103 protein-coding genes (1 of these 103 running past the window's edge) are annotated in these 115,343 nt (G+C 58.6%); 70 read left to right on the forward strand and 33 right to left on the reverse strand.

Annotation, left to right across the window (positions count from 1 at the left end; genetic code table 11):
* Nucleotides 1-275: 275 nt before the first annotated feature.
* Nucleotides 276-1,544: an MFS transporter gene (locus tag AB2L51_RS00005; RefSeq protein ID WP_395580599.1), complete on the reverse strand. Its 1,269-nt coding sequence runs from the start codon at nt 1,542-1,544 to the stop codon at nt 276-278.
* A 193-nt stretch (nt 1,545-1,737) separates the two neighbouring features.
* Here AB2L51_RS00005 and AB2L51_RS00010 point away from each other — a divergent pair, with 193 nt between their 5' ends.
* The 47 genes from AB2L51_RS00010 (at nt 1,738) to AB2L51_RS00240 (ending at nt 42,504) form a co-directional block, all read left to right on the forward strand.
* Nucleotides 1,738-3,009 carry a DNA recombination protein RmuC gene (locus AB2L51_RS00010; RefSeq protein WP_395580600.1) on the forward strand — a complete coding sequence of 424 codons (1,272 nt, stop codon included), beginning with the start codon at nt 1,738-1,740 and terminating at the stop codon, nt 3,007-3,009.
* 21 nt (nt 3,010-3,030) lie between these two features.
* The gene (locus AB2L51_RS00015; protein ID WP_166110523.1) at nt 3,031-3,744 is read left to right on the forward strand and encodes a response regulator transcription factor; all 714 of its coding nucleotides are present in this window, start codon (nt 3,031-3,033) and stop codon (nt 3,742-3,744) included.
* Nucleotides 3,731-5,119, forward strand: coding sequence for a sensor histidine kinase (locus tag AB2L51_RS00020; RefSeq protein WP_395580601.1), 1,389 nt, complete (start codon nt 3,731-3,733; stop codon nt 5,117-5,119). Before AB2L51_RS00015 ends, AB2L51_RS00020 begins: the two co-directional genes overlap by 14 nt.
* A gap of 104 nt (nt 5,120-5,223) precedes the next feature.
* Nucleotides 5,224-8,397, forward strand: a complete 3,174-nt coding sequence (locus AB2L51_RS00025) for an efflux RND transporter permease subunit (RefSeq protein WP_395580602.1) — start codon at nt 5,224-5,226, stop codon at nt 8,395-8,397.
* Between the two features lie 71 nt (nt 8,398-8,468).
* The gene (locus tag AB2L51_RS00030) at nt 8,469-9,707 is read left to right on the forward strand and encodes an efflux RND transporter periplasmic adaptor subunit (RefSeq protein ID WP_395580963.1); all 1,239 of its coding nucleotides are present in this window, start codon (nt 8,469-8,471) and stop codon (nt 9,705-9,707) included.
* A 41-nt stretch (nt 9,708-9,748) separates the two neighbouring features.
* A complete protein-coding gene (locus AB2L51_RS00035) occupies nt 9,749-11,317 on the forward strand; it encodes an efflux transporter outer membrane subunit (protein ID WP_395580964.1) in 1,569 nt (522 codons plus the stop codon).
* A 106-nt stretch (nt 11,318-11,423) separates the two neighbouring features.
* Nucleotides 11,424-11,858 carry a 50S ribosomal protein L11 gene (rplK, locus tag AB2L51_RS00040; RefSeq protein WP_166110511.1) on the forward strand — a complete coding sequence of 145 codons (435 nt, stop codon included), beginning with the start codon at nt 11,424-11,426 and terminating at the stop codon, nt 11,856-11,858.
* Nucleotides 11,859-11,862: 4 nt separating this feature from the next.
* A complete protein-coding gene (rplA, locus tag AB2L51_RS00045; RefSeq protein WP_395580603.1) occupies nt 11,863-12,555 on the forward strand; it encodes a 50S ribosomal protein L1 in 693 nt (230 codons plus the stop codon).
* Between the two features lie 282 nt (nt 12,556-12,837).
* Nucleotides 12,838-13,356, forward strand: a complete 519-nt coding sequence (gene rplJ / locus AB2L51_RS00050) for a 50S ribosomal protein L10 (protein ID WP_395580604.1) — start codon at nt 12,838-12,840, stop codon at nt 13,354-13,356.
* A gap of 98 nt (nt 13,357-13,454) precedes the next feature.
* Nucleotides 13,455-13,829 (forward strand): 50S ribosomal protein L7/L12, encoded by a 375-nt coding sequence (gene rplL, locus AB2L51_RS00055; RefSeq protein WP_275176348.1) that lies wholly within the window; start codon nt 13,455-13,457, stop codon nt 13,827-13,829.
* 214 nt (nt 13,830-14,043) lie between these two features.
* Nucleotides 14,044-18,216, forward strand: a complete 4,173-nt coding sequence (gene rpoB / locus AB2L51_RS00060) for a DNA-directed RNA polymerase subunit beta (RefSeq protein WP_395580605.1) — start codon at nt 14,044-14,046, stop codon at nt 18,214-18,216.
* A gap of 93 nt (nt 18,217-18,309) precedes the next feature.
* Nucleotides 18,310-22,485, forward strand: coding sequence for a DNA-directed RNA polymerase subunit beta' (rpoC, locus tag AB2L51_RS00065; RefSeq protein WP_395580965.1), 4,176 nt, complete (start codon nt 18,310-18,312; stop codon nt 22,483-22,485).
* A 340-nt stretch (nt 22,486-22,825) separates the two neighbouring features.
* On the forward strand, nt 22,826-23,197 hold the full coding sequence (gene rpsL / locus AB2L51_RS00070; RefSeq protein WP_003622698.1) for a 30S ribosomal protein S12: 372 nt from the start codon (nt 22,826-22,828) through the stop codon (nt 23,195-23,197).
* 14 nt (nt 23,198-23,211) lie between these two features.
* Nucleotides 23,212-23,688 carry a 30S ribosomal protein S7 gene (gene rpsG / locus AB2L51_RS00075; RefSeq protein ID WP_059023537.1) on the forward strand — a complete coding sequence of 159 codons (477 nt, stop codon included), beginning with the start codon at nt 23,212-23,214 and terminating at the stop codon, nt 23,686-23,688.
* A 90-nt stretch (nt 23,689-23,778) separates the two neighbouring features.
* Nucleotides 23,779-24,969, forward strand: coding sequence for an elongation factor Tu (tuf, locus tag AB2L51_RS00080; protein ID WP_166110496.1), 1,191 nt, complete (start codon nt 23,779-23,781; stop codon nt 24,967-24,969).
* Between the two features lie 104 nt (nt 24,970-25,073).
* Complete coding sequence (rpsJ, locus tag AB2L51_RS00085; RefSeq protein ID WP_007282720.1) at nt 25,074-25,382, forward strand: 30S ribosomal protein S10; 309 nt, start codon at nt 25,074-25,076, stop codon at nt 25,380-25,382.
* 10 nt (nt 25,383-25,392) lie between these two features.
* Nucleotides 25,393-26,073: a 50S ribosomal protein L3 gene (gene rplC, locus AB2L51_RS00090; RefSeq protein ID WP_395580606.1), complete on the forward strand. Its 681-nt coding sequence runs from the start codon at nt 25,393-25,395 to the stop codon at nt 26,071-26,073.
* A gap of 4 nt (nt 26,074-26,077) precedes the next feature.
* Nucleotides 26,078-26,692: a 50S ribosomal protein L4 gene (gene rplD / locus AB2L51_RS00095; RefSeq protein ID WP_395580607.1), complete on the forward strand. Its 615-nt coding sequence runs from the start codon at nt 26,078-26,080 to the stop codon at nt 26,690-26,692.
* Nucleotides 26,689-27,024, forward strand: a complete 336-nt coding sequence (locus AB2L51_RS00100) for a 50S ribosomal protein L23 (RefSeq protein ID WP_048852979.1) — start codon at nt 26,689-26,691, stop codon at nt 27,022-27,024. The genes rplD and AB2L51_RS00100 overlap by 4 nt, the downstream gene beginning before the upstream one ends.
* A gap of 16 nt (nt 27,025-27,040) precedes the next feature.
* Nucleotides 27,041-27,871: a 50S ribosomal protein L2 gene (gene rplB, locus AB2L51_RS00105; RefSeq protein WP_086647126.1), complete on the forward strand. Its 831-nt coding sequence runs from the start codon at nt 27,041-27,043 to the stop codon at nt 27,869-27,871.
* Between the two features lie 13 nt (nt 27,872-27,884).
* Nucleotides 27,885-28,163: a 30S ribosomal protein S19 gene (gene rpsS / locus AB2L51_RS00110; protein ID WP_012812769.1), complete on the forward strand. Its 279-nt coding sequence runs from the start codon at nt 27,885-27,887 to the stop codon at nt 28,161-28,163.
* Nucleotides 28,164-28,171: 8 nt separating this feature from the next.
* Entirely contained in the window at nt 28,172-28,582 is a 411-nt protein-coding gene (gene rplV / locus AB2L51_RS00115) for a 50S ribosomal protein L22 (protein WP_086647127.1), read from the forward strand.
* A gap of 3 nt (nt 28,583-28,585) precedes the next feature.
* Nucleotides 28,586-29,263: a 30S ribosomal protein S3 gene (gene rpsC, locus AB2L51_RS00120; RefSeq protein ID WP_086647128.1), complete on the forward strand. Its 678-nt coding sequence runs from the start codon at nt 28,586-28,588 to the stop codon at nt 29,261-29,263.
* Nucleotides 29,264-29,280: 17 nt separating this feature from the next.
* Nucleotides 29,281-29,697, forward strand: a complete 417-nt coding sequence (gene rplP, locus AB2L51_RS00125; RefSeq protein ID WP_025826957.1) for a 50S ribosomal protein L16 — start codon at nt 29,281-29,283, stop codon at nt 29,695-29,697.
* A 1-nt stretch (nt 29,698) separates the two neighbouring features.
* Nucleotides 29,699-29,935, forward strand: coding sequence for a 50S ribosomal protein L29 (rpmC, locus tag AB2L51_RS00130; RefSeq protein WP_166110487.1), 237 nt, complete (start codon nt 29,699-29,701; stop codon nt 29,933-29,935).
* A 13-nt stretch (nt 29,936-29,948) separates the two neighbouring features.
* Nucleotides 29,949-30,218 carry a 30S ribosomal protein S17 gene (gene rpsQ, locus AB2L51_RS00135; protein ID WP_166110484.1) on the forward strand — a complete coding sequence of 90 codons (270 nt, stop codon included), beginning with the start codon at nt 29,949-29,951 and terminating at the stop codon, nt 30,216-30,218.
* Nucleotides 30,219-30,236: 18 nt separating this feature from the next.
* Nucleotides 30,237-30,605 (forward strand): 50S ribosomal protein L14, encoded by a 369-nt coding sequence (gene rplN / locus AB2L51_RS00140; protein WP_395580608.1) that lies wholly within the window; start codon nt 30,237-30,239, stop codon nt 30,603-30,605.
* Nucleotides 30,605-30,925 (forward strand): 50S ribosomal protein L24, encoded by a 321-nt coding sequence (rplX, locus tag AB2L51_RS00145; RefSeq protein WP_166110481.1) that lies wholly within the window; start codon nt 30,605-30,607, stop codon nt 30,923-30,925. Before rplN ends, rplX begins: the two co-directional genes overlap by 1 nt.
* 10 nt (nt 30,926-30,935) lie before the next feature.
* Entirely contained in the window at nt 30,936-31,505 is a 570-nt protein-coding gene (rplE, locus tag AB2L51_RS00150) for a 50S ribosomal protein L5 (protein ID WP_086638474.1), read from the forward strand.
* Between the two features lie 71 nt (nt 31,506-31,576).
* Nucleotides 31,577-31,882, forward strand: a complete 306-nt coding sequence (gene rpsN, locus AB2L51_RS00155) for a 30S ribosomal protein S14 (protein ID WP_025826945.1) — start codon at nt 31,577-31,579, stop codon at nt 31,880-31,882.
* A gap of 9 nt (nt 31,883-31,891) precedes the next feature.
* Nucleotides 31,892-32,290, forward strand: a complete 399-nt coding sequence (gene rpsH, locus AB2L51_RS00160) for a 30S ribosomal protein S8 (RefSeq protein ID WP_025826943.1) — start codon at nt 31,892-31,894, stop codon at nt 32,288-32,290.
* A gap of 10 nt (nt 32,291-32,300) precedes the next feature.
* Nucleotides 32,301-32,834 carry a 50S ribosomal protein L6 gene (gene rplF / locus AB2L51_RS00165; RefSeq protein WP_086647133.1) on the forward strand — a complete coding sequence of 178 codons (534 nt, stop codon included), beginning with the start codon at nt 32,301-32,303 and terminating at the stop codon, nt 32,832-32,834.
* Nucleotides 32,834-33,196 (forward strand): 50S ribosomal protein L18, encoded by a 363-nt coding sequence (gene rplR / locus AB2L51_RS00170; RefSeq protein WP_166110476.1) that lies wholly within the window; start codon nt 32,834-32,836, stop codon nt 33,194-33,196. Before rplF ends, rplR begins: the two co-directional genes overlap by 1 nt.
* A gap of 15 nt (nt 33,197-33,211) precedes the next feature.
* Nucleotides 33,212-33,787, forward strand: a complete 576-nt coding sequence (rpsE, locus tag AB2L51_RS00175; protein WP_048852990.1) for a 30S ribosomal protein S5 — start codon at nt 33,212-33,214, stop codon at nt 33,785-33,787.
* The gene (gene rpmD / locus AB2L51_RS00180) at nt 33,780-33,965 is read left to right on the forward strand and encodes a 50S ribosomal protein L30 (RefSeq protein ID WP_086647135.1); all 186 of its coding nucleotides are present in this window, start codon (nt 33,780-33,782) and stop codon (nt 33,963-33,965) included. The genes rpsE and rpmD overlap by 8 nt, the downstream gene beginning before the upstream one ends.
* Nucleotide 33,966: 1 nt before the next feature.
* Nucleotides 33,967-34,455: a 50S ribosomal protein L15 gene (gene rplO / locus AB2L51_RS00185; RefSeq protein ID WP_086647136.1), complete on the forward strand. Its 489-nt coding sequence runs from the start codon at nt 33,967-33,969 to the stop codon at nt 34,453-34,455.
* 140 nt (nt 34,456-34,595) lie between these two features.
* The gene (gene secY / locus AB2L51_RS00190) at nt 34,596-35,948 is read left to right on the forward strand and encodes a preprotein translocase subunit SecY (RefSeq protein WP_166110472.1); all 1,353 of its coding nucleotides are present in this window, start codon (nt 34,596-34,598) and stop codon (nt 35,946-35,948) included.
* Entirely contained in the window at nt 35,945-36,613 is a 669-nt protein-coding gene (locus AB2L51_RS00195; protein WP_395580609.1) for an adenylate kinase, read from the forward strand. The genes secY and AB2L51_RS00195 overlap by 4 nt, the downstream gene beginning before the upstream one ends.
* Nucleotides 36,614-36,734: 121 nt before the next feature.
* Complete coding sequence (gene rpsM / locus AB2L51_RS00200; protein WP_166110466.1) at nt 36,735-37,112, forward strand: 30S ribosomal protein S13; 378 nt, start codon at nt 36,735-36,737, stop codon at nt 37,110-37,112.
* 63 nt (nt 37,113-37,175) lie between these two features.
* Nucleotides 37,176-37,568: a 30S ribosomal protein S11 gene (rpsK, locus tag AB2L51_RS00205; protein ID WP_025826926.1), complete on the forward strand. Its 393-nt coding sequence runs from the start codon at nt 37,176-37,178 to the stop codon at nt 37,566-37,568.
* Nucleotides 37,569-37,678: 110 nt separating this feature from the next.
* Nucleotides 37,679-38,698 carry a DNA-directed RNA polymerase subunit alpha gene (locus AB2L51_RS00210; RefSeq protein ID WP_025826924.1) on the forward strand — a complete coding sequence of 340 codons (1,020 nt, stop codon included), beginning with the start codon at nt 37,679-37,681 and terminating at the stop codon, nt 38,696-38,698.
* A 31-nt stretch (nt 38,699-38,729) separates the two neighbouring features.
* Nucleotides 38,730-39,155, forward strand: coding sequence for a 50S ribosomal protein L17 (gene rplQ, locus AB2L51_RS00215; RefSeq protein ID WP_166110463.1), 426 nt, complete (start codon nt 38,730-38,732; stop codon nt 39,153-39,155).
* Between the two features lie 195 nt (nt 39,156-39,350).
* Nucleotides 39,351-40,391 (forward strand): ABC transporter substrate-binding protein, encoded by a 1,041-nt coding sequence (locus tag AB2L51_RS00220; protein WP_395580610.1) that lies wholly within the window; start codon nt 39,351-39,353, stop codon nt 40,389-40,391.
* Nucleotides 40,392-40,498: 107 nt separating this feature from the next.
* Nucleotides 40,499-41,152 (forward strand): ABC transporter permease, encoded by a 654-nt coding sequence (locus AB2L51_RS00225; RefSeq protein ID WP_395580966.1) that lies wholly within the window; start codon nt 40,499-40,501, stop codon nt 41,150-41,152.
* Nucleotides 41,140-41,955 carry an ABC transporter ATP-binding protein gene (locus AB2L51_RS00230; protein ID WP_395580967.1) on the forward strand — a complete coding sequence of 272 codons (816 nt, stop codon included), beginning with the start codon at nt 41,140-41,142 and terminating at the stop codon, nt 41,953-41,955. The genes AB2L51_RS00225 and AB2L51_RS00230 overlap by 13 nt, the downstream gene beginning before the upstream one ends.
* Nucleotides 41,956-42,040: 85 nt before the next feature.
* Nucleotides 42,041-42,274: a hypothetical protein gene (locus tag AB2L51_RS00235; RefSeq protein WP_395580611.1), complete on the forward strand. Its 234-nt coding sequence runs from the start codon at nt 42,041-42,043 to the stop codon at nt 42,272-42,274.
* A gap of 53 nt (nt 42,275-42,327) precedes the next feature.
* Nucleotides 42,328-42,504 carry a DUF1328 domain-containing protein gene (locus AB2L51_RS00240; RefSeq protein WP_086647142.1) on the forward strand — a complete coding sequence of 59 codons (177 nt, stop codon included), beginning with the start codon at nt 42,328-42,330 and terminating at the stop codon, nt 42,502-42,504.
* A gap of 81 nt (nt 42,505-42,585) precedes the next feature.
* On the opposite strand, the gene AB2L51_RS00245 is transcribed toward AB2L51_RS00240, so the two are convergent.
* The 5 genes from AB2L51_RS00245 to AB2L51_RS00265 all read right to left on the reverse strand — a co-directional run bounded on the left by AB2L51_RS00245 (nt 42,586) and on the right by AB2L51_RS00265 (nt 53,396).
* Entirely contained in the window at nt 42,586-44,139 is a 1,554-nt protein-coding gene (locus tag AB2L51_RS00245) for an efflux transporter outer membrane subunit (RefSeq protein WP_395580612.1), read from the reverse strand.
* Entirely contained in the window at nt 44,140-47,442 is a 3,303-nt protein-coding gene (locus AB2L51_RS00250) for an efflux RND transporter permease subunit (RefSeq protein WP_395580613.1), read from the reverse strand. It lies immediately after the preceding gene.
* Nucleotides 47,439-50,618, reverse strand: a complete 3,180-nt coding sequence (locus AB2L51_RS00255) for an efflux RND transporter permease subunit (protein WP_395580614.1) — start codon at nt 50,616-50,618, stop codon at nt 47,439-47,441. The genes AB2L51_RS00250 and AB2L51_RS00255 overlap by 4 nt, the downstream gene beginning before the upstream one ends.
* On the reverse strand, nt 50,615-51,823 hold the full coding sequence (locus tag AB2L51_RS00260; RefSeq protein ID WP_395580615.1) for an efflux RND transporter periplasmic adaptor subunit: 1,209 nt from the start codon (nt 51,821-51,823) through the stop codon (nt 50,615-50,617). The genes AB2L51_RS00255 and AB2L51_RS00260 overlap by 4 nt, the downstream gene beginning before the upstream one ends.
* 178 nt (nt 51,824-52,001) lie before the next feature.
* Nucleotides 52,002-53,396: an MFS transporter gene (locus AB2L51_RS00265; RefSeq protein ID WP_395580616.1), complete on the reverse strand. Its 1,395-nt coding sequence runs from the start codon at nt 53,394-53,396 to the stop codon at nt 52,002-52,004.
* Between the two features lie 112 nt (nt 53,397-53,508).
* Here AB2L51_RS00265 and AB2L51_RS00270 point away from each other — a divergent pair, with 112 nt between their 5' ends.
* From AB2L51_RS00270 to AB2L51_RS00280, 3 genes are all read left to right on the forward strand, one after another.
* A complete protein-coding gene (locus AB2L51_RS00270; RefSeq protein ID WP_395580617.1) occupies nt 53,509-53,814 on the forward strand; it encodes an ElaB/YgaM/YqjD family protein in 306 nt (101 codons plus the stop codon).
* A gap of 124 nt (nt 53,815-53,938) precedes the next feature.
* Complete coding sequence (locus AB2L51_RS00275; RefSeq protein ID WP_395580618.1) at nt 53,939-54,568, forward strand: ribonuclease HII; 630 nt, start codon at nt 53,939-53,941, stop codon at nt 54,566-54,568.
* Nucleotides 54,565-55,668, forward strand: a complete 1,104-nt coding sequence (locus AB2L51_RS00280) for a site-specific DNA-methyltransferase (RefSeq protein ID WP_395580619.1) — start codon at nt 54,565-54,567, stop codon at nt 55,666-55,668. Before AB2L51_RS00275 ends, AB2L51_RS00280 begins: the two co-directional genes overlap by 4 nt.
* 89 nt (nt 55,669-55,757) lie before the next feature.
* Here AB2L51_RS00280 and AB2L51_RS00285 read toward each other — a convergent pair whose 3' ends face one another.
* The 5 genes from AB2L51_RS00285 to AB2L51_RS00305 all read right to left on the reverse strand — a co-directional run bounded on the left by AB2L51_RS00285 (nt 55,758) and on the right by AB2L51_RS00305 (nt 63,338).
* A complete protein-coding gene (locus AB2L51_RS00285; protein WP_395580620.1) occupies nt 55,758-56,351 on the reverse strand; it encodes an ankyrin repeat domain-containing protein in 594 nt (197 codons plus the stop codon).
* Nucleotides 56,352-56,421: 70 nt separating this feature from the next.
* Nucleotides 56,422-58,572 carry a VWA domain-containing protein gene (locus AB2L51_RS00290; RefSeq protein ID WP_395580621.1) on the reverse strand — a complete coding sequence of 717 codons (2,151 nt, stop codon included), beginning with the start codon at nt 58,570-58,572 and terminating at the stop codon, nt 56,422-56,424.
* Entirely contained in the window at nt 58,569-61,319 is a 2,751-nt protein-coding gene (locus AB2L51_RS00295; protein WP_395580622.1) for a DUF4159 domain-containing protein, read from the reverse strand. The genes AB2L51_RS00290 and AB2L51_RS00295 overlap by 4 nt, the downstream gene beginning before the upstream one ends.
* Nucleotides 61,316-62,314, reverse strand: coding sequence for a DUF58 domain-containing protein (locus AB2L51_RS00300; RefSeq protein WP_395580623.1), 999 nt, complete (start codon nt 62,312-62,314; stop codon nt 61,316-61,318). The genes AB2L51_RS00295 and AB2L51_RS00300 overlap by 4 nt, the downstream gene beginning before the upstream one ends.
* Before the next feature lie 4 nt (nt 62,315-62,318).
* Complete coding sequence (locus tag AB2L51_RS00305; protein ID WP_395580624.1) at nt 62,319-63,338, reverse strand: AAA family ATPase; 1,020 nt, start codon at nt 63,336-63,338, stop codon at nt 62,319-62,321.
* 191 nt (nt 63,339-63,529) lie between these two features.
* Here AB2L51_RS00305 and AB2L51_RS00310 point away from each other — a divergent pair, with 191 nt between their 5' ends.
* From AB2L51_RS00310 to AB2L51_RS00330, 5 genes are all read left to right on the forward strand, one after another.
* Nucleotides 63,530-64,039 (forward strand): DUF1285 domain-containing protein, encoded by a 510-nt coding sequence (locus tag AB2L51_RS00310; protein WP_395580968.1) that lies wholly within the window; start codon nt 63,530-63,532, stop codon nt 64,037-64,039.
* Nucleotides 64,026-65,252: a CCA tRNA nucleotidyltransferase gene (locus AB2L51_RS00315; RefSeq protein WP_395580625.1), complete on the forward strand. Its 1,227-nt coding sequence runs from the start codon at nt 64,026-64,028 to the stop codon at nt 65,250-65,252. The genes AB2L51_RS00310 and AB2L51_RS00315 overlap by 14 nt, the downstream gene beginning before the upstream one ends.
* Before the next feature lie 46 nt (nt 65,253-65,298).
* Nucleotides 65,299-67,083, forward strand: coding sequence for an ABC transporter ATP-binding protein (locus AB2L51_RS00320; protein WP_395580626.1), 1,785 nt, complete (start codon nt 65,299-65,301; stop codon nt 67,081-67,083).
* Between the two features lie 167 nt (nt 67,084-67,250).
* The gene (locus tag AB2L51_RS00325; RefSeq protein WP_395580627.1) at nt 67,251-68,459 is read left to right on the forward strand and encodes an HlyD family secretion protein; all 1,209 of its coding nucleotides are present in this window, start codon (nt 67,251-67,253) and stop codon (nt 68,457-68,459) included.
* Nucleotides 68,456-70,033 carry a DHA2 family efflux MFS transporter permease subunit gene (locus AB2L51_RS00330; protein WP_395580628.1) on the forward strand — a complete coding sequence of 526 codons (1,578 nt, stop codon included), beginning with the start codon at nt 68,456-68,458 and terminating at the stop codon, nt 70,031-70,033. Before AB2L51_RS00325 ends, AB2L51_RS00330 begins: the two co-directional genes overlap by 4 nt.
* Nucleotides 70,034-70,166: 133 nt before the next feature.
* On the opposite strand, the gene AB2L51_RS00335 is transcribed toward AB2L51_RS00330, so the two are convergent.
* From AB2L51_RS00335 to carA, 9 genes are all read right to left on the reverse strand, one after another.
* The gene (locus tag AB2L51_RS00335; protein WP_395580629.1) at nt 70,167-70,673 is read right to left on the reverse strand and encodes an RNA pyrophosphohydrolase; all 507 of its coding nucleotides are present in this window, start codon (nt 70,671-70,673) and stop codon (nt 70,167-70,169) included.
* Nucleotides 70,673-71,788, reverse strand: coding sequence for a divergent polysaccharide deacetylase family protein (locus AB2L51_RS00340; RefSeq protein ID WP_395580630.1), 1,116 nt, complete (start codon nt 71,786-71,788; stop codon nt 70,673-70,675). Before AB2L51_RS00340 ends, AB2L51_RS00335 begins: the two co-directional genes overlap by 1 nt.
* A gap of 26 nt (nt 71,789-71,814) precedes the next feature.
* Entirely contained in the window at nt 71,815-73,263 is a 1,449-nt protein-coding gene (locus tag AB2L51_RS00345; protein ID WP_395580631.1) for a S41 family peptidase, read from the reverse strand.
* Nucleotides 73,264-73,445: 182 nt separating this feature from the next.
* Complete coding sequence (locus AB2L51_RS00350) at nt 73,446-74,891, reverse strand: murein hydrolase activator EnvC family protein (RefSeq protein ID WP_395580632.1); 1,446 nt, start codon at nt 74,889-74,891, stop codon at nt 73,446-73,448.
* Nucleotides 74,892-76,430, reverse strand: a complete 1,539-nt coding sequence (gene gpmI / locus AB2L51_RS00355; RefSeq protein ID WP_395580633.1) for a 2,3-bisphosphoglycerate-independent phosphoglycerate mutase — start codon at nt 76,428-76,430, stop codon at nt 74,892-74,894. It lies immediately after the preceding gene.
* Nucleotides 76,431-76,600: 170 nt separating this feature from the next.
* On the reverse strand, nt 76,601-77,797 hold the full coding sequence (locus AB2L51_RS00360) for a threonine ammonia-lyase (RefSeq protein ID WP_395580634.1): 1,197 nt from the start codon (nt 77,795-77,797) through the stop codon (nt 76,601-76,603).
* Nucleotide 77,798: 1 nt separating this feature from the next.
* Entirely contained in the window at nt 77,799-78,272 is a 474-nt protein-coding gene (gene greA, locus AB2L51_RS00365) for a transcription elongation factor GreA (protein WP_166110389.1), read from the reverse strand.
* A 143-nt stretch (nt 78,273-78,415) separates the two neighbouring features.
* Entirely contained in the window at nt 78,416-81,670 is a 3,255-nt protein-coding gene (gene carB / locus AB2L51_RS00370) for a carbamoyl-phosphate synthase large subunit (RefSeq protein ID WP_395580635.1), read from the reverse strand.
* 16 nt (nt 81,671-81,686) lie between these two features.
* Nucleotides 81,687-83,093: a glutamine-hydrolyzing carbamoyl-phosphate synthase small subunit gene (carA, locus tag AB2L51_RS00375; RefSeq protein WP_395580636.1), complete on the reverse strand. Its 1,407-nt coding sequence runs from the start codon at nt 83,091-83,093 to the stop codon at nt 81,687-81,689.
* A gap of 181 nt (nt 83,094-83,274) precedes the next feature.
* Between carA and AB2L51_RS00380 the strand changes: the two genes are divergently transcribed.
* The 8 genes from AB2L51_RS00380 to AB2L51_RS00415 all read left to right on the forward strand — a co-directional run bounded on the left by AB2L51_RS00380 (nt 83,275) and on the right by AB2L51_RS00415 (nt 91,141).
* Nucleotides 83,275-83,730, forward strand: a complete 456-nt coding sequence (locus AB2L51_RS00380; RefSeq protein ID WP_395580637.1) for a GatB/YqeY domain-containing protein — start codon at nt 83,275-83,277, stop codon at nt 83,728-83,730.
* 25 nt (nt 83,731-83,755) lie between these two features.
* Nucleotides 83,756-85,591, forward strand: a complete 1,836-nt coding sequence (gene dnaG / locus AB2L51_RS00385; protein ID WP_395580638.1) for a DNA primase — start codon at nt 83,756-83,758, stop codon at nt 85,589-85,591.
* 156 nt (nt 85,592-85,747) lie between these two features.
* A complete protein-coding gene (rpoD, locus tag AB2L51_RS00390; protein WP_395580639.1) occupies nt 85,748-87,727 on the forward strand; it encodes an RNA polymerase sigma factor RpoD in 1,980 nt (659 codons plus the stop codon).
* Entirely contained in the window at nt 87,717-88,295 is a 579-nt protein-coding gene (locus tag AB2L51_RS00395) for a GNAT family N-acetyltransferase (protein ID WP_395580640.1), read from the forward strand. Before rpoD ends, AB2L51_RS00395 begins: the two co-directional genes overlap by 11 nt.
* A gap of 157 nt (nt 88,296-88,452) precedes the next feature.
* Complete coding sequence (rpsF, locus tag AB2L51_RS00400) at nt 88,453-88,908, forward strand: 30S ribosomal protein S6 (protein WP_166110366.1); 456 nt, start codon at nt 88,453-88,455, stop codon at nt 88,906-88,908.
* Nucleotides 88,909-88,913: 5 nt separating this feature from the next.
* The gene (rpsR, locus tag AB2L51_RS00405; protein ID WP_025827191.1) at nt 88,914-89,189 is read left to right on the forward strand and encodes a 30S ribosomal protein S18; all 276 of its coding nucleotides are present in this window, start codon (nt 88,914-88,916) and stop codon (nt 89,187-89,189) included.
* 11 nt (nt 89,190-89,200) lie between these two features.
* Nucleotides 89,201-89,791: a 50S ribosomal protein L9 gene (gene rplI, locus AB2L51_RS00410; RefSeq protein WP_395580641.1), complete on the forward strand. Its 591-nt coding sequence runs from the start codon at nt 89,201-89,203 to the stop codon at nt 89,789-89,791.
* A gap of 123 nt (nt 89,792-89,914) precedes the next feature.
* The gene (locus AB2L51_RS00415; RefSeq protein ID WP_395580642.1) at nt 89,915-91,141 is read left to right on the forward strand and encodes a class I SAM-dependent methyltransferase; all 1,227 of its coding nucleotides are present in this window, start codon (nt 89,915-89,917) and stop codon (nt 91,139-91,141) included.
* Here AB2L51_RS00415 and rsmA read toward each other — a convergent pair.
* The 6 genes from rsmA to AB2L51_RS00445 all read right to left on the reverse strand — a co-directional run bounded on the left by rsmA (nt 91,138) and on the right by AB2L51_RS00445 (nt 99,829).
* Nucleotides 91,138-91,962, reverse strand: a complete 825-nt coding sequence (gene rsmA / locus AB2L51_RS00420; RefSeq protein ID WP_395580969.1) for a 16S rRNA (adenine(1518)-N(6)/adenine(1519)-N(6))-dimethyltransferase RsmA — start codon at nt 91,960-91,962, stop codon at nt 91,138-91,140. The two genes, AB2L51_RS00415 and rsmA, sit on opposite strands and share 4 nt — an antisense overlap.
* Before the next feature lie 2 nt (nt 91,963-91,964).
* Nucleotides 91,965-93,335, reverse strand: coding sequence for a peptidylprolyl isomerase (locus AB2L51_RS00425; RefSeq protein ID WP_395580643.1), 1,371 nt, complete (start codon nt 93,333-93,335; stop codon nt 91,965-91,967).
* Nucleotides 93,336-93,416: 81 nt separating this feature from the next.
* Entirely contained in the window at nt 93,417-95,744 is a 2,328-nt protein-coding gene (locus AB2L51_RS00430; protein ID WP_395580970.1) for an LPS-assembly protein LptD, read from the reverse strand.
* Between the two features lie 6 nt (nt 95,745-95,750).
* Nucleotides 95,751-96,863 carry an LPS export ABC transporter permease LptG gene (gene lptG, locus AB2L51_RS00435; RefSeq protein WP_395580644.1) on the reverse strand — a complete coding sequence of 371 codons (1,113 nt, stop codon included), beginning with the start codon at nt 96,861-96,863 and terminating at the stop codon, nt 95,751-95,753.
* Nucleotides 96,864-96,879: 16 nt separating this feature from the next.
* Nucleotides 96,880-98,028, reverse strand: coding sequence for an LPS export ABC transporter permease LptF (gene lptF / locus AB2L51_RS00440; RefSeq protein WP_395580645.1), 1,149 nt, complete (start codon nt 98,026-98,028; stop codon nt 96,880-96,882).
* Between the two features lie 91 nt (nt 98,029-98,119).
* The gene (locus AB2L51_RS00445; protein ID WP_395580646.1) at nt 98,120-99,829 is read right to left on the reverse strand and encodes a porin; all 1,710 of its coding nucleotides are present in this window, start codon (nt 99,827-99,829) and stop codon (nt 98,120-98,122) included.
* Between the two features lie 586 nt (nt 99,830-100,415).
* On the opposite strand from AB2L51_RS00445, the gene AB2L51_RS00450 reads away from it, so the two are divergent.
* Both AB2L51_RS00450 and AB2L51_RS00455 read left to right on the forward strand, forming a co-directional pair.
* Nucleotides 100,416-102,242, forward strand: a complete 1,827-nt coding sequence (locus AB2L51_RS00450) for an ABC transporter ATP-binding protein (RefSeq protein WP_395580971.1) — start codon at nt 100,416-100,418, stop codon at nt 102,240-102,242.
* Nucleotides 102,239-102,931 carry a GntR family transcriptional regulator gene (locus AB2L51_RS00455; RefSeq protein WP_395580647.1) on the forward strand — a complete coding sequence of 231 codons (693 nt, stop codon included), beginning with the start codon at nt 102,239-102,241 and terminating at the stop codon, nt 102,929-102,931. Before AB2L51_RS00450 ends, AB2L51_RS00455 begins: the two co-directional genes overlap by 4 nt.
* A gap of 133 nt (nt 102,932-103,064) precedes the next feature.
* Here AB2L51_RS00455 and minE read toward each other — a convergent pair whose 3' ends face one another.
* From minE to minC, 3 genes are all read right to left on the reverse strand, one after another.
* On the reverse strand, nt 103,065-103,349 hold the full coding sequence (gene minE, locus AB2L51_RS00460) for a cell division topological specificity factor MinE (RefSeq protein WP_395580648.1): 285 nt from the start codon (nt 103,347-103,349) through the stop codon (nt 103,065-103,067).
* Nucleotides 103,346-104,161: a septum site-determining protein MinD gene (gene minD / locus AB2L51_RS00465; protein WP_395580649.1), complete on the reverse strand. Its 816-nt coding sequence runs from the start codon at nt 104,159-104,161 to the stop codon at nt 103,346-103,348. The genes minE and minD overlap by 4 nt, the downstream gene beginning before the upstream one ends.
* Before the next feature lie 149 nt (nt 104,162-104,310).
* Nucleotides 104,311-105,006 carry a septum site-determining protein MinC gene (minC, locus tag AB2L51_RS00470; RefSeq protein WP_395580650.1) on the reverse strand — a complete coding sequence of 232 codons (696 nt, stop codon included), beginning with the start codon at nt 105,004-105,006 and terminating at the stop codon, nt 104,311-104,313.
* Between the two features lie 185 nt (nt 105,007-105,191).
* On the opposite strand from minC, the gene AB2L51_RS00475 reads away from it, so the two are divergent.
* Both AB2L51_RS00475 and AB2L51_RS00480 read left to right on the forward strand, forming a co-directional pair.
* Nucleotides 105,192-105,860, forward strand: a complete 669-nt coding sequence (locus AB2L51_RS00475; protein ID WP_395580651.1) for a glutathione S-transferase family protein — start codon at nt 105,192-105,194, stop codon at nt 105,858-105,860.
* 28 nt (nt 105,861-105,888) lie between these two features.
* The gene (locus AB2L51_RS00480) at nt 105,889-107,067 is read left to right on the forward strand and encodes a BaiN/RdsA family NAD(P)/FAD-dependent oxidoreductase (protein WP_395580973.1); all 1,179 of its coding nucleotides are present in this window, start codon (nt 105,889-105,891) and stop codon (nt 107,065-107,067) included.
* 42 nt (nt 107,068-107,109) lie between these two features.
* On the opposite strand, the gene rsmI is transcribed toward AB2L51_RS00480, so the two are convergent.
* Nucleotides 107,110-108,075, reverse strand: a complete 966-nt coding sequence (gene rsmI / locus AB2L51_RS00485; RefSeq protein WP_395580652.1) for a 16S rRNA (cytidine(1402)-2'-O)-methyltransferase — start codon at nt 108,073-108,075, stop codon at nt 107,110-107,112.
* On the opposite strand from rsmI, the gene AB2L51_RS00490 reads away from it, so the two are divergent.
* A complete protein-coding gene (locus tag AB2L51_RS00490) occupies nt 108,063-109,532 on the forward strand; it encodes a penicillin-binding protein activator (protein ID WP_395580974.1) in 1,470 nt (489 codons plus the stop codon). The genes rsmI and AB2L51_RS00490 overlap by 13 nt on opposite strands.
* A gap of 70 nt (nt 109,533-109,602) precedes the next feature.
* On the opposite strand, the gene AB2L51_RS00495 is transcribed toward AB2L51_RS00490, so the two are convergent.
* The 3 genes from AB2L51_RS00495 to AB2L51_RS00505 all read right to left on the reverse strand — a co-directional run bounded on the left by AB2L51_RS00495 (nt 109,603) and on the right by AB2L51_RS00505 (nt 112,871).
* Complete coding sequence (locus AB2L51_RS00495) at nt 109,603-111,201, reverse strand: tetratricopeptide repeat protein (RefSeq protein ID WP_395580653.1); 1,599 nt, start codon at nt 111,199-111,201, stop codon at nt 109,603-109,605.
* A gap of 137 nt (nt 111,202-111,338) precedes the next feature.
* Complete coding sequence (locus AB2L51_RS00500) at nt 111,339-111,929, reverse strand: CarD family transcriptional regulator (protein WP_086647188.1); 591 nt, start codon at nt 111,927-111,929, stop codon at nt 111,339-111,341.
* 66 nt (nt 111,930-111,995) lie between these two features.
* Nucleotides 111,996-112,871: a bestrophin family protein gene (locus AB2L51_RS00505; protein WP_395580654.1), complete on the reverse strand. Its 876-nt coding sequence runs from the start codon at nt 112,869-112,871 to the stop codon at nt 111,996-111,998.
* A 126-nt stretch (nt 112,872-112,997) separates the two neighbouring features.
* Between AB2L51_RS00505 and fghA the strand changes: the two genes are divergently transcribed.
* Nucleotides 112,998-113,888, forward strand: coding sequence for an S-formylglutathione hydrolase (gene fghA / locus AB2L51_RS00510; protein WP_400920311.1), 891 nt, complete (start codon nt 112,998-113,000; stop codon nt 113,886-113,888).
* A 1,059-nt stretch (nt 113,889-114,947) separates the two neighbouring features.
* On the forward strand, nt 114,948-115,343 hold the 5' portion of the coding sequence (locus tag AB2L51_RS00515) for a hypothetical protein (protein ID WP_395580656.1). The gene runs 135 nt beyond the window's last position; only the first 396 of its 531 coding nucleotides appear in the window; it begins with the start codon at nt 114,948-114,950; its stop codon lies beyond the right edge, outside the window.

A 115,343-nucleotide genomic window follows, 5' to 3' on the forward strand; every position in this document is an offset into this window, starting at 1 on the left:
CCCCAGCCTGGGCCGCCCCAGCCCCTGCCACCCCAGCCGGGGCCACCGCCACCCCAGCGTCCGGGTTGGGCCTGTGCACCGGGCAGGGTTGCCAGACCAAGGCCCGCAATAACGGGCAGGGCCATCAGAAATTGTGTCATGCGGCGCATCAAACGTGCCTCCCTGGAGCAGGGTGTCAGGCTGCTCCGTATTTTTGTTCTCCTTTAAATATCGATCCGCTTGTGGCAAATTGAAGGCTGATCCCTGTCCTTTTGTTGAATAATGCCGGAATGGGGTCAGGGCGTGTTTTCCGGCATCGTGCCGGTTTTTTGCAGGGTTAACGCGGTTACAAGAGTAACCAGCGCACAGGCGGAAACATACCAGGCAAACCAGCCTTCATGGCCTATATGCTTGCACCACAGGGCGATATACTCGGTTGTGCCGCCAAAAATGGACACGGTCAGCGCATAGGGTAGCGCTACCCCCAATGCGCGCACACGGGTGGGGAAAAGCTCGGCCTTAACAATGGCGTTGATGGAGGTGTAGCCCGAGGCCATGAACAGGGCGGCAACAATCAGCCCGAATGCAACCCAGCCCGACGTGGCGCGGGAGAGGGCATTCAGCAGTGGTACAGTGCCAAGGCTTGCCCCGATGCCAAAAAACAGGAGCAGGGGTTTGCGCCCGATCCGGTCGGATACCGCGCCAAACGCAGGCTGCATGGCGGCAAACACAAACAGGCTGGCAGCAGAGATAAGGGTGGCCGTTTCCTTGGAAAAACCAAGGGAGTTGGCAAGGTATTTCTGCATGTAAATGGTGTAGGTGTAAAAAGCGACTGTTCCACCAAGGGTTAGCCCGCAGACCCGCAACACCGATGGCCAGTGGGCCAGCATAACGCGCACGCCTCCCTTGGCCTGCTTGTTGCTTGTGTTCTCAAAGCTTTCGCTTTCCACCATCTGGCGGCGGAGCCAGAACACCAGAACGGCTCCGCATGCCCCGATCAGGAAAGGAATGCGCCAGCCCCAGCTTGCAATCTGCTGCGGTGTCAAAAACACGTATTGCATGACAAGCAGCACGCACAGGGCCAGTAATTGCCCCATAACCAGCGTGACATACAAAAATCCTGACCAGAACCCCCGGTGTTGCGGGGTGGAAACTTCGGCCAGATAGGTGGCGGAAGCACCATATTCACCACCAAGGCTCAACCCCTGCACCAGCCGGGCCAGCACCAGAACAAGCGGGGCCACAACGCCGATCTGCTCGTATGTGGGGCACAGGGCTATGGCCAGAGACCCAAAACACATGGCCAGAACAGAAAAGGTGAGCGCTTTGCGCCGTCCGTACCGGTCTGCCGCCATGCCCAGCAGCCACCCGCCAATGGGGCGCATAAAAAAACCAACGGCAAATACAGCCGCCGCATTAAGAAGTTCGGCAGTAGGATTACCATGTGGAAAAAACGCATGGGCGAAGTAGATGGTGAAGGAAGAATAAACATACCAGTCAAAATATTCGAGCAGGTTCCCGGCTGATCCTGCCAGAATACCCCGAATGCGTTGTGCCGTGTTCAAGCTGGGTTCTCCATTCCTGGATTTTTTGTTGTGTTGGTGAACAAGGCACCGTGAGCTGGGATGGTATCATTACCACACCATCCCTGTCATTACGTCTGCGGCATGAGAGGTGTTGCCTGACAGGTGCATTTTTTGTTCAGAAACAGTGAGCAAAGGAGCTTGCTCTTGGGGCGGACATCAGACAAAACAGGGTATGGGTTCTGTAATTGTTCTTGTCTGTGTGGCGGTCACGGCTCTTTTGCTGGGAGTGGTGCTGGCCTTTGTGCTGCGCAAACCGCCAGCCAAAAGTGCGGATAGTGATCTGCTGGCGCGGCTTTACGTCATGATGGAGCGCGAGGCCGCCGCCACCCGTGCGGATTCATCCGCGCAAAGAACCGCCATGACCGAAATGGAACGGGCTTTTGGCGAACGGCTGGAGCGCATGCGTACCGAACTGGCCGAGCAGCTTGGCAACCTTTCTGGCGGTCTGGGGCGTGAACAGGCGGAGGCACGGGCCGCACAGGCCGAGGCCCTGCGTACCATGGCGGAAGCTTCCGCCCAGCAACTTTCTGCAATCCGCCACGCAGTGACCGAGCAGTTGCACGAGGCGGTGGAGCGGCAGATGCACACATCGTTCCAGCGGGTGCTGGAACAGTTTGCCGCCATGCAGAAAGCCATGGGCGAGGTCCGCGCCATGACCGCGCAGATCAGTGACCTCAAGCGGCTGTTCAGTAATGTCAAAACCCGTGGGGGCTGGGGAGAGGCCCAGTTGCGCGCCATTCTGGATGATGTGCTGCCACCGGGCACGTATGAGAGCAATGTACGGCTGGGGGCGGGAAGTGATGTGGTGGAGTTCGCCATTCGCATGCCGGTTAAAACCCAGACCCCACCCCTTATGCCGGTGGATAGCAAGTTCCCGACCGAAGCATACGAAAAACTGCTCAACGCGGCGGAAGAAGGCGATGTGGTAGGGGAAAAGGCGGCCCGCAAGTCTCTGGAGAACACCGTGCGGATGGAAGCCCGCAAAATTGCCACGAAATACATTCAGCCCCCCGCAACTGTTGAGTTCGCCGTGCTTTATCTGCCAACTGACGGGCTTTACACGGAAGTGGCCCGCATTCCGGGGTTGATAGATGATGTCGGGCGGCAGTACCGGGTTATGGTTATGGGGCCAGCCCTTATGCCCGCCATGCTGCGCACCATTCATCTGGGTTACGTGACTCTGGCGCTGGAGGAACGGACGGAAAGCATTGCCCGCCTGCTGGGTGCAACCCGGCAGGAAATGCTGAAAATGGATGGAGTGCTGGACAAGCTGGCACGGAATGCGCAGGCTATGTCCTTCTCAATTGAGGAGGCCAGACGGCGCACCAGAGTGGTTACCCGCAAGCTGAAGGAACTTGATAACCCGGTTGCGAGTGAGGACGAAGGTGAAGAGTCTGAAATTGAATTTAGTGGCCATATGAAGGGCGGCACTGCAACAGGATAGAACACGAGCAAGAGGGCAGGTATGTCTGAAGATGATACGCTACCGCCTTTTCTGGAAGGGCGGACGGTTCTCCTTATCGAGGATGACGGCAGGATTGCCGAGGAAATCGTGGGGGAACTCACAGGACGCGGCTTTAACGTCCACCATGAGGAAACAGGCAATGCCGGGCTGGATGCAGCCGTAAAGGGCGAGGCTGATGTGATGGTGGTGGACCGGCTTTTGCCCGGGTGCGATGGGCTTTCTGTTATAGAAGCCATGCGCCAGCAGGGGATTCGCGCGCCTGTACTGGTCCTGTCCGCCCTGTCTGCCGTGGACGACCGGGTAACAGGGCTTAAGGCTGGGGGGGATGATTACCTGACCAAGCCTTTTGCCATGGAGGAGCTTGTCGCACGGATTGAAGCGCTGCTGCGGCGGCCTGATGATACGCGCAACACCAAGCTGCGTACCGGCCCGCTGGAAATGGACCTGATTGAACGCCGCGTCTGGCGGGATGGCCGCGAGATTGACCTGCTCCCGCGTGAGTTCCGGCTGCTCGAATACCTTATGCGTCGCCCCGGACAGGTGCTGACGCGCTCCATGCTGCTGGAGGATGTCTGGCAGTACCGTTTTATCCCGCGCACCAATCTAGTTGATGTGCATATAGGCAAGCTGCGCCGGAAGGTTGATGCTCCGGGCGAGGAACCGCTTATCCAGAGCATTCGTGGTACGGGGTTCCAGTTGCGTGTTTCTGACTGAGGTTTTCCGGACAGCCACATTCCGGATCACTCTCATGGCGCTGGCGGCTATGGCTGGTGTCATGCTCATGCAGTTCGGGCTGGTTTACGCCCAGATGGAGGCGGTGGAATCCCGCCGCTCCACGGAACTGCTCCAGGGGGAGGCAGAGTTGCTGGCCCAGATGTCGCCCGAACATCTGGAGTATGTCATCCGCCGTCGCGCAACGGATGACCTGCGCCTGATCATCAACAGTGCCGGTCTGTTCGATGCAGGGCACGCGCTGATTGCGGGCGATCTGCACACCTGGCCGCGTGGGCTCAAGGCGGACGGCAAGCCCCATAATATCGAGATTTATCCCGAAGAGGGCGCTCCCTACCCCCTGCGTCTGCTGGCGGTTACCTTGCCAGACCATACCATTCTGGTGCTGGGGCGCAGCTTTCATCTTCTGGCGGAGCAGAAGTTCATGCTCCGTCACGCCATGCTGGCGGCGGCGGTGCCCACGTTTTTGTTCGCACTGTTCCTTGGGGTGGCGCTCAGCCATCGCGCCCTCTCCCGCGTGAAGGAAATGCACGAAGCCATAGACCGGATTATGGCGGGCGATATTCATGAACGCCTGCCCGCCAACCGCGAGCGGGATGATCTGGAACGGCTGGCGGGGAGCGTGAACCGCATGCTCGACCGGCTGGAACATCTGATGGACGGCATGCGTGCTGTGGGCAATGATATTGCCCATGATCTGCGTACCCCGCTCTCGCGCATGCGGGCCAAGCTCGAGCGCGCCCAGTCGGGCGAGCGCAATCCCGAGCAGCTGGAGGCTGCCATAGACCGGGCGGTGGATGATCTTGACCAGTGCCTTGGCATCATTACCGCCCTGCTCAGGATTGCCGAGATAGAAAACAGCCGCCGCATGGCCGGTTTTGCGCAGGTGAAGCTGCGTGAGCTGATGGATGATGTGTTCGACCTTTACGAACCCATTGCCGAAATGGAAGATAAAAAACTACAGGCTCTGCCCTCTGCGGATGAGGGGCCAGTATGGGGGGATCGGCATCTTCTGATCGAACTGCTCGCTAATCTGGTTGATAATGCCATCAAATTTACTCCTGAAGGCGGCAGTATCGTGCTGGATGTGCAACAAAAGGATGATGCGGTCCTGCTGGTTGTGACCGATACAGGCACGGGTATTGCCCCGGAGGAAAGGCAGAATGTGTTGTCCCGTTTCTATCGTTCGGACAAGAGTCGGCATGTGCCTGGCAGTGGTCTGGGGTTGAGCCTTGTTTGCGCCATTGCGCAGTTGCATGACGCAAACGTGAAAATAGAGAGCGGCCCCAATGGCAGGGGTACATGCTTCAGCATTGCTTTTCCGGTCCCGGCACAGGGCTGGAGCAATGGTTTGTAAAGATAATGTCACAAGCGGGAGAGGGATGTGCGGCTATCTACTGGCAAAATGACGACTATTTCCAGAATGATGACCGGACCCGTTTTTAGTCAGGGGTCAGGTGAATGAACCAGATTGTTCTTGTAGCACTTAAAAAACCGTACACTTTTATTGTGCTGTCCATCCTGATTCTGGTTTTTGGAATTAAGGGTATTTTCTCCACGCCAACGGACGTTTTTCCCAGTATCCGCATCCCTGTTGTGGCTGTCATCTGGCAATATACAGGACTTATGCCCGAGGATATGTCGGGTCGTGTGGTCTATTATTACGAGCGTGCACTTACCGCGACCGTGAATAATATCGAACACATTGAAAGCCAGTCCTATTACGGGCGCGGGATTGTCAAGATCTTTTTCCAGCCCGGTACAAACACGGCCGTTGCGCAAACCCAGATCACCTCCGTCTCCCAGACCGTGATCAAGCAGATGCCAACCGGCTCCACACCGCCACTCATTCTGGCGTATGACGCGTCCTCCGTGCCGGTGATTACGTTGCAGGTCGCGTCCACGTCCATGACGGCGTCCCAGATTTATGACATGTCCTCCAACCTCATCCGGCCCGCGCTGGTATCTGTTGCAGGGGCGGCCATTCCCAACCCGTATGGGGGCAAGCCGGGTAATGTCATGGTCGATCTGGACCCGGTCAAGCTGCTGGCGCACAGCCTTTCCCCGGTGGATGTCTCCCGCGCATTGAACAGCCAGAACATTGTGCTACCCGCCGGGGACCAGCGTATTGGCCCGTTTGACTGGATGGTGCAGACCAACGCCGCCCCGCGGGAGCTGGACGAGCTGAACGATATTCCCATCAAGCAGGTCGGGCATGCTGTGGTCCGCCTGCGTGACGTGGCCTGGGTGCATCAGGGTGGCCCACCGCAGACCAACCTTGTGCTGGTCAAGGGCCAGCAGGGCGTGTTGATCGTGGTCATGAAGAGTGGGGATGCCTCAACACTGGATGTCGTGGCAGGCATTAAAAAACTACTGCCCGGTATTGTGCAGACCCTCCCAGCCGGTGTGAGCATCCGCGTGCTCAATGACGCCTCGACCTTTGTCAAGGAGTCCGTGCAGGACGTTGTGCGCGAAATGATAACCGCCGCCTTCCTGACCGGGCTTGTGGTGCTGCTGTTCCTTGGGTCGTGGCGTTCTACCGTTATTATTGCCACCTCCATTCCGCTGGCCATGCTGTGCTCGATCATCGGGCTGGGCTGGGCCGGGCAGACCATCAATGTCATGACCCTTGGCGGGCTGGCGCTGGCCGTTGGTATTCTGGTTGATGACGCCACGGTCATGATCGAAAACATTGATGCGCATCTGGAAATGGAAAAGGATCTGGAAACCGCCATTGTGGACGCGGCCAATCAGATTGTTATTCCAACCTTTGTTTCCACACTGTGTATCTGCATTGTGTGGATGCCGCTGTTCCAGCTTACCGGTGTTGCCGGCTGGCTGTTCATGCCCATGGCTGAAGCCATTATTTTTGCCATGCTGGCATCGTTCATTCTCTCGCGCACACTGGTGCCGACCATGGCCAAGTACATGCTGGCCGCACAGGTGGCAGCCCATGCGCATGGCCCGCAGGAACCCAAAACGGTTTTTGGCCGGTTCCAGCGGGCCTTTGAGCGTGGGTTCGAGGCCTTCCGCCATCGCTACCATAGCCTGCTCATGTATCTGATCGAGGTGAGGGGTAAGTTTATTCCTGTATTCGTACTGTGTTCGTTCGGGTCTCTGGGACTGCTGTTTTTTGTCGGGCAGAACTTTTTTCCCGAGGTCAATTCGGATGTCATTGCCCTGCATATGCGTGCACCCATTGGCACGCGGCTGGAGGAATCCGGAAAGATTTCCCAACTGGTGGATCAGGAGGTCGAACATACGCTGCCCGGGCAGGTGGAAGGGATCGTCAATAACTGCGGTCTGGCGTTCAGCGCGCTCAACATGGCCTATATTCCAACGCCAACCGTGGGTACGCAGGATTGTGACATTACCATTTCACTGAAGGACGAAGCCGCTCCAGTGGCGGAATATCGCCGCCTGCTGCGACGTAGCCTGAACGAAAAATTCCCCGGCACCCAGTTCTCCTTCCTGCCGGGGGACCTGACAGCCAAGATCCTGAACTTTGGCCTGCCATCCCCGATTGATGTGCAGGTGATCGGGCGTGACCTGCGGGCTAATTTCCGTGTTGCCAACCGCATTGCAGAGCGGCTGCGGCATGTGACCGGCCTGACCGATATTTCGGTGCAGGAACCCATGACCACGCCAACCCTGCGTGTGAATGCACGCCGCATGTATGCGCTGGGTACGGGTATCCGTGAGGCGGATGTGGCCGACAACGTGCTGGTCTCGCTTTCAGGCAGTTCGCAGGTCGGGCAGGTTTACTGGCTGGATACCAAGACCGGCGTTTCGCACCTGATTGATATCCAGACCCCTGCTTCCTTCCTCCAGACCCTGAATGATCTGGAGATCACCCCGATTGATAAGGGGGACGGTAATCCCAGCGGGCAGAGCCCGCAGATTCTGGGCGGGCTAAGTCAGATCGAACAGGTCGGGACCCCGGCCGAGGTTGCACATTACAACATCATGCCCGTGTTCGATGTCTATGCCTCGAACGAAGGGATCGATCTGGGTACCGTCTCGCGCGAGGTGGTGCGGATCGTGGATGAACTCAGGCCCGACCTGCCGCGTGGCACATCGCTGGCCGTGCGCGGGCAGGCCGTGACCATGAACGGTGCCTATGCGCAGTTGCTGGCTGGGCTGGCTATGTCTGTCCTGCTTGTTTACCTGTTGATTGTGGTCAACTTTCAGTCCTGGCTGGACCCGTTCATTATCATCACGGCGTTGCCCGGCGCGCTGGCTGGTATTTCGTGGAGCCTGTTCCTCACACATACAACCCTGTCTGTTCCAGCGCTTACGGGTGCGATCATGTGCATGGGCACGGCCACGGCCAATGCCATTCTGGTTGTGGCGTTTGCGCGTGAGCGGCTTGATGAGCATGGAGATGCCATTCTGGCAGCGCTTGAGGCAGGGTTCGAGCGTATTCGCCCGGTTATGATGACGGCATCCGCCATGATTATTGGCATGCTGCCCATGTCTTTGAGCAACTCGCAAAACGCGCCTTTGGGCAAGGCGGTCATGGGGGGGCTGCTGGTGGCGACGGTAGCGACGCTGCTGTTTGTTCCCTGCGTGTTTGCAATGTTGCACAACAAAAAAGAAGTACCGACGACAAAAGAAGAGGAAGCTGGCGTATGACCCCGGAACACGACAAGACGGGTGGCGTGGACGCCAAGGTTAAAGCTGCGGCAGCTGCCCGTAAAAGAAAAATGGGGTTTGCTGTTGTCGCTGGTGTGGCAGGCTTCCTCATTATTGTGGGGCTGGTGCAAAGACATTCGGCCTATGTGCAGCTGGCGCAGGAAACGGCGCATGATGCGGTGTCCGTTGTGCAGGTCATTTACCCGCAGCAGGCACCTGATGAGCGTGAACTCTCGCTGCCTGCCAATATTGCGGCGTGGTACCAGGCCCCGATTTATGCACAGGTCTCGGGCTACGTAAAAATGTGGTACAAGGACTTTGGCGCGCATGTAAAAGCGGGAGATGTGCTGGCCGAAATTGACACACCCGGCCTAGACGCCCAGTACGCCGCCGCTCAGGCTAATTACAACGTGGCGCTGGCCCGCTACAAGCTGGCCCAGATTACCGCACGGCGCTGGAAGGCACTGCAGGGCACGCAGGCAGTCTCCCAGCAGGAGGTGGATGTTCAGGCCGCCAATGCCGAGGCCCAGCAGGCGCAGGTCGAAGCCGCCCGGCATGATGTTGAGCGTTATGCCGCCCTTGAAGGGTTTAAAAAAATCGTGGCACCGTTTGACGGTATCGTCACATCGCGTATGGCCGATGTGGGGGATTACGTTAACGCCGGACGTGGAGACGTGGATTCCCGCGGGAATGCCACGGAACTGTTCAGCGTAGCGGATGTGCATGCCATGCGCGTGTTTGTGGCCGTGCCACAGGATTACGCGGATATTATCTCTCCCCGTCTGCAGGCGGATCTGATTGTGCCGCAATACCCCGAGCGTACGTTCAAGGCACGCTATCTGGCGACAGCGAGCGCCTTTAACCCCAATACCCGTACGGTTACGACCGAACTGGTGCTGGATAACAAGAGCGGTGAACTGTGGCCGAACTCCTATGCCACAGCCACCTTCCACGCACCTGCTGATCCCAACCAGCTTATTCTGCCCGAGGGGGCCATTGTGTTCCGGCAGGAAGGAACGCAGGTCGCTCTGGTGGATGACAGCAACCATGTGCATCTGGTCAATGTGGCGCTTGGGCGTGATCTGGGGACAACGGTGGAGGTGCTGCGCGGGGTTAAAAAAACCGACAGGGTGATCAACAACCCGTCCGCGGGGCTGCTGGATGGGCAGCTGGTGCGGATTGTTAAAGGCACTCCCGGTTACAATATGCCTCCCGTTCCCCCGGCAAAGGCCGCGAATACAAGCCGGGACGATACCCGTGCCATGCCCGAAGATAACCGACCCATGCCAGAAGCCGGGGGGCGTCCATGAAGGGCAGGGCGCAGGGTAGCCGGTTTTTTGCCGCACGCTTCATGCTTGGGAGCTGCCTCCTGTCCGTTCTGGCTGGGTGCGACATGGCACCACGTTACAAGCCTGCCAAGTTTATCTACCCCGATAACTGGCAGGGCGGTGGTGTCATGCAGCCCGCCGGTGGGGTGGATACAGCGCTCAACCCGAACTGGTGGACCGTGCTGGGAGACCCCCTCCTGAATGATCTGGAGGAACAGGCCATGCGCCTTAACCCCGATCTTCAGGCGCAGGCGGAAGCTTTTCTTCAGGCGCGGGATCTGGCGATGGAGGCAAAATCCAGACTGTACCCGCAAATCGGCGGTATGGCCGGTGGGGCAAAGTACAAGGGGTCGGACCACCGCCTGTGGCGTGGATCAGGTGCTACCGGGCCTATGTATATGTCTTCCGAGCAGTATTCAGGTTCGGCGACGTGGGAGCCGGATTTCTGGTCCGCCATCCGGAACAAGACGCGCATGGCCAAGCAGAATGTGCAGGAACGTGCGGCGGATTATGCAGCAGCAAGGCTGAGCTTGCAGGCCGAGCTTGCCAGCGATTACGTTGTGCTGCGCGGGCTGGATGTGCAGGACGCGGTTTACCAGGATTCCGTCCGCTATTACAAAACAGCGGTGCAGATTACCAACATGCGTCTGGCCGGGGCCATTGCGCCAGGTATGGACGTCTCCCGCGCGGAGGCGCAGCTTTATGCCACACAGGCGCAGGAGACCGACATCCGCACCCAGCGTGACGTGATGGAGCATGCCATTGCCGTACTGGTCAATCAGACACCCGCTACTTTTCATATTGCACCGGTGAGTACCCTGACCTTCACCCAGGGGCCATTGCCTGTTGCCCTGCCGTCTACCCTGCTGGAAAGGCGGCCCGATATTGCCGCGGCAGAGCGGCGTATGGCGCAGGCCAACAGGGCCATAGGCGTGTCCCGCGCGGCGTTCTACCCGCATGTGACCTTTAACGCCACGACCGGGTTTATGGATAACGGGTTCGACCTCGCATCGCTTTCCAACTCCATGTACCAGTTTGGAGCGCAGGCACTTCTTCCGCTCTTTCAGGGTGGTTTGCGCCGCGCGGACCTGCAACGCAGCTGGTCGCAGTACCGCGAGAAGGAGGACCTTTACCGCAGCACGGTGCTGGACGCCTTCAAGGAGGTCGAGGACGGGCTGACCCGTGTCAACAGGCTCAAAGTACAGGTAGGCCAGCAGTCCAGTGCTGTCGATGCCGCAGTGCGCACACAGGGCATGACCATGGCGCTTTATACAGGTGGGCTTACCAATTATCTGGACGTTGTGGTGGCACAGGTGGCAGCTCTGAATGCCCGCATCGCTCTGGTGCAGACCTCCACGCGCGCCATTGATGCCCGCGTGGAGCTGATTCGTGCTCTGGGTGGCGGATGGTCCCGTGACCAGTTGCCGACGGGTGAGAGTGTGCTTATGCCCTTCAAGCCGTTGCAGTACAGCAATCTGCGTCAGGCTCCGGCTGCGGGCGGGATTACAACCGTGCGCGACCCTGCCAGCATGGACCTGAGTGGTAGCACAAAAGCACGTGCCCCTCTTGACAGTCATGCCGCGCACAGGTAAGCGCGCTTTTCCTGATCGGAACGCGGGAGGTTTCTGCCAGTACCTTGTGTGCAGGCCGGAATCGTTAAGAACCGCGGTCCGGGTACATTTTTGAGGAGTCCCGGATATGGCCAAAAAAGTTGTTGGCTACATCAAGCTTCAGATTCCCGCTGGTAAAGCAAACCCTTCACCGCCGGTTGGTCCGGCACTGGGTCAGCGCGGTCTGAATATCATGGAATTCTGCAAGGCATTTAATGCCAAGACCCAGGGCCTTGAACCTGGCATGCCGATTCCTGTGGTGATTACTGCCTATGCTGACCGTACGTTCAGCTTCATCACCAAAACCCCGCCGAACACCTACTTCCTGCTCAAGGCCGCCAAGATTTCCAAAGGCAGCCCGACGGTTGGCAAGGGCGGTGCTGTGGGTAAGGTGACCATGGCGCAGCTGCGTGAAATTGCTGAACAGAAGCAGCAGGACATGAACGCAAACGACATTGACGGCGCTGTACGCATGCTGGTGGGTTCTGCCCGCTCCATGGGTCTTGATGTGGTGGAGGGCTAAGATTATGGCTCAGAACAAGCGTCTTGCGGCTGCTCGCGCCAAGGTTGTTGCCGGTAAGGCATACGGTCTGGACGAAGCTGTTTCCCTCGTCAAAGACAATGCAACTGCAAAGTTTGACGAAACGGTTGAAATCGCCCTGAATCTGGGTATCGACCCGCGTCATGCCGACCAGATGGTCCGTGGTTTTGTGTCCCTGCCCAACGGCACGGGCAAGACCCTGCGTGTTGGCGTGTTCGCACGTGGCCCCAAGGCTGAAGAAGCCAAGGCTGCCGGTGCGGATGTTGTTGGTGCGGAAGATCTGATGGAGCAGGTGCAGGCTGGCGAAATTGCTTTCGACCGCTGCATTGCAACACCGGACATGATGGCTCTGGTGGGTCGTCTGGGTAAGATCCTCGGTCCGCGTGGCCTGATGCCCAACCCCAAGCTGGGTACCGTGACCATGGACGTTAAGGGTGCCGTTCTGGCAGCCAAGTCCGGTCAGGTTGAATACCGCGCTGAAAAGACCGGTATCATCCATGCTGGCGTTGGCAAGGCTTCCTTTAGTGCGGACAAGCTGGCTGAAAACGTGCGCGCATTTGTTGATGCCGTGCAGAAGGCCCGCCCGACCGGCGCCAAAGGTACCTACCTGAAGAAAGCTGCCCTGACCTCCACAATGGGGCCGGGTGTGCAGCTGGACGTCTCTGCCTTCGCAGGCTGAGCAAGAATGTTGCCAGACTGGCCCTTGTGGCTGGTCTGGTGCATAAAGGAGTGGTTTACCACTTCTTATACCTGTCCGAGACCACACGTGAGTTTACTCTTAATCGGCTCTTCGGGGCTGGCGCGTGGTAAGACGGGGATGCTGGTTGCAGGCTGAGAATTTTCGGCAGTGCCAGATATTCCGTTTATCAAGGACAGGCGAGCGGGTTCTGTTTGTTGCAGAACCTAAAGGGCAACCCGTTCTGTCAGGTTTAGACCTGATGGAACAAGACGGAGACGGGATTTGGACCGTACGGAAAAGAAGGCCCTTGTTGCCTCTCTGGCCGCCGTGTTCGCCGAAACGTCCATGGTTGTGGTTACCCGTAATAAAGGGTTGACCGTAGCTGATGTGACGGATCTGCGACGCAAGGTGCGGGCAGCGGGTGCAAACTACAAGGTTGCCAAAAACCGGCTGGCAACTCTCGCCCTGGATGGGACCCAGTTCAGCGGCATCGCGCCGTTGCTGACGGGACCGACCGCGCTTGCGTGGGCGGACGAACCTGTAGCAGTGGCGAAGGTGATCGTTGAGTTCGCCAAAACCAATGACAAGCTTGAGCTGCTTGGTGGTTCTCTTGGTTCTCAGCTGCTTGATGTGGCTGGGATCAAGGCTCTCGCCGAGCTGCCGTCGCTCGACACGCTGCGCGCGCAGCTCGTGGGTCTTATCTCCACGCCCGCTACGCGCATCGCCAGTGTTGTTCAGGCGCCGGCTGGCCAGCTTGCTCGTGTTTTTGGGGCCTATGCCAAAACGGGTGAAGCTGCCTGACCACATGCTCCCGTATAGGGGTATGTACAAGAAATACGCGTAGCCTCTGTGTGGAGGTTGCGTTTTGCTAACCAGTGTTTATATTAGGAAGTCTGACTATGGCTGATCTTGCTAAGCTTGTTGACGAACTGTCCGTTCTGACCGTTCTTGAAGCTGCTGAACTTTCCAAGCTGCTCGAAGAAAAGTGGGGCGTTTCCGCTGCTGCTCCTGTTGCAGTTGCTGCTGCTGCTCCGGGCGCTGCCGCTGCTCCTGTTGAAGAGCAGACCGAATTCACGGTTATTCTGGCCGCCGCTGGCGAAAAGAAGATCAACGTGATTAAAGAAATCCGTGGCATCACGGGTCTGGGTCTGAAGGAAGCCAAGGACCTGGTCGAAGGCGCTCCCAAGACCGTCAAGGAAGGCGTCAACAAGGACGAAGCCGCCAAAATCAAGAAGCTTCTTGAAGATAACGGCGCGACCGTCGAAGTTAAGTAAGATTGCCTTGGTCCCGCCCATATGTGGTGGGGTGAAGGAAATTGAGGTTCTCGGGTGGGGGTGTATGCCTCCGCCCGTTTGCCTGTTTCAGGTTGATCTGGAGCAGGTAGCCGGGTAAATCCGGTTTAGTTTTGGCCGAAAGTAGGTCGGACCATCAGGCTCGCGGCAGACCACGAGCCTGATGGTCCGAGATAAGGGCGGGGCAGGAGCGACGATGAACGCAATCACCAAATCGTTCACAGGACGGAAGCGGATTCGCAAGAGTTTCGGGCGGATTCCCGAAATCGCCCCGATGCCGAACCTGATAGATGTGCAGCGCGCGTCTTACGAGACGTTTCTTCAGGCCAATGTATCGCCTGATGCGCGCACGGCTACGGGTTTGCAGGAGGTATTCCGTTCCGTATTTCCGATCAATGACTTTGCCGGTCGTGGTCGTCTGGAATTCGTAAGCTACGAATTTGAAGAACCGAAATACGATGTTGAGGAATGCATTCAGCGTGGACTCACGTTCTCCGCGCCGCTGAAGGTTATCCTGCGCCTGATCGTGTGGGATGTGGATGAAGACACGGGTTCGCGCTCCATTCGCGACATCAAGGAGCAGCCGGTTTATATGGGCGACATGCCGCTCATGACCGATAACGGTACCTTTATCGTTAACGGTACCGAGCGCGTTATTGTCAGCCAGATGCACCGTTCTCCCGGCGTGTTCTTTGATCACGACAAGGGTAAAACGCACTCGTCGGGCAAATATCTGTTTGCTGCGCGCGTTATTCCGTACCGTGGCTCCTGGCTGGATTTTGAATTCGACGCCAAGGACCTGTTGTACGTCCGTATTGACCGCAAGCGTAAACTGCCCGTTACCACGCTGCTTTATGCGCTCGAAGGGGCTGCCTCCGCCGCCGCGCGCAAGGCAAAGCTGGCTGAAGGTGGGGATGTGGATGCGCTGGATATTCATGGCATGGATGCCAATGAAATCCTCGGCTATTTCTACGACACAGTTACCTTCACCAAGTCCGCCAAGGGCTGGGCGCGTCCGTTTGATGCGGATTCTTTCCGTGGTCTCAAGCTGCTGGCGCCGCTGGTGGATGCCGAAACCGGTGAAGTTGTGGCCGATGCCGAAACAAAGCTGACGGCACGTCTGGTTCGCAAGATTGCTGAAAAAACCCGTGAAGTGCTGGTGGGGGAAGTTGATCTGATCGGGCGCTTTATCGCTCATGACATGGTCAACATGAACACCGGCGAAATTTACGGTGAAGCCGGTGAGGAAATCACCGAAGCCCGTCTGGTAGCCCTTGAAGAAGCCGGAATTACCGAACTGCCGGTTCTGGCTATTGATTCCGCCAAGGGGCCGTGGATACGCAACACGCTGACTGTTGATAAAAACAGCGGCCGTGATGAAGCGCTGATCGACATTTACCGCGTCATGCGCCCCGGTGAACCGCCAACGGCGGAAACGGCTGAAGCCATGCTGCAGGGTCTGTTCTTTGATGCAGACCGCTACGACCTGTCGGCTGTTGGTCGTGTGAAAATGAACATGCGTCTGGACATCGATGTGCCAGACACCGTGCGCGTTCTGCGTAAGGAAGACATCCTGCGCACCATCAAGGTCCTGTGTGACCTGAAGGATGGACGCGGTCAGATCGACGATATTGATAATCTGGGTAACCGTCGTGTCCGCTCCGTGGGCGAACTGATGGAAAACCAGTACCGTATCGGCCTGCTGCGCATGGAGCGCGCCATTCGTGAGCGCATGGGTTCGGTGGATATTGATACGGTCATGCCGCATGATCTGATCAACGCCAAGCCTGCCGCTGCTGCTGTGCGTGAGTTCTTTGGCTCTTCCCAGCTCAGCCAGTTCATGGACCAGACCAACCCGCTGTCCGAAGTCACGCATAAGCGTCGTCTTTCCGCACTGGGTCCGGGTGGGTTGACGCGTGAACGCGCAGGCTTTGAAGTCCGTGACGTTCATCCGACCCATTATGGCCGTATCTGCCCGATTGAAACGCCTGAAGGCCCGAACATCGGTCTGATCAACTCGCTGGCCACATACGCCAAGGTGAACAAATACGGGTTTATCGAAACACCGTATCGTCTGGTCAAGGACGGCGTGTTGCAGGACGGCTGGAAATACCTCTCCGCCATGGAAGAGGAAAAGCTGGTTGTTGCTCAGGCAGACGCCAAGGTGAACGATCAGGGTGCGCTGACCAGCGACCTTGTTTCCGTTCGCCGTAACGGTGACTTCCGTCTGGTTCCCCCGACCGAAGTGACTGCCTGCGACGTATCGCCCAAACAGCTTGTTTCAGTGGCGGCCGCACTCATTCCGTTCCTTGAGAACGATGACGCGAACCGCGCCCTCATGGGCTCCAACATGCAGCGTCAGGCTGTGCCTCTGGTGCGCTCGGATGCGCCGCTGGTTGGTACGGGTATGGAAGCGGCTGTTGCACGCGATTCCGGTGCAACCATTGTTGCCAGGCGCAACGGGATTGTGGACCAGATTGATGGTGCGCGTATTGTCGTGCGCTCGACGGATGCCAGCGGTGCCACGCAGGGGGTCGATATCTATCGCCTGCGTAAATACTCGCGCTCCAACCAATCCACCTGCATCAACCAGCGTCCGCTGGTTCATGTGGGCGATCAGGTCAGCGCGGGTGATATTATTGCCGATGGTCCTTCCACGGAGCTGGGTGAACTGGCTCTGGGCCGTAACGTGCTGGTCGCGTTCATGCCCTGGAATGGTTACAACTTCGAAGACTCCATCCTGATTTCCGAACGGATTGCCAAGGATGACGTGTTTACCTCGATTCATATCGAGGAATTCGAAGTCATGGCCCGTGATACCAAGCTGGGTCAGGAAGAAATCACCCGTGACATCCCCAATGTTGGCGAGGAAGCCCTGCGCAATCTCGACGAAGCCGGGATTGTCTATGTTGGTGCCGAGGTTAATCCCGGCGATATCCTGATTGGTAAGGTTACACCAAAGGGCGAAAGCCCGATGACACCGGAAGAAAAACTCCTCCGTGCCATTTTTGGTGAAAAAGCATCCGATGTGCGTGACACATCCCTGCGTCTGCCGCCCGGTACAACGGGCACCATTGTTGACGTGCGTGTGTTCTCCCGCCGTGGCGTGGATAAAGACGAACGCGCAATGGCTATTGAGCGCGCAGAAATTGAACGTCTGGCCAAGGACCGTGATGACGAGCGGGCCATTCAGGAGCGTTCCTTCTATAGCCGTCTGCGTGAAAAGCTGCTCGATCAGACCGCTGGCGCTGGCTACAAGGGTATTCGCTCCGGCACGGTGATCACGCAGGATGTTCTGGACGAACAGCCCCGCGCCACGTGGCGGCACATCGTTGTGACGTCTGACAGCGTTATGGCTGAGCTTGAAACCCTGCGGCGTGAGTTTGATGCGGCTATTGCCCGTATTCAGGCCCGTTTTGAAAGCAAGGTTGAAAAACTCCAGCGTGGTGATGAACTGCCACCTGGCGTGATGAAGATGGTCAAGGTGTTTGTCGCGGTTAAGCGTAAGCTTCAGCCGGGTGACAAAATGGCCGGTCGTCACGGGAACAAGGGGGTTGTCTCCCGCGTGGTTCCGGTTGAAGACATGCCGTTCCTGGAAGATGGAACGCCGGTTGATCTGGTTCTGAACCCGCTTGGTGTGCCGTCGCGCATGAACGTCGGTCAGATTCTGGAAACGCATCTGGGTTGGGCATGCGCCAATATCGGCCGTGGCATTGGTGACCTGGTGGATGACTACCAGCGCACGGGCGAGAAGCGTCAGGCTCTGCTGGACCGTCTGAAAGACGTGTATGGCGAGAAGGTCTATGACGACGCCATTGCGAACATGAACAACGACGAACTGGTGGAACTGGCCAATAACCTGCGCAAGGGTGTGCCTATTGCGACCCCGGTGTTTGACGGTGCTTCCATTCCCGATATTGAAGCCATGCTGGAAAAGGCTGGTGTTAATAAATCGGGCCAGTCGCAGTTGATTGACGGGCGGACAGGCGAACAGTTTGAACGCAAGACGACTGTCGGTTACATTTACATGCTCAAGCTGCATCACCTTGTTGATGACAAGATCCATGCCCGTTCCATTGGTCCATACTCACTTGTTACGCAGCAGCCGCTGGGTGGTAAGGCGCAGTTTGGTGGCCAGCGGTTTGGGGAAATGGAAGTGTGGGCGCTCGAAGCCTACGGTGCTGCTTACACGCTGCAGGAAATGCTGACCGTGAAGTCGGATGACGTGTCTGGCCGAACAAAGGTTTATGAAGCGATTGTACGCGAACAGGATGACTTTGAAGCCGGTATTCCGGAAAGCTTCAACGTGTTGATCAAGGAACTCAAGTCCCTTGGCCTCAATGTGGAGTTGGAGCAGGGGGCAGACTAACGGTGATTTTCCCCGCCACAATCCGTACTTATTTCAAGAAGGAGGCTGGAGCTATTGCTCCAGCGCTCCATTTCCCTTTGGGGGCTTCTGCACATGAATGAACTCATGAAAATTCTTGGCCAGACCGGCCAGGCAATGACCTTTGACCAGATCAAGATCCAGCTTGCATCGCCTGAGCAGATCCGGTCATGGTCTTTTGGTGAAATCAAGAAGCCCGAGACCATTAACTACCGTACGTTCAAGCCTGAACGTGATGGCCTGTTCTGCGCTCGGATTTTTGGCCCGATCAAAGACTACGAATGCCTTTGCGGCAAATACAAGCGGATGAAGTTCCGCGGTATTATCTGCGAAAAATGCGGCGTTGAAGTCACACTGGCCAAAGTCCGCCGTGAGCGTATGGGTCATATCCAGCTCGCCAGCCCTGTTGCGCATATCTGGTTCCTGAAGTCCCTGCCAAGCCGCATCGGCCTTATGGTCGATCTGACGCTCAAGGATCTGGAAAAAGTTCTGTATTTCGAGAACTATCTGGTTCTTGAACCGGGTACGTCTCCTCTCAAGCAGTATTCTCTCCTGAGCGAAGAGCAGTATCTCGACGCAATGGATGATTACGGCGAGGAAGGGATTGAAGTCGGGATCGGCGCTGAAGCGATCAAGAAGGTTCTTGAACGCATTGAGTGTGATGCCGAAAAGGTAGAACTGCGTCAGGCGCTCAAGGAAACCACGTCCGAAGCCAAGCGCAAGAAGCTCGTCAAGCGTCTCAAGCTGGTCGAAGCTTTCTCGGAAAGCGGTGCACGCCCCGAGTGGATGATTCTGGACCTGGTTCCGGTTATCCCGCCTGAACTGCGCCCGCTTGTGCCGCTCGATGGCGGGCGTTTTGCAACGTCCGACCTGAACGATCTGTATCGTCGCGTTATCAACCGTAACAACCGTCTCAAGCGGCTGATGGAACTGCGCGCGCCCGATATTATCGTGCGTAACGAAAAGCGCATGCTGCAGGAAGCTGTGGACGCCCTGTTTGATAACGGTCGCCGTGGCCGTGCGATTACAGGTGCCAACAAACGCCCGCTCAAGTCCCTGTCTGATATGCTCAAGGGCAAGCAGGGTCGCTTCCGTCAGAACCTTCTGGGTAAGCGCGTTGACTACTCTGGCCGTTCGGTCATCGTGGTCGGGCCGGAACTGAAGCTGCATCAGTGCGGTCTGCCCAAAAAGATGGCGCTGGAGCTGTTCAAGCCCTTCATTTACGCCAAGCTGGAAAAGTATGGTCATGCCACGACCATCAAGGCCGCAAAGCGGATGGTGGAAAAAGAACGTCCCGAAGTCTGGGATATTCTTGAAGAAGTTATCCGTGAGCATCCCGTCCTTCTGAACCGCGCACCGACCCTGCACCGTCTTGGTATTCAGGCGTTCGAACCTGTGCTGGTTGAAGGTAAGGCCATTCAGCTGCACCCTCTGGTCTGCACCGCCTTTAACGCGGACTTTGACGGTGACCAGATGGCCGTGCACGTGCCGCTCAGTCTGGAAGCCCAGCTTGAAGCGCGCGTGCTGATGATGTCGACCAACAACATCCTCAGCCCCGCCAACGGCAAGCCGATTATCGTTCCGTCTCAGGATATTGTTCTTGGGCTGTATTACCTCAGTCTGGAAACGCCTGAGTTCAAGGTTACGCCTGACCGGAACGAATACGACGAAACAACGGGTGAACTGGTCAAAGCCGGCGCTGCGTCCTTCTCTTCCATTGGGGAAGTGGAATACGCGCTCAATGCCGGTGCGCTCAAACTGCACGACAAGATCCGTGCCCGGTTTGAGCAGATTGATGTAGATGGCAAGCGTGTCTATGAAACAGCCGTGACCACACCCGGTCGTGTGCTGATCGCGCAGATCCTGCCCAAGCATGAAACCATTCCGTTCTCTTTGATCAACCGCCAGTTGACCAAGAAAGCCGTGTCGGACGTGATCGATACGGTTTACCGTCACTGTGGCCAGAAAGAGGCTGTCATTTTCTGTGACCGTCTGATGGCGCTTGGTTTCCGCCACGCTGCCAAGGCGGGTATTTCCTTCGGTAAGGATGACATGATCATCCCCGCTGAAAAGAAAGAACTGGTCGATCGCACCGCAGCCGAAGTTAAAGAGTTTGAGCAGCAGTATCAGGATGGTCTGATTACGGCTGGCGAACGCTATAACAAGGTGGTCGATGCCTGGTCACGTTGCACGGACGAAGTGCAGGCGGCCATGACCAAGGAAATTTCCCGTCAGGAAGTTGGGAAGCCCATCAACTCCGTGTGGATGATGAGCCACTCCGGGGCCCGTGGGTCGCCGGCACAGATGAAGCAGCTTGCTGGTATGCGTGGTCTGATGGCCAAGCCGTCCGGTGAAATTATTGAGCAGCCGATTATTGCCAACTTCAAGGAAGGCCTGTCGGTTCTCGATTACTTTACGTCCACCCATGGTGCACGTAAGGGGCTGGCCGATACCGCGCTTAAGACTGCAAACTCCGGGTACCTGACCCGTCGTCTGGTTGACGTGGCGCAGGACAGCATCATTATCGAAGAAGATTGCGGTAGTGAGCGCGGTCTGACCGTGCGTGCGGTTATGGATGGTGGGGAAGTCGTTGCCTCCCTGTCCGAACGTATCCTGGGGCGTACATTGGCGTCCGATGTTGTGGAACCCACGACTGGCAAGGTCATTGCAGCCCGTAACCAGCTTGTTGATGAAGCGGATGCGGAACGCATTGAAGCCTCGGGTGTGGAAGTTATCCATATCCGTTCCGTGCTGACCTGCGACAGCCGCGTTGGTGTTTGCGGCCGTTGCTATGGGCGTGATCTGGCGCGTGGTACGCCGGTTAACATCGGCGAAGCTGTTGGTGTTATCGCCGCGCAGTCCATTGGTGAGCCTGGCACCCAGTTGACCATGCGTACCTTCCACATTGGGGGTGCGGCACAGCGTGGCGCCGAGCAGTCCATGATCGAAGCGTCCCGCGATGGTAAAATTGTCATCCGCAACCGTAACGTGGTGCAGAACAGCCAGAACGTGCCAATCGTCATGGCCCGTAACTGTGAAATCCTGCTGACAGACGAAAAAGGTGTGGAGAAGTTCCGCTACCGTGTGCCTTACGGTGCGCGTCTGCTCACAACGGAAGGTGCTACTGTGGCACGTGGCCAGAAACTGGCTGAGTGGGACCCCTACACCCTTCCGATCATTACGGAAAAAGCCGGTAAGATCGAATATCTGGACCTCATCGATTCCATCACTCTTGTCGAGCGTATGGACGAAGTAACCGGCCTGACCTCCAAGGTGGTGGTTGACTACAAGCAGGCAGGCAAGGGCGTTGACCTGCGTCCTCGCGTGCAGCTTAAGGACGCCAACGGCGAAGTGGTGAAGCTGGATAACGGTGGTGAAGCCCGCTACTTCCTGTCGCCTGAAACACTGCTGTCTATTGAAAATGGTGCTCAGGTGAATGCGGGTGACGTGCTGGCACGTCTGCCGCGTGAAGGTTCCAAAACGCGTGATATTACCGGTGGTCTGCCGCGTGTGGCTGAACTGTTCGAAGCGCGTCGCCCCAAAGATCACGCTATTATTGCGGAAATGGAAGGGCGCGTTGAATTCGGCAAGGATTACAAGTCCAAGCGCCGTATCGTCGTGAAAAATGACGAAACAGGGCATGAGCAGGAATACCTGATTCCCAAAGGCAAGCATATTTCCGTACAGGAAGGTGACTTTGTGGAAAAAGGCGATCCGCTGGTTGATGGTCCCCGTGTTCCGCATGATATTCTCAAGGTCATGGGGGTTGAAGCGCTGTCTGATTACCTGATCAATGAAATTCAGGATGTTTACCGTCTGCAGGGCGTGAAGATTAACGATAAGCATATTGAAGTTATCGTTCGTCAGATGCTCCAGAAAGTGGAAATTCTGGAACCGGGTGATACGACCTACCTGATTGGTGAGACGGTGGATCGGCTTGAGTTCGATGCCGAAAATACCAAATGTCTCAATGCGGGTGAGCGTCCTGCGCTGGCCATGCCGGTGCTGCAGGGAATTACCAAGGCATCGTTGCAGACCCAGTCCTTTATCTCGGCCGCGTCCTTCCAGGAAACCACGCGTGTGCTGACCGAGGCGGCAACAGCCGGTAAGGTTGATAAGCTTATGGGCCTGAAGGAAAACGTGATTGTTGGTCGCCTGATTCCGGCAGGGACGGGGAGTGTCATGAAGCGCCTGCGCGCCATTGCCGCGGAACAGGACAAACAGCGCGTGAACCGCACGGCTGCTGAGTAAGTCTTTATTATAAAGACAGGTTGAAAAAGGCCGGGGCAATGCTCCGGCCTTTTTTATGAGTCTTGAGTCTGGTGCTTAAAGAATCGCCGGGTAAAGCTTGACTTCTGGTAGGGGGGGCTGTAGGTAGCAGCCCTCAGCTTTGTTTGTCTTTATTGATGAACAGGGCACTCAGGTTCTCTGTATGAGTTTTAGCATGCGGCTGACTTCCGGGGGGAAGTGGAGCCGGATGCCAATATAGCCCCATTCGGGTTGTTGCCTGATGGGATCTTTTTAATGAAAGTCGGCTGGCCGCAGAGGATGTGGCTGGTCGACCGAACTGTGTAAGGATCGGGAAAGGCGCATGCCGACCATCAACCAGCTCATTGCCAAAGGGCGTAAGCCTGCAGTCAAGCGGAACAAAGTGCCCGCTCTGCAGGGCTGCCCCCAGAAGCGCGGTGTTTGCACCCGCGTTTATACGACGACACCGAAAAAGCCTAACTCCGCACTGCGTAAAGTTGCCAAGGTGCGTCTGACGAATGGCTATGAGGTGGTTAGCTATATTCCTGGTGAAGGTCACAACCTTCAGGAACATAGTGTTGTGCTTATCCGCGGCGGTCGTGTGAAAGATTTGCCGGGTGTTCGTTACCACATCCTTCGCGGTGTTCTCGATACGCAGGGTATCGCCAAGCGGCGTCAGCGTCGTTCGCTGTATGGCGCCAAGCGTCCGAAATAAGAGGAAGTTAAGGTATGAGTCGCCGTCATCGTGCTGTTAAGCGCGAGATCCTTCCCGATCCGAAGTTCGGAGATGTCGTCATTACGCGTTTTATGAACGCGCTGATGTTCGACGGTAAGAAGTCCACAGCTGAAAAGATTGTCTATGGTGCGATTGACGCCATGGCCCGTCGCAATGGTGCAGCATCCGATCCGATCGCGCTGTTCCATAATGCTCTGGATAACGTAAAGCCGGCCGTTGAGGTCCGTTCCCGCCGTGTCGGTGGTGCGACCTATCAGGTCCCGGTCGAAGTGCGCACTGACCGTCGTCAGGCTCTGGCTATCCGCTGGGTCATCGATGCAGCGCGCAAGCGTGGTGAAAACACCATGCAGGACCGTCTGTCCAACGAACTTCTGGATGCCGTGAACAATCGTGGTGCGGCTGTGAAGAAGCGTGAAGACACGCACCGTATGGCTGAAGCCAACAAGGCATTCAGTCATTATCGCTGGTAATCCGTGAAAGTTCCGCTTTCCCTCTTGTCGAGGGATTGGGGCGCTTATAACAACTGCATCCCGGACATTTTTTGGGGCATGGAGTAAACAATGGCTAAGGCTAAATTTGAGCGGAATAAACCGCACTGCAACATCGGCACCATTGGTCACGTTGACCATGGTAAGACGTCTCTGACGGCTGCTATTACGAAGACCCTGGCAAAGACCGGCGGCGCTGAGTACAAAGCATACGACATGATCGACGCCGCTCCCGAAGAACGCGCTCGCGGCATCACCATTTCCACCGCTCACGTGGAATACGAAACCGCAAACCGTCACTATGCGCACGTCGACTGCCCCGGACACGCTGACTATGTGAAGAACATGATCACCGGTGCGGCTCAGATGGATGGTGCCATCCTCGTTGTGTCCGCTGCTGATGGTCCGATGCCGCAGACCCGTGAACACATCCTGCTTGCCCGTCAGGTTGGTGTGCCGGCTCTGGTTGTCTTCCTCAATAAGGTTGACCAGGTTGATGACCCTGAACTGCTTGAGCTGGTTGAAATGGAAGTTCGTGAACTTCTGTCTTCCTACCAGTTCCCTGGCGACGATATTCCGGTGATCAAGGGCTCTGCTCTGGTTACTCTGGAAGATGGCGACCCGGAAGTTGGTGAAAACCGCGTTCGTGACCTGATGGACGCAGTTGATGCGTACATCCCGCAGCCTGAACGTCCGGTTGATCGTCCGTTCCTGATGCCGATCGAAGACGTGTTCTCGATCTCCGGCCGTGGTACGGTTGTGACCGGTCGTGTGGAACGTGGTGTTGTCAACGTGGGTGACGAAGTTGAAATCGTCGGCCTGAAAGACACCATCAAGACCACCGTTACGGGTGTTGAAATGTTCCGCAAGCTGCTTGATCGCGGTGAAGCTGGCGACAACATCGGTGCTCTGGTACGTGGCACGAAGCGTGAAGACGTTGAGCGTGGTCAGGTTCTGGCCAAGCCCGGCTCCATCACGCCGCACAAGAAGTTCAAGGCTGAAGCCTACATCCTGACGAAGGAAGAAGGTGGTCGTCATACGCCGTTCTTCACCAACTATCGTCCGCAGTTCTACTTCCGTACGACTGACGTGACGGGTGTTGTGCACCTGCCCGAAGGCACGGAAATGGTTATGCCCGGTGACAACTGCGCCATGGAAGTGGAGCTGATCGCTCCTATCGCCATGGACGAAGGTCTCCGCTTCGCTATCCGCGAAGGTGGCCGTACCGTTGGTGCAGGCGTTGTTGCCTCCATTATCGAGTAATCGATAAGGGATCAGAGACTGAGTGGCCCCGACCGATCTTCGGTTGGGGTCTTACTTGGCGGCCGGGTAAACCCGGATAAGTAAAGTGTTGGACTAAGAAACAGATGGACAACCAGAACATCCGCATTCGCCTGAAAGCGTACGATCATCGGGTGCTTGATAACAGCACGAAAGAGATCGTGAATACGGCGAAGCGTACGGGTGCGCGGGTTCGGGGTCCTATCCCGCTGCCGACGCATATCGAACGGTTTACGGTTAACCGTTCTCCTCACGTTGACAAGAAGAGCCGCGAGCAGTTCGAAATTCGGACTCATCGTCGTTTGCTCGATATTGTTGAGCCCACTCCGCAGACCGTGGACGCTCTCATGAAGCTCGACCTCGCCGCTGGCGTGGATGTCGAGATCAAACTTTAAGGTCCAGACGATGCGCACCGGATTGATCGCAAAGAAGTTGGGCATGTCCCGACTGTTCAAGGAAGACGGCACACATGTGCCTGTCACCGTTCTGTACGTTGATGACGTGCAGGTGGTAGACGTTCGTACTCAGGAGCGCGATGGTTACGTAGCCGTCCAGCTGGGTATGGGCAACGCCAAGGTGAAAAACGTAACAAAACCCAACCGTGGCCATTTTGCCCGCGTGAAGGTTGAACCCAAGAAAACGGTTCGTGAGTTCCGGGTGGCGGATGACGCTACGCTGGAAGTCGGTGCTGTTCTTTCTGCTTCCCACTTCGTTGTCGGCCAGAAGGTTGACGTGACGGGGACAAGCAAGGGTAAGGGGTTTGCTGGCGCCATGAAGCGCTGGAATTTTGCTGGTCTTGAGGCCTCGCATGGTGTGTCCATTTCGCACCGTTCGCATGGTTCGACCGGTAACCGCCAGGACCCTGGCAAAACCTTCAAGAACAAGAAAATGGCTGGTCATCTGGGTGATGAACGCGTGACCACCTTGAATCTGGAAATCGCAGCGGTCGATCCGGAAAAGAATCTGATCATGATTCGTGGCTCCGTTCCGGGAGCAAAGAATGGTGTCGTTCTCATTCGTGATGCGATCAAGAAAGCCCGCCATAGCGACGCGCCGTATCCGGCAGCTGTGAAGGCGGAGGCCTGAGATCATGGAAATCGAAATCAAGACACTTGATAACGGCACGGCTGGTTCAGCTACGCTTCCGGAAGAAATTTTCGGCGCAGCACCCCGGGCAGATGTAATGGCGCGCGTTGTGCATTGGCAGCTGGCAAAACGCCGCGCTGGTACGCACAAGGTCAAGGGCATGGGCGAAGTGTCCGGCACGACCAAAAAGCCGTATCGCCAGAAGGGCACGGGCAGTGCACGTCAGGGCTCCCTGCGCGCTCCCCAGTATCGTACTGGTGGTGTGGTACATGGTCCGGTTGTGCGTGATCATGGTTATGACCTGCCTAAAAAGGTGCGTCGTCTGGGCCTGATCTCTGCTCTGTCGCAGAAGGCTGCTGAAGGTAAGCTTGTTGTTCTGGACACCGCTTCGGGCGTGACCAAGACCAGCGAGCTGGCCAAGAAGCTGCAGGGGCTCGGCTGGGGCTCGGCTCTGATTGTGGACGCATCGGTGGACGAAGATTTCGTGCGCGCTGCTCGCAACCTGCCGAAGATCGACATTCTGCCGACCATTGGCGCGAATGTTTATGACATTCTGAACCACGAGGTGCTTGCCATCACGCAGGCAGGCCTTGAAGGACTGAAGGAACGCCTGGCATGACGAATATTCTTGCTATTCGCAAGAAAGCCGAGCGTCTCTCTCGGGAGGCTCTGTACGACATCGTACGGACGCCTGTCATCACCGAGAAGGCGACTGCGCTTTCTGAAAAAAATCAGGTTGTTTTCAAGGTCGCAATGACGGCTAGCAAGCCTGAAATCAAGGTTGCGGTGGAAACGCTGTTCGGGGTCAAGGTTGTTGGCGTCAACACCCTTGTCCAGAAAGGTAAAACCAAACGCTTTAAAGGGCGTATTGGTCAGCGTTCTGACGTTAAGAAGGCGTTCGTTCAGCTTGCAGAAGGTCAGTCCATTGACCTGACCGCGAAGCTGGCGTGACCAAGGGTAGAAACTAATGGCACTGAAGCACTTTAATCCTGTCACGCCGAGCCTGCGTGGTACGGTTCTGATTGATCGTGCTGACCTGTGGAAAGGCAAGCCGGTCAAGCAGCTTACGGAAGGCAAGAACAAGTCGGGCGGCCGTAATAATAACGGTCGTATCACGTCTCGTTTCCGTGGCGGCGGTCATAAGCAGTCCTATCGTTATGTGGACTTCAAGCGGCGCAAATTTGATGTGCTGGGCACTGTGGAACGTCTTGAATACGATCCCAACCGCACAGCCTTCATCGCGCTGGTGAAGTACGAAGACGGTGAACTGGCTTACATTCTGGCACCCCAGCGTCTGAAGGTTGGTGACAATGTCATCGCTGGTGCGCGTGTCGACATTAAGCCAGGCAATGCCATGCCGCTTGCTGCTATTCCGGTGGGTACGATTATCCATAACATCGAACTGAAGCAGGGTGCCGGTGGCAAGCTGGCCCGTTCCGCAGGGACGTATGCGCAGTTGGTTGGTAAGGATTCCGGCTACGCCCAGATCAAGCTCCAGTCTGGTGAATTGCGTGTTGTTCGCGGTGAATGCATGGCGACCGTTGGTGCTGTGTCCAATCCGGACAACATGAACCAGCACATGGGTAAGGCTGGTCGTTCCCGTTGGCTGGGTCGCCGTCCGCATAACCGCGGTGTGGTGATGAACCCGGTTGACCATCCGCATGGTGGTGGTGAAGGCCGTACATCTGGTGGTCGTCATCCGGTTACGCCGTGGGGCAAGCCCACCAAAGGTTACAAAACTCGGGTCAACAAGCGGACGGACGGTCTGATTATCCGTCGCCGGAAGACCGGCAAGTAAGGGGCAATAGAAGATGGCACGTTCCGTCTGGAAAGGTCCGTTCGTCGACGGGTATCTGCTGAATAAAGCTGAAGTATCCCGCGCATCGGGTCGGAATGAAGTGATCAAGATCTGGTCGCGTCGTTCAACGATTCTTCCGCAGTTCGTTGGTCTGACGTTCGGTGTTTATAACGGTCAGAAGTTCCTGCCCGTGCAGGTGACAGAGAATATGGTTGGCCACAAGTTTGGCGAATTCTCTCCCACCCGTACGTTCCACGGGCATGGTGCTGACAAGAAGTCTAAGCGGGGCTAAGAGCACAGATGAGCAAGCCGAAGCATCCGCGCACGCTCGCGGAAACAGAAGCGCAAGCTATCACGCGTAACATCCGGGTTAGCCCCCGCAAGCTGAACCTTGTGGCAGGCCTGATCCGTAATAAACCTGCATCTCAGGCAATTGCGACGCTGACATTCTCCAAGCGCCGTATCGCTCAGCAGGTTAAGAAAACGCTGGAAAGCGCGATCGCTAACGCTGAAAACAACCACCAGCTTGATGTTGATCAGCTGGTGGTGAAAACGGCCGAAGTGGGTAAGTCCATTGTCATGCGGCGTTTTCACGCACGTGGCCGCGGTCGTTCCGCACGCGTCGAAAAGTTTTTCAGTCACCTGAAGATTGTTGTAGCCGAGCGGGCCGTTGTGTCTGACACGGCTTCTTCCGAGCAGAAGGCGGCCTGAGCTATGGGGCATAAAGTCAATCCGGTCGGGCTGCGGCTCGGCATCAACCGCACCTGGGACAGCCGCTGGTATGCAGATGCAGACTATTCCCGTCTGCTGCACGAAGACCTTAAGCTTCGTGCATTCCTGCGTCGCAAGCTGGCTGGTGCAGGCGTATCCCGCGTAGTGATCGAACGCCCGGCCAAAAAGCCGCGCGTTACGATTTACGCAGCACGCCCCGGTGTTGTCATCGGCAAGAAGGGTCAGGACATCGACGCTCTGCGCAAGGAACTGACCCGCATGGCGGGCACAGAAGTTGCGCTGAATATCGTTGAAATCCGTAAGCCGGAAATCGATGCGACTCTGGTTGCTGAAAACATTGCCCAGCAGCTTGAACGCCGCGTAGCTTTCCGTCGCGCCATGAAGCGTGCCGTGCAGTCTGCCATGCGTCTGGGTGCCCAAGGCATCCGGATCAACTGCTCTGGTCGTCTGGGCGGTGCCGAAATCGCACGTATTGAATGGTATCGTGAAGGTCGTGTGCCCTTGCACACCCTGCGCGCCGACATTGATTACGGCACGGCAACGGCGAAGACCACCTACGGCACCTGCGGTGTGAAGGTATGGATCTTCAAGGGTGAAATTCTTGCTCATGATCCGTTGGCACAGGATCGCCGGGCGGCCGAACAGGCTCCTCAGCGCTGAGGAGAGGATAAAAAACAATGCTTTCCCCTAAGCGGACAAAATTCCGCAAAGCTCATAAAGGTCGTATTCACGGCCTTGCTAAAAGCGGTACCACACTGAACTTTGGTACGTTTGGCCTCAAGGCTCTGCAGCCGGAACGTATTACGGCGCGTCAGATCGAGGCCTCCCGCCGTGCCATTACCCGCGCCATGAAACGTGCGGGTCGTGTCTGGATTCGGATCTTTCCGGATATTCCGGTCTCGACAAAGCCTGCAGAAGTGCGTATGGGCTCTGGCAAGGGATCGCCTGAATTCTGGGTGGCCCGTGTGAAGCCTGGTCGTATTTTGTTTGAGATCGAAGGCGTCCCGCCCGAACTGGCGCGGGAAGCGCTGGCTCTTGGCGCTGCCAAGCTGCCGATCAAGACCAAATTTGTGACCCGAATTGGAGATGCGTGAGATGGTAAAGGCAGTAAAGCCAGCTGATTTGCGCGCTAAAACACCAGATGAGCTTGAAGCTCGTCTGGTTGAACTTAAGCGTGAACAGCTCAACTTGCGTTTCCAGCGGGCTACCGGTCAGACAGAAGCGCAGAGCCGCGTCCGTGTGGTCCGCCGTGAAATTGCGCGCATCAAGACAATTGCTGCGCAGAATGCAAAGAATGCAGCAGGTGCAAAAACATCTGCTGCCAATGCCTGAGGAGAGGTAGCCGATGCCGAGGCGCGTCCTGACCGGACGTGTGACGAGCGACAAGATGGACAAGACCGTTACGGTTCTTGTCGATCGTCGCGTCATGCATCCTATGTATAAGAAGTTCATTCGTCGCTCCAAGAAATACGCGGCGCATGATGAAGAAAACATCTGCAAGATCGGTGACTCCGTGCGGATTGTTGAATGTGCGCCTATTTCTCGGCGTAAGACGTGGACCGTGATTTCCCGCAACGGTGAAGCCGTGGGCGTGGAACAAACCGCGTCGGCCTAACGTAAGGATTTCTAGGTTATGATCCATCCCGAGACCAACCTCGATGTGGCCGACAATTCCGGTGCACGTCAGGTGCAGTGCATTAAGGTGCTGGGCGGCTCCAAGCGGAAGTCTGCCTCGGTCGGCGACGTGATCGTCGTTTCCGTCAAGGAAGCCATCCCCCGTGGGAAGGTGAAGAAGGGCGATGTTCACCAGGCCGTTATCGTGCGTACATCTTATCCGGTTCGTCGTGCCGATGGCAGCGCCATCCGGTTCGACCGTAACGCTGCCGTGCTGATCAACAAGCAGCAGGAACCGATCGGTACCCGTATTTTTGGCCCGGTCGTGCGTGAACTGCGTGCTAAGAAGTTCATGAAGATCATCTCTTTGGCGCCGGAGGTGCTGTAATGGCTGCCCGTATTAAAAAAGGCGATACGGTTGTCGTCATTACCGGCTCTTCCAAGGGTGTGCAGGGTGAAGTTCTGGAGGTTCGTCCTTCCGAAGATCGCGCTGTTGTCCGTGGTGTTGCAATTGCCAAACGTCACCAGCGTGCTAGCCGCATGGGCGAAGAAGGTGGAATTATTGCCCGTGAGGCAGCTGTTCACCTCTCCAACCTGAAACTGGTTGACCCGGCCTCCAAGAAGCCAACCCGTGTTGGCTTCCGTGTGCTGGAAAACGGTAAAAAAGTTCGCGTTGCCAAGGCGACTGGCGAAGTGATTGAAGGTTGAGAGGCCAGGTATGAGTGCGAATCAGGAAGGGCGTTCCCTCCCGCGCCTTCACCAGCGCTATGAGAGTGAACTTCGTGCCAAGCTGCGTGAGCAGTTTGGGTATACCAACGAAATGCAGGTGCCGCGGCTTGAAAAAATCGTCCTGAATATGGGCGTTGGTGAAGCTGCTGGTGACCAGAAGAAGTTGGATGCAGCTGTTGCGGAAATGACCCTTATCGCAGGTCAGAAGCCGGTGAAAACGGTTGCCAAAAAGGCAATCGCGGGCTTCAAGATCCGTGAAGGGCTGCCGATTGGTTGCAAGGTTACGCTGCGTCGGGCTCGGATGTACGAATTTCTCGATCGTCTTGTGACGATCGCGATGCCGCGCATCCGTGACTTCCGTGGTCTCCCTGCGACAAAAGGCTTTGATGGTCGTGGCAATTTTGCCCTTGGCCTGAAAGAGCAGATCGTTTTCCCTGAAATCGAATACGACAAAGTGGACGAAGTCCGCGGTATGGATGTTGTGTTCGTGACCAGCGCGAAAACAGACGCAGAAGCTAAGGCTTTGCTGAAGGCATTTGATCTTCCCTTCTTGGGATGATACAGGCTGCTTTATTGTGTGATCTTGGAAAACCGTCGAAGGTTTTCGAAGGGTTCCGGAGGTAATGTTGTATGGCTAAAACATCTGCCATCCTGCGTAATGCTAAACGCAAGCGCATGGCGGCACGGGATAATGAGAAGCGTACCGCTCTCAAAAACATCGTAATGGACCGGTCTTTGCCCGTGGAAGACCGGTTCGATGCGTCTCTCAAGCTGGCAGAACTGCCGCGTAACGGTTCTCGTGTACGTGTGCGTCTGCGTTGCAAGCTGACAGGTCGTTCTCGCGGTAACTACCGCAAGTTTGAGCTGTGTCGTATCGCTTTCCGTGATCTGGCTTCTGATGGCCAGATTCCGGGAGTGGTGAAAGCTAGCTGGTAAGGGCTCGAGATGTCGCTTTCAGATCCTTTGGGTGATATGCTCACCCGTATTCGCAACGCCCAGCGTGCGCGCCACAACTCTTGTGTTGCTCCGGCATCCAATCTGCGTGTGAACGTGCTTGAAGCTCTGCAGCGCGAAGGTTACATCCGCGGTTACAAGCGCGAAGAAGTGCGGAAGGGTATTGCCCAGCTGCATATCGAGCTGAAATACGCGGAAGGTGAACCGGTTATTCGTGAAATCCAGCGCGTTTCCCGCCCTGGCCGCCGCGTCTATTCCAAAATTAAAGAACTGCCGCGTGTCTGCGCTGGTCTGGGTGTTTCCATCCTGTCCACGCCACGTGGTGTTCTGTCCGATGTAGAGGCCCGCGCCGCCAATGTTGGTGGTGAAGTCCTTTGCCGCGTATTCTGAGGAGGGATAAATGTCACGAGTAGGCAAGTATCCCGTCGAAGTTCCGGCAGGGGTTACAGTTTCCATCGCGGACGGTGTTTTTAAGGCCAAGGGTAAGCTGGGTGAGCTTTCTCTGCCCATCTCCAGTCATGTTACGGCTGAAGTGAAGGACAATCTGGTTGTTGTGCAACCAAATGGTACCGAATCTCAGGCGCGCATGATGTGGGGTACAACACGCGCACTTATCGCTTGTGCGGTCAAAGGTGTTTCTGACGGGTTCTCCAAGACCCTGGAAATTACCGGGACAGGTTATCGTGCGGCAGTGCAGGGTTCTAACCTCGTTATGAACCTCGGCTTTTCTCACGACGTGATCTATCCGATTCCTGCTGGCATCAAGATTTCTACCCCGCGCCCTACCGCGATTGTGGTGGAAGGGATTGATAAGCAGCGTGTTGGCCAGGTGGCTCTGGATATTCGTAGCTATCGTAAGCCTGAGCCTTACAAAGGCAAGGGTGTTCGTTATGATACGGAAACCATCCGCCGTAAGGAAGGCAAGAAGAAATAATGAGCACTCAGCAGGAATTGCGGAATCGGCGGCGTGCGCGTCTCCGTTTTCAGCTTCGCCGCAAGGCTGGTGGCCGTCCTCGTCTGTCGGTTTTCCGGTCTGGTAAGAACATCTACGCTCAGGTGATTGATGACGCGCAGGGGGTTACCCTTGCTTCTGCATCGACGCTGGATAAAGAACTGCGTGAAGCCCTGAAAAATGGTGCAACGCGGGAAAGCGCTGGTGCGGTAGGTAAGCTGGTTGCCCAGCGTGCTGTTGCGGCTGGTGTGTCTCAGGTCGTGTTTGACCGGGGATCTTATCTTTATCACGGGCGCGTCAAGGCCCTGGCGGAGGCGGCCCGTGAGGGCGGTCTCTCCTTCTGAGGAAAGGATCACGCAATGGCTCGTGAACCAAGAGAAGGCGGTCGAGGCGGCCGTGAGCGTGAACGCGAAGGCGATGAACTGGTCGATAAGCTGGTAACCATCAATCGCGTTGCAAAGGTTGTTAAGGGTGGTCGGCGCTTTGCGTTTGCTGCTCTGGTTGTGGTTGGTGACCAGAAGGGTCGCGTGGGCTACGGTGCCGGTAAGGCCCGTGAAGTTCCTGAAGCGATCCGCAAGGCTACCGAACGCGCCAAGCGTGGGATGATTCGCGTTCCCATGAAAGAAGGGCGCACGCTGCACCATGACGTTGCCGGCCACTTCGGTGCTGGTAAGGTTGTGCTGCGTTCGGCTGAAGCTGGTACGGGGATCATCGCTGGTGGTCCGATGCGTGCCGTGTTTGAAAGCCTTGGCATTAACGACGTTGTTGCCAAGTCCTTGGGGACCCGGAACCCGCATAACATGGTCAAGGCGACTTTTGACGCCCTGACACGTTGTGCCAGTCCCCGTGCTGTGGCAAACCGCCGTGGCAAGAAAGTGGCGGAAATCTTTGGCAAGCGCGACCAGGCTGCTGGTGCGGAGGCTGCAGATGTCTGATAAAAAAACTTTCAAGGTGACACAGATTGCGTCTGGTAACGGACGTAAGCCGGGTCAGCAGGAAACTCTGATCGGGCTTGGTCTGAACAAGATCGGGCGCGAGAAGGTTCTGGAAGATACTCCGTCTACCCGGGGTATGGTCCGCAAAGTGGCCCACCTGGTGAAGGTGGAGGACTAATATGAGACTCAACGAACTTCGTGATAACGAAGGTGCTCGTTACCGCAAAAAGCGGCTCGGGCGCGGTATTGGTTCCGGTAAGGGCAAAACGTCCGGTAAGGGTGTGAAAGGCCAGAAGGCACGTGAGGGTGTTTCCCTCAACGGGTTTGAAGGTGGTCAGCTCCCGATTTATCGTCGTCTGCCGAAGCGGGGCTTTAAAAACATCTTCCGCAAGGTCTATGCACCGGTTAACCTTGGTGCGGTAGAACAGGCACTGGCCGATGGTAAGCTGGAAAACGGCGTGACCATTACCGAAGAAGCGCTGAAGAAAGCCGGTCTGGTTGGGACTGGTAAGTACGCAGGGGTTCGCATTCTGGGTGAAGGCGAACTGACAAAAGGCGTTTCTTTTGAAGTGTCTGGCGTTTCTGCTTCTGCTAAGGCTGCCATTGAAAAAGTTGGCGGCAGCATCAAGCTGCTGGTGACGGCACCTGTGGAAGCTAGCGCCTCCTGATTGGCATGGGAGAGAGAGCAGTGGCAGACCCTGTTCTCTCTTCTCTGTTTAAGTCAGAACAGCTGTCTGATATTTCTCAGGCAATCATGCCAGCGTCTCCACTTCGTGTGGCGGCGCTGTTTGTGTGAAAGGACGGATGCATGGCTTCCGCGGCCGAACAACTGGCTGCCAATTTTAACGTAGGCTCCTTTGCCAAGGCGACGGAACTCAAGAAGCGGATCTGGTTTACGCTAGGCGCGCTGATTGTTTACCGTTTGGGAACGTATATTCCTGTGCCCGGCGTAGATGCTACGGTTATGGGGCAGCTTCTGGCGCAGCATCAGGGCGGCATTCTTGGCATGTTCAACATGTTTTCGGGGGGCGCTCTTGGGCGTATGACCGTTTTCGCGTTGAACATCATGCCCTATATCTCTGCGTCCATTATCGTGCAGTTGATGTCTACGGCGGTGCCCTCTCTTGAGGCTCTCAAGAAAGAGGGTGAGCAGGGGCGCAAAAAGCTTAACCAGTACACGCGTTATCTGACCGTGCTGATTGCGGTTTTCCAAGCCTACGGGATTGCGATCGGGCTTGAGAATGTTCAGAGCGGCGCTGCCGTTGTGAATCCGGGCCCGCTTTTTCTGGTCACCTGTGTAACAGCACTGGTGGGCGGAACAATGTTCCTGATGTGGCTTGGTGAGCAGATTACGTCACGCGGTGTTGGTAATGGGATATCGCTCATTATTTTTGCCGGTATCGTGGCCAACCTGCCGCATGCCTTGGTCAGCCTCTTCCAGTTGGGGTATACGGGCGCATTGTCGTCCTTCTTTGTGCTTCTGTTCCTCGTGCTGGCTGCTCTGACCATCATGTTCATCGTGTTCATGGAGCAGGCGCAGCGGCGGGTTGTTATCCAGTATCCCAAACGGCAGATGGGGCAGCGGATGTTTGGTGGAGACACCACGCATATGCCGCTCAAGGTAAACACGGCCGGGGTTATTCCACCGATCTTTGCCTCTTCGGTTCTGCTGATTCCTGTTACTCTGGCAGGGTTCATGAACGGTAAGTCATTGCCGGGCTGGCTATCATTTCTGGGTGAAGAACTGGGGCAGGGGCAGCCTCTGTATCTGCTCTTTTACGCATTGATGATTATCTTTTTCTCGTACTTCTATGCTGCGGTGACCTTTAACCCGGCAGAGACTGCGGATAACCTGCGTAAGCAGGGTGGGTTCATCCCTGGCGTGCGACCCGGTGCGTCCACGGCGTCATACTTTGACAAGATCCTGACGCGTCTGACGACCATTGGCGCGGCTTATATGGTGGCGGTCTGTCTGTTGCCGCAGATCCTGATCAGCCGTTATAATGTGCCGTTCTACTTTGGCGGGACCAGCCTGATTATTATTGTGTCAGTTACGATCGATACGGTTACTCAGGTGCAGTCACACTTGGTGGCGCATCAGTATCAGGGGCTTATGCGCAAGTCTCGTGGTGGCAGGAAGCAGAGGATCATCAGACGATGAATATTATCTTTCTGGGCCCTCCTGGGGCCGGAAAAGGAACGCAGTCCAAGCTTCTGGAAGAACGCCACGGACTGATCCAGATTTCCACCGGAGATATGCTGCGTGCCGAAGTGGCGCGAGGCTCCGAGGTTGGTAATCAGGCAAAAGCGTTGATGGTCGCGGGCAAGCTTGTGCCCGATGCCCTGATTATTGCCATGCTCAAAGACCGGATTGCCCAGCCGGATTGCCAGAATGGTTTTATTCTGGATGGCTTCCCCCGCACTCTGGGGCAGGCTGAAGAGCTGGATGCCATGCTCGCCGCAGACGGGAAGAGCATTGATGTCGTGCTGTTTCTGGATGTGAATGAAGAGATTCTCGCCGATCGTATTTCTGGGCGTTTCACCTGCGCACAATGTGGGCAGACATATAACGAAGCGTCCAACCCACCTGCAAAGGAAGGGGAATGCGATGTCTGCGGGAGTCATGAGTTCAAACGTCGGGCAGACGATAAGCGTGAAACGGTTGTTGAACGCCTGAAGGAATACCGCAATCTGACCGCGCCGATTCTGCCGTTTTATGAAAAAACGGGGCGTTTGCGTAAGGTAAACGGCATGCTTTCGACTGCTGAAGTGACAGCAGAAATTGAAGCAGCGCTTAAGGATAGCGGCGTGATCACGCAGAAGTGATCAGTTTTCGTTGACTTGTAACGGTGGTCGGTATATTTCGCGGCCACCAAGTGAAATCCGCCCAGTCAAAACAGGGCTATGAGCCGTTCGCTGTAAAAGCGGGCGAACAGGAGTATAAGGCGTGGCACGTATTGCCGGCGTGAATGTCCCGACAAACAAGCGGGTTGTGATCGGGCTTCAGTATATTTACGGAATTGGCGCATCTAAGGCGGCAGAAATCTGCAAGTCCTTGGAGATTCCGGAAGCAAAGCGGGTTAACGAACTCAGCGATGATGAAATCATGAAGCTCCGTGAGCTGATTGATGGCAGCTATCGTGTTGAGGGCGACCTGCGTCGTGAAATTGCGATGAACATTAAGCGCCTGATGGATCTTGGTTGCTACCGCGGCCTGCGTCATCGTCGTGGCCTGCCGGTGCGCGGCCAGCGGACGCACACCAATGCCCGTACCCGTAAGGGAAAGGCAGTGGCCATTGCCGGTAAGAAGAAAGCAACGCGTTAATCCAATCCGCTAAGGCGGCCAGCCTGCACACGCAGGCTGGACAGGGACTGAGGTAGAAAAGACATGGCGAAAGCCGCAACACCGCGTGTTCGTAAAAAAGAGCGTAAGAACATTATTTCGGGCGTGGCGCATGTGCTCTCCACGTTCAACAACACCATGATCACCATCTCTGATGCTCAGGGGAATGCTATCTCCTGGTCTTCTGCTGGTGCGCAGGGCTTTAAGGGCTCGCGGAAGTCTACGCCTTATGCGGCGCAGGTTGCGGCTGAAGATGCAGGCCGCAAGGCCCGTGAACACGGCATGGAAACGCTGGAAATCGAAGTTTCCGGTCCTGGGTCGGGGCGTGAGAGCGCACTGCGCGCCCTGCAGGCTGTTGGTTTCACGATCACGTCCATTCGTGATATGACACCGGTCCCGCACAATGGCTGCCGCCCGCGCAAGCGTCGCCGCGTCTGAGCTTACGAGCGGAAAGGCTGCCTGATAACAAGCCGCCTTTCCATTTGTTGTGTCCACTTCAGAGAAATCGCTGCGTAAGCAGTGGTTTTTCGTATTGAAAGGCCGGTCCATTGGTCCTTCAGAAAAACTGGCAATCTCTGATCAAGCCCGAAAAGCTTGAAGTTGAATCCGGAGTGGAGCCCGCTCGTATCGCAACCGTAGTGGCTGAGCCGCTGGAACGCGGTTTTGGTATGACGCTCGGTAACGCCCTGCGTCGGGTTCTGCTGTCTTCTCTTCAAGGTGCTGCGGTCACGGCGGTTCAGATTGACGGCGTTCTGCACGAGTTTTCGTCTGTTGCCGGTGTGCGGGAAGATGTGACTGACATCGTCCTGAACATCAAGCAGCTGGCGTTGCGCATGCACGGTGAAGGGCCGAAGCGTATGGTGCTGACGGCCACTGGCCCCGGTGAAGTGCGCGCAAGCCAGATCCAGACAGGTCATGACATTGAAATCATGAACCCTGATCTGGTCATCTGCACGCTTGATGACGGCGTCAAGCTGGGCATGGAATTTATTGTTAATACCGGAAAAGGCTATGTTCCTGCGGCGGCTAACCGTCCGGAAGATGCGCCGATCGGCCTGATCCCGGTTGATGCAATCTATTCGCCCGTCAAGCGCGTGTCCTACAAGGTGGAGCCGACCCGCGTTGGTCAGGTCACCGACTATGACAAGCTGCTGCTTACGGTCGAAACAAATGGTGCGGTAACGCCCGAAGATGCAGTGGCTCTGGCCGCGCGTATTCTGCAGGATCAGTTGCAGCTGTTCATCAACTTTGATGAGCCGCGTCCTGTACAGGCAGAAGAGCCTGAGGATGATCTGCCGTTCAACCGTAATCTGCTGCGCAAGGTGGATGAGCTTGAATTGTCTGTTCGTAGCGCAAACTGCCTGAAGAACGACAACATCATCTACATTGGGGATCTGGTTCAGAAGAGTGAGCAGGAAATGCTGCGCACACCGAACTTTGGCCGTAAATCCCTGAACGAAATTAAGGAAGTCCTGACCTCCATGGGGCTGTCCTTGGGTATGAATGTCCCGGCCTGGCCGCCGGAAAATATTGAAGAGTTGGCAAAGCGGCTTGATGAGCCGTTCTGATCTGACTTTTCCCGATACTAGGAACTGAACCATGCGTCACCGGATTGCCGGCCGAAAGCTCGGCGTTACCTCTTCTCACCGTGCAGCCATGTTCCGTAACATGGCTGTGGCTTTGATCAAGCACGAGCAGATCACCACTACGCTTCCCAAAGCGAAGGAACTGCGCCCGTTTGTTGAAAAGCTGATCACCCTTGGCAAACGTGGCGATCTGCACGCACGTCGGCAGGCATTTGCTGTGCTGCGTGATGAAGTGATTGTTAAAAAGCTGTTTGCAGCTGTGGCTGAACGCTACAAGGCCCGCAACGGTGGCTACACACGCGTCCTGCGTGCTGGCGTGCGTTATGGCGATGCCGCCCAGATGGCTGTGATCGAACTGATTGATCGCGATGTGAGCGCCAAAGGGCAGGACAGCGGTCCGCGCCCGGAAGTGGAAGATAAGCAGGATCTTGCTGCTTAATCTCCTGCTTGCAAGTGCAATGAAGAAAGCTGGCTCTCAGGAGCCAGCTTTTTTTATGTTTTTTTGTACGGGCTGGAATGTGAAAAAATATGCGTGGAATAAAAATACCCCATAAACATTCGTGAGTGATTGACAAAGCCCAGAATATATCCACTCTTATTTTTGATAAAATAGTTCAACGAAAGAGATACCGTCATGAAACGTGTGTTGCTAAAAATGCTAACGCTTGCCACCGTGGCATTGGGTTGGGCTGTCAGTCCGGCACAGGCGGCGGACAGCATTCGTATTGGCTATATTCCTGTTCTGGGCTCTTCCGCGCTGTTTGTGATCGACGGGGAAGGCTGGGCCAGGCAGGCTGGATTGGATGTGCAGCTTGTGCGCTTTACATCCGGCCCGCAGGCTATTCAGGCGCTCGTATCCGGGCGGATTGACGGTTACGTGGCGGGGGTACTGCCTTTGTTGCAGGCACGTGCGCATGGCGTGGATGTTAAGGTTGTCGCGACTGCCTCAATCGAGGAACTGTCGGTTATTGCACGCGGAGCACTGGCAGAAGGCCTGAAGCCGGATAGTGAGGCCGGACTGACGCCAGATGCGGTGAAGGATATTTTGGGGCGGTTCAAGCAGGACCAGAAGCGCCTGCCGCGTCTGGCAGCCCAGCCTGCCGGTTCTGTGCCTGACACACTGTTGCGCTACTGGCTGCAAAAACAGCTTGGTTTTGCGCAGGTCAATACCGTGGCCACCATTGTTGGGGTGGATATTGATGCGGCGCAACAGGCATTTCTGGCAGGTGCGGTCGATGGTGCGGTTTTAAGGGAGCCGGCCCTGACAGTTGTTAAAACCCGCCTGCCCGATGCCCGTATTCTGGCTTCGGGCCATAGCATGATGCCGGACCAGCCGGGCTCTGTTCTGGCGATTGTCAAGCCCGATGCGCCTGAGCACAAGGCATGGGCGGGAACACTGACCCGCCTGTTCGTGCGCGCCACAACTTTGCTGGCCCAGCATCCGGATGATGCCGTGCCATTTGTACAAAAAGCACTTGGCGGTGGTATGCTGAGTGATAGCGTGATGAAAACCGCGCTGGAGCATTCTGCTTCCCGCTTTGTCAGCGATCCGGCGCGTATTGTGGGCAGTGTCAAACAGTTGCAGGAATTTGAAGTGGCCGAAGGTCTTCTGCGTAAGGCGGAGCCTGTTGAAGATCTGTTTGATACGGGTCTGTGGCAGCAGGCCAAGCCGTGAGCGTAAAACTGTCTGGCTCCGTTCGTCTGGGGTTTGGGCTGGCGGGGCTTGTTCTGTTCTTTGGCGTGTGGGAGGCAGCCGTCCGGTCTGGGCTGCTGCCATCTGGCATGGTGCCAGCCCCTTCCTCTCTTGGTCCGGCATGGCTGGATGAGGTTCGGGGAGGGTTCTGGCAGCAGGCCATTCTGGATAGTCTGAACCACTACCTGCTGGGCCTGCTTATTGGCTCCATTCTGGGGGCTGGGCTTGGTATCCTGTGCGGTATGCTGGGGCTGTTGGATAGTCTGCTGGAAGGGGTTGTACGCCTGTTGCGGCCTGTACCGGGGCTGGCCTGGGTGCCTTTTGCCATTCTCTGGTTTGGGCTAAGCACGGCTGGGGCCACGTTTGTTATTGCCATATCGGTTTTCTGGATCAATTTTTACGCAGCCCATAGTGCTGTCCGTGGGGTGGACCCCGAACTGTATGAACTGGCTTCCGCCTTCGGCCATGGCAGCTTTGCAGGGCGGCTGGTCAAGATTGTACTCCCGGCTTCCGCACCGGGTATTATGGCCGGGCTGCGTACGGGGTTGGGGCAGGGGTGGATGTCCGTTGTGGCGGCAGAACTGTTTGGCGTGCCGGGTATTGGCGCACGCATGATGCAGGCTTCCAGCCTTCTGGCGACCGATGTTGTGGTGGTTTACATGCTGACCATGGCCATGCTGTATGCCATTACCGATTTTCTTTTTGGGTTTGTGCGTAAATGGGTTCTCAGGTGGCAACCATGAGCAAGGCGGATGTGGTTGCCTCCTTGCATGATGTTGGCCTCTCTCACGATGGTGGCGCTCATTTTGTGCTGCGGCATGTCAGCCTGATATTGGAGCGTGGGGAGTTTGTTGCCCTTCTGGGTCCGTCTGGTGTGGGTAAATCCACGCTGCTCAGGGTTCTGATGGGGCTTATGCACCCAACGGAAGGGCAGACAGGCGGTTCCGCCTGTGCAGCAGATGCGGGGGCACATGCCACGCGGCGGAGCCGGGCCATGGTGTTCCAGGATGCGCGGCTTCTACCCTGGCGCTCGGTGCTGCGGAATGTCATGTTCGGGCTGGAAGGCCTGCACCTGAGCAAGAGCGAAAAAATAGCCCGTGCGCAGGAGGCCCTGCGTCTGGTCGGGCTGAAGGATGCGCAGGACCGGCTCCCACGCCGTCTGTCTGGTGGGCAGCGACAGCGTGTGGGGGTTGCCCGCGCCCTGACCGTGGACCCCGACCTGCTGCTTATGGATGAGCCGTTTGGCGCGCTGGACCCCATTACCCGCACCAGCCTGCAGGAAGAGTTGCAGCGGATATGGCAGCAGACACACAAAACAGTGCTGTTTGTGACGCATGATATTGAAGAGGCTCTTCGCCTTGCCACACGTGTTGTGGTGCTGGCCGGTGGCTCCCCTGCGGGGATTACCGGTGAAATTGTGCTGGATATGCCGCACCGCAACCCCGATACCCCTGCTTTCAGGACTTATGCCGCGCGGCTGCGCGCCATGATTGCAGGCGAGCCTGATCCGGGTGGAGAAGCCTACTGGCGCTCGGCTGAAATCTAGTCTTGAGCAAAAAAATCGTTCACATAGGTATCTTTAGGGGTGCAAGGCGCGTTACCCCTTAATCCAGTATGGAGGACATCCTCTTATGAGTGATGAGAGCAAGGCAGATTTTGGTCTTGAGGATGGTATTGGCAATCTTCAGGACGGTGCCGATGGTTTTTTTGGCAAGGTTTCCAGTTACGACGCCCTTAATCCGGGCAAGCGCAGCACCGCAGTAGAAGCACTGCGGGATGTTGTTATTGACCAGCCATTGCTGAGCGTTGCTACGGTGGGTGTTGTCGGTCTGATGATTGGGATTTTTCTGCGGCGCAGAAAATAAGTTGGCAAGGGCGTTCCAGCTCAGGTCAGGATTGAAATGCAAGGGAGTGCGTTATGCTGAAACTGGCACTGTTTTTTCTGGTTGTGTCACTTGTTGCAGGGCTGTTTGGTTTTGGCGGAATTGCGTCTGCCTCGGCTGGTATGGCTAAAATCCTGTTCTTTATCGCCATCATGCTGTTTGTTGTTTTTCTGGTTGTGGCCCTGCTGGCTGGTCGTGCGGTTATGAAATAACGGAGCCTGACCACTGCGCAAACGGCATAAAAAAACCTCCGGGGCAGCGCTCCGGAGGTTTTTTGTTGGCCGGTGGTCCGCCTAGTTTTTGTCTTTCTGAATAAAGGAGGGCAGGAGCGGGTTATCTGTCTGCATGGAGCTTTTGCTGGGAAGCTCGGAGGCATTCCACCCCCCGCCAAGGGCCTCCACCAGACTGACAGAATCCAGAATGCGGCTTTGCTGGATCTGTAGCGCGGTCTGCGCGTTGGACAGGGCCGTAACCTCGGCGGTAATCACGGTCGTATAAATCTGGGTGCCAGCCATATACTGGTTGAATGCGATCGTAACCGCCCTGTTGGCGGCATCCAGCGCAACATGCTGCTGCTCCGCCTGATCTGCCAGAATACGCAGGTTGGAAAGCTGGTCCTCCACCCCCTGCAGGGCTGTCAGCACGGTTTGCCGGTAGGTGGCCACGTAGGCATTGTAATTGCTGTCGGCCTCATGGACGGCAGCGGTTCTTGCGCCCCCGGCAAACAGTGTTTCCGTAGCCGAGGCACCAAGGGTCCAGATACGGTTTGCAACCTGTACAAGAGAACCCACAGGGTCCCCGCTGTAGGAGTATGTCGCCGTGAGTTTGACATCGGGGTAGAACGCCGCCATGGCTGCGCCAATCTGGGCGTTGTATTCCTCCATCCGGCGTTCGGCTGCGGCAATGTCGGGGCGGCGCTGGAGCAGACTGGCCGGAACCATGACCGGAATGGCCGGGATGGCGCGTGGCAATGCCCCATGGGGGATGGAAAGGTCCGCAGGTGCCTTGCCCATAAGGACGGCAATGGCGTGCTCGTACTGCGCGCGGGCTATGCCGGTTGCCGTAGCCTGTGCACGGGTCTGTTCCAGCTGTGTTTTAGCCTGAAGCAGGGTGGTCGGGTCTGCCGTACCCGCGTCATATTGGTTTTTGGTGATCTGGTAGGACCGCTCATAAAACGCCACGTTTTTTGTCAGCAGGTCATACAGGCTGTCCTGATATCGCAGGTTGAAATAAGCCGTGGCCAACTGCGCCTGATAAGACAGGCGCGCATTGGCGAGGTCAGCGGCTGTGGCCTGTGCCTCTGTAACCTGAGCCTGAATCTGCCGCCGGATCTTGCCCCATAAATCCAGATCCCACGAAACGCTTGGCCCCGTGGCATAGGTGTTTTCGGTCGAGTTGGAAGGGGCGGAAGCCGTATTACGTGTACCATCGGAACCATAATTGATAATGGTGCCGCTCGAGCGTGACCCACGGCCCGAACTCTGCCGGTTGAAGGAGATCGCCCCATTGAGCGTGGGGTAAAGCTGGGCCCGGATGGAGTTAATGGTGGCGCGTGCGTTACGGTAGCGGGCTTCGTACTGAATGATATTCTGGTTGTTGATGTCCACCTGCGCTTCCAGGGCATTCAACTGCGGGTCGTTATAGATTGTCCACCATGAGCCTTTGGGCAGGCTGGCCAGTTGCGGGGTGGCGTACTGCCAGCCCGGTGCCGGACGCAGTTCCTTGAAGGTGGGCGAGATAATGGGCGTGGGCCGTTTGTAATCCGGCCCGACCATGCACCCGGCCAGAAGGGCAGGTGCCAGCAGCAGGGACAGGCGAAAGGAAAGGATGGGACGATAAAAAGGCATTCAGTGGTCCTGCCTGAAACTGCGGGAAAACGAGAGCGCGTGGATAAAGGACCCGGCACGGGCCTGCCAGGCATCGAACATCAGATAGACAACCGGCGTTGTATAAAGAGTAAGTGCTTGGCTTACGATCAGCCCGCCAACAATGGCTATGCCCAGCGGATGCCGCAGTTCGGCTCCGTATCCGTTGGCGACCATAAGTGGGGCAGCCCCAAGGGCGGCTGCGACCGATGTCATCATGATCGGGCGGAAGCGGAGCAGGCAGGCGGTGCGTATGGCATCATGGGCGGACATACCCTGTTCGCGTTCGGCCATAATGGCAAAATCCACCAGCATGATGGCATTTTTTTTCACAATGCCAATCAGCAGGATCACCCCGATCATGGCAATGAGCGAGAACTCCTCCCCAGCCAGTTGCAGGGCCAGCAGAGCCCCCACACCAGCAGAGGGCAGGGTGGAGAGAATGGTCAGCGGGTGTACGTAGCTTTCGTACAGAATGCCCAGTGTAATATAGACGGCCACAAGGGCTGCCAGAATAAGCAGGGGTTCGTCACTGACCGCTTTCTGGAACTGCGCGGCATTACCGGCAAAACTGCCGTGGATGGTGTTGGGCATATGCAGCGCGACCTGCGCGGTGTTGATGATCTGCGTGGCTGTACCCAGAGAAACCCCTTTGGCCAGATTGAACGAGAGCGTAGCCGCAACCGCCAGGCCCTGATGATTGACCGAAAGCGGGGTACGGCTGGGCACCAGACGGGTAACCAGCGTGAGCGGCACCATGGCCTCGGAGGCGGTGCTGACTGCTGAACCATTGGACGCGCCAGCGCCCCCCGCCAGCGCATTGGCGATCTGGTTTTTAAACGACAGTGAACTCTGGCTGGTCCGTGTGCTGGTCGTGCCAGTGCTGGCGGCATTGCGCACCCGAACGGTGTTCGAGCGCGTTCCCCCCCCGGCCGAACCCCCGGCAACACTTACCCAGACCTGCATCAGGCTTTGCGGATTGGACCAGCTTTTGGGGTCGGCCTCCATGATCACACGGTACTGGTTGAGCCTGTTATAGATGACCGAGGCCGCGCGCTGGCCAAATGCATCGTACAGTGTGTTGGACAGGAGCTGGGGCGTAATGTTGACACGGGCAGACGTATCCCGGTCGATCTGGGTGCTAATGGCCGAGCCCCCCAGTTGCACGTCGGAGGAAAGGGTTGTCAGTTCCGGGTGGCGACGCAGTTCCGCCAGCAGGCGGGCGGTCCATGTGTAGAGCTCGGATGAGTTTTCACCCTCCAGCGTATATTGGTAAGCCGCATTGCTCTGCCGCGCGCCAGAACGGATGGCGCCGGGCTGCATCAGATAAAAACTGGCCCCGACCAGATTGCGCAATTTGCGGTTAACACGGGCGATCAGGTCGGTCGGGGTGTCGTTCCGTGCGGCCTTGTCCTTGAGCTGCAAAAACACTCCTGCCTCGTTCGATGAACCACGACCACCGATAAAGGAGGACACGCTTTCCACATCCCGGTCCTGCATGAGCACTTTCTGCACTTCGGTCAGCTTTTTGGCCAACGCCCCGAAGGAAATCGACTGGTCCCCCTGCAGGCGCCCCATGAGCATGCCCGTATCTTCCACCGGGAAAAACCCTTTGGGCATCAGCATGAACAGGGCTGCCGTAAGGGCCAGTGTAAAGGGCAGGCTGAGCAGGACGGTCTTGTGGTAGCGCAGGGCAAAGTCGAGCGAGCGGGTATAGCCCGCCTGCATTCGGTCCAGAAACGCGCTCATGGCGGCAATGGCGTGGCGCATCAGGCTGCCAGAACCCGCGGGGGTCGCGCCTGCCGTATGGGGCACGAGCAGGTAAGCCGCCATCATGGGGGTCAGGGTCAGGGACAGCACCATCGAGATCAGGATGGTGATGGAAACGGTCATGGCGAACTCATGGAACAGGCGGCCCGCCAGCCCCCCCATGAGCAGAATGGGCAAAAAGACGGCAATCAGGGAAATGGAGATGGAAATAACCGTAAAGGCCACTTCCGCGCTGCCTTTTATGGCGGCATCACGCGGGGGGAAACCCTGCTCTATGTAGCGGGCTATGTTTTCCATAACCACAATGGCGTCATCCACCACAAAGCCGGTGGAAACCGTAAGCGCCATGAGTGACATGTTATCGAGCGAAAAACCAAGCAGGCGCATAACGCCAAAGGTCGCCACGATGGAGGTGGGCACAACCACAGCGGGAATAAGCGTCATACGGAGCGAGTGCAGGAAGAGCAGCACCACCAGCACCACAAGTATGACCGAGATCAGCAGGGTCAGTTGCGTATCCACCAGTGCTGCGCGAATGGTCAGTGAGCGGTCAAGCCCGACATGTAGGGCCACGCCGCCGGGCAGGGCGGATTTGAGCAGGGGCATTTCCGCGTTGATCTGGTCCACGGTGTGAATCACATTGGCCCCGGCCTGGGGAAACACCACCGCAATCACCGATGCCTGACCGTTATAGTACCCCGCGTTGCGCAGGTCTTCCACGCTGTTCTGTACCTGCGCCACATCGGCCAGTCGTACGGGGCGGTTGTTACGCCATGCAATAATCAGGTCACGGTAGTCCTGCGCGGTGCGGACCTGATCATTCGTGTCCAGCGTGTAGCGGACGCCGTTCTGGTCAATAATCCCTTTGGGGGTGTGGGCATTGGCGGAGGCAAGGGCTGCGCGCACGTCCTCAAACCCGATGCCGTATTTGAACAGGGGCATGGGGTTTATTTCCGCCCGGATGGCAGGCAGCGCACTCCCGCTGATTTCCACCTGACCCACCCCCTGTATGGCGGACAGGTGCTGCACCAGCACGTTGGTTGCGTAGTCATAAAGCTGGGGGCGGGTGTGAGTGTCCGATGTCAGGGTGAGGATAAGGATCGGTGCGCCGTTGGGGTTGGCCTTGCGGTAGCTGGGGTTCTGCCGCAGGGTGGAAGGCATGTCCGCATGGGCGGCCTGAAGGGCGGCCTCCACATCCCGCGCAGCGCCGTTAATATCGCGCGAGAGGGAGAACTGGAGCGTAATGCGTGTGCTGCCTTCGGTGGATTGGGATGTCATTTCCGTAACATCGGCAATCTGCCCAAGGTGCCGCTCCAGAGGGGCTGCCACGGAACTGGCAATTTCTTCCGGAGAGCCACCGGGCTGGCGCGCCTGCACCTGAATAACCGGAAAATCCACATTGGGCAGGTCGGCAACAGGCAGGCCGCGATACCCCAGTAGCCCCCCAAGGAACAGGGCTATGCTCAGCAGGATGGTGGCGACAGGCCGGTCAATAAAAATCCGGCTGATATTCACGACACCGGTTGCCCGTCAGGGGGGGATGCGGAATGTGTGGGGCGCAGCCCGCGCCATTTATGTGCCCATGTGTCCAGCGTAAGGTAGATGACCGGTGTGGTGAACAGGGTCAGCAACTGGGAGAGGGCAAGCCCGCCAATAATGGTCAGCCCCAGCGGATAACGCAGTTCGGACCCCGTTCCATGCGAGAGCACCATGGGCACGGCCCCCAGCATGGCCGCCAGTGTGGTCATGAGAATGGGGCGAAAACGCAGCGTTGCCGCCGTGCGAATGGAGCGCAGGCTGTCCATTCCCTGTTCACGTTCCGCTTCCAGTGCGAAGTCGATCATCATGATGGCGTTTTTCTTCACAATACCAATCAGCAGTACAATGCCGATGATACCCATGATGTCGAGGTTAACCCCCGCAACAATCAGCGTCAGCAACGCGCCAATAGCGGCCGAAGGGAGCGTGGAGAGGATGGTGACGGGGTGGATAAAGCTCTCGTACAGGATACCCAGCACGATATAGACGGCAATAATGGCGGCGGCGACCAGAAACAGTTCGTTGCTGAGCGAGCCTTCAAACGCTGCTGCCGTCCCCTGAAAAGAGGTCTGGAAAGCAGTGGGGAGGTGGATGTCCGCCTCCACCCGGCGGATGGCGGCCGTGGCATCCCCCAGCGCATAGCCGGGCGCGAGATTGAAGGAGATGGTCGTAGCCGGGAACTGCCCGAAATGGGTGAGCAGCAGGGGGGCTGTTTCCTGCGTGACTTTTGTCACCGCTGGCAGGGGCACCAGCCCGGAGGTAGGCGAGCGCGTGGGACCGGATGTGCTCTCCCCCGTATTACCGCTGATACCGGGCAGGTAAAGCTGGTTGAGCGAGGACATTTCTTTCTGAAAGCGCGGTTCGGCTTCCAGAATAACGCGGTACTGGTTGGACTGTGTATAGATGGTGGAAATCTGGCGCTGGCCAAAGCTGTCATACAGCACGTTATCCACGGTCTGGGGGGTAATCGAGTAACGGGCCCCAGTGGGGCGGTCGAGTGTTACGCGTGCGACCAGCCCTTCGGCCTGCAGGTCGGAGGTGACGTCCGCAAGGGAGGGTTCCTGCCGCAACCGGTCAATCAGCTTGGGCACCCATGTTTTAAAGGCGTCGTAATCGGGGTTTTCAAGCAGGAACTGGTACTGTGTCGCCGATACGGTTGTATCAAGCGAGAGGTCCTGCACGGGCTGGAGGTAAAGCTTTATCCCCGCAACCTGCGCCGTTTCCTGCTCCAGCCGCGCTGCAATTTCGGTGGCGGAGGAGGAGCGGCTGTCATGCTCTTTCAGGTTGATCAGGAAGCGGCCCTGATTAAGCGTCGCATTCTGCCCGTCCACCCCCACAAAGGAGGAGAGAGAAGCCACATCCGGGTCTTTCAGGATCACTCTGGCCAGTTCCTGCTGATGCGTCTTCATGCTCTCGAACGAGATGGACTGCGCCGCAACGGAAATACCCTGAATAACCCCCGTGTCCTGCACGGGAAAAAAACCCTTGGGAATGTACCAGCCCAGCAGGCCGGTCAGCACCAGTGTCCCCACGGCCACGCCCAGCGTGAGCTTGCGCCATTCCAGCACCACATCAAGCATGCGGTCATAGGCCGCAATCAGGCGCTCGGTTGCCACTTCCATCCGTGCGGACCAGCGCAGGAACGGGGTGGCGGCCGTGCCTGCGTCATGCGGACGCTCGGAAAGAATACGGGCGCACATCATGGGAACAAGTGTGAGCGACACCACGGCGGACAGGATGATGGTCGTGGCCAGCGTAAGGGCGAATTCGTGGAACAGGCGGCCCACCACATCACTCATGAACAGCAGCGGAATAAGCACGGCAATGAGCGATATGGTCAGCGAGATAATGGTAAAGCCGATTTCCCCCGCCCCCTTGAGCGAGGCGCTCATGCGGTCCTCACCCGCTTCCACATAGCGCGAGATGTTCTCGATCATCACAATGGCATCATCCACCACAAAGCCGGTGGCGATGGTCAGGGCCATGAGCGAAAGGTTATCGAGCGAGAAGCCGAGCAGGTACATAATGGCCAGCGTGCCGATAATGGAAAGCGGCACGGACAGGCTGGGAATAATGGTGGCGGGAATATTGCGCAAAAAGACAAAAATAACCGCCACAACCAGCACAAGCGCCAGAAAAAGCTCGAACTGCACATCCGCCACAGAGGAGCGGATGGTGGTGGTACGGTCTGTCAGGGGAATAATATCAATCCCTGGTGGCAGGGTCTGGCGCAGGGTGGGCAGGGTGGCCTTGACGTTGTCCACCACGGCAATCACATTCGCACCCGGCTGACGCTGCACGTTCATGATCAGGGCTGGGGTCTGGTTGGACCACGCGGCAAGTTGTGTATTTTCAGGCCCGATCACAACCGTGGCAACGTCGCGGATACGGACCGGTCCGCTGCTCTGGTAGGCAATGACCTGATTGAGCAGCATTTCCGGGCTGGTAATCTGCCCGTCCACCCGCAATGTGGCCGAGCGTTGTGCCCCATCAAATGTACCCGTGGGGGAGTTGACGTTCACATTGCCAATGGTGGTGCGCAGTGTATCCAGATCAATGCCGTAGGAGGTCAGCTTGGGCACGTTGACCCGCACACGGTAGGCCTTGCGGTTCCCGCCCGAAAGCGTGACCAGCCCCACGCCCGAAATCTGGCTGATTTTTTGCGCCAGACGGGTGTCCACGTAATCTTCCACCTCGGGGAGCGGAATGGTGGCCGAGGTAATGCCCAGTGTCAGCACAGGGGTGTCTGCCGGGTTGACCTTGGCGTAAACCGGGGGGGCTGGCAGGTCGGTTGGCAGAAGGGAGTTGGCCTGATTAATGGCGGCCTGCACTTCCTGCTCTGCCACATCCATGGACATGGACAGGTCAAACCGCAGGGTAATGACCGACGCCCCACCCGATGAGCGCGATGTCATCTGGTCCAGACCGGGCATCTGGCCAAGCTGCGTTTCCAGCGGCGCGGTGACAGAGGTGGCCATAACATCCGGCCCCGCACCGGGGTAGAAGGTTTCTACCGTGATGGTGGGGTAATCAACCTGTGGCAGCGCGGAAATGGGCAGAAAATGGTAGCCCAGCAACCCGGCCATAAAAATGGCCAGCATCAGCAGCGTAGTTGCAACAGGCCTGCGGATGAAAATGGCGGATGGGTTCACGGCGTGGCATGGTCCGGTGCTGGAGTGGAAGCCGTGGTGGGAACACTCACCTTGATCCCGGCGCGCAGATGATCTGTGCCGTCTGTAACCACCCTGTCACCTTCCTTCAGCCCGGAGGTGACAACGCTGAGCGTGCCGTTGGAAATCCCGGTGGTCACGGGCTGGACGCTGACCGTGTCATCATCCCTGACGACATATACGAACAGGCCGGAGGGACCGGTCTGTACGGCGGTTGTGGGCAGGAGCAGAACGTGGTCCAGCGTTTTGACCAGCAGATGCGCGTTGACAAACTGGTTGGGGAACAGGTGCTCGTCTTCATTGGCAAAAATGGCGCGCAGGCGCACGGTGCCGGTTGCCGTATCAATCTGGCTGTCCAGTGTGCTGACCGTGCCATCGGCTATTTTTTGCGTGTTGGAACTGTTCCATGCGGAAACGGGGAGGGATTTGCGTGCCTGCAACTGGGCGAACACCTCGGGCAACTGGTCCTGTGGCAGCGTGAAAATGACCGATATGGGCTGCATCTGTGTCAGCACCGCCAGCCCGCCGGACTGGCCAGCCGCCACGTAGTTGCCCCGGTCCACTGCACGAATGCCAATGCGCCCATCCACAGGCGCAACAATATGGCAGTAGATCAGTTGCAGTTTCTGGTTATCCACCAGTGCCTGATCAGCCTTGACCGTGCCTTCAAGCTGCTGGACCATAAACTGCTGGTCGCGTGCGGTCTTGGCGTCAATACTGTCCTGCCGGATCAGGCGCTGGTAACGCCCGTTATCGACCCGGGCCTGTTCAAGCTGCGCCTTGTCCCGGGCAAGCTGGCCTTCATACTGTTCCAGCTGCACCTGATAGGGGCGGGGGTCGATCAGGGCGAGCAGGTCGCCCTTGTGCACATGCTGGCCTTCGGTAAAAAGCACCTGCATCAGGTAGCCTTCCACACGGGTCTGCACGGTTACGTTGGTAATGGGGACCACCGTGCCCAGTTCGGTCAGTTCCACGGGCATGCTGCCTGCGTGCACTGTCTGTACCGCTACGGGCTGGCTCTGGCTGGAATCAGCCGCACCGTGGTGCGTTTTGTGGCCCGCCTGCGGACGCAGGAAGGCAAAGCCCAGAATACAGGCGGCCACCACAGCACCCCCCGCCAGAAGCAGGCGCTTTCTAGAGGAGCGCGGTTTGGCGGGAGGGGCGGAGGGCGGAGAGTTATCGTCCATGAGGTGCGCTGTTCGTTAACCTAAGTTGCGTCGGAAAATGCAGGGGAACGCTGTGCATAGGGGCACCCTGTTTACAGAGGGAACTGTGCTGAACTCTTTGCGCAAGTGCAAGCCTCCTCATAGAAGGTGTGCATAAAATAACATTTCGCTCCATAATTTGTGCGTTAAAAGCGTGCTTTTAACGGCGGTTACCACTCATATTCGCCCCTGCGGAAGGCGAAAGTGCGGCGCATAGTGGTACGGCCAGAAGGGATATGCCCCCCGTTACAACAAAGCCGAATGCAAAATCGGTCATGTTCGCGGGGGTGTTGTGGTGCAGCCTGCCCAGCACGGTCAGGGTACCTGCGGCAATGCAGATGCCAGCCGAAAGCATGATCTGCTGCATGGTGGAATACAGGCTGGTTGCCGCACTCATCCTGTCCTGTGGAATATCGGCATAGGCAACGGTGTTATAAGCCGAAAACTGGAGCGACTGGGCCGCCCCGGCCAGCGTGAGCACAAGCGAGAGCAGCCATAAGGGGTAGCTCGGGCGAAAGAGGGCGATCAAGGCAAAAACCAGTGCCGCGGATGAGCCGTTGGCCATGAGAATGGTGCGGAACCCCCAGCGTTTGAGCAGTGCTGGCACAAAGGGACGCATGGCGATGGCGCCCAGTGGGGCCACAAAGGTTACAAGCCCGCTCTGCGCCGCACTCAGCCCGGCCCCGATCTGTAGAAAAGAAGGGAGTAGAAACGGCAGGGACCCCACTGCAATGCGTGATGCAGCACCCCCAAAAACGGAAATGCGAAAGGTCTGGACGCGCATAAGCCGCAGGTCCAGAAGCGGAAAAGACGTACGCCCTGCGTGATGGGTGTAAATGCCCACCAGCAGCAGGCCTGCACACAAAAGGGCCGTAACAAGCGCTGGCGAGCCTGTGCCGTGGCTGAACAGTTCTGCAAAAACGGACAGAACCGCCAGCCCGCCCCCAGCCAGAAACAGCCCTTTGACATCAAACGGAGGGGGGGAGAGTTCGCGCACCTCGGGAATAAAGCGGTAGGTCAGGAACAGCCCGATCACACCAACTGGGATATTCAGGTAAAAATTCCACCGCCATGTCAGCCATGACGTAATATACCCCCCCACCACAGGTCCAAGCAGGGGGCCGAGGGTTGCAGGCAGCATCATCCATGTCATGGTTCGTACGAGCTGGTCGGCAGGAGTGCTGCGAATAACCGCAAGCCGCCCCACGGGCACCATAAGGGCGCCACCAATGCCCTGTATCGTGCGCATGATGGCCAGAAACAGCAGGGAATGGGCGGTGCCGCAAAAAATTGAACTGCCCACAAAAATGCAGATCGCCACCATCAGGACCGTGCGGCTGCCCAGACGGTCGGCCAGTGCGCCTGATGCGGGAATAAAAATGGCCAGCCCGATAATATAGGACGTCAGGGCAACAGACGTGGCGACCATATCCACATGCAGACTATGGGCGATGGAGGGTAGGGCAGTTGCCAGAATGGTGCCATCAAGCTGTTCCATAAAAAACATGGAACCAACGATGAGTGCAGTCAGTTGTGTGGACGTCGGAGAAGGCATGCCTAGTCAGAGACGCGTTTTTGCGGTCTGATGCAACAGGCGATCGTGCAGATCTCCGGTCGCTTCCATGCGCGGGCCGTTACGGAATGGTTCAAAAAAGGAGAAAGTCGTCATGGCTAAAGATAAAATCGACACCATCGAAAACAAGATCGACGCCAAGGTTCGGGACCTTAAGGGACATGTCAAGGATGCCGCCGGGGGGCTGACGGGTGATATTGGCCTTCAGGCGGATGGAAAGCTCGACCAGTTCACCGCACACATGCAGGAAGATTTTGCCGACCTGTATGAGGAAGGTGAAGGCGCGGTTGAAAAAGCAGTGACCTTTGTGCGGGATAAACCCTTGCTTTCATTGGGAATTGTGGCGGGTGTGGGGATTCTGCTCGGCTGGCTTTTCTTCCCTCGTCGTCGTCATTACTAAAAATCATTTGACCGGGACTCTTGCGCTCCCGGGTAAAAAAATGCTTTTCCTTCCCTACCGAGTCGCAATTGCAGCGACTCGGTAATTTTAACCGAGTCGTTTCAAGCGGACGGGAAGGGATGCAATGCCGGACTTCAGGCGGGAACAACAGCATGGCGGACTGGTCGCCGGAGTGGATGAGGTGGGCCGTGGCCCGCTTGCCGGTCCGGTTGTAGCCGCCGCAGTGGTGTTTGCCTGTGGCGTGCCAGATGACCTTGCCGCCGTTATTGATGATTCCAAAAAGTTGAAACCCGCATTGCGTGAGGCCATTGCCGGGCGTCTGCCCCATGTGCCCGGTGTGGCCATTGGCGTAGGTGCCGCCTCAACGGCGGAAATTGACCGTATCAACATCTATCATGCGTCCCACCTTGCCATGCAGCGCGCTGTTGCCCGGCTGCCGGTCCGGCCTGACCATGTGCTTGTTGATGGCAACAAAATTCCGGATTTCGGGTGCAGTGCGGAGGCCATTGTGGGGGGGGACGGGGTGAGCCTGTCCATCGCTGCTGCTTCCATTATGGCCAAGGTGGTGCGTGACCGCATCATGGCGCGGCTGAATATGCGCTGGCCCGAGTATGGATGGGAAAAAAATGCAGGCTACGGCACGGCGGTTCATCGCCGGGCTCTGCTGCAAACGGGTGTAACCCCGCACCACAGAAAAACATTTGGCACCGTACGCCAGCAGCTAGAACATTTGAAAACGGAGACCCGGGCATGAGCGGCGCAAAAGCAGTTTCCATGGACCTCCCTCTGGACGAAATCCTGCGGGGTGAATGCGTGGAGACCATGCGCACCCTGCCTTCGGGCTCGGTGGACTGCATTTTTGCCGACCCGCCGTACAACCTGCAACTTCGGGGTGAACTCCGCCGCCCGGACGACAGCGTTGTCGATGGCGTGGATGATGACTGGGACAAGTTTTCCGATCTGCAGGAATACGACCGTTTCACGCGGGAATGGCTGGGCGAGGCCCGCCGCCTGCTGCATAAGGATGGAACGATCTGGGTGATTGGTTCCTACCATAACATCTTCCGCCTCGGGGCCATTCTGCAGGACCTCGGGTTCTGGATTCTGAACGATGTGGTCTGGCGCAAGTCCAACCCCATGCCCAACTTCCGTGGTCGTCGTTTCACCAATGCGCATGAAACGCTCATCTGGGCTGCCCGCAGTCAGGATAGCCGTTACCGCTTCAACTATCAGGCCATGAAGGCGCTGAATGATGACGTGCAGATGCGCTCGGACTGGTATCTGCCGCTCTGCACCGGCAATGAGCGCCTGCGGAACGAACACGGGCTGAAGCTCCACCCCACCCAGAAGCCCGAAAGCCTGCTCCATCGCGTGCTGCTGGCCTCCACAACGGTCAATGATGTGGTGCTCGACCCGTTCTCCGGCTCAGGCACCACGGCTGCCATGGCTCGCCGCCTGCGCCGCCATTTTGTGGGCATTGAACGTCACCCGGATTATGTGGAAGCCGCCAGAGCCCGTGTGGCCAGCGAAGTGCCTTTGGATGATGACGCCATACAGACCACACAGGACAAGCGCGAAGCGCCCCGTGTGCCCTTTGGCAGTCTGGTGGAGCATGGCGCACTTGTGGCCGGAACGGTGCTGAGTGATAAAAAACAGCGTGTTCAGGCGACAGTTGCGGCAGATGGCACGCTGATCAGTGGCGCCAGGCGTGGCTCAATCCATAAAATGGGGGCCATGCTGACCAACGCGCCATCGTGCAATGGCTGGACATTCTGGCACTTCGAGCGTGAAGGCGTGTTGCTCCCGCTTGATGTGCTGCGGCAGGAAAGTCTGGGGGCTACGGTCGCGCTGTAAAACCTGACTGCATGGCATGAAGTTATAAAAAAGGGGGGCATTTTAGTGCCCCCCTTTTTATGTGCAGTCCGGCAGGGCTGGCGGATGACCTAGCTGCCACCAAAACCCAGAAAGCCGATGGAGGGCTGGGCAGCCCCGCCAGAGTGGTCATAGCGCGGATCATGCGCCTTGTTTTTGGTGTCGTCTTCCATATCCACACTGCTGCTGCTCATATGCAGGTTGGATGTGCTGACTGTTCCCACGCCATCACTCCCCTGCATGCTGCCTGAATTGCGCAGGGACAAAAGCAGGAAGGTAATGGGGTTGCGGTTCAGGTCGATGGACATATCAAGTGGTGTCTGGCCCAGAATATTATGCCCGTTCAGGTCCGCACCACGGTTAATGGCGTCACGCGCGGCGGAAACACTCCCCCGGTTTATGGCCTCGAACAGTGCAACCGTGGGCTCCACATCCTTGTTGGGGTGGCCACCACCTTCCCCCGCTTCATCATCGCTGCCATCAGCACCGGGAATGGCGGTGGGCGGGGCTGCACGTTTGGCGGCCTTGGCGCTTTCCGATTTTTCGGCGGATTCCGCCGCCGCCGCCTGATCTTCGGCGTCATCAGCAAATGCCGGAACCGCAGCAAACATGACAAGGCTGCTGAACAGCAGAGCGGATGAAACAAGGCGTGGAAAACGGGTCATTGTCTGTCCATCAATACAGGAACCTCTATCGTATCACAGCCCATGGGTGCGGAAAAGACGCTCCGGGGGTCTATCGGGTCCGTCCTTCCCGCCACCATGCGCCAAACAGCAGCAGAAGAGCGAGTACCATGGCCAGAGGAGAGGGCAGGAGGGAGATGGGTGTTCTGCCCGTTACCAGATGTGCATCACGCCGGGCAAAGCCCAACCAGCCCGCCCCGTGCAGCGCGCCTGATGTGACCAGTCTTGGGGTGGGGGCATGCAGGCTGGCTGTGCTGTCACCGAGCCAGAAAATGCCCCCGCCACTCTGTTTGACCACATCCGCCAGACGGGTTGCAGTGACGCGAAGGTCGGTCAGCTCACGCGTGTTTTCCGGCTCGGGTGCCGCATAGCTTGTGCGTGTGCCATCGGAAATACGCCAGATGCCAGACTCCGTTATAGGCAGTTGTGCTGTCTGGGTGCCTTCCTGCGCGGATGCATGCATCGGCACGGTGCTGTTCTGTCCGGTGGGGGAGGTCAGGGTAAGGGTGGTGGCCGCAGGCGTACCAATGCTGGTGCGGGTGATGTGGAGCGTATTAGCACTTATGCTGGCCGTAAGCTGCTCCTCCTCCAGTTCCGGCTCCTTCATCAGCCAGTGCGAAATGCGGCGGAGCAGTTCGGCCTGCGGGCCGCCGCCATCCTCCCCGCGTGACCAGAGCCATATCTGGTCAGACAGAAGCAGCGCGATCCGACCCTGGTCGACCCGGTCCAGCACCAGCAGGGGGCTGTTATCCGGCCCATTCATCAGCACTTCACCATGGGTGCTGTCGGGGTGCAGGGCGCGGTACCACGGCCCCCACAGGCCCGGTACGGCTGTAGCACTGTTGACCTGCGCATTCGCTTTTGGCGCGCCGGGAAGTGACGCCGTAACAGGGTGCCTGCGCCCGGTATCGGTCAGGGTGGGGCGAAAGCGGCTGACGAGCATGCTGCTCTGGTCAGGGGGAACGTGGGCGGGCAGTACGTCACCCACCGGGGTATCCTGCAAGGAGCCGGGGCCAATAAATTCGGGTCCGGCAGTCAGGAGCAGGCCACCACCGCGGCGGACAAAGCCTGCAATGTTTTCCAGATAACTGTGCGGCAGAATATGCCGGTTTTCAAACCCATCAAGGATGATCAGGTCAAACTGGTTGATCTTGTCCTGAAACAGCTCGCGCACGGGGAATGCAATCAGCGCAAGGTCGGACAAGGGGGTGCCATCGTCCTTTTCGGGGGGACGCAGAATGGTAAAGTGGATCAGATCAACCGAAGGGTCCGCCTTGAGCAGCCTGCGCCAGACCCGTTCCCCCTGATTGGGCGTGCCCGAGATCAGCAGCACCTTCAGCCGGTCCCGTATGCCGGTAATATGGGCTACGGTCTGGTTGTTCAGTTCCGAGACTTCCCCCGGCAGGGCCGAGGCGGACAGGCTGACCAGCAGCGGCCCCGGCTGGGTTACGGGCACGGTAATATCCTGCGCCATCCCGCTCAGGACAGAAATATGCTGCGGTTCCTCCCCATTCATCCGGACCGTCAGTTCCGCCGGGGTGCCTGCCTGCGTGCCCGGTCCCATGTCATCCACCTGCACGCGCAGTTTGGCGCTCTGGCCTGCAATGGCGTAGGGGGGGGCCTGAAGGATGCTCAGCTTGCGGTCTTTCTGCTCCGTGCCGGCGGTGAGCAGAACGTGCAGGGGCAGGGTTGTGCGGCTGCCATTCTCCTGCATGGGGCGCAGGCGCTCGGGCAGGGTGGCGGGAACATCGCTGACCTCCCCATCGGTGATCATCATGGCCCCGGCAAACTGGGCAGGGGGAATGTCGGCTGCGGCCTGATCCAGCGCGTCAAACAGTTTTGTGCCCTCACGTGCAGCACCACGCACGGTTACGGTGCGGAGGTTCAGCCCCTCCACCTTGGCCTGCGCCAGTGCGTCCGCCACCTGCCGGGCTATGGCCGCACGCTGGTCCAGCGCCATGGAGGGGGACTGGTCCACCACCAGGAGTGCAGTCTGTGGGAGAGCGCGTCGCTGCTCGTGGTAACGTTGTGGCCCGGCCAGCCACAGCAGCACCATACCTATGGCGCACAGGCGCAGAATGGCTCCTCCCGTGCGCTGGAACAGGCTCCACCCGCACAGGCCCAGTGCCGCAACGCCCAGTATGGCCAGCAGCCAGAGTGGCAGCAAAGGTGCAAATCCAAAGGAGGCCGGAAGAGTGCTCATGGTTTGTCCTCCAGCCGTTTGAGCAGCATGGGAACATGCACCTGATCAGCCTTATAGCTGCCTGTTAAGGCGTAAATAACGGTGTTCAGCCCAAAGCGGTAAGCCTGCAAGCGCTGGTCGCTGCCACCGGGGATAACGGCAAATGGCGTATTGCCCGCACTGTCCACCGCCCAGGCGTGTGCCCAGTCAGCCGAGCCGATAATAACCGGGCTGACATCATCGTTCTCGGCATCTCCTTCCTTGGCGACCCAGATGGGCTGGCCTGCATACCGGCCCGGAAAGTCGTGGAGCAGGTAAAAGGTGTGTGCCAGCAGGTGGTGGTCGGTCATGACAACCAGTGGCGGCACCACAAGGCCGGTTGTTACCCGGCGCAGGGCTGCCGCCGTACCGGGGGCATCGGCGGTAAAGGTGGTGTCGGCTGTGCTGGAGCTTCCGTCCTGTCCCTGTGTGTCAATCAGCAGAATACCACCATGGGCCATAAAGGTGTTCAGCGCTGCCGTCATGGCCGGAGTGGTCGTGGCGTCTGCGGTAATCGGCCAGTAAAGCAGGGGGTAGTAGGTCAGGTCATCCGTGCCGGGGTGGACGGCATCGGGGTGCCCCATAACAGCGGAGGTGCGGGCGTTTACAAAGTCGGACAGGCCCTGCAACCCCTCGCGGGAGGCCGTGTCCACGTCCTCATGCCCGGTGACAATATACCCCAGTCTGGTTTCCAGTGCTGCGGCGGGGACTGCGGGCGTGGTGCTCGGCTCCTGTGCATGCAGGGGAGGGGTTAACGCGCCAAGGGTCGCCAGCAGCGCAAGCAGGGTAAGGGGCCGTGATGCAAACAGCCTGCCTGTGCGCATAAGGCCCACAACCACACCGTCGAGCAGTAAAAGCAGAATGGCGGCCAGCAGGCAGTAACGCCCAAGTGGCAGATCCGGCTTCTGGCCCGAAGCATCCGTAATGGTGCCAACAGGGTGTGCCGGTTGCAGGCTTTGTACACCCGCTGCGGTATTGAGCGCCCGGCGTCCATCCGTGGGGCCATACAGGCCGGGCGGGTGGATGGGGGAGGCAGATGTGGTGGCAAACACATTGCCCTGTATGCCCCGTGCGGTTGGCGGCGGCGGGCCTGCAATGCCTTCACCGTCCAGTGTCAGGGCTGGGGCGAGCAGTATATTGTCGGCAGGAATGTTCAGCCCGTTGGCGTGTTCGGTCAGGCGTTGCAGCATGGCTACAAACAGGCCGGACAGCGGCAGGTTGGACCAGTCCGCCGTGCTGCTGACATGGAACAGGATCACCTCACCCTTGCCCAGTTCGGCATGGGTGACCAGTGGCGTGCCATCCGCCAGTCGCGCCCATACATGTGTGCCCAGATCGGCCGAAGGGCTGGCCAGCACCTGACGGGAAACCGTTACATCGGCAGGAATATCCAGCCCCCGGAAAGGGGATTCCTGCTCAAAGGGGGCAAGTTTTTGCGGTGTGCCCCATGTCATGGACCCACCGAGCTGGCGGGCTCCATCCAGCAGGGGCACGGGCAGCAGGTTCCGGGCCGTGTCGTCCGGGCTGGAGGGGCTTGTATCCTGCTGGCTGCCAGCCAGTGCGGGGCCGGCAAAGCGGATGAGCGTGCCGCCGTTTTCTATCCATTCCAGAACGGTTTTCTGGCTTTGCGCGCCTGCCAGAGTGCCATCGGGCGCGATCAGCACGGACAGTGGGCGGCTGAGCAATGCGTCCAGTGTTCCTTCATGCAGGTCTGACAGAGGAGCCAGCGCACGGCGGAGGTAAAAGACCGAGCCAATCAGGGGGGTGTCCGCCCCACCGCTGGAAAGCAGGCCAACAGGGTGCAGGCGTGTGTTTTCGTCCAGCAGAACGGTTGTGGCGGCACTCGCAATGCCCTGCACACTCAGCGTATCTATCCGGTTGCGTACGGTTATGGGCAGGTTGATGCGTACATCCGCCTGTGTGGCATTGGCCGCCACCGGCACAGGGATTACGGCCAGTGTTCCCCCATCTGTCGCGCGGGCCACAACATGAACAGGCCGGGGCTGCGCCGATGGAAGCATGATCAGGCGTGCCATGGTCCCATCCGGTGTGGGGGTAACGGGAGCAAGCACCATACCTGACTGGGAGGGAAAGCGGATTTCCTGCACGGCACCCCGTGCGCGCAGGGCGTGGGCAAAAGCGCTGTCCCCGCTCTGGGCAACGCCATCTGCCAGATAGATAATGCGGGCAAAAGGGAGGGCAGGCAGTTGCCCGATCTGCCGGGCAGCCTGTGCCCTGTCCACACTCCATGGGCTTGGGTGCAGGCTGTTCAGCATCCGCCGCATGGCGGCGGCTGGCTGTAGTGCAGGCGGTATCGCGGACGCTTCAGCCTGTGGAGCGGTGGTCAGGAGCAGCAGGCTGGATTTTGTGCGCTCCGCATCGTCTACAATGGTTTGCACGGTGGTCAGGCGGGCGGACCAGTCCGCGGCACTGAGCATGCCGTCATCCACCACCAGCAGAACCGGGCCGGGGGTTTGTGTGCTGTCCCGGCTGCCGGGAATAAACGGACGGGCAAAGCCCGTAACCAGCAGGCCTACAGCAAGCAGGCGCAAAAGCAAGACCCACGGGGGCGAGCGCGCGGCTTCGGTTTCCTTCGGGCGCAGGCGGGTGAGGAAGGCAATAGGGGGAAAAACCTGCTGGCGCGCGCGTGGCGGCGTGGCACGCAGCAGCCACCACACCAGCGGCAGGCAGAGCAGGGCAAACAGCAGGGCGGGAAACTGGAAAATCATACGCGTTGGCTCATCTGGGCATGGAGCGCCAGCAGCGTGGGGAGGGGGGACAGATCGGTCCGGTGGTGTGCAAGCATGTGGCCACAACGGCCCGTGGTTTGTTCAAGCCACTGGCTGCGGGCTGCTACAAGGTTTGCGTAGTCCGTGCGCAGACTCTGCACATGGGGCAGTTCCAGCGGAGGCTCGTGCTCAAGCCCGCAAAACTCGGTGCGACCGGTATAGGGGAGCGTATTTTCCGCCGGATCGCTGACATGGAGCACATAAGCCCGTGCCGGGTGTGCGGCCAGCTGGTGCAGGCAGTCATGGATAGGGGTGTCGGGGCAGAGCAGGTCGCTGGCCAGCAGCAGGCGCGCGCGCCGGGGCACAAGGGCGGGCGGGGGGAGTGCCGCATCCATGGGGCTGCTGCTGGCGGCCAGCCCGCACAGCCCGAGCGCCAGCCGCTCCAGCGCATTGGGGGCCGGGGGCAGGGACACAATACCGGAGGGAGAAAGAAGCTGAACCCGCTCGCCATTGCGCAGCAGCAGGGCGGCCATGCTGAGCAGAAGCAGGATGGCGCGGTCCAGCTTGCCGGGCAGAGAGGTGCTGGAGCGCCATTGCATGGAACCGGAAAAATCGCACCACAGCAGGACTGTCTGTGCTGCTTCGGCCTCGGTCTCACGCACATGGGCGCGGGCTGTGCGGGCGGATTGCCGCCAGTCTATGCGGTTGACCGGCTCGCCCGGCTGTGCCGGACGGTACTGCCAGAACGTGTCCCCCCATCCCGCGCGGCGCTGGGGGTGCCTGCCTGCTGCCAGTGTGGTGGCAATGTGGCTGGCATGGAGCAGCAGGTCCGGCATGCGGGTGGCCAGTGTCTGGGCAGCACAGGCCATGTCCGCCGTAGCGGAAACCGGGGGGCTGGATGTGGCCGCCGGGCTGAATGGCGCACCCGCCACAAGGTGGTCCCGGCCCAGAAACCGGCGCAGCAGGGTGGTTGGGATCGGTCGGAACCGGCTCACAGGGTCAACCCAGGGTCTTGAGCAGTCGGGTTATGATATCATCCGTGGTGACCCCCTCGGCCCGGGCGGCAAAGGTCAGCGCCATGCGGTGGGCCAGTACCGGGCGGGCCAGTGCGGCCACGTCATCCAGACCGGGGGAGAGCCTGCCATCCAGCAGCGCGCGCGCACGGCTGGCCAGCATGAGCGTTTGTGCCGCACGTGGGCCGGGGCCCCATGCAATCTGCTCGCGCAATGTGGCATCGGACGTGCTCTGGGGGCGGGCCGCGCGGACAAGGTTCACAATGGCATCAAGCACTTTTTCACCCACAGGCATACGCCGGACCAGTGCCTGCGCCTGCATAAGGCTTTGCGCGTCCATGACCTGCTGGGCTTGTTTGTTCTGTGCGCCGGTTGTGGCCAGCAGCATGGCGCGTTCGGCCGCAGCATCGGGGAAGGTCAGTCCGATCTGGAGCATAAAGCGGTCGAGCTGGGCTTCGGGCAGGGGGTAGGTGCCTTCCTGCTCCATGGGGTTCTGGGTTGCCAGCACATGAAAAGGTTCGGGCAGGGGGTATTCCATCCCGGCCACGCTGACGCGGTGTTCCTGCATGGCCTGCAACAGGGCAGACTGGGTGCGTGGGCTGGCACGGTTGATTTCGTCCGCCATCAGCAACTGGGTAAAGACGGGGCCGTGCACAAAACGGAAGCTGCGGTGCCCGGCCGCATCCTCGTCCAGAATCTCACTGCCGGTAATGTCGGAGGGCATCAGGTCGGGGGTAAACTGCACGCGGCGGGCGTTCAGCCCCAGCACGGTGCCAAGGGTAGTAACCAGCAATGTCTTGCCCAGACCCGGTGCTCCAACCAGCAGGGCGTGCCCACCAGCCAGAACGGTGGTCAGTGTCTGGCGGATGATCTGGTCCTGCCCGAAAATGACGGTTGAAATTTCCTGCTGGACGGCGGCAAGCCGTTCACAGATACGATCTGCCTCCCGCACTTCTGGAGGGGAGGAGGGCTGTTGTGCCGGGAACGGTGCGTCTGATGTGGTCATGGATCCAGTCTGAATTACATGCAGGGCTTACATCAAGCGGGGTAAGCTCCCTATATCATTGTGCAGAACACAAGGACACGTATTAACAGGATGGTGAGTCAGTGAAAGGTGAACAGGAAAGCGGCCCGCAGGCCCTTTCGTGCCACGATAAGCACGAGACCGATACCCCCGATGCGGCGGAAAACAGGCGTTTGCCGTTTTTGGTCAGGCGGGATGGCGTGTGGCTGTACCGTGGGTCCGAGATCAAGCGCAAGGCCATGTCCTGCCTGTTTGGCTCCCTGCTTACGCGGAATGCGCAGGGTGCTTACCTGCTGCGCACACCATTCGAAAGCGGGCTGATCGAGGTTGAAGACGTTCCCTTTCTGGCGGTGGAACTGGACTGGACCGGCATGGGCCGCATGCAGCGGCTGAGTTTTCGCACCAATATGGACGAAGTGGTGGTGGCCGATTCCGAACACCCGATTCGGACTTTGTGGGACATCCCGCCTGAAGCCTGCCCGGAGGGTTGCCCCCCGTACCTGAGCGTGCGCGCGGGGGAGGGAGCCTACCCGCTGGAAGCCCGTCTGTCCCGCGCAGTATGGTACGAACTGGCCGCTCTGGCCGAGCCCGGAGCCTGTCAGGGAGTGCCCTGTATGGGGGTTTGGAGCTGCGGCTGCTTTTTTCCCATAGCGCGGATGGCGGTGGACAATGGGGGCGTGTGACACGCTGCTCATAAACGGGCTGGACCCATCCCGGCAGGCTGCTCTGGCGCGGTTGTGGCAGGTTCTGCCCGCCATGCGCCTTGTGGGCGGGTGTGTGCGCGACCTGCTGGCGGACCGCCCGATTGCCGATATTGATCTGGCCACCCCTGAACCTCCCGAGCAGGTCATGGAGCGTTTGCGGGCGCATGGGGCGCATGTTGTGGCGACCGGCCTGCAACACGGAACCGTAACCGCCGTGCTGGACGGCGCTCCGTACGAAATCACGACTCTCCGGCGTGATATGGAAACAGACGGACGGCACGCCGTTGTCCGCTGGACGCAGGACTGGCAGGCAGATGCGCAGCGGCGGGATTTTACCATGAACGCCATGTCGGTCGATCAGGCGGGGGTCCTGTACGATTATTTTGGCGGGCAGGCTGATCTGGCGGCAGGGCATGTGCGGTTTGTTGGCGAGCCCGCATTGCGGATTAAAGAAGATGCCCTGCGTATCCTGCGGTTTTTCCGGTTTTACGGACGCTATGGGCACGGCGCGCCGGACCAGCAGGCCGTGCAGGCCATAACCTGTAGTGTTGCCCTGCTTGATGGCCTGTCTGTTGAGCGGATATGGATGGAACTGCGGCGGATTCTGGCGGGTCCCAATGTGGCAGCCATTCTGCACCTTATGGATGGCACGGGCGTTCTGGCCCGTATTTTGCCAGAAGGGCATACGCTGGACCGGTGCGTGCGCCTGCTGGATAATGGTGCCCCGGCAAACGCATTGCTGCGGCTGGCAGGGCTGACAACGCACACAGCGGCCGTAGCCCGCCGCCTTAAACTCTCCCGTGCAGAAACCGGGGAGCTTGCCGCCTTGAGCCGACCGGCCCCCCTGCCGGATGTGAATATGAGCGAGGCGACACTGCGCTGCCTTGTGGCGGAAGAGCCGGCAGATGTGCTGGCCGGGCGCATATGGCTGCATCAGGCCGCCCAGTCGCGCACGGCGGAGGAAAACGCGGCATTTGCACAGCTTCGGCACAGGGTGTGCGGGATGACTGTCCCTGCTTTTCCCGTTGCAGGGCGGGATGTTCTGGCCATGGGAGGGCAGGCCGGACCGGAGGTTGGACGCATTGTGGGTCTTGTCCGCCAGTGGTGGCTGGATGGCGGCTGCCATGCGGATGCACAGGCATGTCGGGCACAGATTGCGCTGTATCTGGGCACAAAAGCAGCACAAAGCTGAGTTCCGCCCCTTACATGCAGGGCCGAGAGACTGGTAGAGACAGGGTATGACGTCCCAACTCCAAGCCCTCCGGCCCGTACCCAGCCCGCATCTGCGCCCTGATGACACGCGCACCCTGCTCATGCGGTTGTGGCGAACCCAGATCAGCCGTTATCCCGCCCGGATAGTAACCGTTTTTGTATTTACGGTGCTTATGGCGGTGTTAACGGCGCTGTACCCGCTGGTTATCCAGCGCGCGCTGGATATGTTTGCCACGCGTGACCCGCGTATTCTGTCTCAGGTTCCGTTGCTGGTGGTGGCAATTACAATGGGAAAGGCTCTGGCCCAGTACGGGCAGACACTGGCAACCCACGGGCTGGTGCTATTGGTGATCCGTGGCTTGCAGGGGCAGATGTTTGACCACCTGATTCAGACCGACATCGCGCATGTGGAGCGGGAGGCTCCGGCCAAGCTGGCAGCAAGGTTTACAACGGATGCCGTCATTATCCGCGATGCCATGATCCGCGCCGTAAGCGGCATAGGGGACGTGGTTACGGTTGTGGGGCTGATTATCTCCATGGTGTACATGGACTGGGAACTCAGCCTGATAGCAGCAGTGCTGTACCCCATAGCGGCCGTTCCCGTCCAGCGGCTGGGTAAACGGGTACGCCGCGCTTCCAGCGGCATGCAGGAACGGGTGGGGGAAACGGCTGCCTTTTTAACCGAAAGCTTTGCGCAGGCGCGTACGGTGCGTGTTTACAGGCTGGAGGAAAGCGAGGGCGCACGGGCGGCTCTGTCGTTCAACCATCTGTATCAGGCCATGCTGCGGATTACCCGTGGCCGCGCAAGGGTGGAGCCCATGCTGGAAACGCTGGGTGGTGTGGCCGTGGCCGCAGTGCTGGGTTTTGCTGGCTGGCGGGCCACCATGGGCGGGGCGACACTGGGGGATTTTTCCGGCTTTGTGGCGGCTTTGCTGCTGGCCTCGCGCCCGCTGCGTGCCCTTGGCTCGCTTAATGCCGCCCTGCAGGAAGGGCTGGCCGGGCTGGTGCGCATATTTGCCGTGGTGGATGAGCCACCAGCCGTGACCGACAGCCCGCAGGCCCGCCCGCTCCCCGCTGGTGGCGGGCACCTTGTGTTTGAGAACGTCCGGTTTGTTTATGCCGATGGCCGCGTGGGCCTTGAGCATTTAAGTTTTGATGCCCGGCCGGGTAGCACGGTTGCACTGGTCGGGTCCTCGGGGGCAGGTAAGTCCACCGCACTTTCCCTTGTGCCCCGCCTGCATGATGTTTGTGGTGGTCGTATCCTGCTGGATGGGGTGGACCTGCGGGATGTGCAACTGGAAAGCCTGCGGAACAGCATGGCGTATGTCAGCCAGGACCCGTTACTGTTTGACCTGTCTGTGCGTGACAATATCCTCATCGGTCGGCCCGGAGCTTCCGATGCGGAGGTCGCCGCTGCTGCACAGGCTGCGGCGGCGGAGCAGTTTATTCAGGCCCTGCCCAACGGGTATGATACGGTGGTCGGCCCGGGTGGGCAGCGCCTGTCGGGCGGGCAGCGGCAGCGCGTGGCGCTTGCACGGGCCTTGCTGCGCAACCCCCGTCTGCTTTTGCTGGATGAGGCCACGAGTGCTCTGGATAGCGAGAACGAAGCGCTGGTGCAGGATGCGCTGGTCACGCTGCGCAAGGGGCGTACAACGCTTATTGTGGCCCATCGCCTGTCTACCGTGCGCTCGGCGGACATGGTGGTGGTCATGAAGGATGGGTGCGCCGTGGAGTGCGGCACGCATGATGATCTGATGCGGCAGGATGGGCTATATGCCCGTCTGGTGAGAACACAGGGGCTGGACCGCTAGAAAACTGCTGGCGGTTTTGCTGGCATAAACGCAAATTATGGGCATGGGGGTCTATGTGGCGCTTGATGCAGGGATATGAACGTGGCACATACTGACCGAACTGGTCGGTCAGAGCATCTGACCGCAAAAATGCCGCGCAGGATGTGTGAGAGAGGGCAAGGAACAGAATGGCCGACGACCATAACGAGCAGTCTTTATCATCTCCCCCTGCGCCGGAGCAGAATGGTGCTGCGGATCAGCCATCGGCCGATAAGCCGCAGGCCAAAAAGAGCAGCCGGGGCAAGGTTATTCTTTCCGGCGTGATTGGCTGTCTGGTTGTGGCAGGCGGGCTCTACTGGTTCATGACCCGTAATGAGGTGGAAACGGACGACGCCTTTACCGCAGGGCGCTCCATTATCATTGCGCCGCATGTGGGTGGCTACGTGACCGAACTGCTGGTGAACGATAACCAGTTTGTGCGCAAAGGCCAGATTCTGGCCCGCATTGACCCGCGTGACTGGGTGGCGGAAAAAGACAAGGCCGCAGCGCAACTGGCCAATGCGCAGGCCGCCGCACAGGCGAGCGATATGATGCACCGCGTGGCGCTGCTGGAATTCCCCGGCAGGCTGTTGCAGGCGCAGGGCCAGCTGGCCGATGCCAAGGCTCAGCTTTTCAGGGCGGAAACAGACTACCGCCGCCAGCATGGTGTGGAACGTGCCGCAACGTCCCAGCAGGATATAGATTACGCCAAGGCTGCGCTGGAGGCAGCACAGGCACGGGTCATGGCATCCGAAGGTGCGGTGCAGATGGCCCAGCCCGTCCAGCCGAATATCGAAAACGCGGCAGTGCAGATTTCGCAGCAGGAAGCGCAGGTCAGGGCCGCGCAGGCCAGTCTGGTTTCCGCCGCGCTGAACGTGGAATGGACCGTTATCCGTGCCCCGCATGATGGCTGGATTTCCCAGCGTAACATCGAGCAGGGCAACTACGTCCGTCAGGGCCAGAGCCTGTTTGCCATTGTGGAACCCGAAGTCTGGGTTGTCGCCAACTACAAGGAAACGCAGATTACCAGAATGCGTCCCGGCCAGAAGGTGGACATCCGGGTGGATGCCTACCCCGGCCTTAAGCTGCACGGGCATATTGATTCGCTGCAAAAGGGCACGGGGGCGACCTTTAGCGCCTTCCCGCCCGAAAATGCGACCGGCAACTACGTCAAGATCGTGCAGCGTGTGCCTGTTAAAATCCTGATTGATGATGGTCTGAACCCCGATCAACCGCTGGCTCTTGGCCTGTCTGTTGAGCCCACTGTGCATGTAGATACGCAGGGCCATTCCGATGCTCCTCCGTCCGCTGCACCTTCCAGCGCAGGCGTGGGTAACGGCGGGCAGGCCGCTCCATGACCGCACAGGCAGGGGCTGTGTCGGCTGGGTGGAAGCCAAAGCATAATCCATGGACCGTTGCGTTTGTGGTGACCATGGCAGCGTTCATGGAGATTCTGGACACCACCATTGTCAACGTGTCCCTGCCGCATATCGCGGGTAGTCTTTCCAGCACGTATGATGATTCAACGTGGACGCTCACAGCCTATCTGGTGGCCAATGGCATTGTGCTCACCATTTCTGGCTGGTTGGGAAAAGTGTTTGGTCGCAAACGCTATTTTCTTATCTGTATTGTCATGTTCACGGTCTCGTCCTTCCTGTGTGGCATGGCGACCAGTCTGGGTGAGCTGGTTGTGTTCCGGCTTATGCAGGGGTTTTTTGGTGGCGGGCTACAGCCCAACCAGCAATCCATTATTCTGGATAGCTTCCCCCCCGCCAAACGCGCGGCAGCCTTTGGGCTGACCGCCATTGCCGCGGTTGTGGGGCCGGTTATCGGCCCGACCCTTGGGGGGTGGATTACCGATAACTTCTCATGGCGGTGGATCTTTTTCATCAACGTGCCATTCGGATTTCTGACCACCGTGGGGGTTATGACGGTGGTGGAAGACCCTCCATGGGCGCAAAAGCAGAAGGCCCCGGTAGATGTTATTGGCATCAGCCTGATTACTCTGGGCTTTAGCTGCCTTGAGATCATGGTGGACCGCGGGGAGGACGCGGACTGGTTTGGCTCAACCTTTATCCGCATGATGGGTGTTCTGGCTTTTCTGGGCCTGACAGGTGCCGTTTTCTGGCTGTTGCGTACCGATAAACCCGCTGTGGACCTGCGTGTTTTCAGGGATCGCAATTTTGCCGTGGGTACGGCTCTTATGGGCGCCATGGGGGCTTTGCTCTATGCTTCAGCCATTGTGGTGCCGCAGTTTGCCCAGCAGGTTATGGGGTACACGGCAACCTTGTCCGGGCTGCTGCTTTCCCCCGGTGGTATTGCCGTTATCGTGCTTATTCCCGTGGTGGGTAAGCTGATGACGTTGACCAGCGTGCGCAACGTGATTGCCATAGGCTTTACGCTTATGGGGGTATCCCTGTTCTATTCCGCCCAGTTGCTGCCATTGCTGGATTTCAAACACCTCATGCTGTACCGCATGAGCCAGACGGCGTGCCTGGCTTTTCTGTTTGTGCCGCTTTCCACCATTGCGTATTCCACTATTCCCGAACGGCTGAACCCTGACGCTTCGGCCCTGTTCAGCATGGCGCGTAACGTACTGGGGTCTTTGGCTATTTCTGGTGCCACAGCCATGCTGACCGAGCGCAAACAGGCGCATCAGTCCTATATGGTGGATTGGATGACGCCGTTTCATCAGCCGTTCAATGCGTATCAGGAACAGGTAAGACAGGCAGCCATAGGGCGTGGCGTGCCAGAAGGACTGGCCGATACCGTGGCGCAGCACACGCTGTTTCAGGAATTTTCGCGTCAGGTGGCCATGTTGTCCTATAATGAGGTCTTCATGATTCTGGGTATTGGCGCATTTCTGTGTGTGCCGCTCTGCTTTCTGCTTTCCCCCATCAGAGGTGATGGAAAAGCCAGAGGCGCTCACTAACGCGCATCCCGCGTAAGGCCAGTATTAAAAAAGCCATTGGTCAGGGATGTTTGCTCCCGGACCAATGGCTTTTTGTTGCTGGGTCGCTCTGCTGTCGTGCGTTGCGGTGCCGCGAAGGTACGGAGCCTGTGGTTCAGCCTGCCACAGCGTGGTGGGCAAAGTCCCTGACCAGTTGTTCGTAAATCGGTTTTTTAAAACCGGCGGAACAGTCGGGCAAAGTCTGCAGGTCGATCCACATCCACGCATCAAATTCGGCAGGCAGGTGGCTGTCCAGCTGAATGTCGGCTTCGGTGCCGGTAAAGCGCAGGGCAAACCATTTCTGGGTCTGACCTCGGTAGCGCCCGCCAAAGGCATGGCCAATCAGCGCTGCTGGCAGATCATACGCAATCCATTCGGGGTGTTCGGCCAGAATATGGACGTGGCTTGTACCAAGTTCTTCCCCCACTTCACGCAGGACAGCGGTGCGGGGGTCTTCCCCTTCGTCTATCCCGCCCTGCGGGCATTGCCATGTCCCCTGCGAAAGGGGGCCGCCTGCACCGGGCATGTCGGTCCTGCGGGCAATAAGCACGCGGCCTTCGGCATTAAAAATCAGCGCCCCTACATTAGGGCGGTAGGGCAGGGTGTTTGGGTCAACAGGCATTAGTGGCTGCCTCCCATCATGCGGGGGGCCGGGTTGGTCAGGTTGACATGCATCTGTCCATTGCTGGCAGGCTGGGGCAGGCTGGCCGGGTCGGTGGGCTGGATCAACTGGCTGACGGGCACCAGCGTTATGCCCACATCCCTGAGGTGGGGCAGCCACGCCCGCAGGCAGGCCAGAGCAACGGGGCGCAGGGGGCCAAGCACACCAATGGCACGCCCGTTCTGGCGGGCAAGCTGCTGGAGTTTGAGCAACTGGATGTCGATATTCACAATATCTTCGTCAGTGTTGATGCTCACATCCGCCGTGCCGACTGCGTTGCTGCTTTCGATACGGGTATCGGGGCTTGCGTTCAGGTAAAGCAGCCCGCGCTGGTCCAGAGCTGAGAGAATGGACTTGAACCCGCTGGAATTGGGGAACCCGCCACCATTCTGCCCGTCAAAAGCATTGGTGACCCCCACATACCCTGCCAGATGGGACAAAGACCAGTTCAGGTTTTCCATGTTCTGCTGGGCAGAAAGCAGAACACCCAGTGCTTTGGGGCCTTCGCTGTCGGCGGAGGTCTCCTTGCCCGCAGTGCCCGTTTTTGCCGCATCTCCCTGCATGGGGAGGGAGAGCAGAAGTTCATGCTGGTGCTGGCGGGCTGCCTCCATAATGGCATCCGGGTCCGCCACATAAGGGGAGACGGCGAGCGATACCTGACCGGGCAGGGCGGCAATGGCCTCTTTTGTCAGGTCTTCAGACTGGCCAACACCATCCACCAGCAGGGCCACCATTGGCGCACCGGGGGGCACGTCCACGGTGGGGGCTGCGTAAATCTGCCGTGGCAGGGCGCCATGTGGCCCGCGCTTGGGCAGGGGGAAGCCACCCGGTCCAACGGTCTTGTCCAGTAGCCCCGCCTGCGGAGAGGGAATGTTGACAAGGTGGGCATCAGTGCCGGTTTTATTGCCCGGTTCCGTCATGGCATCAATATCGTCCCCACCGGCAATCAGGTGAGGTGGTCCCATCATCTGGAGAGCCAGAGCCAAGGCAGCCGTTGCAGCAAAAGCCCCGCCCCAGAAGCGGATGAACAGCCGGCCATTGGCTGGCAGTTGCTGCCATAGGGAAGGTGTCTGCATGACCACTGCCTTGTACCTGCTACGCGTTAGTTATGGGCTGAACAGTCGGTTTTGGCCGCTGGCTTGACCGGAGGCAGAGATGCCGTGGGGTCGGGGGCTGGCAGGCCAGCCATGGAGCGTACAACACGCAGGCCTTCCTGTAACTGGAAGTCCGTATTGGGCTTGTTGTATTCAAACTCCGGCCAGTTGGCGGGGGGTTGGTCGGGAATGATCCTGGCAATGGCGGGCAGGTCGGTACGGGGCTGCGCCTTGGTCTGGTTGCCCCCCTGATTTTTAAGGATATGCTCCAAATCCGCTTCGCGCAGGCTGAAGGCGGGGTCTTCACGCGTTTCCTTGACCACAATATCAGGTGTAATGCCCAGAGCCTGAATGGAGCGGCCAGAAGGCGTGTAGTAACGCGCTGTGGTCAGGCGTACGGCCCCGTTGCCGGGAATGGGAATAATGGACTGCACGGAGCCCTTGCCAAAGGTACGTGTACCAATAAGCACGGCGCGATGGTGGTCTTGCAATGCGCCGGACACAATTTCTGACGCGGAGGCCGAACCACCGTTGATCAGCACCACCATGGGCAGGTCGTCCGTAATATCCGTACCATGCGCATCCCAGCGCTGGCTGTCCTTGGCATGGCGTGCGCGGGTGGAGACAATCTCGCCCGAGCGGATGAAGCTGGAGGATACCTCTACCGCCTGATCAAGCAGGCCACCGGGGTCATTCCGCAGGTCCAGCACCAGACCGCCCAGCTTGCCACCAGCCTGCTGCTTGAGGGTGTTGTAGCCCTTGAGCAGTTCTTTTTCCGTGGTTTCATTAAATTGGGCGATGCGCAGGTAGCCAATCCGGTCATACAGAGCAGATTTGACCACGTCGATATGAATGATCTCACGCGTCAGGGTGACTGTAATGGGCTTGGGTGTTTTTTCGCGCACAAGGGTCAGGGTAATTTTGGTATCGGCCTTGCCGCGCATTTTTTTAACCGCTTCATCCAGCGGCGTGCCGTCTATGGTGTGGCCATCCACGGCAATAATGTAGTCGCCCGGCTTGATCCCTGCGCGAAAGCCCGGTGTGCCATCAATGGGGGATACAACGCGGATGTGGCCGTCCTGCTGCTGGAGTTCCAGCCCAAGGCCGCCAAATTCGCCTTTCATCTGCACCATCATGTCATCATACTGTTTCTGGGTCATGTATGAGCTATGGGGGTCCAGACCGCTGAGCATGCCGTTCAGGGCGTTGGTGATCAGGTCCCGGTCGGAAACAGGCTCAACATAGTCCGCCCGCACAAGATCCAGCACCGTGCCAAACAGGGTCAGCAGGCGGTAGGTTTCCGCATGGTTGGTGGTGGGGGAGGCGTCCGGGGTGGTGCTTTCCGCCTGAGCTGGTGTGCTCAGGAACCCAGCGCCATTGTGGTATCCGGGGTGAAAAGTCAGGGCAAGGCCGGTCATGGCTGCGGCGCCGAGCATCAGACCTGTGCGGAACTTCATGCGATCTTGTCTCCTGTCGCAGGGCTTTGCCCGTGCGCTTGTTCTTCCTGTCTTTTCAAATGCGCGCACCAACCAGGGTCGGGTGCGTTGCGCGCCGTGCCGGAGCATGGCGGCATATTGCGCAAGACTAGCGTGTTCCGCAACAGAGGGAAACAGCCTGAGCGCGCAACCCGCCTCTCTCTTTACAGAAACGGAGCGGGGTTGACGGTTTTTTGTCCGTTACGCAACTGAATGAAAAGTGTGGCGGAACTGCCTGCTGTACTCATGTGTCCCACGGGTGCGCCTTTTGTCAAACTCTGCGCTGTGTCCACGCTCAGGTCGGAAAGTCCTGCCAGAACAAAGCGGTAATGTCGCCCGCAGTTTAAAATAACCATCTGCCCGTAGCTGCGGAACGCCCCGGCAAAGTCCACACTGCCAGAACAGGGGGCACGCACGCTTGCACCCGGCGGGGTGCGGTAGGTCATGCCGGTTGTGGGGCCGGAATCGCTGGCGACCCCCCAGCCCGAAACCAGTTTGCCTGCGACAGGCTGTGCCCCCGTACCCGTGCTGCGTTCAGCCAGACCCGGCCCCTCGTTCTGGCTGAGTGTGGCTTCCTGCTGGCGGGCGGTCCGTGCCCGCTCGGTCTGATGGGCCTGCTCGGCAGTGGCAATTTCGCGCTGCAGGGCGGCACGGGCGGTTTCTTCCAGAGCATCCAGCCGGGCAATCGCATCCTGCAGGCTGGAGGCGCGCTGGGTTGCGGCAAGCAGTTGCTGCGCAGTATTCTGGGCCAGTTTGTTGGCTTGCTGCTGGGTTATGCGGGCACGGGCCGCCTGCTGGCGTACGGTATCACGCTGCTGGCGCTGGTTCTGCTTTAGCCCTGCAAGGGTCGCATACTGGGTGGAAAGGTCCGCATCCACGGCACTCAGGCGCGCCTGCTGGGCCCGCATGCCCTGTGCCTGTACCTCCATCTGGCGTGACAACCCCCGCAGGATCAAAAACCCGGTTACGGCCTCCCCCTGTGGTACAGGGGCTGCGAGCAGGGTATCGGACGGGTAAAGGGATAAGCGTTCAGCCAGTGGCAGAATGGGAGCAAGGGCCTGCGCGCTGGTGCGCAGGGCGTTTTGCAGGCCACGCTGCTCATTCCGGATTGTGTTAATGCGTTCGCTCAGGTCGGATATCTGCTGTTCCGTATCATGCAACTGGCTGGTTGCGGCAACGGTTGCCGCAGACAGGGCGAGTGCCTGATTTCTGGCCTGCATGGCTGCTGCCTGTGCGGCTTCGTTTTTAAGACGGGAAGCCTCTATGGCCGCGGCCTGCCGTTTTTTTTCCTGCTCCATGGCCATATGCTGCGCGCGCGCGGCTTCTACCGCCGCCTGCGCCTGCAAAACGGAATGTCCCATCTTGCCGTGGGCTGGTGCGCGCGCATCGGACGACGTATCCGGGGCTGGTGCGCCCTGTTGGCTGGCGTGCTTTTTTTTGTGCGCGCTGGTGGTCCCTGCCTGCCGGGCGTGGTGTGTGTGCTCTGTCCCCCAGACTGCCTGTAGGGGGCAGAACAGGCCCACCCCCAGCAGCAATGCTGCCCCGACCAGTGTGCCACCTGTTCTGGCAGAAGGGCCTGTGGCGTAAAAATATGGCCCGGGAGTGCTCATTCAGTGCGCAAGCAGGGACTGGCCTGTCATTTCGGCGGGTTTGGGCAGGTTGAGGGCATCAAGCAGGGTAGGGGCCAGATCAGCCAGTTTGCCACCATCATGCAGTTTTGTTGCGCTGGCGCCTGCAACAATAAAGGGCACAAGGTTAAGCGTATGGGCGGTGTGCGGGCCGCCTGTCTGCGGGTCTTTCATGGTTTCGCAGTTGCCGTGGTCGGCCGTTACCAGCAGGATACCGTGTTCTTCCTCCAGCGCGCGGGCAATGCGGCCCAGCCCGGTATCCACAGCTTCCACGGCGGTAATGGCCGCGGCCAGTACGCCGGTATGGCCTACCATGTCCGGGTTGGCAAAGTTGAGCACGATCAGGTCGTATTCCCGGCTTTTAATGGCCGCTACGGCCTTGTCGGTCAGTTCCGGGGCCGACATTTCGGGTTGCAGGTCGTAGGTGGCCACTTTAGGGGAGGGCACCAGAATACGGTCTTCGCCTTCAAACAGTTTTTCGCGGCCACCATTCATGAAATAGGTGACATGGGGGTATTTTTCCGTCTCCGCCATACGGAGCTGGCGGAGCCCTGCCTGCGCGACCACCTCGCCCAGCAGGTTGGTCAGTTCTTCCGGCGGGAACAGAACGGTCATGCGCTCTGCCAGAGCATCGCTGTAATGGGTCATGGCCAGAGCTGCGGCAAAATGCACGGTTCTGCTGCGGGCAAAGCCTGCAAAATCCGGCTCCAGCAGCGTATCCATCAACTGGCGGATGCGATCTGCCCGGAAGTTGAAAGACAGGATCCCATCCCCATCCTGCATGCCCGCATAGCCTGCCAGCACGGTGGGGAGAATGAACTCGTCCGATACATCCTGCGCATAGGCCGCATCCACAACCTCTTCTGGCGTATTGGCCTGCGGGCCGGTTGCGCTGACCAGAGCGTTATAGGCTTTTTCCACCCGGTCCCAGCGTTTGTCGCGGTCCATGGCGTAATAGCGGCCCGATATGGTGGCAAGCTGCACACTGGCAGGCAAAGCCGCGCGGAGCTGTTGCAGGTATGTTTGTGCCGAACGGGGGGCTGTATCGCGGCCATCGGTAAACAGATGCAGGGCCACGGGTACGCCTGCGTCACTGACAATGCGGGCAAGGGCTGCGGCGTGGTCCTGATGCGAATGAACCCCGCCGGTGGAGATCAGCCCCATAAGGTGGCAGGTGCCACCGGTTTTTTTGAGCGTGGCAATAAAATCGGTCAAAACCGGATTGCGCGCCAAGGACCCGTCCTCAATGGCGGTAAAAATACGCGGCAGTTCCTGCATGACCACCCGGCCTGCGCCAATATTGAGGTGCCCGACTTCCGAATTGCCCATCTGCCCCGCAGGTAGGCCCACGTCCTCTCCGCTTGTGCGCAGGAAGCTGTGCGGGTTGGCCTGCCACAACTGGTCAAAGTTGGGTGTTCTGGCCAGATGCACCGCGTTGTCTGACGGGTCTTCACGCCAGCCGAACCCGTCAAGAATGACCAGCATGGCTGTGCGCTTGGGAGGCTGAGGGATGGAGGACATGGTGTTGGACCTCATTTTTATGTTTTTTTGGTTCTGCGTGAATAATGCCACCAAAACGCGGGGAAGATAAAGAGGTCGCGCAGCAGGGCGGACGGGTGGATACAAAAACGGGGTGGTGGAACGGCCTCCACCACCCCGTTCAGGGTTTATTCCAAAGTGCCATCCGGCCTTCAGGCCCTGCGTACGATGTAGGTGCGTTCCAGTGCTTTGGTAATAAGGGCTGCGTGTTCGGGGTCACGCGCTTCTATCATCACCTCAAGCTGGGCGGCCTGCACGGAGGGGGCGGCAAAAAGCCTCTGGTGCGAGACTTCTATAATATTGCCGCCAGCTTCCCCGATGGTTTTGGAAATATCGGCCAGCACGCCGGGGCGGTCGGGAATTTCCATAACCAGCCGCAGGATGCGCCCGTCGCGCAGCATGGCGCGCAGGAGGGTATTGGCCAGAATACGGCTGTCAATGTTTCCGCCAGAGATGGGAAGAGCCACCTTTTTACCCCGGAACAGGTCGGGGTAGGTCAGCACGGCAGCAAGAGCCGCGGCTCCGGCCCCTTCGCTCACCTGTTTTGCTCCTTCGGCCAGCAGGGTAATGGCGTTTTCAATCGCGCATTCGGAAACAACCAGAACCTTGTCCACCTGCTTGCGAATGATCACATCCGTCTGCTTGCCAATCTGGAGTACGGCAATGCCTTCGGCAATGGTGGAACCACCATTGGGGTGTGTCGCCGGGCCGGGGAAAGCCGCAAGGGAATCGTACGATCCAACCTGCACGCCAATCAGCTCCATGTTCGGGCGCAGAGCGCGCGCGGCAATGGAGCAGCCCGCCAGCAGGCCGCCACCCCCGATGGGGGCTACCAGCATGTCCAGTTCGCCTGCATCTTCCAGCAGTTCCAGTGCGCAGGTGCCCTGGCCTGCCATAACGGCGGCATCATCATACGGGTGCACAAAGGTCCGGCCTTCGCGCGCCTGCATGTCCTGTGCAAACATCAGGGCTTCGGCAAAGGTCTCACCTTCCAGAATCACGCGCGCACCCCAGTTGCGGGTCCGTACCACTTTGCCGGTGGGCGTGAACTTGGGCATGACAATCACCGCGTCAATGCCCAGCAGGCTGGCATGGCGGGCCACACCCTGTGCGTGGTTGCCGGCGGATACGGCAATAACACCGCGTGCGCGTTCCTCCGGGGTCAGCAGAGCCAGCTTGTTGGCGGCCCCGCGTTCCTTGAAGGAGCCAACGGCCTGAAGGTTTTCCAGCTTGAGCGTAATATCCGCCCCCGTTGCGCGGGAGAGCGCATGGGAGGGCAGTGTTGGCGTGCGGATAACCTTGCCACGAATGCGCTCGGCCGCGGCGGTGACATCTTCGAAGGAGATCATGTCAGACAAATTTGACGGACAGGATTTCGTAAGTCCGGTCCCCGCCCGGAGCGGGTACGGAAACGGTGTCGCCTTCCTGCTTGCCAATCAGGGATTTGGCGAGCGGGGAGGAGATGGAAATCTTGCTCTGTTTGATGTCCGCCTCGTGCAGACCCACGATCTGGTAAGTGATTTCCTTGTCCGTATCTTCGTCAACAAGGCACACGGTCGCACCGAACTTGATGTGGCTGCCAGACAGGGAAGAGGGCTCGATCACCTCGGCGGTGGAGATCAGTTCTTCCAGTTCCTGAATACGCCCTTCAATAAAGGACTGGCGCTCGCGCGCGGCATGGTATTCAGCGTTTTCCGAAAGGTCGCCATGGCTGCGGGCTTCCGCAATGGCGCGGATAACAGCTGGGCGTTCTTCTGATCTCAGCTTGCGCAGCTCGTCTTCAAGCTGAAGCAGACCCTTGCCCGTCATTGGAGTTTTCTGCAAGACGTGTCCCCAGAATAAAAGCTGCCGGGCCAGCAGGCCCGGCGCAGTAGTTACACAATAATCGCGTCGGGTGACGCCTCACACTCGTGGGGTTTGGCCCGGCATGGAACGGATGGGGCAGCCCTAAAGGCGACCCCATGCGCTCAGAACGAACCGCTAAAGTATGACTGAAGTGGCGCAACATCAAGCGGTCCTTCACGCATTGCCGCAATCGCATGGATTGCCGCACGTGCGCCCGCCATGGTGGTGTAGTGCGGAATGCCCAGAACAAGGGCCGAGCGGCGGATGTCAAAACTGTCTGCCACCGACTGCGCACCCTGTGCCGTGTTGATGACCATCTGCACATCACCGGAGCGAATGGCATCCACGCAGTGCGGGCGGCCTTCAAGCACCTTGTTGACCACGCTGACCTCGATCCCGGACTCACGCAGCTTGCGCGCCGTGCCCCGTGTGGCCACGATCTTGAAGCCCATGGACGCCAGCAGACGGCCAAGTGGGGGCAGTTGGGGCTTGTCGCTTTCCCGCACGGACAGGAACACCGTGCCGCTCATGGGCAGGCGCACGCCAGCCCCAAGCTGGGATTTGGCAAAGGCGCGCTCGAACGAGGTATCCAGCCCCATGACTTCACCCGTGGAGCGCATTTCCGGCCCAAGGATGGTGTCCACTTCCGCAAAGCGGTTGAAGGGGAACACCGCTTCCTTGACGGCCACATGCGGCACTACGGCGCGGTCGTCCAGATTAAAGGTGTTCAGCTTGCTGCCTGCCATAACCCGTGCGCCAATCTTGGCGACCGGCACACCCGTTGCCTTGGCCACAAACGGTACGGTGCGCGATGCGCGAGGATTGACCTCGAGCACAAATATCTCCTGATCCTTGATGGCGTACTGGACGTTCATCAGCCCCACAATGCCAAGCTCGCGGGCCATGGCTTCGGTCTGGGCCTTGAGCTCGGTCACAATGGCGGGGGAAAGGGTGTAGGGCGGCAGGGCGCAGGCGCTGTCACCTGAGTGAATACCCGCTTCCTCAATGTGTTCCATAACACCGGCCACGTACACGTCCGTACCGTCGGCAATGCAGTCCACGTCCGCTTCAATCGCTTCGTTCAGGTAGCGGTCGAGCAGGATCGGGCCGGAGGAAATTTCGTGCCCGGCAACCCGCAGCACGTCACGCATGTAACGCTGGAGGGAGGCGCGGTCATACACGATTTCCATCGCCCGGCCGCCCAGCACGTAGGATGGGCGGACAACCACGGGGTAGCCTACGCGCTCGGCTACGCTTTCGGCCTCTTCGGGGCTGCGGGCAATGCCGTTTTCGGGCTGACGCAGGCCAAGCCTGTGCAGCATGGTCTGGAAGCGCTCGCGGTCTTCCGCACGGTCAATGGCATCTGCTGGCGTGCCCAGCAGCGGAATGCCAGCAGCTTCCAGTGCGCGGGAGAGCTTGAGCGGGGTTTGGCCACCATACTGCACAATGCAGCCCTTGACCGTGCCGTTACGCTGTTCGCAACGGATCAGGGCAATGACGTCCTCGGCGGTCAGGGGTTCAAAATACAGGCGGTCGGAGGTGTCGTAATCGGTGGAGACCGTCTCGGGGTTGCAGTTGACCATAATGGTCTCATACCCGGCCTCACGCAGGGCGTAGGCGGCATGCACACAGCAGTAGTCGAACTCGATACCCTGACCGATACGGTTGGGGCCGCCGCCGAGAATAATGATCTTTTCGCGGTCCGTCGGGTTGGATTCACAGATCGGGGGAGCAAAATGCCCTTCGTAGCTGGAATACATGTAAGGCGTTGCGGAGGCGAACTCACCAGCACAGGTGTCAATCCGGCGGTAAACGGGGGTGACACCCACCTTTGTGCGGAGATGTTCCACTTCTTCAGGCTGCGTGCCCGACAGGCGGGAGAGCTGCACATCGGAAAAGCCCAGGGCTTTGAGGCGGCGCAGGCTCTGCGCATCCTTGGGTAGGCCGTGGTGTTCGACTTCCCGTTCCGCGCGGATGATTTTTTCCATCTCACGCAGGAACCATGGTTCAAACTTGCAGGCTTCGTGAATGGCTTCAACCGACAGGCCGGCCCGCAGCGCCTGTGCCGCCATGAGAATACGCTCCGGCCGCGGCTGGGAGAGCGCTGCACGGAAGGCATCTTCCCCACCATCGCCGGGGGCTTCCACGGGGTCCAGCCCATGCAGCCCGGTTTCCATCGAGCGCAGGCCCTTCTGGAGCGCTTCGGGGAAGGAGCGGCCAATGGCCATGGCTTCCCCAACCGACTTCATGGAGGTGGAGAGCAGGGCCGGTGCGCCGGGGAATTTTTCAAACGTAAAGCGCGGGATCTTGACCACAACATAGTCAATGGTCGGCTCGAAGGAGGCTGGGGTTGTACGCGTGATGTCGTTTTTCAGTTCATCAAGCGTGTAACCCACGGCCAGCTTGGCTGCGACCTTGGCAATGGGGAACCCCGTAGCCTTGGAGGCAAGGGCCGAGGAGCGCGAGACACGGGGGTTCATCTCGATCACCACCATGCGGCCATCGGCGGGGTTTACACCGAACTGCACGTTGGAGCCGCCCGTTTCCACCCCAATGGCGCGCAGGCAGGCCAGAGAGGCATCGCGCATACGCTGGTATTCCTTGTCGGTCAGCGTAAGGGCCGGGGCTACGGTAATGGAGTCACCCGTGTGGATGCCCATGGGGTCGATGTTTTCGATCGAGCAGATGATAATGCAGTTGTCCGCGGTGTCGCGCACAACTTCCATTTCGTACTCTTTCCAGCCCAGAACGGACTCTTCAACCAGCACTTCCGTGGTAGGCGAAGCATCCAGCCCCGAGAGGATGATCCGCTCGAACTCCTCCCGGTTATAGGCAATGCCACCGCCCGAGCCGCCCATGGTAAAGGAGGGACGGATAATGGTGGGGAAGCCTATCTCCTTGAGCGCTTCATGCGCTTCGGCCAGCGTATGGGCAATAAAGCTGCGCGGGCTTTCAATACCAATGGCGTCCATGGCCTCGCGGAACTTCTGGCGGTCTTCCGCACGGTCGATCACGTCGGCCTTGGCACCGATCAGCTCAACATTGTGCTTTTCCAGAAAGCCCGAGGCATGCAGCGCCATGGCCGTGTTCAGGGCCGTCTGCCCGCCCATGGTAGGCAGGACCGCGTCTGGCTTTTCCTTGAGGATAATGCGTTCGACCACTTCTGGCGTAATGGGTTCCACATAGGTGGCGTCCGCAAGGCCGGGGTCGGTCATGATGGTGGCGGGGTTGGAGTTGACCAGAATAACCCGGTACCCTTCTTCCCGCAGGGCTTTGCAGGCCTGTGCGCCGGAGTAGTCGAATTCGCACGCCTGACCGATAACAATGGGACCGGCGCCGATGATGAGGATGGAGCGGATGTCTGTCCGTTTGGGCATGATGCGTTCGGTCCTGTTAGTGCTTGACGCCGTTGGTGTCGATCAGGGTGACAAACCGTTCAAACAGATAAAAACTGTCTGACGGGCCGGGGCTGGCCTCGGGGTGATACTGGACGGAAAAAGCTGCGTACCTGTCGGATGCCAGCCCTTCGTTCGAGCCGTCAAACAGGCTGACATGGGTCACATGCGCGTCGTCGGGCAGGGTTTTGGCATCTACGGCAAAGCCGTGGTTCTGGCTGGTAATTTCCACCTTGCCGGTTGCCAGGTCCTGCACAGGCTGGTTGGCACCCCGGTGGCCGCGTTCCATCTTGTAGGTCTTGGCCCCAAGAGCCTGCGCCAGAAGCTGGTGCCCAAGGCAGATACCAAACAGCGGTATGCCCGCTTCCAGCACGGTGCGGATGGCAGGCACGGCGTAGGTGGCTGTGGCTGCGGGGTCCCCTGGACCGTTGGAGAGGAACACGCCTTCGGGCTTGAGGGCGAGGATCTGCTCACCCGTGGTAGTGGCGGGTACTACGATCACATCACAGCCAGCACTCACAAGGCAGCGCAGAATGTTGCGTTTTGCCCCGTAGTCCACCGCGACAACCTTGCGCCGCCTGCCCGTGGGGGCTGCGGTGATGTCTGGCCATGACCACACACCTTCGGACCAGTCATAGGGCGCGGCACAGGTTACTTCCTTGGCAAGGTCCATGCCTTCCAGCCCCGGCCATGCGGCAACGTCTGCGGCAATGGCGTCCAGATCGAACCTGCCATCGGCAGGGAAGACAAGGGCTGCGGTCTGTGCGCCGCCATCACGGATTTTCAGGGTCAGGCTGCGGGTGTCCACGCCGGCAATGCCGGGGGTGCCGTGCTGCTTGAGCCACGCATCCAGACTGCTGGTTGCGCGCCAGTTGGCCTGCTCGGTCGGGTCTTCCTTGACCACAAGCCCAAGGGCTGCGGGGCGTACGGCCTCGTCATCCAGCGCGTTCGTGCCAACATTGCCGATATGCGGGAAGGTAAAGGTAATGATCTGCCCGGCAAAGGAGGGGTCGGTCAGGGTTTCCTGATACCCGGTCATGCTGGTGGAAAAGCAGATTTCCCCAATGGCGGGCCTGGGTGTGAAGGCGCCAAAGCCTTTCCCCCACAATACGCTGCCATCTGCGAGAACAAGAGCGGCGGTCGCGCCATCCGGGCGGGCTTGAGGCATGGATGATCCTGTCTGGCTGCCTCCCGCAAGGGGGGAGGGTCTGTCTGTAACTGCGGGTGTGGGCTGGAGGTCCTGAAGGGAAAGACCCGTGGCCTGCGCAATGGCTGGCCAATGGCGGGAGGGAATGGCCTGCGCCTGTCGCCATTTGCGAATGGCTTCGGTGCCAACGCCAGTCAGCCGTGCTGTGGCATCTGCGCCGCCAATGCGGGCTATAATGGAGTCGATTGACATGGGCATGTGCAAAATGGTTCCTCCCGGAGCGCTCTTCTAGCAGCATGTCAGCGAGGTGGGAAGAAATTTCCCACCCGGAAAAAGCGAGTGTGCGGGCGACTGGGAAGTTTTTTCCCGTAAAGCTTTTTTCCGTGCCGGGTGGTATGGTGCGCGGCGATTGTAAACACATATGGAGCGTAGAAGAAGCATGACCCTTCGTGAAAGCCTGATGGCAGACCTGAAAACCGCAATGAAGGCAGGCGAAAGTGCCCGCGTTGCAACCATTCGCATGGTTACGGCCAGGCTCAAGGATGTGGAAATCGCAGGTCGTGCAAAGGGGAATGAAGGGCTGAGCGAGGAAGAAGGCATTTCCGCCCTGCGCGGCATGATCAAGTCCCGCACGGAATCCGCTACCCTGTACCGCGAAGCCGGACGCCCCGAACTGGCAGACAAGGAAGACGCCGAAATTGCCGTAATCCGTGGCTATCTGCCGCCTGAACTGGATGAGGCAACGCTGCATGCCGCCGTGGCCGAAGCTGTGGCTTCTACCGGTGCTGCGTCCATGAAGGATATGGGCAAGGTCATGGGTGTGCTAAAAGGCAGGTTTGGCGCTGCGCTGGATATGAGCCGCGCAAGTGCTGCCGTAAAGGCCCTGCTGGGCTAAGGCGCGGAGTTGGCATACGCACCCCATGGCCATTGATTCCAACTTTCTGGATGAACTGCGCGCCCGTACGCCCATAACTTCTGTTATCGGGCGGAGGGTCAAACTCGCGCGCTCGGGGCGGAACTGGAAAGGGTGCTGCCCCTTCCATGGGGAAAAAACGCCTTCGTTCTACGTGTATGATGACCACTTCCATTGCTTTGGCTGTGGTGTGCATGGGGATGTCATTTCCTTTGTCATGCAGATGGAGGGCAAGAACTTCCCCGAGGCGGTGGAGGAACTGTCCGCCGCCGCAGGGATGGAAGTGCCAAAGGACACCCGCGCCACGCGTGAGGAGGTGGCCCATGTCCGCTCGCTGGAAGATGTGCTGGAGGCCGCTCAGGCCGTGTGGTCTGCCGCTCTGTACAAGCCCGAGGGGCGTGCAGGGCTGGACTACCTGCTCGGTCGTGGCCTGACGCGGGAGACCATAACGGCTTTTGGGCTGGGCTGGGCCAGTACGGGGCGTGGGCATCTGGTGGAAGCACTTGCCCCACAGGGCATAACTCCCGAGCAGATGGCGCAGGCCGGGCTCATGCGGGTGGATGAGGAGGGTAGGCCAAAGGGCGAGCTGTTCTGGGGGCGGGTGACATTCCCCATCCGCGACCGCAAGGGGCGGCTTGTCTCCTTTGGGGGGCGTATTCTGGGGGATGGGCAGCCCAAATACCTGAATGGGCCGGAAACCCCGCTTTTTTCCAAGCGCAGGCTGCTGTTCGGGCTGGACCGCGCCCGTGCGGCCGTGCGGGCACCAAGGCCCAAAGGCGTGGTGGCCCCGGACCTGATTGTGGTGGAAGGGTATATGGATGTCATAGCCCTGCATCAGGCGGGCTTTACCGGGGCTGTGGCCCCCTTGGGCACCGCCCTGACACCTGAGCAGATGGACGTTCTGTGGCAGGTCGATCGGGCACCCATACTGTGTTTTGATGGCGATGGCGCAGGCAGGCGGGCTGCCGTAAAGGCGGCGGAAACCGGTTTGCCCCTGCTTGCCCCCGATCATACGCTGCGCATCTGTCTGCTGCCTGATGGGGAGGACCCCGATAGTCTGGTCAGCCAGCGTGGCGCGGCCTTTGTGGCGGAGTTTTTTGCCGGGGCATCCCCCTTGTCCAGCGTGCTGTTTGACCTGCTGGCCGCCGGGATTACCAACCCGGGGCCGGAGGAACGTGCCGCCCTGCGGCGCAGGCTGAGTGATGTTGCCGCCCTTATTCCGGATAAGGCTCTGGCATCGGAATACCGCGCGACATTGCTGGACCGTTTTTTTGCAACCTTCCGCCAGCAGGGGCGGGGGAAGGCAAAGTCCGGGGGAGGGAAGTCCGCTTTTGCCAGCCCCGGTGCCGTGCAGGATTCGCACACGGTTAATCTGGATCAGGCGCAGGAGCTGCAACGCCTGATGCTGCTGCTGCTGGTGGAGCACCCCCAGTTGGTGGCGGAAATGGAAGAAGCCTTGTGTCGCCTTGACTTACCAGTAGATTTTGCGCCATTGCGTGGCGTGCTGCTGGATCTGTCGGCTGATGGTTGCCTGCCCCAAACGGAGGATGACCTGCGCGCATGGCTGAAGGCGCACGGGCAGGAGGCAACTCTGGCGCCGCTTATGCGTGTTGATGGCACAGGCCTGAGCCATGGCGACGTGGAGATTGTTGCTGCCAGAACACGATGGTGGCATTTTTACGGCTTGTTGTACCGTGACCACTTCATACGCGAGGTTATGGACGACGCGGCCCGTTTTTGTGTGGAAAAAACGGGAGATACCAGCCAATGGCAGAGATTACAGGCGCGGCTGGAGGCCATGGAGCGTCTGCGTCGTGGTGGACTGGATGAGGCGGATATCTGAGGAGTGGCTGAATGTTCCTGAGGGTGTTCCTCTTGACTTCGCGCTCAGTATATCCCACGTCCTGCCCGCCCCGAATAACGTGAACAGTGTAAGTGTGGTAAACTGGTCGTTCTGTATTCTGTCCGGGATACAGATGGGGGGAGGAGCAGGTCTGGCATGGCGACAAAAACGGCATCAACGAACGCAGCGCAGGAACAGGATGGTGATTCCAGCCTGTTGGATACTCAGTCATCCGCGGTCAAAAAGCTGATCGCAAAAGGGCGCGAGCGGGGATGTATCACGTTTGATGAGCTGAATGCCGTTCTGCCGCAGGATAAAATGTCCTCCGAACAGATCGAGGACATTATGGCCGTCTTGTCCGAAATGGGCATTCAGGTGGTCGAAAGCGAAGAGAGCGAAGAAGGCGAAGCCCAGAAGCCTGCCGATGACGATGAAGAATCGGATGAGGAAGAGCCTGAAGCCGAGGCCGATGCAGAAGGCCCGGCGGCAGGGAATGTGAACGAAAGCGCAGGCCGCACGGATGACCCCGTCCGGATGTACCTGCGCGAAATGGGTACGGTTGAACTGCTCTCCCGCGAAGGCGAAATCGCCATCGCAAAGCGGATCGAAGCAGGCCGTGATGAAATGATCGGCGGCCTGTGTGAAAGCCCGCTGACCTTCCGCGCCATTATCTCCTGGCACGAGAAAATCCTGAACAATGAAATGCTGCTGCGTGACATTGTGGACCTCGAAGCCATGCAGAGCGGCGGGCCGATGGAGGAAGGGGCGGAGGGTGCCGAAGGCGAAGCCTTTGCCGAATCCGAGACCGAAGAGGCCGAAGAGGCCGACAGCGAATCCGAAGGCGATATTGAGGGCGAAGGTAGCGGCCTGTCGCTTTCCGCGCTGGAAGAAAAACTCAAACCAGAGATTCTGGCTCATTTTGCTGAAATCGAACCTCTGTACGAGGCCCTGCGCAAATTGCAGGTGCACCGGATTGAAGCCCTGACATCCGGTGAGGATGTGGATGGCGCGTTCGAGGACAACTACATCGCATTGCGTGACCAGCTGGTGAGCAAGGTTGAGCAGGTTCACCTGCACAACAATCGCATTGAAGATCTGGTGGCCCAGCTCAAGCAGATGTTCCAGCGCCTGAACGTGCTGGAAGGGCGTATGCTGCGTCTGGCCGAAAGCTGCCGTGTCTCCCGCGACGATTTTTTGATGAAATACCGTGGTCGCGAACTGGACCCGGGCTGGATGGACATGGCTGCCGCCCTGCCGGGCCGCTCATGGAAGAACTTTGTGGCCAAGCACGCGCCAGCGGTTGTTGACCTGCGGAACAGCGTGGCGGGTCTGGCGCAGGAAACCGGTCTGCCCATTGGCGAGTTCCGGCGTGTATACGCAACGGTCGCCCGTGGCGAGCGGGATTCCGCGCGCGCCAAAAAGGAAATGATCGAGGCCAATCTGCGGCTGGTTATTTCCATTGCCAAAAAATACACCAACCGTGGCCTTCAGTTCCTTGACCTGATTCAGGAAGGCAATATCGGCCTGATGAAGGCGGTGGACAAATTCGAATACCGCCGTGGCTACAAGTTCTCCACCTACGCGACGTGGTGGATCAGGCAGGCGATCACCCGCTCCATTGCGGATCAGGCGCGGACCATTCGTATTCCTGTGCACATGATCGAGACCATCAACAAGCTGGTGCGTACTTCGCGCCAGATGCTGCATGAGATCGGGCGCGAACCCGCCCCCGAAGAGCTGGCCGAAAAGCTGGGCATGCCGCTGGAAAAAGTGCGCAAGGTGCTCAAGATCGCCAAGGAGCCGATCTCCCTCGAAACCCCGATCGGGGATGAGGAAGACAGCCACCTTGGGGACTTCATCGAAGACAAGTCGGCGGTTATTCCGCTTGATGCGGCTATCCAGACCAACCTGCGCGAAGCCACAACCCGTGTTCTGGCCTCTCTCACCCCGCGTGAGGAGCGTGTGCTGCGGATGCGCTTTGGTATTGGCATGAACACCGACCATACGCTTGAAGAAGTCGGTCAGCAGTTCAACGTTACCCGCGAGCGTATCCGCCAGATTGAGGCCAAGGCGCTGCGCAAGCTCAAGCACCCCAGCCGGAGCCGCAAGCTGCGTTCCTTCCTGGATGATAACTGATCCGGGCTTTCTGGAGCCAGTCACGCGCATGCAGGTGCAGGTCACCTTCATGCGTATGGACCAGCCCCCGGTAACGCCTGCTGTGGCCCTGCCGCCGGGCTGGGTGCTTGAAAATGACGTGCGCCTGTCCTTGACCCAGTACCGTACCCTGCATTTTGGTGTGGGGCGCAACTGCTGCTGGTGGATGCGGCAGGTTCTGTCAGACAAGGCTTTGGCCAATCTGCTGGCGACAGCTCCCATAAAAGTTGGCCTGCTGCGTGAGCACGAGCATATTCGTGGTTTTTACGAGCTCAATCTGGGTGACCCGCAGAACATCAATCTGGCCTATTTCGGGCTGCTGCCCGAAGCCATAGGGCTGGGTGTTGGCAGGGCTTTTCTGGATGGAGTGCTGCGCCGGGCATGGGCTTATGGCCCGCAGAGCGTGCGGGTCAATACCTGCACGGCGGACCATCCCCGCGCTCTACCGCTCTACCGGCAGATGGGGTTTGAGATCATCCGCCGTGTGGATGAGGAATGGGACGTGCCGGACCGCCTTGGGCTGGATATTCCTGCGCATCTGCGCTGCTAAATATCTTGCATTTTCGGGCTGGGTGTGGTTGACACTCCCTTTCCCTGCCGGGCTCAGGCATTGGTCCGGCTATACCCTCGCTTTCTGGCCAGTTCAGAGGCTCCGCTGCCGAAAGGGTTCGGCGTGGATGGGTTGATTGTATCCGAAGGGAGCAAACATGCCACTTTACGAAAGCGTGCTGATCGCACGTAATGATATTTCTCAGCAGCAGGTGGACGCTATTCTGGACGGTATTGCCGCTCAGATCGAAGCAGACGGCGGTGCCGTTCGCAAGCGTGAATACTGGGGCCTGCGCAGCCTTTCATACCGCATCAAAAAGAACCGCAAGGGCCATTATGCTCTTCTGGGTCTGGAAGTGCGTTCCGAGCTGCTCAAGGAAATTGAACGCCAGCTGTCCCTCAATGAAGACATCCTGCGTCTGCTGACGCTGCGGGTGGATGAAATTGACGAAGCACCGTCCCCCGTTCTGTCCCGCAAGGGCGAAGACCGTGGCGAACGCGGCAGCTTCCGTGGTGGCGCCAAGCCAGCCGGTGGCCGTTTTGAAAGCGGTCGTGGCGGCCGTCGCGGTGGCGACGACCGGATTGCTGACCAGCCAGAAAACGCAGCGGAGTAATTCAGATGTCTGAAACCACAGAAATCAATCCCGCCGCCCGTCGTCCGGCTGTTGGCGCTCGCCGTCCGTTCTACCGTCGTCGCAAGTCCTGCCCGTTCTCCGGCCCCAACGCGCCGAAGATCGATTACAAGGACGTGCGTCTGCTCAGCCGCTTCCTTTCCGAACGTGGAAAGATCGTGCCGAGCCGCATTACGGCGGTTTCCGCAAAAAAGCAGCGTGAGCTGGCACAGGCTATCAAGCGTGCCCGCTTCCTGGCTCTGCTTCCTTACGTTGTGAGCTGAGGGGAACAACCATGGCTGCTACAGAAGTAATCCTGCTCCAGCGTGTTGCGCATCTGGGTCAGATGGGTGATGCGGTAAAGGTTCGTCCGGGTTATGCCCGTAACTACCTGCTGCCGCAGGGCATGGCCATTCGTGCGAACGAAGCCAACCGTGCCCGTTTCGATCGTGAACGTGCACAGCTTGAAGCACAGAACATCAAAAACCGCGAAGAAGCAGAACGTCTGTCCGAACGGATGGAAGGTCTGGCGGTTGTTCTGATCCGTCAGGCTGGTGACAGCGGCAGCCTGTATGGCTCCGTGAGCACCCGCGACGTGGCGCAGTCCGTAACGGAAGCTAGTTTTACCATCTCCCGCCAGCAGGTCTCTCTTGCTCACCCCATCAAGTCCCTCGGGCTTTATGAGGTCAAGGTTGCTCTGCACCCGGAAGTTGTCGTGTCTGTTATCGTTAACGTTGCCCGTTCGCAGGAAGAAGCTGAACGTCAGGCACGTGGCGAAGCGACCTCCGTGGAAGAAGAAGCCACTCTGGCCGGTGACGAAGCCTTTGTTGAAGGCGAAATCGTTGCTGACGCTGAAGAAGTTGAAGCTCAGGACGCAACGGCCTGATTTTTCGCTTTTGCGAGAGTGTGAAAAGAGGATCGGCTCAGGCCGGTCCTTTTTTTTTGTCGGTTTGTCCGTTTCGTTCTATGTATTTGCTTAAATTATTTTTAAGCATAGGGAAACGTGAGCATGAAGCGCGTTCTGGGGCCGATCTTGCGGCATTTTGTGGTATCTGGCTCCCTGCGCGTGTTGTGGCCGGATGCGACCACAACTGTTTACCAAGGTGTTAAACCCGGCCCGCAGGTTGGTGTGCATTTAAAAAATGCGGCAGCCGTTAAATCCCTTGTGCTCAACCCCGGTCTGGCCTTTGGTGAAGCCTATATGGATGGCTTTCTGGAGCCGCTGGACTGCTCCCTGTACGACCTGCTGCACCTGCTTATGCTCAATGCCATGAACCCCGCTGGCCATATTGCAGAGCAGCTTTCCGCGGCTTTTCGCTATGTGCGGCGCGGTTGGATCCAGTTTAATTCCACCTCGCGCTCCAAGCAGAATGTGGCCCATCATTATGATCTGGGGAACAGCCTGTATGCGCTGTTTCTGGATAAGGACTGGCAGTATTCCTGCGCTTACTTCCCCACCGGGGAAGAAACGCTGGATGAAGCACAGGAAGCCAAAAAACACCACATTGCCTCCAAGCTCAAACTGGACCGGCCCGGGCTGGAAGTGCTGGATATAGGCTGTGGCTGGGGTGGCATGGCCCTGACACTGGCCAAGGACTACGGTGCCGTTGTTACGGGGATTACCCTCTCGGAAGAACAGCTGGCTTTTGCACGCCAGCGTGCGCAGGATGCCGGGCTTGCCGGGCAGGTGCGTTTTGAGCTGCTGGATTACCGCCACCTCACGCGCAAGTTTGACCGGATTGTCTCGGTTGGCATGTTCGAGCACGTCGGTGTCGGGCATTACAAGGCGTTTTTTGAAACCATCCGCAATGCCCTTACCCCCGATGGCATAGCGCTGATCCACTCCATAGGCCGGAGCGACGAGCCGGGTACGACCAACCCGTGGATGAACAAATACATCTTCCCCGGTGGGTATTCCCCTGCATTGAGCGAGGTTTTTTCTGCCGTGCAGCAGACGGGCCTATGGGTGACGGATTGTGAAATCCTGCGCCTGCACTACGCCAGAACCATTGCCATCTGGCGCGAGCGTTTTGCCGCACGCCGCCCCGAAGCCGTAGCCATGTATGACGAACGCTTTGCCAGAATGTTCGAGTTCTATCTGGCCGCAGCCGAGCTGGCTTTCCGCGTGCAGGGGCACATGAACTTCCAGTTGCAGCTCTCCCCCTCCATAAGTGCTGTACCTTATACCCGTGACTATATGGTGGATGCAGAGCGGAGCAAAACTGGCGCGAACTAGCCCAGCGCCAGATGGGCGCGGGCCAACTGGTCAAACTCTGCAATGCTCAGGGTTTCGGCCCGGCGGGTGCCGTCTATGGCGGCGGCATCCAGCAGTTTTGCGCCGTTCAGGCTCTTGAGCGAGCCACGCAGCATTTTGCGTCTCTGACCAAAAGCCGCGGCAGTAACACGCTCCATGGCTTTGAACAGGGCAGGGGCAGGCTGCTCGCGGTGGGGTGTAATGCTGGCCACAGCGGACCAGACCGCCGGAGGAGGCGTAAAGGCCCCCGGTGGCAGCTTCATCACCACGGCGCACTCCGCACACCACTGGCTTAGCACGGCAAGGCGGCCGTAATGTTCGCTATCGGGTGCAGCACAGATCCGCTCTGCCACTTCCAGCTGGAACATAAGGGTCAGTCGCCCCCATGCTGTGCCCTGTCGTAACCAGCCTACAAGCAGGGGGGTGGCAACATTGTAGGGCAGGTTGGCGACAATCTGCCGGGGGGCAGGGCAGAGGGCTGTCAGGTCCTGTTTAAGGGCGTCAGCCTCGACCACGCTCAGGCGGTCGGGGTAGAACTGGGCCAGCTCCTGAATAACCGCCACAGCGCGGCTATCCAGTTCCACTGCGGTAACGGTGGTGGCCCCTGCCGCCAGCAGGGAGCGTGTCAGCCCACCGGGGCCGGGACCGACTTCAACAACGTGCTGCCCGTCCAGCGTACCCGCAAGGGCGGCAATATGGTCGGTAATGCCGGGGTCGAGCAAAAAGTGCTGGCCCAGCGCCTTACGGGCGTCCAGTTCATGCCGGCGGATGACGTCGCGCAGGCTTTCCAGTTCGGGAGGCAGAGTTACGCCCCTTTCAGTTTAACGCGCAGGTCGATCATGGCGCGGCGGTGCAGATCACTATCAAGCTGGCGTGCGGCCTGTTCCACGCGCTCGTTCATCAACTGATCGGCAATTTCGCTCGGGGAACGGTTGGAAAAGTTCTTTTCCGATTTGGAGCAGACCATCAGCAGGTCAATCCCCTCGCGTGAGACCATGGGGCGTGAAACCTGACCAATGGGAAGTTCGGCCAGTACAGACTGCATCTGTGGGTTCAGGCGCTCAAGCGGCAGTTCGCCGGGGTTGCTGGGGCGTTTTTCCCCTTCTCCCCTGTTGGCGGCTTCCATTTCCGGACAGCTATGGGTTGTCTGGCTGATGTGCATGGCCTTCTGGAGCGCGGCCTCCTGCTGGGGGGTCACGTGCTGGGGATCGAGCGGTGTGTCAAACGCCACAAAAACCTGACGGATATCAACCATATGCCCGATTTCCTTCCCCACAACCCGCTTGCCGTTCAATGTGACAATCAGGAACCCGCCGGGCACGGTAATGGGGTTGGAAACAGCGCCGATGCCCACAGGCATCCGACGGACAATATCGACCACGCTGGGGTCCAGCTCATCTTCCTGCACCCAGCCCATGGAGCCACCGTCAAGCGCTGTCTGGCTCTGGGAGAACTGGGCGGCAACAATGGGGAAGGGCGCACCTTTGCGCAGTTCGTCAATAACCGTATTGGTAAAGGCGAGTTCTTCCTCCGCGTGGCGGGGGTCATCCACCTTGACAAAAATTTCGCTGATTTCGTATTCCGTCCGGCCTTCTTCGCGCTTTAGCGCGGCCTGGCGCTGGGCAATATCGCCAGCGGATACGCGTGAGCGTGGCCCAAGTTCCTGCCGCAAAACCTGAATCCAGCCAATCTGTACGCGCAACTGGTCGATCAGCGTGGTCAGGGAGACGCCATCCTGCGCAAGATGGTTGCGCAGGGCGCCTGCGGGCATGCCATTGCGTTTTTCAATGTTGCCAATGGCTGCGGCAATCTGTTCAGGAGCAATGTTGATGTGGCGGCTCAGGATTTCCTGTGTGCGCAGTTTTTCATCAATCATCTGACGGATAATCTGCGGGCGCAGGCGGGCCATCAGGTCATCGGATACGGGCAGACCGGTGGAGAGGGCAAAGAGCTTGCCGCGATTGTCCACGTCCCTTTTGGTCAGGGGAATACTGTTGACGACCGCAACGATCATGTCATCCGGCTCGGGCTGTGCGCCACTCGCGGGGGCCTGCGCGGATTTGGCGCCAGATGAGTGGTGGTGGGTGGCCGCCGCGGCATGGGGAGCCGCCGCACAGACCGGAAGAGCCAGCGCGGTAAGAGAACAACAAGCCAGTGTTAAGGAGCGCAGACTCATACGGAACGGTCTTTCAGCTTTCTGCCATATCAGAACGATCTGTTTGTGATACCGGAGATGGCACTGTTTTTGAAGCGGTTCTTACTTGAGGCCGAAAGCCCCCAGCGTTTTAAGGCTTACCGTGATCAGATAGGTCGAGTTACGCTGCTGCCCACCGATGGTGGTGTATTGCTTCAGGTACATGAAGTCGATAGCGAAGCAGTCATTATCATACCCGATATCCCCGCCGAGAGAGACGAAGTTCTTGCGTGAGAGGCTGCGCCGGGAAAAGCCCGAGGCATGCCAGCTCCGCCAGTCCACGGACACGCCGCCGCTGAGTTCGCTGGTCTCTGTTGTGTAGAGCTGGTTGGGGGAGTAGGCGCGGTAGTTGGTGGCAAAATAGTAGTAAGGTGTGACGGGTTCGTAAATGTAACCACCACGAACGCGAAAGTGCGGCACACCAGCGCTGAAGAGCGCATCGCCAAAGTTGATTTTGGTCTTGTGCGGGTCCAGACGCATGCGGGCCGTGAAGTCAAAATACTGGCTGGGAATAACCCGTGCGCGCGCCACTACATCCGAAGCATGGTGGTCCAGACCGGAATAGGGGATCATGTCATGTGTAATGTGCTGCTGAAAACTTTCGCCAGCCAGCAGGTCCACAATATGCCCGTCCCATGTCCAGTTGGCATGTACGCCCACGTTGCCGCGTAGCCCGCCATCCAGCCTGTCCGTACCCTGATACCGGTTGAGGGAAAACAGCGTGCTATCGGTAAATTCGTAGCTCATGCTGTCTTCGTTGGGGATCATGTCATTACCGTTATTGCCGGTATTGGGGGCGTAAATGCCCTGTACGATCGGCTCGATCAGCTGTGTGCCGCGACCGCGCTCAAAAGTGCGCACGAATGGCCAGTTGGTTTTAAGGGCTATGGTCGGCAGAACCTGCCCGGTAACGGAGGTATGGGACGTATTGTAATAGGTCGGCTGCTGGTACAGTTTGCGGGCGCGATAGACCATTGAATCCAGACGTAGGGTCAGCAGGAACTGCTGGCCCATTTTTGTGTGGAACGGACGGTTCCAGTTCAGCTGCAATTCACCGCGCTGGTCAGAAACCCCGTTATCGCGCTTGACGTTGAAGTTTGTTGTGTTGACGCTCAGGCGCCCCCCCAGCATGTCGGGCTGGCCGGTAAAGCTGTAGGTGTAGCGGGGCAGAACAAGGGGCAGGTCCCTGTTGTGAATGATCCCCTGGTTCAGCCCTTCATAGTACTGCCCGTCCAGACGGTTGTAAGACCCGGTGCCAAACCCTTCCAGATAGGCGTTGGAGTTCAGGGTGTCTGCCCCATAACCCTGCACACGGTAGTCTCGCATGTAGTTGGCGGAACTGGCGTAGTTGATGTTCGCACCCGCGAGCCAGTATTTGTTGATGGAGAAGTTGCCGCTGACGAACACGTGGCCCTGCAAGCCATGGTTGCCACCACTTTTTTCCTCATCACCAAAGTTGTTCGTGTACATTTTGGCTCTGTGCGTATCGTAGGCGATACCGGCACGGACGCTCAGCATGCCAAAATTCAGGCGGTTACGGTAAAGCCCGCTCAACTGTGGCCCCGTCTTGGTGGCGAGTAGTCCCTGTACGTTCATATCCGACTGCTGGTTGATCACCCAGTAGTAGGGAATGGTAATATAGGTGCCAAGGTAGCGGTCATGCGGGGTAAGCCCCGGCATGAGAAAACCGCTGCGTCGCTTGGCGGACGGATCGGTCATGGAAAAATAGGGCAGATAGATAACCGGTACACCCAGAATATCAAGGGAGGCATCGCGGAAGTCTATCTTCTGGTGTTCTAGGTCCTGTGTCGCATCAAAGGCGCGGAACTGCCAGAAGGGGGGGCGGGTTTTGTCTTTTTCGCAGATTTCGCAGGCTGTATATACGACGCGGCTCATGTCGTTGATTTTGCCGCCAGTGCGGCGCATGCCATTGGCGGCCAGTTTGGCGTTGTCTGGCATGGTGGCATTCACATGCAGCATGATCCCGTCCTTCATGCCGCCTGTCAGCTCGGCATAATGGGCATATATGACCGAGCCATTGGGCTGGATGGTCACAACATTTCCACGCGCGGCCATAAGGCCCGTGTCCCTGTCATACACGATCTTGTCCGCACGCAGGACGCGGTCGCCCTGCCAGACCTGTACGTTGCCGGTCCAGGTTACGGTGTGTTCAACGTCGTTGTAATCAACCTTGTCAGCCTGAAAGGTGGCGGGGTCGTTGGGGGATGTCCGCTGCTGGGAGTTAACGTGCATGGACAGGGGTTTGAATTGCGCAAGAGCCGTTTTGGGTTGGCTGATCACCAGACAGGCAGCAACGCTCCCCAGTGCAGTTGCAGCACTCAGGGTGGAGCGGCGGCGCAGCAGAGCGCAGCAAAAAGGCCGGAGCGCCACGATCAATCAGCCATCCTCCAGATGAAGAAGTAGTGCAACAGCCAGACAGAGCCCGGCAAGGGTAGGTGCCCATGCAGCCAGAACGGGGGGAAGCGCTCCTGACTTTCCTAACTGCTCAGCGACTTTGGATATGGTGAAAAGCAGAAAACCCGCCGCAACACCAGACCCAACCATTTTGGCAACGCCCCCCCGCCGTGACGGACGCATGGAAAAACCGGCGGAAACCAGCGCCATGGTGCCTGCCAGAATAGGTAATGCCAGAAGAGACTGAAAATGAATACGGTGGCGTATGGATGAAAAACCTGAATGATCCAGCAAGGTTATAAAACCCGGCAGTGCCCAGACGGAAAGCGTGTCGGGCGAGGCAAAGCTTTCCTGCACCCGTTCAAGGGTCAGGCTTGTGGGGAGGATGATGACGCCAACAGGCGTTAGAATGTCGTTGGGCCGGACTGCCGATGCCTCGGTAAGTTCCCATCCTGCGTTTTTCAAAGACCCTCTGGGGGATTCGATTCGCATGATCAGCTTGTTTTCATGGTCGAGCCGAAACACGCTGATATCGCGAATATGCAACTGCCCCTGCGTCACCTGCACATCTCCCGCATGCAGCATGGTTACGCCGTGGGGGTCGTATTGTGTGTCTGCCTGCCGGAGCCACAGTGAACCGCCAGAAAAACTGAGTGGCCCGCCATCGGAGCGGAGATACTGCTGGTCCAGATCCGCGGCCCGACGGTACATGATCGAAGAAAAAGGGGAGATGACACCAGTCGTCAGAACGCCAAGCAGAATGGCGCAGGTCAGAGGAGCGGCCAGAAACTGCCAGACCGAAAGTCCCGCCGCGCGCGCCACAACCAGTTCGGATGAGCGGGTCAGCCGCCAGAAGCACACAATGCCGCCGAGCAGAATGCCAAAAGGCAGAATTTCAATGGCAAAATAGGGTACGTGCAGCCCGGCGATTTCCGTTACGATATTGGAGGAAACCTCCGGGCGGGTGGAGGCCCGGCGGAACAGATCAATCAGATCGAACAGGCAGATAATGCCCGTGAGAGCCGCAATCATGGTCAGCACCCACAGCAGGAACTGCCGCACAATATAACGCGAGAGGGTGACGGCAACGATCATGCGTTCGGGCGTCCTCTCATGCCGGCCGGGGCTGGCGGCGGTTGGCCTTTATTTCCGGCACGAACAGCAGATAGGCGCAGATGAGCCCGGGCAGGGTGGCAAAGAGCGGAATAAGGGGAATAAGCCGGATGTCGCGCCCGGCCAGATTCTGCAAAAGCATGGCTCCCGCCAGCAGCCCGACAATGCACAGCACTGCCACAAGCGGGCGTGTTATAGTGCCGTGTCGGGAAAAAGCCCCCCGAAGCATGGTGAACATGCCGATCATGGCAAAAGAAAAGCAGGTCAGCGGGGACGTCAGGCGCCGCCAGCCCTCAACCTTGAACTTGCCCATATCCCGCGCCGAGACGGCACTGGGGTCGGGGGAGAGCAGTTCGGACAGGGACATCTCGGTCGAATCGCGCAGATGCTGGCTTGATGGGGGTGCGGTAGAAAAATCCATGGTGTCCTGTTTGAAAACCAGCATGTTCAACCGGCCGGTTTTACGGTCGAGAACCTGACGGGACCCATCGTAAAGCACAACGCGCGGCACGTCATCGACTACGACCATATTGCCACGGCTGGCCAGAATTGTGGCATGGTTGTCGGGTTGCCGGTCATCTTCCACCAGAATATTCTGCAGAACACCGTTCTGGTCGCGTGAGCGGATATAGACGGTCATGGTGTTTGACACTTTTGTAAAAACACCATCCTGCAGCATAAAAGCCGCCATCTTGTTCCTGATCTGGAGTTCGTACTGGCGGAATGCATGATAGGAGGAGGGGACAACCCACACGTTGAGCACGAACACGATCAGGGTGGACAGTGCCGCGCAGATCAGCCCCGGCCGCGCCAGAGAGAAGGAGGAAAGCCCCGCAGCCTGCATGACCGTAAGCTCACGGTCGCTGGCCAGGCGCTGGTAAACAAACAGGCTGACAATAAAGGTGGTAATGGGCATGACCACCGCCACAAAGGACGGCAGCAAAAGACTGGTCAGTTCTATGAAAACGCGCAGGGAGAGGCCCCTGTCCGCAACCAGCGGCACAAAATGCAGGGACTGCATGAGCCAGATCAGCGCCACCAGCCCCCCCGTCGTGGCGGCCAGTGCTATCAGCAACTGGCGCAGCACGTAGCGGTCCAGTGTCAGAAAATGGTGGTGGAGCCACGGAAGAAGGGAGCGGGCAGTCATGCTCTTGGTTATCTACCTCCGTGGGGTCGGAGGCAACAGTCCGGGTTGTAATCGGTCTATAAAATAGAGACGACAGAACCCCTTGACCGAACTAGAACATCAGCATGACACCACCCGATGCGGTGTTGTCGCTCTCCTTGCTGCCCCCATGCGCGGAGGAGGAGGTGTGAGAATATTCCCCGACCACGGTCAGCCAGTCGGTCATCTGGTAATAGGCGGCCCCGACTTCGGACTGGTTGCGGCGGACAAGCCCCGCAGACCCCGCCTGACTTTCCAGAGCGGTATTCTCATCACCTGCCAGATACAGGTTGCTTACACCATAGCTGCCAACCAGACGGAATTTTTTGGTAATATGGTAAGCACCCTGCACGTAGTAGCCTTCCGAGTCACGCTTGCGGCCACTGGCGTCAACACCATCAAAGAACAGACCCGTCGTGCCCAGCCCGCTGCCACGATAGTAGTAGGCGACAGCTTCGAGCGGACCATAGGTGACCTTGGTGCCAATATCTCCCGCTTCCACCATGGCGCTGTGATGCTGGTCTGAACTGAGCAGAGGTGTTTTGCCATCTGCCTGCAGGCTGCTGAGTCCCTGCATGTGCTGGATCAGGAAGCTGGCCCAGATGTGGAACTGTACATCGGAGACAGAAAAATCATACACGGCGCGGCCCTGCACCATGGGAGAGGAATGCTGGGTGGACCCGGCCGAATACTGGCTGGCAGCGGAGGCCGCGGTGGGGTTGGTGGCGTCGGCGTAGCCAAATTCATCCAGCGGCTGGAAAATACCCACAGAACCCTGAAAACCGCCCAGCTTGGGGGAGGTATAGGAGATCTGGGGGATCCAGTCCGCGTACACATAACCTACGCCAATACGGCCCAGCGATGTATTGCCCGGTGATGCGTTGCTGCCAGTGGAGCCAACACTCAGCAGGGTTGCGTCGTTCATGATGGCGTCGCTGGCGAACAGGGCCAGATCACGACCGACCTTGAAGGTCCCCATGTCCTTGTTGCCAAAGGTCATGAAAACCTGACGAAGGTCGATGCCTGCCGTACCCAGCCCCACGGGGCTACCACCGGAGTTGGCGTTAAAGGCGGCGGGCTTGGCGTTATCCAGCCCCGGATACATGCCCAGAACAGCGGAAATATCCATACCCTGCTGCACGGTGTTCATCTTGAGAATGAACCCGGCAGGCAGCAGCCCGTTCCTGACGGCGGAGGAATCAAAGCCCGAAGACCCCGAAGAAACGCCACCCGCAACGGGGCGACCGCCCGCGGGGCTGTTATAGGAGTAAAAGCCGTTCACAAAGCCGGAAAGGTTGATGTCTATGGGCCCTGCTTTAAAGGTCAGCCCCTTGCCCGGTACGTATTTGGCAACGCGCACAAAATTGCCGCTATCCAGAGCCCTGGCGGCTTCCTGCGCGGAGCGCGCGCTGGCTTCTGCCCGGTTGGCGGCGTCTTCCGCCCGCAGGGACATATCGTTTTCACCCGCACCGGGGTCAAAGCGGATACCCGGCTCATAGCCCGATTGTGCACCATGGGCCGCATGCGCCATGGCCGTGCGGCTGCCGCCAGAGGCTACATGGGCCGGGTGTGCCGCGCGGGGTTCGGCCACAGGGGCGGCATGGTGGACATGCTTGGTCAGAAGAGTGTCATATTCATGCTTGGTCAGGCTGCCCTTGGCGCGCAGCACATCCAGCAGGTCTACGTAGTCATCCGCATAGGCAGGCGTGGGGAGCATAGACGGCCCCCCGGCAACTGATGCAGCCATGACAGTAGCCAACAGTGCCTTTTTTCGCGATGCCATGAACTGTGTACTCCCCTGAATTCTCCTGCTCTCTGTGGAAGCCAAGGCTTGCTGTCGTCAATATGTGGATAATGGGCGGAAAGGCTGAGGGGGTGGTGCGGATGTCATGCGGTTTTTGGTATTCTGATATGCATTTATCGGAGGCGTGTTACCCCAGTGCATGCTCGGTCCGTTGGGTGCTGCGTTATTTCAGTTAAAATAGTGTAATACTTTCAGGGATTTATATAATTTTCAGCATAGATTGGCCCGGAAAAATTCTGTTTGGAGATGAGCCGCCCCCGGATGGTCTGAGCCGGAGAGTGGAGTGGAAAAGTTGAAAAACAGGTGAGTTCTGGTTGCCTCGGGCTGTGGCTCATCACGCAGTGTTTATCTTTATAACAAGGGGTTCTGGTGCTTCCGGTCGGTTCGGAATCATAACGTGCATGGCGCCGACCGCGTGTTGGTCTGTGTGAAAACCTGTTTGGGATAAGCCTGAAAGGCACGTAATGTGGACGCAATACCCGACTGCGGCAGGCAGGATGGGTGCTGTTCCGGTCTGGCTGTCGGGTCAGGCGTATTCTGCCAGGGAAGAAACCAGAGCGTGTTGGTGGACGACAAAAACAACAAGACCGACAGGGCCAGCCCCGTATCCGCCCATGTAACCGTACCCGATGAAGCCTTGCCCGCCTATGCAGGCAGGCCGGTACGCTTTTTGCTGCGCTATATGCGGGCGCGTCCTGTAGGGCATGCGCTGGTGTTTGGGGCTGTGGGCGGAGCCATAAGCTGCATTGTGCTCTCCTCCTACGGTATCCGGCATCTGGTGGATCTGATGACCAGCCACTCCGGCGTGGCTGCGGTTTCGGCCGTGTGGGCGGCTGTGGGGGTGCTGATCGGGCTGATCGTGGCGGACAATATCTGCTGGCGAATTGCAGGCTGGTTTGCGGCCCGCACATTTGTGGCGGTTACGGGTGATATACGGCAGGACCTGTTCCGGTTTTTAACGGGTCATTCCCCGGCTTATTTTGCTGATCGTATGCCTGCATCTCTTGCCGCGCGCATTGCAACGGCGGGGAATGTCAGCTTCACCATCGAGAACATGCTGGCATGGAACGTGCTCCCGCCCAGCCTGAATGTTCTGCTCTCTGTGGTGCTCATGCTCTCGGTCAGCCTGACCATGGGCGGGGCGACCGTTCTGCTGGCTGGCGGTTTGTGCCTGATCATGTTCCGTCTCGCACTCAAAGGCCGCCGCCTGCATGGGCATTACGCGGTGGCTGCCGCCGGGCTGGAAGGGGAGACACTGGATGTTATGGGCAATATTGCTCTTGTCCGTGCCTTTGGTATGCGCAACCGTGAACGCCAGCGCTTTAATGCCCTGACCGAGCGGGAAATGGGCGAGCGGCTCAAATCCCTGCGCTATATGGAACAGCTCCGCATGATTCACGCGGGCATGACCGCAGTGCTCACGACGGGCCTGCTGGTCTGGGCCGTGCTGCTGTGGCAGTGGCAGCAGGCCAGTGTGGGGCAGGTGGTTATGGTGATCACGCTGGGCTTTGCCATTCTGCACGGCACGCGCGATCTGGCGCTGGCACTGGTAGAAACCATTCAGCACAATGCGCGTCTGTCCGAGGTGCTGTCCTCGCTGCTTGTACCGCATGACATGCCCGACCCACAGGTTGCCGCCGACCTGCCCAGCCCCGTGCGGGGCGATGTCCGCTTTGGCGATGTCACTTTTGCCTATCCCGGAGGAGAGCCGGTTCTTGCGCATTTCAACCTGCACATTGCCGCAGGGAGCCGTGTGGGGCTGGTGGGGCGTTCGGGTTCGGGCAAAAGCACCGTGCTGGCCCTGTTGCAGCGCATGCGCTTTGTGCAGTCCGGCTCCATACTGATTGATGGGCAGGATATCCGGGAACTGACAGATGATGCCCTGAGGGCCTGCCTGTCTGTTGTGCCGCAGGATGTCTCGCTTCTGCATCGCAGCGTGATGGAGAACATCCGCTATGGTCGTCCCGATGCGAGTGATGAGGCCGTGCGCGCGGCTGCTGCTGCTGCCGGATGCGCCACGTTTATTGATGCCCTGTCTGAAGGGTTTGAGACGGTTGTAGGGGATAGGGGGGTCAAGCTCTCGGGCGGGCAGCGCCAGCGTATTGCCATTGCACGGGCTTTTTTGCGTAATGCGTCTATTCTGATTCTGGACGAGGCAACCAGTGCGCTGGATACGGAAAGCGAGGAGCACGTCCAGCGCGCACTGGACCGGCTTATGGTCGGGCGCACGGTTATTGCCGTGGCGCACCGCTTGTCCACCCTGCGAAACTTTGACAGAATCGTTGTTATGCAGGATGGCAGAATTGCAGAGGACGGCTCTCCTGCGCAACTTGAGCAGCAGAATGGTCTCTACAGTCAGTTTCTGAACAGGCAAATGGCACATGCGCAATGACATCTAACACCATCACCATACCAGCGCAGGGTGAGAGCAGGCCCGAAGGGCGGGGCGCTCTGGCGGCGTATGCCTACCAGCAGATCCGTGACCAGCTGATTTATTGCCGGTATCAGGGTGGGGAGCGGCTGGTGCTGCGCCCACTGGCTGCATCGCTGGGATTAAGCCCAACTCCTGTGCGTGAGGCCCTGCTGCGCCTTGTATCCGAGCAGGCACTGGTGCTGGATGAGCGCAATACGGCATGTGTCCCGCTGACTTCCCGCCCTGTTTTTCTGGATATTCATGGGGTGCGCGAAGTGCTGGAAGAGCGCGTAACCCGCGATCTGGCGGCCCATATCACGCCCGAACAGATTGCACTGCTTGAAAAAAAGCATGCGGCATTTATTGCCGCGTATGAGGCGGGCGAGCCGCATGCAACCGCCATAACCAATGTGTATTTTCATAGCACCGTAGCCAGTTTTTCAAGGTTGTCGGTTACTGTGGGGCTGATCCGGGGACTATGGACGCGCATGGGGCCAATTTACGCCGCCGCCAATGGCCTGCCCACCATAAGCCCCGCTAACCCCGACCACCCGCACCTGCAACTGCTTGAGGCTTTCCGCGCGGGGGATGCAGATGCCGCGGTAAAGGCCCTTAAGCGGGACTTCATGCAGGCCAAGGAATGGCTGGAACCTCTTCTGCCCGGCTAAGGTGCTCTTATGGCCCGTGTATGAAAAAACGCCCTGTTCGCACCTTATCAGGGATAGGGCGCGAGCAGGGCGTTCATGTATCGGCGGCACACAGGCCGTTTTGGCCTGCGGTATCTGGGCGTAATGGGTGCTGTCAGTCTTTCTTGGTGTTTTCGGCCCTGTCGGTCAGGCCGGGAACTTCCACATCAATTTCCAGCACGGAACACTGCGCGCCCCGGTCCATTTTAATCTGAACCTTGTCCTGATCGACCGCCACATGCCGCTTGATCACTTCCATGATCTCGCGGTGCAGCTTGGCAAGCAGGTCATCCCTGCCATCACCAACAGCAATACGCTCGTGCGCCAGCAGAATCTGTAGCCGGTCGCGTGCAACCGGCGCCGAGGAGCGGCGCTTGAAAATGCTGGAGAGGAATGTCATGCGACTCTCCGTTTGAACAGCCAGTCAAACAGGCCCTTGCGTTCTGTGGGAATGGTGACTTCCACCTTCTCTCCCATCAGGCGGCGAGCGGCTTCGGTATAAGCACGGGCTGGCGCGCTATCCGGTTCTGCAATGGTGACGGGCGCGCCCACGTTGGACGCCTTGAGCACGTCCGGACTTTCGGGGATAATGCCAAGCAGCGGGATGGACAGAATTTCCAGCACATCGTCCGTGCCCAGCATGTCGCCACGAGCGGCGCGCTGCGGGTCGTAGCGGGTGATCAGGAGGAACTTCTCCATTTTCTCACCAGCTTTGGCTTTTTCCGTCGTGCTGTCCAGCATGCCGATAATGCGGTCACTGTCACGCACGGAGGAAACTTCGGGGTTGGTCACAATCACGGCCATGTCGGCGTGGTGCATGGCCATTTGCGCGCCGCGCTCAATGCCTGCGGGGCTGTCACAGATTACCCAGTCAAACTTTTTGCTCAGGTCGGCAATAACCTTGGCCACACCTTCTGGCGTCAGGGCGTCCTTGTCGCGCGTCTGGGACGCGGGGAGGAGGGAGAGCGTATCAATCCGCTTATCCTTGATCAGGGCCTGAGCAAGGTTGGCATCCCCCTGAATCACGTTGATCAGGTCAAACACCACGCGACGTTCGGCCCCCATGACAAGGTCGAGGTTGCGCAGACCAACGTCAAAATCCACCAGAACCACGCTCTGGCCAGCTCTGGCCAATGCTGCCCCAAGAGCTGCGGTGGTGGTGGTCTTGCCGACACCCCCTTTGCCTGACGTGACGACCAGAACCTTTGCCATCAGTCTTCCTCTTCCTTATGCAAGCCGGTAAAGACGCGCGCTTTATGCCGCGGCCCAATCTTGGACAGACATTACAATCTGTGCGCGAAAATGAAACGTATAATATGACACTAATACGGCTTTTATAGCATGTTTTATTCAAACCCGCATCAGGGTAGGGGTTTGAATACCAGAGTTTCCCCCGCCAGCAAGACCTGAGTGGGTTTACTGGTGCATTTTGCGTCCATTTCTTCCGCCGTGGCGTAGAATCCATCTATGGCGACAAGTTCGGCGGCAAGGTTGCGGGTAAAAATCCGGGAGTCCGCATTGCCGCCAATGCCAGCTATGGCGCGGCCCCGCAGTGCGCCATAAATATGCACGGACCCGCCAGCCGTTACTTCAGCCCCCGAGGACACGGCCCCCAGAATAACCACATCCCCATCGGGCCAGATAATGTGCTGGCCGGAGCGTACGCTTTCTTCCACCACAAGGGTTGGGGCCAGCGTTGGGTTTTTTTCCCCTTCGGGGATGCTGACCGGACCAGAGGCACGGCCACCCATCGGGCTTTCCGGCCATGCCCAGTCGGCTACGGCGGGCCATGACCTGTCTCCCCCTTCTATACCCAGCACGCGGATGCCGCGTTCTTGCAGGGCCGGCAGGAGATGGGGCAGGTCGGGCGTATCCGCCCGCATGAGGCTGAGGTCCAGAATAACAGGTTTACCCGCAAAAAAACCCACTGCGCGCTGGATCTGGTGGTCCAGTGCGGCCAGCCAGTCCACCAGCGGTGTTTCCGGCGTGAGGGTCAGGGCCAGAAACGAACGCCCAGACATACGGATGCGCGAGGAGTTGGGATGTGTGCCGGACAACGAACAGATGCTCTCTCAAAAACAGGAATGCCAGTTAGCGTGTAGAATAACAGGGTCGTATTGCAACAGGGAAGTTTGTGTTGCGGGTTAGTTTTTGCCGCACAAAAGGAATATGTGGAAATTGATGGGCTTTGCCCGGTTTTCCCTCTGGCGTGGCTGCATGCAATGGCATAAAGCACTGAGGTATGCGTACCCTGTTCCATTTCCCCCTTTCTCCCGCCAGCCGCACGGTGCGTCTTGTGCTGGGTGAAAAACGTCTGCCGTTTGAAGCCATTGTTGAACGCCCGTGGGAAAAACGCCCCGAATTTCTGGCGCTCAACCCTGCGGGTGATGTGCCCGTTCTGGTGGAAGACAACGGATTGATCGTACCCGATGCGTACGTGATCAGTGAATATCTGGAAGAGGCGTATGCCGATATTCCCCTGCTGGGTCGCACACTGGCCGAGCGGGTGGAAGTGCGGCGTGTCGTGTCGTGGTTTGAAACGCAGTTCGCCCGTGAAGTTTCTGGCCGGTTTATTGATGAACGGGTGATGAAGCGCCTGAGCGGGCGCGGTAACCCCGATGGTGGTGCATTGCGCGAGGCCTATGCCTCCATGCGTCCGCTCATGAAATACGTGAACGATCTGGCCGAAAACAGGAGCTGGCTGGGGGGGCACTTTTTATCCCTTGCTGATTTTACAGCGGCTGCCCATCTGTCCTGCCTTGATTTTATTGGCGACATAGACTGGGCCAAGGTGCCCGCCGTGCGCGACTGGTACGCCAAGATGAAGTCCCGCCCGTGCTTTCGTCCCCTGCTGAACGACCGGGTCTCCGGCATTACGCCACCTGATTACTATACCAATCTGGATTTCTGACATTTTGACACAAAAAAACGTAACGCCGATGTTTGATGTTCTTGTCATCGGTGGGGGAGCGGCCGGGTTAATGGCCGCCCTGACGGCAGGCCAGCATGGCCGCAGCGTAGCAGTGCTGGAGCATGGGCCGGAAGTGGGGCGGAAAATCCTTATTTCTGGTGGTGGGCGGTGTAACTTTACCAACCAGACCATGCGGGCCGACCGGTTTTTGTCCGCCAACCCGCATTTTGTAAAATCTGCCATCAGCCGTTACCAGCCCAGCCATTTTCTGGACCTTCTGGCCAAACACCACATTGCCTGGCACGAGAAAAAACTCGGCCAGCTTTTTTGCGACAATTCCGCACATGATATTGTGCAGATGCTGCTGAACGAGTGTGCCGCGGCCCGTGTGCGGATACTGACTGATGTGCGGGTTTATGATGTCAGCAAGTCCGATGTCTTCCGGGTTCAGACCTCCCGGGGGGATATGAGCGCCCGTTCCGTGGTGCTGGCAACGGGTGGGCTGTCCATTCCCAAACTGGGGGCCAGCCGCTTTGCGTATGAAATGGCGCGGCAGTTTGGCCTTGCGGTCATTCAGCCCGAACCAGCCCTTGTTCCGCTGACCTTTGCTGGAGAGAGCGAGGAATGGGTGCGCTCACTGGCTGGGCTATCGCTCCCCGTGCGGGTCACATGTGGCAAAACCACGTTTGAGGAAGCTCTCCTGTTCACGCATCGGGGCATGTCTGGCCCGGCCTTGTTGCAGATTTCCTCCTACTGGTCGGCGGGGCAGCCTCTGTTTGTGGATTTTCTGCCGGGGCAGGATATTGCCGCCCTGCTCATGAAGCTGAAAAAGGAAGGTTCCAAAGCCAGGGGGGCCGGGGCACTGGCACGCTGGCTGCCGCAACGTCTGGCCCACGCCATGGTGGAACTGGGCGCGCCCGAGCGCACGCTGGCGGAATGGGCTGACCGGGACATCCGGCTTATGGCGCAGCGGGTCCATGGCATGGAGCTTAAACCGCAGGGGACGGAAGGCTTTGCCAAGGCCGAAGTCACGCGCGGAGGGGTGGATACCAAAGCCCTGTCGTCTCGTACCATGGAGGTGCAATCCGTGCCGGGACTGTATGTGGTGGGAGAAGCCGTGGACGTAACGGGCTGGCTGGGAGGCTACAACTTCCACTGGGCATGGGCCAGCGGCCACGCCGCGGGTGAAGTTGCGGGCGCGCTCTAGCCTGCTGCTGTCCCCCCGGCCCGCAAGGGAGCCGGGGTGTTTTTATTCTTCCTTTGTTTCTGCCGCCAGCTCCAGAGCGCGCGCATAGACCGTGCGTTTGGGCAGGCCCGCGGCTGCGGCTGCCAGTGCTGCGGCATCCTTGACCGAATGCGTGCCCAGCAGGGCGCGCAATGTGGTGTCCAGATCATCTGCGGAAGTTTCAACTTCCGGGGCCGGGCCGAGCAGTACGGTAATTTCGCCCCGCGGCGGGGTCTGGGCATAAAATGTGGCCAGTTCTTCTGCCGCGCCGCGCCTGACCTCCTCAAAGCGTTTGGTCAATTCCCGCGCTACGGCACAGGGGCGGTCGGGGCCGAATACGCAGGCCATGTCCGCCAGTGTTTCCGCCAGACGGTGGGGTGCTTCGTGCCAGATCAGCGTTGCACTCAGCCCTGCGCGTTCTGCCGCGTGCAGCCGGGCGAATGTTTCTTTCCGCGCGGCGGAGCGGGGGGGCGGAAAACCCACAAACATATACGGGTGGGGTGGCAGACCGGACAGGACAAGGGCCGTCAGCGCCGCGTTGGGGCCGGGGACAACGGTTACGGGAATATCGGCATCAATGGCGGCGCGCGTCAGCCTGAATCCGGGGTCCGAGAGCAGGGGCATGCCTGCGTCGGATACAAGGGCAATCTGTGCCCCTTCGCTTAAGCGGCGGATCAGGTTGGGTACGCGCTGGCGCTCATTATGTTCATGCAGGGCTTCTGTCCGGACAGAAATCCCCCGATCTGCCAGCAGGCGTGCTGTCATGCGGGTATCTTCACACAAAACCAGATCGGCCCGGGCCAGTGCCTCGGCCCCTCTGGGGCTGAAATCCCCCAGATTGCCAATAGGGGTCGCAACCAGCACAAGCCCACCTGAAAAACGCGCATGACTTGGCGCATGTCCTTCGGTATGCAAAGGTTCGATCCCATTGGAAGACGGTGCCTCGGACGGGGTATTGGTAGAGGATGATCTGGATGATGACGCGTGCATACTCGCTCCTGTCAGGGCTTTCCCGTCAAGGTCTGGCGGCAAACCGGGCATTGTGCAAGACCGGAGTGGCTGCCCTTGGCGTAACCGGGCTGATCCTTGCCGGATGCGCCGACCAGTCCGGGTCATCGGGGACAGGGGCAGGTAGGGGGGCTGTTACAGCGCCAGTTACGCAGGCCACCAGCCACAGGGTGGGGGTGCTGCTGCCGTTGAGTGGCACGAATGCAGCCCTTGGGCACGAACTGCTCGCCGGGGTGCAACTTGCCCTTGAGGGGGGGGGGCTACCCCCGGATATGCAGATGGATGTGCATGACACGGCAGCAATAGGGGGAGCAACCTCGGCCACGTCCGCCGCCTTGCAGGCCGGGGATGGTATTCTGCTTGGCCCGCTGACCAGTGGAGACACAGCAGTAGCGGCCCCGGCGGCACAGGCGGCAGGTATTCCCGTGCTGGCCTTTACCAGTGACATTACGCAGGGGCGTCCCGGTGTGTGGGTGATGGGCATTACCCCCGAGGAGCAGGTACAGCAGCTTGTTGCACAGGCCAAGCGGGATGGACGGCAGCATTTTGCCGCATTGCTGCCAGACAATGCACTGGGCCACGCTATGGGGAATGGTCTGGTCAGCGCCTGCCGTGATCAGGGTTTGGCTGCACCTGCCGTAGCTTACCATAACGGCACGGCGGACAGCATTACCCAGACACTACGCCAGCTATCCAGCTATGATGCGCGCGTTGCCGCAGTCAAGCAGGCCATGCCTGCAACTCCCGTGCCCGGCGCCACCACAACGAGTGGCAATCCCAGTGAAGTGACCGGACTGACCGAACTGCCAAAGGTTGCGCAGTTGCCTGCCAGTCTGGCGGCTGCCCTCGGGCAGGACCCCAACCAGCCACCGGCCCCCGTTGCCCAGCCGGGGCAGGCATCGAATGGTGCCGCGCCCCCTGTAGCCCCGGCGGGCCCGCAGATTACACTGGGTGCTCCGCCGTTTGACGCCCTGTTGCTGGCCGATACTGGGCTGGGGCTGAAAAACGTGCTGGATGCACTGGTTGTCACACAGGTTAATATGCCTGATGTCCGCATTATGGGGCCGGGGTTGTGGGCGTCTTTTGCCTCCAAGCTCGGGGCGATCAAGGGGGCGTGGTACGCGGCACCTGACCCCACTTCCCGTCAGGCTTTTGTCACGCGCTTTATGGCGCGTAATCACCACATGCCCAAGCCACTGGCTGATATGTCGTACGATGCGGCAACAGCAGCTCTGACCGTGGCCCGCAGCGGCGTGCCCGGCTATCCTGCTGAATCCCTGACGCGCCCCGGTGGTTTTGCCGGGGTGGATGGCACCTTTACCCTGTTGCCAGATGGGCGCGTACGCCGCGCTCTTGGGGTGTTTGAGGTTATTGGGAACGGGAGCGACGCCCGTATGGTCTCAACCCCGGTGCAGGCACGGACCGGAACGTCTGGCTAGACCGTTCCAGCCAGAGTAGAGCAAAAAAGGCGGTCCGGCATAGTGCGGACCGCTTTTTTTGCAGGCTGGCTCAGCGCCGCTGTGCGGCCATGTCTGCCAGTGCCTGCGCGACGCGTGCCATAACATCACCCCACTGGCGGGGTGTGGTCTGGCGGATAATGCGCAGGGTTGGGTACCATGGGGTATCCTCCCGTCCATGTAGCCAGCGCCAGCAGTTATCGTAGCGATCCATCAGCAGGACGGGTTTGCCCAGCGCCCCCGCCAGATGAACAACCGAGGTATCTACTGTTACCACCACGTCCAGCCCCATGATCAGGGCTGCCGTGTCATCCAGAGTGTGCAGGTTGTCTGTCGGGTCGTAGAGTACCATACCTTCTGGCGGGTCCATCATCTGTTCAGCGTAAGGGCCTTTTTGCAGGCTGATCAGGTTAATGCCCGGTATGGCCCCTAATGGGGCGAGGGTGTGCAGGCTCATGGAGCGCCTGCGGTCAATCATATGGGCAAAGTGGGAGGTCGGGCGCGGAGCACCTCCCCAGACCAGCCCCACATTCAGTTTGCCATTCATGGGCAAAAGCGGGGCCAGTGCCGCAACCTTGTGGCTGTTGGCCCGGAGATACGGTACGGGAGCACCCCATGGCTGCGACGTTGCGGCAAAAGCCCGTGGCAGGCTGATAAAAGGGCAATGCCAGTCATAGGCCGGGGTGGTGCCGCCAACCTGCACCGTGTGTACGCCCGTCATGTTGCGGCACAGCTCTGCCAGTGCTTCTGGCACCCACAGATGGATTATGGCGCCACGCTCGGCCAGTGGGCGAACATAGCGCATAAACATGAGCGTATCCCCCAGCCCTTCTTCATGCGTGATCAGGATACGCTGGCCGCTCAGGTCGGTGTCGGGGCCAAGGGTTGGCAAAAGGCGTTCCATGGGCAGGCTGGTATGCCCGGGGAGCTGGAAGCGCCATTCATGCTCGCGCCAGCCCTGAGCGTACTGGCCAGCCTTGAGCAAGGCGACAGAGTGGTTGACCCTGATCCGGGCATCCTGCGGGCGCAGGGCAAGAGCTTGGGCAAAATAGCTAAAAGACTGCTCCATGCGCCCCTGTGCTGCCAGAACGGAAGCAATATTGGCCAGAGTGGGCACATCGTTGGGGGTATGGGGCAGGCATGCCGTGAGGCATTGCAGGGCGGTGTCCAGTGCCCCGCTTTCGGTATACGCCATGGAGAGCAGGTTATGGGCAAGCATGTCCTGCGGGTGCGTGGTGGTTGCTTCTGTCAGCGTGGCTATGGCGGCTTCGAACTGGCCTGTCTGGACCAGCAGATCCCCCAGAGCCGTGTGTATGCGTGTGTCTGCCGGGGCTAGCCGGGTTGCCGCACGGCATACGGCAATGGCGGCATGGCGCTGGTCCAGAGCGGCCATGATCTCGCTCAGGTCCTGTAAGGGGTGCTGGCTGCTGGGGTTGCGCAGGCCTATGGTCGCCAGAATCTGGGCGGCTGCGTGGCTGTCTCCCTCCCCACACAGGCAGAAGGCATGCAGGATTAAGGCCTGCTCGTTCTGTTGCGCCACAAGGGGGGCCAGCAGGGCGCGTGGCTGGCTGAACTGGCCTGTCTGAATGGCCTGCATGGCGTGGCGCAGTGTTGTAAGTTCCGTGCCGGGTGTAGTGGAGGGCGGGCGCATGGTTGTGTTCCGCATGGTTTAGGGGGCGGGCGGTAAAAACACACGGTTTCTGGCGGGGTATAAAAAACCCGGCAGGGCTGTGCGCCATGCCGGGTTAGGGTCAACTGAAGAAGAAAAACGCGCTTTGGCCAAAAAGCTCAGGCGGCTTTCATGACCGCGGTCAGTTCTTCCAGAACCGCGTTGGGTTCTTTCTTTTCCAGCACGGCAACTTCCGCCACAAAACGCTCCTGTGCTGCTTCGAACAGTTTGCGTTCGCTAAAGCTGCCATCCAGACTGTCCACGTTGCGGCGCAGGTCACGCAGGACTTCGGCAATCTGCACCAGATCACCGGAGTTGATTTTTTCTTGATACGCAACGGCCCGGCGGGCCCACATGCCTTTACTGACATGCGGCTTGCCTTTGATAATGGACATGGCTTTGTCCACAATCTCGCGCGAGACAATTTTGCGCAGGCCAGACTTGCGGGCCTTGGAAAGCGGGATGCGCAAGGTCATCTGGTTGCCGGGGAAGGAAATCTGGATCACTTCCAGCTTGGTCCCGGCAATTTCGTCAATCCCGATCCGGTCTACACGCCCGACGCCGTGAGCGGCATAGACAATGGAATCCCCTTCCTGAAAAGGGTCTTCGTCTTTCACCTTGGTTTTGGCCTGGGCCGCAGTGGTGGCGGCAGCGGTGCGTGCCATTGCATCTGTCACGCCGCCTTTTGGAGGTGTTCTAAACGTGTTCATGGTTGGGACCTGTAGCATAAAATGCGCTGTTTGTCTGCAATATAAAGAATAGGGGCGGCAATGCTCTTATTGCTGGACGCCATTTTGTGTCTGTAGGGGAGCCGCGGTCTGGTCACCCGTGGGCTGGACCACATCAATTTCAATATTACGGGCCATGGTTGCCATGGGCAGCGCGTGCGGAGTGCCGGAAAAAGGATTTTGCAGGTCGTCTGCGCTCTTGTCCAGAATAAGGAACAGGCACCCCACAAGCGAGGACCCAAGAGGGGTAATCCATTCCAGCGTCTGCACCATGGAAAGAGGCAGGACAATACAGAAAATATTCACCAGTGCACGGGGCAGAACCGAAAACTGTATGGGCAGGGGAGTGTTGCGAATACGCTCCAGCCCGCCCTGTGCATTGGCGATGTCGGACAGGATGCGGTCAATCTGGCCATGGACCGCCCCGTCTATGCCCTTGCGTGTGACCTCCTCGCTGACACCCAGACCAATCTGGTAGAGAATGGCGTTGGGTTTATTGCGGTATGGCTCAATGGCCTTGAGCATTTTGGGGGGCAGCAGGCGCTCCACATCCGCGCTGGCATCAACCGGGCCAAGCGCCATGCGCAGGGCGTGGGGGTAGGCGGCAATAGCGTACATCAGGTCGGGCCGGTCGCCCAGCAATGTACCCGCCTGTCGGCCAAAGGAGCGGCAGTTATTGGTAATGGCGCCCCACAATGTGCGCCCTTCCCACCAGCGTGCATACGCGTTGTTGGAGCGAAAACCCATGAACAGCGCCAGCGCCGAACCGATAAGGGAGACCGGCAGGCTGGGCTGCTCCATCCATTCCTGATGGAAAATCTGAAAAAGAATGACAACAACCAGATCCCACGCAGCCATAAGCAGGATGACCATAAGGATTTCCCGCGTGATAATGCGTAAGCCGACCTTCTGGTCAACGATCATTCAACAATCTCCGGTTTCAGTGTCACAGGGCGGAATGCCCGGTGTCATTTTAACACACAATATCACGCGGGGTTGCCAGTGCGATGGTGGTTTGTGCATGCTGGGCAATGGTAAGCATGGGCATAAATGGCTGGCCAGATGAAAAAGGGCATGGATATGACGGAAGCAAATGGGCTGACACTGCTGGAAGAGCATCGGGCGCATGGCGGGCGCGTTATGTTTTATGAACATTCTTCCAGCGTGCTGGAGTTGCCCGCGCGCTTTGGCGTGTTTTTGCCGCCATCGGCAGAACAGGGTGGCAAAGTGCCGGTTGTATACGCTCTGGCCGGGCTGACCTGCACACAGGAGACTTTTCTGATCAAGGCGACCGCACTGGCTGAAGCCGCCCTGCTGGGTATTGCTCTGGTCACGCCGGATACCTCGCCGCGTGGCGCAGGCATAGAGGGTGAGGATACGGACTGGGACCTGGGAACAGGTGCGGGATTCTATCTGGATGCAACCCGGCAGCCCTGGGCGCAGCATTATCGGATGGGCAGTTACATAGCGCAGGAACTGCCTTTGCTGGTGGAAGCGGCCCTGCCGCTGGATGGCGCAAGGCGGGGGATTATGGGGCATTCCATGGGAGGGCATGGTGCGCTGGTGCATGGTTTGCAGGCCCCCCTGTTCTGGAAGTCCATTTCCGCCTTTGCGCCTGTTGTGCATCCTTCTGTGGTACCTTGGGGTAAAAAGGCGTTCTCCACCTATCTGGGGGCAGACCCTGCTGGCTGGCGCGCGCATGATGCCGTGTGCCTGCTGGAAGATGGTTATACCCATCCCGCTCCCATTCTGGTGGATACGGGGCTGGCAGACCAGTTCCTGCAGCGCGAACTCCAGCCCCAGCACCTTGTGGCCGCAGCGGAAAAAGCCGGGCAGGCCCTGATCTGCCGCGAGCATGAAGGATATGACCATTCCTACTGGTTTGTGCAGAGTTTTGTGGCCGACCACCTGCGCCATCATGCAGGGATTCTGGGGGTATGAGTTTCCTGCACCAGACCCTGTTGGTGCATGGCCCAGTCCGTCGCTGACGCTGCGCGCCAGACAGGGCCGGAGGGGGCGAGCGCCTATTTTGAGGAAGGTGGAGCCGCAGAGGCAGAGGTGGTTGAAGGGAGTGACGCTGAGGGGGGAGGAGGCTGTTACGACCACGGCAGGACGATGCATGTCGCAGACTGAGTTGGGCGCGATAAGATTCTAATGTGTGGCTTCATCAGTGTTCCTGCGCCCGCCCGGCTCAGGATTATATCGTCCGGCACCGACCTGCGGGATAGTGACCCGGTTTGGCGTTCCTGCTGCTTCGCTGAACGGCGTAGGAACAGGAGCGGCCAAAGTTTGCGGACCAGACAGGATATTCGGCCCGTGCTCTGGCATTACTGAGATGCCTTCAGCAACGGATAGAGTGATCCCGCAAGGAATATCTCCATCGTTCAACTGCTTGCAAAATGACTTTCGTCGAGAAGGCCGTGGGCATGTGCGCCGCGGCGAACGCGGAACGATGATCGTGAAAGCTTCTACTTATGTCCCTCAGAGTGAGCGCGAGCGCTCCGAGGGGAGTGAGGAAGACCCGCGTGCGGTACCCTTTGCTCGTGCTTCACTTCGCAACGACTTCACTTCAACATCACCAAAAAGATTTCTCCATATACTAATGGACAGGATACTGGTGACAGTGCGCCGGAAGGTAAAACAGCCGCGCAACATGGAAATACCGTTGCGACGGGTGCGCCCGATCCCGAGGGCAAAGAACCTTCAGGGAAAGACGAAAATTCGGATATAAATAAAAGAAAAGAAATAATAAGTGATTCTAAAATAGGAAAAACAACAAAAGGGAAAACTACTCAGTATGAAAGAGAAGGTGGATTCGATCAGGCGAATTCTGATTTCGATCAAATGGGGCTAAAAGATATAAAAATAAAAAATACAACGAGAGGCATATTGCGGGTTGGGAAAATGTCTGACGGGAAAATAGTTACTGTGCGCCCATTTGTTTCGGAAGGGCGGCCTACTTTGGAAATACGTAATCCGAGAAAGGAATAGAAATACGCTATGATTAATAAAATGGAAATACATAAAATTTTTGATTTCAAAAATTTATCTTTGTCGAAAGATATAATACGTAATAACGGTTTGTGTGGAATTGTAATTAGAGAATATCCAGGGTTAATACAATGTGAGTGGTTGGAGAACGCTTTCAGTGCATGCGGTAATAAAAAGGTATACTTTTTTACATTTGAGAAAAATGTAGATGGATTTGAAATAAAATTAATTAATTGCAGTAAGAGAGATATATTCTCACATATAACCGATAGTATTGGTCAAGACTTATGTATATTTTCTTATGATATATCAGGTATTTTTTTTAAGTTTGATGACTATTATATTATATGTGGGAAGAAAATATTTATTGAACGCGCATATCCCGTATCCTTTGAAACATCTAAA

Source organism: Acetobacter fabarum, from assembly GCF_040702925.2.
In the GTDB taxonomy this organism is placed as follows: domain Bacteria; phylum Pseudomonadota; class Alphaproteobacteria; order Acetobacterales; family Acetobacteraceae; genus Acetobacter; species Acetobacter fabarum_B.

Bases quoted from the DNA above. Each gene is read 5' to 3' on its own strand.
- tuf (WP_166110496.1), top strand. From the start codon at position 23,779: ATGGCTAAGGCTAAATTTGAGCGGAATAAACCGCACTGCAACATCGGC.
- AB2L51_RS00415 (WP_395580642.1), top strand. From the start codon at position 89,915: ATGAAGCGCGTTCTGGGGCCGATCTTGCGGCATTTTGTGGTATCTGGC.
- rplB (WP_086647126.1), top strand. From the start codon at position 27,041: ATGGCACTGAAGCACTTTAATCCTGTCACGCCGAGCCTGCGTGGTACG.
- rpsG (WP_059023537.1), top strand. From the start codon at position 23,212: ATGAGTCGCCGTCATCGTGCTGTTAAGCGCGAGATCCTTCCCGATCCG.
- AB2L51_RS00315 (WP_395580625.1), top strand. From the start codon at position 64,026: ATGGGGGCGTGTGACACGCTGCTCATAAACGGGCTGGACCCATCCCGG.
- AB2L51_RS00025 (WP_395580602.1), top strand. From the start codon at position 5,224: ATGAACCAGATTGTTCTTGTAGCACTTAAAAAACCGTACACTTTTATT.
- rplF (WP_086647133.1), top strand. From the start codon at position 32,301: ATGTCACGAGTAGGCAAGTATCCCGTCGAAGTTCCGGCAGGGGTTACA.
- rplO (WP_086647136.1), top strand. From the start codon at position 33,967: ATGAGACTCAACGAACTTCGTGATAACGAAGGTGCTCGTTACCGCAAA.
- rplE (WP_086638474.1), top strand. From the start codon at position 30,936: ATGAGTGCGAATCAGGAAGGGCGTTCCCTCCCGCGCCTTCACCAGCGC.
- AB2L51_RS00225 (WP_395580966.1), top strand. From the start codon at position 40,499: ATGGTGCCAGCCCCTTCCTCTCTTGGTCCGGCATGGCTGGATGAGGTT.
- AB2L51_RS00290 (WP_395580621.1), bottom strand. From the start codon at position 58,572: ATGAGCACTCTTCCGGCCTCCTTTGGATTTGCACCTTTGCTGCCACTC.
- rpoB (WP_395580605.1), top strand. From the start codon at position 14,044: ATGAACGCAATCACCAAATCGTTCACAGGACGGAAGCGGATTCGCAAG.
- AB2L51_RS00270 (WP_395580617.1), top strand. From the start codon at position 53,509: ATGGCTAAAGATAAAATCGACACCATCGAAAACAAGATCGACGCCAAG.
- AB2L51_RS00360 (WP_395580634.1), bottom strand. From the start codon at position 77,797: ATGATCTCCTTCGAAGATGTCACCGCCGCGGCCGAGCGCATTCGTGGC.
- AB2L51_RS00445 (WP_395580646.1), bottom strand. From the start codon at position 99,829: ATGGCATCGCGAAAAAAGGCACTGTTGGCTACTGTCATGGCTGCATCA.
- minE (WP_395580648.1), bottom strand. From the start codon at position 103,349: ATGACATTCCTCTCCAGCATTTTCAAGCGCCGCTCCTCGGCGCCGGTT.
- AB2L51_RS00030 (WP_395580963.1), top strand. From the start codon at position 8,469: ATGGGGTTTGCTGTTGTCGCTGGTGTGGCAGGCTTCCTCATTATTGTG.
- AB2L51_RS00245 (WP_395580612.1), bottom strand. From the start codon at position 44,139: ATGCCTTTTTATCGTCCCATCCTTTCCTTTCGCCTGTCCCTGCTGCTG.
- AB2L51_RS00475 (WP_395580651.1), top strand. From the start codon at position 105,192: ATGCGTACCCTGTTCCATTTCCCCCTTTCTCCCGCCAGCCGCACGGTG.
- rpsH (WP_025826943.1), top strand. From the start codon at position 31,892: ATGTCGCTTTCAGATCCTTTGGGTGATATGCTCACCCGTATTCGCAAC.
- AB2L51_RS00490 (WP_395580974.1), top strand. From the start codon at position 108,063: ATGACGCGTGCATACTCGCTCCTGTCAGGGCTTTCCCGTCAAGGTCTG.
- AB2L51_RS00265 (WP_395580616.1), bottom strand. From the start codon at position 53,396: ATGCCTTCTCCGACGTCCACACAACTGACTGCACTCATCGTTGGTTCC.
- AB2L51_RS00010 (WP_395580600.1), top strand. From the start codon at position 1,738: ATGGGTTCTGTAATTGTTCTTGTCTGTGTGGCGGTCACGGCTCTTTTG.
- rpsC (WP_086647128.1), top strand. From the start codon at position 28,586: ATGGGGCATAAAGTCAATCCGGTCGGGCTGCGGCTCGGCATCAACCGC.
- AB2L51_RS00395 (WP_395580640.1), top strand. From the start codon at position 87,717: ATGATAACTGATCCGGGCTTTCTGGAGCCAGTCACGCGCATGCAGGTG.
- rpsE (WP_048852990.1), top strand. From the start codon at position 33,212: ATGGCTCGTGAACCAAGAGAAGGCGGTCGAGGCGGCCGTGAGCGTGAA.
- rplQ (WP_166110463.1), top strand. From the start codon at position 38,730: ATGCGTCACCGGATTGCCGGCCGAAAGCTCGGCGTTACCTCTTCTCAC.
- AB2L51_RS00495 (WP_395580653.1), bottom strand. From the start codon at position 111,201: ATGCGCCCGCCCTCCACTACACCCGGCACGGAACTTACAACACTGCGC.
- rplA (WP_395580603.1), top strand. From the start codon at position 11,863: ATGGCTCAGAACAAGCGTCTTGCGGCTGCTCGCGCCAAGGTTGTTGCC.
- AB2L51_RS00345 (WP_395580631.1), bottom strand. From the start codon at position 73,263: ATGAAGTTCCGCACAGGTCTGATGCTCGGCGCCGCAGCCATGACCGGC.
- AB2L51_RS00330 (WP_395580628.1), top strand. From the start codon at position 68,456: ATGACCGCACAGGCAGGGGCTGTGTCGGCTGGGTGGAAGCCAAAGCAT.
- lptG (WP_395580644.1), bottom strand. From the start codon at position 96,863: ATGATCGTTGCCGTCACCCTCTCGCGTTATATTGTGCGGCAGTTCCTG.
- rplX (WP_166110481.1), top strand. From the start codon at position 30,605: ATGGCTGCCCGTATTAAAAAAGGCGATACGGTTGTCGTCATTACCGGC.
- rplL (WP_275176348.1), top strand. From the start codon at position 13,455: ATGGCTGATCTTGCTAAGCTTGTTGACGAACTGTCCGTTCTGACCGTT.
- AB2L51_RS00320 (WP_395580626.1), top strand. From the start codon at position 65,299: ATGACGTCCCAACTCCAAGCCCTCCGGCCCGTACCCAGCCCGCATCTG.
- rplN (WP_395580608.1), top strand. From the start codon at position 30,237: ATGATCCATCCCGAGACCAACCTCGATGTGGCCGACAATTCCGGTGCA.
- AB2L51_RS00425 (WP_395580643.1), bottom strand. From the start codon at position 93,335: ATGAGTCTGCGCTCCTTAACACTGGCTTGTTGTTCTCTTACCGCGCTG.
- rplD (WP_395580607.1), top strand. From the start codon at position 26,078: ATGGAAATCGAAATCAAGACACTTGATAACGGCACGGCTGGTTCAGCT.
- minD (WP_395580649.1), bottom strand. From the start codon at position 104,161: ATGGCAAAGGTTCTGGTCGTCACGTCAGGCAAAGGGGGTGTCGGCAAG.
- AB2L51_RS00280 (WP_395580619.1), top strand. From the start codon at position 54,565: ATGAGCGGCGCAAAAGCAGTTTCCATGGACCTCCCTCTGGACGAAATC.
- AB2L51_RS00100 (WP_048852979.1), top strand. From the start codon at position 26,689: ATGACGAATATTCTTGCTATTCGCAAGAAAGCCGAGCGTCTCTCTCGG.
- AB2L51_RS00260 (WP_395580615.1), bottom strand. From the start codon at position 51,823: ATGGACGATAACTCTCCGCCCTCCGCCCCTCCCGCCAAACCGCGCTCC.
- secY (WP_166110472.1), top strand. From the start codon at position 34,596: ATGGCTTCCGCGGCCGAACAACTGGCTGCCAATTTTAACGTAGGCTCC.
- rpoD (WP_395580639.1), top strand. From the start codon at position 85,748: ATGGCGACAAAAACGGCATCAACGAACGCAGCGCAGGAACAGGATGGT.
- fghA (WP_400920311.1), top strand. From the start codon at position 112,998: ATGGCTGGCCAGATGAAAAAGGGCATGGATATGACGGAAGCAAATGGG.
- AB2L51_RS00295 (WP_395580622.1), bottom strand. From the start codon at position 61,319: ATGATTTTCCAGTTTCCCGCCCTGCTGTTTGCCCTGCTCTGCCTGCCG.
- AB2L51_RS00500 (WP_086647188.1), bottom strand. From the start codon at position 111,929: ATGAACACGTTTAGAACACCTCCAAAAGGCGGCGTGACAGATGCAATG.
- AB2L51_RS00235 (WP_395580611.1), top strand. From the start codon at position 42,041: ATGAGTGATGAGAGCAAGGCAGATTTTGGTCTTGAGGATGGTATTGGC.
- rpsN (WP_025826945.1), top strand. From the start codon at position 31,577: ATGGCTAAAACATCTGCCATCCTGCGTAATGCTAAACGCAAGCGCATG.
- carB (WP_395580635.1), bottom strand. From the start codon at position 81,670: ATGCCCAAACGGACAGACATCCGCTCCATCCTCATCATCGGCGCCGGT.
- rpoC (WP_395580965.1), top strand. From the start codon at position 18,310: ATGAATGAACTCATGAAAATTCTTGGCCAGACCGGCCAGGCAATGACC.
- lptF (WP_395580645.1), bottom strand. From the start codon at position 98,028: ATGACTGCCCGCTCCCTTCTTCCGTGGCTCCACCACCATTTTCTGACA.
- AB2L51_RS00505 (WP_395580654.1), bottom strand. From the start codon at position 112,871: ATGATCGTTGACCAGAAGGTCGGCTTACGCATTATCACGCGGGAAATC.
- AB2L51_RS00380 (WP_395580637.1), top strand. From the start codon at position 83,275: ATGACCCTTCGTGAAAGCCTGATGGCAGACCTGAAAACCGCAATGAAG.
- rpsR (WP_025827191.1), top strand. From the start codon at position 88,914: ATGTCTGAAACCACAGAAATCAATCCCGCCGCCCGTCGTCCGGCTGTT.
- AB2L51_RS00455 (WP_395580647.1), top strand. From the start codon at position 102,239: ATGACATCTAACACCATCACCATACCAGCGCAGGGTGAGAGCAGGCCC.
- rplI (WP_395580641.1), top strand. From the start codon at position 89,201: ATGGCTGCTACAGAAGTAATCCTGCTCCAGCGTGTTGCGCATCTGGGT.
- rpmD (WP_086647135.1), top strand. From the start codon at position 33,780: ATGTCTGATAAAAAAACTTTCAAGGTGACACAGATTGCGTCTGGTAAC.
- AB2L51_RS00015 (WP_166110523.1), top strand. From the start codon at position 3,031: ATGTCTGAAGATGATACGCTACCGCCTTTTCTGGAAGGGCGGACGGTT.
- rplK (WP_166110511.1), top strand. From the start codon at position 11,424: ATGGCCAAAAAAGTTGTTGGCTACATCAAGCTTCAGATTCCCGCTGGT.
- rpsQ (WP_166110484.1), top strand. From the start codon at position 29,949: ATGCCGAGGCGCGTCCTGACCGGACGTGTGACGAGCGACAAGATGGAC.
- rpmC (WP_166110487.1), top strand. From the start codon at position 29,699: ATGGTAAAGGCAGTAAAGCCAGCTGATTTGCGCGCTAAAACACCAGAT.
- AB2L51_RS00480 (WP_395580973.1), top strand. From the start codon at position 105,889: ATGTTTGATGTTCTTGTCATCGGTGGGGGAGCGGCCGGGTTAATGGCC.
- AB2L51_RS00350 (WP_395580632.1), bottom strand. From the start codon at position 74,891: ATGAGCACTCCCGGGCCATATTTTTACGCCACAGGCCCTTCTGCCAGA.
- AB2L51_RS00220 (WP_395580610.1), top strand. From the start codon at position 39,351: ATGAAACGTGTGTTGCTAAAAATGCTAACGCTTGCCACCGTGGCATTG.
- AB2L51_RS00335 (WP_395580629.1), bottom strand. From the start codon at position 70,673: ATGCCTGTTGACCCAAACACCCTGCCCTACCGCCCTAATGTAGGGGCG.
- AB2L51_RS00195 (WP_395580609.1), top strand. From the start codon at position 35,945: ATGAATATTATCTTTCTGGGCCCTCCTGGGGCCGGAAAAGGAACGCAG.
- AB2L51_RS00340 (WP_395580630.1), bottom strand. From the start codon at position 71,788: ATGCAGACACCTTCCCTATGGCAGCAACTGCCAGCCAATGGCCGGCTG.
- rpsL (WP_003622698.1), top strand. From the start codon at position 22,826: ATGCCGACCATCAACCAGCTCATTGCCAAAGGGCGTAAGCCTGCAGTC.
- AB2L51_RS00240 (WP_086647142.1), top strand. From the start codon at position 42,328: ATGCTGAAACTGGCACTGTTTTTTCTGGTTGTGTCACTTGTTGCAGGG.
- dnaG (WP_395580638.1), top strand. From the start codon at position 83,756: ATGGCCATTGATTCCAACTTTCTGGATGAACTGCGCGCCCGTACGCCC.
- rpsK (WP_025826926.1), top strand. From the start codon at position 37,176: ATGGCGAAAGCCGCAACACCGCGTGTTCGTAAAAAAGAGCGTAAGAAC.
- AB2L51_RS00305 (WP_395580624.1), bottom strand. From the start codon at position 63,338: ATGACCACATCAGACGCACCGTTCCCGGCACAACAGCCCTCCTCCCCT.
- gpmI (WP_395580633.1), bottom strand. From the start codon at position 76,430: ATGTCCTCCATCCCTCAGCCTCCCAAGCGCACAGCCATGCTGGTCATT.
- carA (WP_395580636.1), bottom strand. From the start codon at position 83,093: ATGCCCATGTCAATCGACTCCATTATAGCCCGCATTGGCGGCGCAGAT.
- rpsJ (WP_007282720.1), top strand. From the start codon at position 25,074: ATGGACAACCAGAACATCCGCATTCGCCTGAAAGCGTACGATCATCGG.
- rplV (WP_086647127.1), top strand. From the start codon at position 28,172: ATGAGCAAGCCGAAGCATCCGCGCACGCTCGCGGAAACAGAAGCGCAA.
- AB2L51_RS00035 (WP_395580964.1), top strand. From the start codon at position 9,749: ATGCTTGGGAGCTGCCTCCTGTCCGTTCTGGCTGGGTGCGACATGGCA.
- rplR (WP_166110476.1), top strand. From the start codon at position 32,834: ATGAGCACTCAGCAGGAATTGCGGAATCGGCGGCGTGCGCGTCTCCGT.
- rsmI (WP_395580652.1), bottom strand. From the start codon at position 108,075: ATGCACGCGTCATCATCCAGATCATCCTCTACCAATACCCCGTCCGAG.
- rplC (WP_395580606.1), top strand. From the start codon at position 25,393: ATGCGCACCGGATTGATCGCAAAGAAGTTGGGCATGTCCCGACTGTTC.
- rpsS (WP_012812769.1), top strand. From the start codon at position 27,885: ATGGCACGTTCCGTCTGGAAAGGTCCGTTCGTCGACGGGTATCTGCTG.
- AB2L51_RS00325 (WP_395580627.1), top strand. From the start codon at position 67,251: ATGGCCGACGACCATAACGAGCAGTCTTTATCATCTCCCCCTGCGCCG.
- AB2L51_RS00275 (WP_395580618.1), top strand. From the start codon at position 53,939: ATGCCGGACTTCAGGCGGGAACAACAGCATGGCGGACTGGTCGCCGGA.
- rplP (WP_025826957.1), top strand. From the start codon at position 29,281: ATGCTTTCCCCTAAGCGGACAAAATTCCGCAAAGCTCATAAAGGTCGT.
- rpsF (WP_166110366.1), top strand. From the start codon at position 88,453: ATGCCACTTTACGAAAGCGTGCTGATCGCACGTAATGATATTTCTCAG.
- AB2L51_RS00285 (WP_395580620.1), bottom strand. From the start codon at position 56,351: ATGACCCGTTTTCCACGCCTTGTTTCATCCGCTCTGCTGTTCAGCAGC.